Here is a 109978-nt window from a genome sequence, read left to right as displayed (position 1 = left end):
GCCTGGTGCGCGGCATCGACCGGCTTGGCCCCGCGCGCCAGTTCGCGCGAAACCAGATGGGCGACCACCTCCGTGTCGGTCTGGGAGGCAAAGGTGTAGCCGTCGCGGGTAAGTTCTTCCCGCAATTCGGAAAAATTCTCGATGATGCCGTTATGGACGATGGCCACGCCGTTGGAGAAATGCGGGTGCGCATTGGTTTCGTTGGGCACGCCATGGGTCGCCCAGCGGGTGTGGCCGATGCCGATGGTGCCGTCCAGCGGCTCGTTCTGGAGCCGGCGTTCCAGATTTATCAGCTTGCCCTCGGCGCGGCGGCGCGACAGCTCACCGCGCTCGATGGTGGCCACGCCGGCGGAATCGTATCCGCGATATTCGAGCCTTTTCAGCGCATCCACGATCAGCGGCGCCACCGGCGTGTGGCCCACGATGCCGACTATCCCGCACATGTCCGAAGTCCCCGCTTTGTCAAACCGCGCACCCGCTCTCTAGCGGGCGCGCACGATCCAAGAAAGTCACGTTCCATTGCGCCGCGTATCAGCCCGCACGAAGCGGCTTTAGTATGGCGCAACGAGATTAATGGCCGGCAACGGTTTACATCCAGTTGGCGAAATTGCTTATTTCTTCGCCGCCTCCGCCCTTCGGCTGCGCAATTCGCGCGCCTTGCCAGGCAAGGTCTTCTGCCGCGCCCGCCCGAAGGCCAGCGCATCGTCGGGCACGCTGTCGGTGATGACGCTGCCCGAGGCGACATAGGCGCCGTTGCCGATGGCGACCGGCGCCACCAGTGCGGAGTTGGAGCCGATGAAGGCCCCCTCGCCGATGTCGGTGAAGAATTTGGAATAGCCGTCATAATTGCAGGTGATGGTGCCGGCCCCGATATTGGCGCCGGCGCCGATGCGGGCATCGCCGATATAGGTGAGGTGGTTGACCTTGGCGCCCTCCTCCACGGTCGCCTTCTTGACCTCGCAGAAATTGCCGACCTTGGCCTTCGCCCGGAGGTCCGTGCCGGGCCTGAGCCGCGCGAAGGGCCCGACCTCGCAGCCGGAAGCGATCGAGGCACCCTCGATATGGCTGAAGGCGCGGATCCTGGCGCCCGGTTCGATCCTCACGCCCGGCCCGAACCAGACATTCGGCTCCACAACGGTGTCGGCGCCGATCTCGGTGTCGTGCGAGAAGAACACGGTGTCGGGGGATACGAGCGTGACCCCGGCCAGCATCGCCGCGCGCCGTCGGCGCTGTTGCCACAGCGCTTCCGCCTCGGCCAGTTCGGCGCGGTTGTTGATGCCGAGCGCGCTTTCAAAGCCTGTTTCAGTCGCCACCACCTCCAGGCCCCGTGCGCTCGCGATGCCGACGATGTCGGTGAGGTAGAATTCGCCCTTGGCATTGGCATTGCCCACCGCATCGAGCAGCTCCAGCGCATGCCTGCCGGCGATCGCCATCAGGCCGCTGTTGCAGAAGGTGATCCCGCGCTCCTCGGCCGAGCAGTCCTTGTCCTCGCGGATGGCGACGAGGCGGCCATCCTTCTCGATCAGGCGGCCATAGCCGGCCGGGTTTTCGGTACGGAAGCCGAGCACGGCGACGGCGGCGCCCGCAGCCAGCCTCGCCCGCGCAGCCTCCAGCGCGGCGGGGTCGATCAGCGGCGTGTCGCCGAACATGACGAGGATATCGTCATAGCCCCTGGCGATCGCCGCGCGCGCGGCCAGAACGGCATCGGCCGTGCCCAGCCGCTTTTCCTGCACGAAGATTTCCGCACGGGGCGCGAATTTTTCCGCCGCCTTGCGCACGGCATCGGCGCCGTGGCCAACCACCAGCGCCAGATCGCCGCCCCCGGCCGTCTCGGTGGCCCGGGCGACATGCGCCACCATGGGCAGGCCGGCGATTTCGTGCAGCACCTTCGGCAGCGCGCTCTTCATGCGCGTGCCTTCGCCGGCGGCGAGGATGATGGACAGGCAGGTTCTGGAGGTCATGGGCGGCTACCGCTGGAGAGCTTTGGATTCGCCGCCCTTATCTAGCATCTGCAGCGGAAGGCTCCAATGCGGGCAATGTCAGCCCAGTTGACCGAGCACGGGGAAGGTTTCCAAAAGCCAGTAGGCGACGGTCTGCACGCCGCCGGTCAGGAAGAAGACGCCGGCAACCACCAGAAGGCCGCCGATGACCTTTTCGACGCGGCCGAGATGCACGCGGAATTTTCCGAGGAAGCGCATGAAGGCGCCGGAAAAGATCGCCGCGACCAGGAACGGTATGCCGAGGCCGAGCGAATAGGCGGCGAGCAGCAGCGCGCCCTCGCCCATCGTCTCGCGTCCGCCGGCCATCGTCAGGATCGGCCCCAGCACCGGGCCGATGCATGGTGTCCAGCCGAAGGCGAAGGCCAGGCCCATGACATAGGCCGCGACCGCACTTGCCGGCTTGCCCTGGCTCTGGAAACGCGCCTCGCGCGACAAAAGCGGAATGCGCAGCACGCCGAGGAAATTCAGGCCCATGAGGATGATGAGGATGCCGGCGGCGAAGGCCAGCGGCTCCTGCCACACACGCAGCAGGCGGCCGATGGTGGAAGCGCCGGCGCCGAGGGCCACGAAGACGGTGGTGAAGCCGAGCACGAAGGCCAACGAGGCCGCAAGCAACGCGCCGCGGGCGCCCGTCCTAGCGGAGATGCTCGCCTGGCCGCGAAAATCCTCAACCGAGACGCCGGCCATGTAGCACAGATAGGGCGGCACGAGCGGCAGCACGCAGGGCGACAGGAAAGAAAGGGCGCCCGCGCCCACAGCGCTTACATAGCCGATATCCAACGCCATCCCGCTTCCTTCGCCTCGAACCGGCGCCCATATAGCCATGCCGGCATGTCGGCTCCAATCACCATTTCGTGGCGCATTTCGTCGCTGGTATGCGCCATTCCGCCATATTGGCCCGATAAAACACAGGCCAGCATTCATCGACTGCACGCGCCAGTGCACCGTTTCATCAAGGAGGCGTTGCCATGAATTCGCTGACAATCAGTCTGGCCGCATTGCTCATCGGAACGACGGCATCCTTCGCTGCCGAAGCCTGGAAGGAGGCGGAGGTCGGGGGCACCAAGATCTATACCAACCCCAAGGGCATGACGCTCTACACGTTCGACAAGGACGAGAAGGGCGTATCGAACTGCAACGGCAAATGCGCAACCAACTGGCCGCCGCTGAAGGCGGCCGCGAGCGCCAAGGACCAGGGCGAGTGGACCGTCATCAAGCGCAAGGACGGCACCATGATGTGGGCCTATGACGGCAAGCCGCTCTACACCTTCGCCAAGGACGAAAAGGCCGGCGACATGAAAGGCGACGGCGCCATGGGCATGTGGCACGTGGCCAAGGCGCAGTAGACAAGGCGGCCGAAGCCGGCGCGCCGCTCGCCCGGGCAGGCGCGGCCGCCTATCGGCGGACGGGAACCCTGCCGGGCACGCCATTGGGGGCGCCGGCACCTGTATTGTGGGTGCGCATGGGCCGTTCGCCACGGATGATGTCGCTGACCTCCACATAGGCCATCTCGATCAGATAGGTCAGCATGTCGTAGCGCTCCGCCTCGGCCATATTGCGAAGCTGCCCCAGCATCGATTGCAGATAGTCGAGCGTATCGGTCCGTCGTCTTGTGTACGATTGCCGCATCGACAATGATCCCCCTTTCCCGTGCGCGCGCCCCGCGTATTGCCTTCAGGGTTCGCCGACCGACTCCACGGTGATCGAAAGGCGATGCAAGCAAGATATTTGACATACTTAAAATTGCAAGTTTTTCGTTTATTCTCTCTTTAGTTGCATGCTCCAATTCCATCCATGGGACGCTGCCTCTTGACCGGATGCAAAAGCACGGCCATTTGACGGGCGATCCGAATGATTTTTCGTCGCGGCCTGAGGGATTCTTCTGCCGCAGACCCAGCACACACGGGCAACATGGACGTCGTGGTGGTCGAATCGCCGGCAAAGGCGAAGACAATCAATAAATATCTCGGGCGGAACTATAAGGTTCTCGCCTCCTTCGGCCATGTGCGCGATCTGCCGGCCAAGGACGGCTCGGTGCGCCCGGACGAGGATTTCTCCATGTCCTGGTCTGTCGATTCGGCCTCGGCCAAGCGGCTGGCCGACATCGCCAAGGCGGTGAAGGATGCAGATGGCCTGATCCTCGCCACCGACCCGGATCGCGAGGGCGAGGCCATTTCCTGGCATGTGCTGGAGGTGCTGCGCCAGAAGCGGGTGCTGAAGGACAAGGCCGTCAGCCGCGTGGTGTTCAACGCCATCACCAAGCAGTCGGTCCTGGACGCCATGGCCAATCCGCGCCAGATCGACGTGCCGCTGGTCGACGCCTATCTGGCTCGCCGCGCGCTGGACTATCTGGTCGGCTTCACGCTGTCGCCGGTTCTCTGGCGCAAGCTGCCCGGCGCCCGCTCGGCCGGCCGCGTGCAGTCGGTGGCCTTGCGCCTCGTCTGCGACCGCGAAGCGGAGATCGAACGGTTCGTCCGCGAGGAATACTGGAACATCGCCGCCATCCTCGGCACGCCGCGCAACGACAGTTTCGAAGCGCGGCTGACCGCCTACGAAGGCAGGAAGCTCCAGAAACTCGACATCAAGAACAAGGAGCAGGCCGACGGCATCAAGGCGATGCTGGAGGGTGCATCCTTCCGCGCGCTTTCGGTGGAAGCAAAGCCCACCAAGCGCAACCCGGCACCGCCCTTCACCACGTCGACCCTGCAGCAGGCCGCCTCCTCGCGGCTCGGCTTCTCGGCCAACCGCACCATGCAGGTGGCGCAGAGGCTGTACGAGGGCATGGACATCGGCGGCGAGACCGCCGGCCTCATCACCTACATGCGAACCGACGGCGTGCAGATGGCGCCGGAGGCGATCTCGGCCGCCCGTGCCGCGATCGGCAAGGAATTCGGCGACAGGTATCTGCCGGAAAAGCCGCGCTACTACACCACCAAGGCCAAGAACGCGCAGGAAGCCCACGAGGCGATTCGCCCGACCGACTTCTTCCGCACGCCGGCCTCGGTGCGCCAGTATCTGGATGCCGACCAGGCGAGGCTATACGAACTGATCTGGAAGCGCGCCATCGCTAGCCAGATGAATGCCGCTGAGATCGAGCGCACCACGGTGGAGATCGAAGCCGTCAACGGCCCGCGCACCGCCGGCCTGCGCGCTGTCGGCTCCGTCATCCGCTTCGACGGCTTCATCGCCGCCTACACCGACCAGAAGGAAGAGGATTCCGAGGACGAGGACAACCGGCGCCTGCCCGAGATTCGCGAGGGCGAGCAGCTTGCGCGCGAGGCGATCAATGCCACGCAGCACACGACCGAACCGCCGCCCCGCTATTCGGAAGCCTCGCTCATCAAGAAACTGGAGGAACTGGGCATCGGCCGTCCGTCGACCTACGCGGCCACGCTGAAGACGCTGGAAGACCGCGAATACGTCACCATCGACAAACGCCGGCTGATCCCGCAATCGAAAGGACGGATCGTCACGGCCTTTCTCGAAAGCTTTTTCGACAAATATGTCGAATACGACTTCACCGCCTCCCTGGAAGAGAAGCTGGACGAGATTTCCGACGGCAAGCTTGCCTGGAAGGACGTGCTGCGCGACTTCTGGAAGGATTTCTCGGCCTCGGTCGACGACATCAAGGAACTGCGCGTCTCCGACGTCCTGGATGCGCTGAACGAAGAGCTGGCGCCGCTGGTGTTTCCCGCCCGCGAGGACGGTTCGGACCCGCGCATCTGCCCCAAATGCGGCAGCGGCAACCTGTCGCTCAAGCTCGGCAAATATGGCGCCTTCGTCGGCTGCTCGAACTATCCCGAATGCGGCTACACGCGGCAGCTCGGCGAGAACGGCAACGGCAATGGCGAGAACGGCACGGGCGAAGACGGCCCCAGGGCGCTGGGCAAGGACCCGTATACGAGCGAGGAGATCACGCTGCGTTCCGGGCGGTTCGGCCCCTATGTGCAGCGCGGCGAGGGCAAGGAAGCCAAACGGTCGAGCCTTCCCAAGGGCTGGAGCGCCGCCGAGCTCGATCATGAGAAGGCGCTGGCGCTGCTTTCGCTGCCGCGCGATGTCGGCAAGCATCCGGAGACGGGCAAGATGATCTCGGCCGGGCTCGGCCGCTACGGCCCCTTCGTGCTGCATGACGGCACATACGCCAATCTCGATTCGATCGAGGACGTGTTCTCCATCGGCCTCAACCGGGCCGTCACCGTGCTGGCGGAGAAGCAATCCAAGGGCAGAGGCGCGCGCGGCGGCGGCACGCCGGCGGCGCTGAAGGAACTCGGCGACCACCCCGACGGCGGCGGCAAGATCACGGTGCGCGACGGACGCTACGGCGCCTACGTCAATTTCGGCAAGATCAACGCCACCCTGCCCAAAGGCAAGGACCCGCAATCGGTGACGATGGACGAGGCCCTGGCGCTGATCGCCGAGAAGGAGGCCAAGGGGGGCGGCAAGAAACCGGCCCGCAAGGCGGCGGCGAAGAAGACCACGGCGGCGAAGAAGACCGCCGCGAAGAAGGGGTAGACGCTTGGCGCGCGGGATCTCCGGACGGCATCACGGCGATCCGCGCGCTGGCGACACCCGGCGCGGGACGCGCGACCAGTATCGCCCCTCGCCCGAGGAAATCCTGCGCTACATCGCCGAAAATCCGGACCGTTCCGGCAAGCGCGAGATCGTCAAGGCTTTCGCGCTGCGAGGCGAGGACCGTGCCTGGCTCAAGGATACGCTGCGCGACCTCCAGGACCAGGGCCTGCTGGAAAAGAAGCGCAAACGCCACATCCGCCCCGGCGCGTTGCCGCATGTGGCCGTCCTCGATATTTTCGGCCGCGATTCCGAAGGCGGGCTGCTGGCACGCTCGGCCGAGCAAGAAGGCGACGGCCCCGCGCCCACCGTTGCGGTGCGCGTTTCGCGCGGCGGTCCCGTTCCCGGTATCGGCGACCGCATCCTGGCCAAGACCTTCCCGACCGACGATCCCACCGGCCCGGCGTATACGGCGCGGATCATGAAGATATTCGAGCGGCGCTCGGAAGCCGTTCTCGGCATCTTCCGCACGCTCAGGGACGGCACTTTCCGCATCGAGCCGGTGGAGCGGCGCCAGCCCGAACTTGTCGTCGACAAGGAATTCCAGAACGGCGCCAAGGACGGCGATCTCGTCGAGGTGGAGCCGGCGCGCGCGCCGCGTTACGGGCTGCCCAAGGCCAAGGTGCTTGCGGTTCTGGGCTCGCTGACGAGCGAAAAGGCGGTTTCGATGATCGCCATCCACGCGCACGACATCCCCCACATCTTCCCGCCCGACGTGCTTTCGGAGACGCAGGCGCTGAAGCCGGTGCCGCTGGAAGGCCGGGAAGACTGGCGCGACCTGCCGCTCGTCACCATCGACCCGGCCGACGCCAAGGACCACGACGACGCCGTTTACGCTGCGCCCGATCCGGACGAGAACAATCCCGGCGGCTTCATCGCCACAGTGGCGATCGCCGACGTCGCGGCCTATGTGCGGCCCGGCTCGGCGCTGGACCGCGAGGCGCTGAACCGCGGCAATTCGGTCTATTTTCCGGACCGGGTCGTCCCCATGCTGCCCGAGCGCATCTCCAACGATCTGTGCTCGCTGCGGGAGGGCGAGGACAGACCGGCAATGGCCGTGCGCATGACATTTTCGGCCGAGGGGCGAAAAGTCCGGCATTCCTTCCACCGCGTGATGATGAAATCCGTCGCCAAACTCGCCTACCCGCAGGCGCAGGCGGCGATCGACGGCGTGCCGGACGACAAGACCCGCCCGATCCTCGACACAGTGCTGAAACCGCTTTGGGGCGCCTATGCCGTGCTGAAGCGTGGCCGCGACGCGCGCCAGCCGCTGGATCTGGATCTGCCGGAGCGCAAGATCCTGCTCAAGCCGGACGGCACGGTCGACCGCGTATTGGTGCCCGAACGGCTCGACGCCCACAAGCTGATCGAAGAGTTCATGATCCAGGCCAATGTCTGCGCCGCCGAAACGCTGGAGGCCAGGAAGCAGGCGCTGGTGTACCGCATCCACGATGGCCCGTCGCTGGCCAAGCAGGAATCGCTGCGCGACTTTCTGCATACGCTCGGCCTCACGCTGGCGCGCGGGCCCCAGATGCGCCCGGCCCAGTTCAACAGCATCCTGGAGCGGGTGAAAGGGCAGGACAACGAGGAACTGGTCAACGAGGTGGTGCTGCGCGCCCAGAGCCAGGCTGAATATTCGCCCGCCAATATCGGCCATTTCGGGCTGAACCTGCGCCGCTACGCGCATTTCACCTCGCCGATCCGCCGCTATGCCGACCTCGTCGTCCACCGTGCGCTGATCGCGGCCCTCGGCCTCGGCTCCGGCGGGCTCACCCGCGACGAAGAGGCGCGCCTGGAGGAGACTGCCGCGCTGATCTCCACCGCCGAGCGGCGAGCTATGGCGGCCGAGCGCGAGACGGTCGACCGGCTGGTGGCCGCCTACCTTGCCGAGCATATCGACAGCCGCTTCGACGCACGCATCTCGGGTGTCGTGAAGGCGGGACTCTTTGTCCAATTGCCGCAATATGGCGCAGATGGCTTTATCCCGGTGTCATCGCTTGGCGGCGACTACTATATATACGATGAAACGGCGCGTTCGCTTTTCGGAGAACGCAGCGGAAAAGGCTATCAGCTCGCGGATCGCGTCGAGGTCCGTCTCGTTGAAGTGGCGCCGATGGCCGGCGCGATGCGCTTCGAGATGCTGAGCGAGCCAAAGCCGCTGCCGGGATCGAGGCGGTCGTTCCACAAGGCCAAGGGCCGGGCGCGCGCCTCCCAGTCGCGTCCGGGCACGCGCGGCAGGAGACGTTGATCATGGAAGAACAGGTTTTCGGCGGCGAGCACCATTCCGGCCGTCCGGCGCGCCCTTTGTGGGAAGCGATGAAGCGCGGTTTTTTCGGCCGCTGCCCGCATTGCGGCGAAGGCAAGCTTTTCCGCGCTTTCGTCAAGACGGCTGACCATTGCTCGAATTGCGGCGAGGAATTCTCGCACCACAGGGCCGACGACCTGCCGGCCTATCTCGACATCGTGGTCGTCGGTCACGTCGTGCTCGGCGGCTTCATGGCGGTCGAGATGGCCACCTCCTGGCCCATGTGGCTGCATCTGGCCATCTGGACGCCGCTGACGCTGATCCTGGCGCTCGCGCTGCTCCAGCCGATCAAGGGCGCGGTGGTGGGCCTGCAATGGGCGCTCTACATGCACGGCTTCGGCGGAGAGACCGATTCCATCGAGCTGCATCCCAAGATTTGAGCCGCTTGGCGCAATGCGCGGGCTGCAGACACCCCTTTCGCGGCGGGGCGCTTTTCGCTAGGGCGTGCATATGGACGGGATGACCAAGGCCGAAATCGACAAGGCCGAACGCAGCGACATCGTGCCCGGCAACGGGCCGAAGCGCCCGCGCGACGCCGCCACGCTGATCCTGCTCGATCGCCGGAACGACGGGTTCCTGGTGTTGATGGGCCGTCGCCATCGCAGCCACGCCTTCATGCCGGGCAAGTTCGTCTTTCCCGGCGGCCGCACCGATCCGGCCGACAGCCGCGTTCCGGTGGCGAGCGCGCTGACCGCGCAGGACGAGGAAAAGCTCAGGGCCGGCACCGGTCGCGTCAGCGCGGCGCGCGCGCGCGCCATCGCCCTTTCCGCCATCCGCGAGACCTATGAGGAAGCGGGACTGCTGATCGGCCGCAAGGGCGATTTCAGCACGGGCAAGCCGGATTGGCAGGGCTTTGTCCGGCACGGCGTGCAGCCTTCCCTGGAAAGCGTGCGTTTCGTGGCCCGCGCCATCACGCCGCCCGGCCGGGTGCGGCGTTTCGACACGCGTTTCCTGGTCGCCTGGCGCAGCGATGTCGCGGTGGAGCTTGACGGCGGCGGCCCGACCAATGAACTGGAGGAACTGGCCTGGCTGCCGATCGCCGAGGCCAAGCAGGTGGACATCCCCTCCATCACGCGGACGGTGCTGGAAGAGCTGGAGGAGCGGCTCGCCCGCGATCCCGGGCTCAGTCCCGGTGCGGCGGTGCCGTTCTATCGGCTCGTGCATGCGCATTTCAGGCGCGAGCTTCTCTGAACACGAGATTTCGGACTTCGCATGACGGTGGACACCAGGGTGCAGGACGCGGAGCGCGTGCAATGGCTGCCGATGACGGCGGCGATCTCCTCGATAAGCGTGGTAGGCATCGCCATCGGCCTGGGCATGCCGCTTCTGTCCGTCATCCTGGAGTCGCGCGGCCATTCGGCTTCCATGATCGGCCTCAATACCGCGATCGCCGGTGTCGCCTCGATCGCCGGGGCGCCCCTGGCCACGCCGATCGCCTCGCGGCTCGGGGTAGCCTGGGCGATGCTTTTGATGATCGCAACCGGCGCGCTGGCCTTCGTCGGCTTCCATTTCGCGCCGGCGTTCTGGATGTGGTTCCCGCTGCGCGTGGCGCTGCATATGTCGCTGACCATCCTGTTCATCCTGTCCGAATTCTGGATCAGTACCTCGGCGCCGCCCAGCCGGCGCGGCCTGGTGCTCGGCGTCTACGCCACGGTGCTGTCACTCGGCTTCGCCTTCGGGCCATGGCTGTTCGCGCATCTGGGTAGCGAGGGCTTCCTGCCCTTCGGCGTCACCGTCGTCCTGGTGACCGTGGCGGCGATCCCGGTGCTGGCCGCCCGCAACGAAAGCCCGCCGATCCGCCCCGAGGGCGAGGAAACCAGCGGTTTCCTCAGCTATATCTGGCTGGTGCCGACGGCGACGGTGGCGGTGCTGGTGTTCGGCGCCGTGGAGACCGGGGGCTTCGCGCTGTTTCCGGTCTATGGCAGCCGCATCGGCTATTCGGAAGCCGATGCCGCCCTGCTGCTGACGATGATCGGGCTTGGCAACGTGCTGTTGCAGATCCCGATCGGCATGATCAGCGACCGGGTGAGCGATCGCCGCTACATCCTTCTGGGCTGCGCGACCGTGGGGCTGGCGGGCACGCTGTTCATGCCGCTTTTTGCGCAGAACTGGCATCTCATGGCGGCCTTGCTGTTCGTATGGGGCGGCGTGGTGGCGGCCCTCTATACGGTCGGGCTCGCCCATCTCGGCTCGCAGCTTTCGGGCCACGAACTGGCTTCCGCCAATGCCGCCTTCGTGCTGTGCTACGGCATCGGCATGGTGGTGGGGCCGCAGGCCATCGGCATCGGCATGGACATGTTCGGCCCCCATGGCTTCGGCTGGTCGCTCGGCTTGTTCTTCGGCATCTACATGCTGGTGGCGATCGGACGGCTGGCGTTCAGAGTACGGCGAGGCTGAAGCGGCCCGGCGCGAGGCGATCTCTTCCGGGGTCTCCCTTCCGGGCCAAGCTTTTGTTTTTGGAGAATGAGTCCAAAAGTCTCCAGCCTTTCGGGCTCGTGCCCTAACGGCCCATATCGGCCAGGGCCTCGCGCATCGCCGCGCTCGTGATGCCGAACACTCCCCCATAGGGAGTATCCAGATCGACGATGACGAACATGACGCTGGCCACCGCCACGACCCCGATGGCGAGCACGACCGCGCTCAGCGGACGCCGCGGGACCTGCAGACCGAAGCTGAGAAACACCAGTGCCAGCCAGAAGCTGACTATGCCGCTGAACGAATTGCGGGACACGCCGTTTGCATCCTCGATGACCGCCCAGCGGCTCTGCTGGACGGTGGTATAGTTCTCGCGGCATCTGGCCGCCAGGTTCGCCCGCGCGGCATCGGCCGGCGCCACCGCGTCGATCGTCATGCCGATCTCGTTGATGAGGGCTTTCAGCCCCGCATCCTCGCCGCTTACGGCCATGCGCCGCACATCCGGCATCCCGTCGATGGCAGGTGCTTTCTCGCGCGGCCAGGTGCTGGCTATGACGGCGGCGGTATATTGACGAAGTTGAAGCCGCGCAGGGTCCATCTCCGGGCCCAGATTGCGAAGGCACTGGTCGAGGCGCGCCAGCCTCGCGGCATAGAGCGAACGGTCCTTGTTGGCGGCATCGAAGGCCGACCGTGCCGTCAACAGTTGCAGGCTGAGCACAAGCGCGGTGAAGGTGACGAGAAGGCCCGTCACAAGCCGCAGCGCGTCCATGTTCTCTGCCGACAGATGGTTGTCGTGAAGACGGGGGCGCAACGCCAGGCCGCCGAGCGCGCTCGCACTGAAAAGCACCAGGAATGCGAGTCCGTAGAGGATTTCCATGACGCCGAACCACCAGAAAGGCCGGCTGCGCGCCCGTCAAATCTACCGCACCACGCCCGGCCGCGCAATCCGAGCGCAGCCATCGCCTTCGGCATCCCGCGCGGTTTCCCGCTTGCCTCCGAGGCGGGGCCGGGCTTGCGTTGCGGCCAGATTCCTGTATAGACGCGCTCAATCTGCCGGTCCCGACCGGGGGCTGAACGGAGGGCCGAAGGCCGTTTTCCCTGAAAACACGCTTTCGTCGTGGAGCCGCAAGGGCTTCCGCCTCCCGTGTCTCCGCTCTCGACCGTCTCGTCATGCTCCTTTCTTCCCCGCCGCAATCGCGGGTCAAGAGAAGTTGCAGAGGCTTTAGCCGCCGGGAACCGGGAGAGAAACGAAGAAAGGCAAATGAACTATGGCTCTTTACGAACATGTGTTCCTTGCCCGGCAGGATCTGTCGCAGCAGCAGGTCGATGAGCTCGTTGAACGTTTCAAGGGCGTCATCACCGAAGGCGGCGGCTCGGTCGGCCGGGTCGAGAACTGGGGACTGAAGTCCCTCACCTACCGGATCAAGAAGAACCGGAAGGCCTACTACACGCTCATGGACCTGACCTGCCCGCCGGCCGCCCTCAACGAGATGGAGCGCCAGATGGGCCTGTCGGAGGACGTGCTGCGCTTCATGACCATCAAGGTCGAGAAGCATGAGGAAGGCGTCTCCGCCATGATGCAGAAGCGCGAAGAGCGCTCCGATCGCGGCGGCTTCGGCGATCGTGACCGCGGCCCGCGCTCGTTCGGCGATCGCGACCGCGGCGACCGTCCTGCTCGCAATTTCGGCGATCGTGACGGCGGTGGCGATCGTGGTCCGCGCCGTCCGCGCGAAGCTGCTGAAGGAGCTGCAGAATAATGGTCGACATCAACCAGATCCCGACCCGGCGTCCGTTCCATCGCCGCCGCAAGACCTGCCCGTTCTCCGGCGCCAACGCCCCGCGCATCGACTACAAGGACGTGCGCCTGCTGCAGCGCTACATTTCCGAGCGCGGCAAGATCGTGCCGTCGCGCATCACCGCCGTCAGCCAGAAGAAGCAGCGCGAGCTCGCCCAGGCGATCAAGCGCGCCCGCTTCCTCGGCCTGCTGCCCTACGTGGTTCGCTAAAGCATGATCCCGGAAAGTCGCGGACTTTCCGGATAAGATCATGCGGCAATGAGAATGCGAGGCGGGCGGTCTGCCGCCCGTTTCTTCCTGACCGTGATCGGCACGGCGGGACACTACCAAATCCGAGTTGGGGCGGTGCGCCGCCTCTAACTGCCTCGACGGGCAGGACAGCGAAAAGACGGCGCCCCGCGCCCGGCCAGCTTCCAGCCCGTCTCCAACCCGTGCCGCCACATGCGGCCATAAGGAGAGAGAAATGGAAGTCATCCTTCTCGAGCGCGTCGCGCGCCTCGGCCAGATGGGCGATACCGTCAGGGTCAAGGACGGGTTCGCCCGCAATTTCCTGCTGCCCAAGGGCAAGGCGCTGCGCGCCAACGACGCCAACAAGAAGAAGTTCGAAGGTCAGCGCGCCCAGCTCGAAGCCCGCAACCTCGAGCGCAAGTCCGAAGCCCAGCAAATCGCCGACAAGCTCGACGGCGTCAGCTTCGTGGTGGTGCGCTCGGCCGGCGAAACCGGCCAGCTCTACGGTTCGGTGTCCACCCGCGACATCGCCGACATCCTGTCGGAAGAGGGCTTCAGCGTGGCCCGCAACCAGGTGGAACTCAACCATCCGATCAAGACCATCGGCCTCATCAACGTGGCCATCGCGCTGCACCCCGAGGTCGAGGTGACGGTGACGCTCAACGTGGCGCGCTCCACCGACGAGGCCGAGCGCCAGGCCCGCGGCGAGACGCTGACCACGGCCGAGGCCATCTACGGCGAGGACATCAACGAGAACGCGCGCCCCGACAACTTCTTCGACCCGAACGCCGAAGTCGAGGAAGAAGAAGAAGGACAGTAACGGCGGGCCGGCAATCGAGACATTGGGCTGGCAATCGCCCGATGCCGACTGCCTTTCAACGCTGAACATCTGGACCAAGAGCCCGGGCCTCGTGCCCGGGTTTTTTCTGACAAAAGGAACTTTCCAAGGCGGGCAGTTTTTAGCAAGATCAGGGATATTGCCTGGGATTGGATCTTGCCATGAATATTCTTCTGCAACGCGTTGCCGAAAAGATGGTTCGTGTCGGCAACCTGTCCGTGACCGGACCCGACGGGGCCACGCGCAATTTCGGCGACGGCAGCGGCGACAAAGTGCATATGGTCGTTCACACCCGCCGCGCCGAACGGGCGATCACGCTGCACCCCTCCCTTGCCATCCCCGAAGCCTTCATGGAGCAGGAACTGGACTTCGTGGAAGGCGACGTGCTCTCCTTCCTCCATCTGATCTATGAAAACACGGGCATTTCCTGGATCGATTCCAACTGGGGCAAGCTGCTGAACCATGCGCGGCTTGCGGCACGCCCGTTCCAGCAGCTCAACAATGCGCGCCGCTCCAAGAAGAACGTCGAGCGCCACTACGATCTGTCGGGCGAGCTGTACAAGCTCTTCCTCGACGAGGACATGCAATATTCCTGCGCGTATTACGAGCGCCCCGACATGACGCTGGAGGAGGCGCAACTCGCCAAGAAGCGGCACATCACCGCCAAGCTCAAGATCAAGCCCGGCCAGACCGTGCTCGACATCGGTTGCGGCTGGGGCGGGCTCGGCCTCTACATCGCCCGCACCTTCGAGGCCGACGTGCTGGGCGTCACGCTGTCGACCGAGCAGCATCAGGTCGCAACAGACAGGGCCCATGCCGAGGGGCTGGCCGACCGTGCTCATTTCGAATTGCGCGACTATCGCGACCTGTCCGAGCGCTTCGACCGCATCGTCTCGGTCGGCATGTTCGAGCATGTCGGCGTCAACCATTACCGCACCTATTTCGACAAATGCGCCCAATTGCTGAAACCGGACGGGGTCATGCTGCTGCACACGATCGGACGTGTCGGCCCGCCCACCACGACCAACGCCTTCATCCGCAAGCACATCTTTCCCGGCGGCTACATTCCCGCCCTGTCGGAGGTGATGCCCCATATCGAGCGTTCCGGCCTGATGGTCACCGACGTGGAGATATTGAGGCTGCACTATGCGGAAACGCTCAAGGCGTGGCGCGAGCGCTTCCTTGCCAATCGCGACAAGGTCAAGGCCATCTATGACGAACGCTTCTGCCGCATGTGGGAGTTCTATCTCTCCGGCTCCGAGGCTTCGTTCCGCTGGCAGGATCTGGTGAACTTCCAGATCCAGCTCACCAGGAAGAACGACGTGCTGCCGATGACGCGCGACTATATCGGCAAGTGCGAGAAGGCGATCGCCTTGCACGAGATGGGCCACAGCAAGGAAGAGCCCGTCGCCGGGGCGATCGAGAAGGCGGTGGCCAAGCCGGCGGCCAAGACCGCGCGCAAGCGCAAGGTGGCCGGCAAGGAATAGACGGCAGGCCTGTCCGCTTGCTATCGGCCGCGCTTGCGGCGAATAAGGTTCCGTCACCCGACGGATCCTTTCGCATGACCTATCCGATCTATGCCGCAGCCGCACTGGCCGAGATTGCCGGCTGCTTCTCCTTCTGGGCCTGGCTACGGCTGGAGAAATCGCCGCTGTGGCTGGCGCCGGGTCTTGCCTGCCTCGTTCTTTTCGCATGGTTGTTGACCTTGGCACCCATCGACGCGGCCGGCCGCGCCTATGCGGCCTATGGCGGCGTCTATATTGCCGCTTCGCTGCTCTGGCTGTGGCTCGCAGAGGGTTTTCGCCCGGATCGATGGGACCTGATCGGCGCGGCCATCTGCATCGGCGGCGCCTCCGTGATCCTATTCGCGCCGCGGGGAGCTTGAGCGTGGAACTGCCTGCTGCATTGCGCCAAGGCGTTGACCGGATGCTGGAAGGCGTGCCGCTGCCCGATCTGAAAAAGGCCGCACGCACGCTCTCCGACCGCTACCGCGCCGAGACGCGCGACGGGCGCCTTCACATGGGCAGCGACATGGCGGCAAAAGCCTATCTGGCCACCCGCCTGCCGGCCACCTATGCCGCCGTGCGTGCCGCCCTCGAAGCGGTAGCCGAGGCGCGCCCGGATTTTTCGCCGAAAACCCTGCTCGACATCGGTGCCGGTCCCGGCACCATGCTGTGGGCAGCGGCGGACCGCTGGCCCGGACTGGAAGAAGCCATGCTGCTGGAAGCCAGCGAACCTGCCCGCAAAATCGGCAAAACTCTGGCCGATGCCATGTCCGCGAAGGTGGAATGGATTCCCGGCGACGCAACGCTCGACCTCGATGGGATAAAATCGGCCGATCTGGTCACCGTCGCCTATGTTCTGGACGAATTGGCACCGGCAGCGCTGCCGAAGCTCGTCGAGAGACTGTGGGCTCTGGCCGGCGAGACGTTGATCATCGTGGAGCCGGGCACGCCGGCCGGCTGGCAGCGAATTCTGGCGGCGCGAACGCAACTGGTCGAGGCCGGCGGCCATATCGCCGCCCCCTGCCCGCATCACGGCTCCTGCCCGCTCGTCGAGCCCGACTGGTGCCATTTTTCCCGGCGCGTCACCCGATCGCGCCTGCATCGGCTGGCCAAGGATGCGGAGGTGCCATGGGAGGACGAGAAATTCGCCTATGTGGCCGTGTCGCACCGACCCATGGCAAGCGGCACCGCCTTGCCGGCGCGCGTGCTAGCACCGCCGCGCGCGGGTTCGGGCAAGGTGGAATTGAAACTGTGCCGGCCCGACGGCAGCGCCGGAACGCAGCTTTTCAGCCGCCGCGACGGCGACACGTTCCGTGCGGCCCGCCGTTGCGACTGGGGCGACACGCTGCCGCCTGGATAGCGCCTCGCCGCTCGTAATGTTTCCGATTTGTTCCAGGATGGAAAAACGGCTATCCTCGCCGTTGCGATTCGGGCTGCCCTCGTTTCTTTCCACCAAAAATTTTTGGCTGTGAATCGTGGGAACGACGGCCGCTTGGAACGGCACTGATGCAGATTGGTCACCGCCGACTCGCCTGCGATCTGGTATCGACTGACCGGGCTCAGGAATCGGGGACATGATGGCAGAGGCAGCACGCAAGTTCGGCACGGCCGAGACGCCGCTCTATCGCGAGGCACCCAACAATATCGAGGCCGAGCAGGCGTTGCTGGGCGCCATGCTGGTCAACAACGACGCCTTCTACCGCGTCTCCGATTTCCTCAAGGCCAGCCATTTCTACGAGCCGTTGCACCGCAAGATCTTCGAGGTCTCGGCCGAACTGATCCGCATGGGCAAGATGGCCAATCCGGTGACCATCAAGACCTTCCTGCCCGCCGACGAGAAGGTCGGCGACATGACCGTGGCGCACTATCTGGCCCGGCTGGCGGCAGAGGCGGTGACCGTCATCAACGCCGCCGACTACGGCCGCGCGATCTACGACCTCGCCACCCGGCGCGCCCTGATCACGGTCGGCGAGGACATGGTCAACATCGCCTATGACGCCCCGGTCGACATGTCGCCGTCCGAGCAGATCGAGGATGCCGAGCGGCGCCTGTTCGAACTGGCGGAGACAGGGCGCTACGACGGTGGCTTCGAAAGCTTCACCGACGCGGTCAAGACGGCGATCGACATGGCCAGCGCCGCCTATATGCGCGAGGGCCATCTGTCCGGCACCGCCACCGGCCTGACCGACCTCGACAAGCGCATGGGCGGCCTGCAGCCTTCCGACCTGATCATCCTGGCCGGCCGGCCTGGCATGGGCAAGACGTCGCTGGCCACCAACATCGCCTTCAACGTCGCCGAGGCCTATGAGCCGGACCAACAGGCCGATGGCTCGTTCAAAGCCAAGAATGGCGGCGTGATCGGCTTCTTCTCCCTCGAAATGTCGGCCGAACAGCTCGCTACCCGTATCATCTCCGAGCAGGCCGAAGTGCCCTCGTCCAAGATCCGCCGCGGCGATCTCACCGAAGCCGACTTCGAGAAGCTGGTCAGTTGCACGCAGATGCTTCAGAAGATCCCGCTGTTCATCGACTCCACCGGCGGCATCTCCATCGCCCAGCTTTCGGCCCGCGCGCGAAGGCTGAAACGCCAGCGCGGGCTGGACGTGATCGTCATCGACTATATCCAGCTCATGCAGGGCTCTTCCGCCAAGGCCTCGCAAAACCGCGTCCAGGAAATCACCGAGATCACCACCGGGCTGAAGGCGCTGGCCAAGGAACTCAACGTGCCGATCATCGCGCTGTCCCAGCTCTCGCGCCAGGTGGAAAACCGCGACGACAAGCGCCCGCAGCTCTCGGATCTGCGTGAATCGGGCTCGATCGAGCAGGACGCCGACGTGGTGCTGTTCGTTTATCGCGACGAATACTACATGCAGAACAAGGAGCCCGAGCAAGGCACGGCCGAATACGAGGAATGGCGCCTCAAGTTCGAACGTGTGAGAGGCAAGGCCGAAGTCATCATCGCCAAGCAGCGCCACGGACCGACGGGAACGGTGGACCTCGCATTCGAGGGCCAGTACACGCGCTTTTCCGATCTTGCGGAAGAAAGCCACCTGCCGGAGAGGTTCGAATAGGCATTGGCCAAGAACCGCACACAGTTCATCTGCCAGAATTGCGGCACGGTGCATCAGCGCTGGGCGGGAAAATGCGATTCCTGCGGCGAGTGGAACACGCTGATCGAGGAAGGCACGTCCGGCGGCATCGGCGCCGGGCCGGGCTCCCTGCGCAGCGCCCGCAAGGGCCGCGTCGTGGCCATGACCACGCTGTCGGGCGAGATCGAGGACGCGCCGCGCATCGTTTCGGGCATCGGTGAACTGGATCGCGCCACCGGCGGCGGCTTCGTGCGCGGCTCGGCGCTGCTGGTGGGCGGCGATCCGGGCATCGGCAAATCGACGCTGCTGACGCAGGCCGCCGCGGCTCTCGCCTCCCAGGGCCACCGCGTCGTCTATGTCTCCGGCGAAGAGGCCGTGGCCCAGATCAGGCTGCGTGCCCAGCGGCTGGGAGCCGCATCCTCGCCCGTCGAACTGGCCGCCGAAACCAATGTCGAGGATATTCTGGCTACGATCTCCGAAGGCAGGCGCCCCGATCTGGTCATCCTCGATTCCATCCAGACGCTGTGGACGGACCTGGCCGATTCGGCGCCCGGCACGGTCACGCAGGTGCGCGCCTCCGCGCAGGCGCTGATCCGCTACGCCAAATCGACGGGTGCGGCCATCGTACTGGTCGGCCACGTCACCAAGGAAGGCCAGATCGCCGGGCCGCGCGTGGTCGAGCACATGGTGGACGGCGTGCTTTATTTCGAGGGCGAAGGCGGCCACCACTACCGCATCCTGCGCACGGTGAAGAACCGCTTCGGCCCGACGGACGAGATCGGCGTGTTCGAAATGTCCGACGGGGGCCTGCGCGAAGTGGCGAACCCTTCCGAACTGTTCCTGGGCGAGCGCCACGCCAAGTCGCCGGGGGCGGCGGTGTTTGCCGGGATGGAGGGCACGCGGCCCGTTCTGGTGGAGATCCAGGCGCTGGTGGCGCCCTCCCCGCTCGGCACGCCGCGCCGCGCCGTCGTGGGCTGGGACGGCGCGCGGCTTTCCATGATACTGGCGGTGCTGGAAGCGCATTGCGGCGTGCGCTTCTCGCAGCACGACGTCTACCTCAACGTCGCCGGCGGCTTCCGCATCTCGGAGCCCGCGGCGGACCTTGCCGTAGCGGCGGCGCTGGTTTCGTCGCTGACCGGCCTTGCCCTTCCCGCCGATTGCGTCTATTTCGGCGAAATCAGCCTTTCGGGTGCCGTAAGGCAGGTTGCGCATGCGCAGCAGCGTCTCAAGGAGGCCGAGAAGCTGGGTTTCGGAAGCGCGGTTCTGCCCCTGGGCAGCGAAGAGATCGGCGTGGGCACGGGTTCCGGTGCATTCCGGCCAACCGAGCTTGCGGAACTGGTGGCGCGCATCGCCGGAAGCCGGCGCGGCAGCGCTGCACAGGCCGGCGAGTTGGATTGATGCAGCACTTCATGGAGTGGGGACATGCCGATTACGCTGCTTGACGGAATCCTCGTCGGCTTCACCCTTGTCTCGGCCATGCTGGCCATGGTGCGGGGCTTCTCGCGCGAAGTTCTGTCGGTTGCCTCCTGGGCGGCGGCGGCCGCGGCGGCCTTCTTCTTCTACAAGCCCGTCATGCCCTATGTTCAGCCCTATATCGACAACGACAAGATCGCCATGGCCGCGGCCGCCGCGATCGTCTTCGTCATCGCGCTGATCGTGGTCTCGGTCATCACCATGAAGATCGCCGACTTCATCATCGACAGCCGCGTCGGCGCCCTCGACCGCACGCTCGGCTTCCTCTATGGCGCCGCGCGCGGCATCCTGGTGGTGGCGGTCGGACTGATGTTCTTCAACTGGCTGGCAGGCACGAATGCGCCGGCCTGGGTGACGCAGGCCAAGTCGCGGCCCCTGCTGGAATCGATCGGCACCTCGATCGAGAACATGCTGCCGGAAGACCCGGAGAACGCTATCCTCAAGCGGCTGAACAAGCAGGGTGCGACGCCCGACGCCGGCGGCTCCGAAACGGCTCCCACCCCCGACAGCGGCGACCAGAGCGCGCCGGACGACGAGGCGCCCGCCAACAACTGATCGCGTGAAGCCGGCAGGCAAGACGCTTTCCGGCTCCGAAAGTGTCGAATCGGGCCGGTTTGACGCGTTGCGTTCGGGCCGCTGCCGCCTTATATGGCGATTTTAGAAGGGCTTCAGGCTATGGCACACGCAGCCGACGTACTTTGCGCCGAGGCAGACGACCATTTCCATGACGAATGCGGCGTGTTCGGCATCTTCGGGCGCCAGGACGCCGCGGCCATCGTCACCCTCGGGCTGCATGCCTTGCAGCACCGGGGCCAGGAGGCGGCCGGCATCGTCTCCTATGACGGCGTGCAATTCCATGTCGAGCGCCATGTCGGCCTGATCGGCGATACCTTCACCAAGCAATCAGTGCTGGACCGCCTGCCCGGGGCGCGCGCAATCGGCCACACCCGCTACGCCACCGCCGGCGGATCGGGCCTGCGCAATGTGCAGCCCTTCTTCGCCGAACTGGCGGATGGCGGCTTCGCCGTCGCGCATAACGGCAATCTCACCAACGCCATGACCGTGCAGCGCGCACTGCAGAAGCAGGGCGCGATCTTTTCCTCCACCTCCGACACGGAGACGATCCTGCATCTGGTCGCGACCAGCAAGGAACGCGACCTCAACGCCCGCTTCATCGACGCCGTGCGCCAGGTCGAAGGCGCCTTTTCGCTGGTGGCGCTCTCCTCCAAGAAGATGATCGGCTGCCGCGATCCGCTCGGCATCCGCCCACTGGTGCTGGGCGATCTCGACGGCGGCTGGATTCTCGCCTCCGAGACCTGCGCGCTGGACATCATCGGCGCCCGCTTCGTGCGCGACGTCAAGCCGGGCGAGATGATCGTGGTCACTTCCGCGGGCATCGAGAGCATTTTTCCGTTCGAGCCGCAGAAATCGCGCTTCTGCATCTTCGAATATGTCTATTTCGCGCGTCCCGACTCCACGGTCGAGGGCCGCAACGTCTACGACGTGAGAAAGGCGATCGGCGCAGAACTCGCGCGAGAGAGCCCGGTGGAAGCCGATATCGTCGTGCCCGTGCCCGATAGCGGCACGCCGGCGGCGATCGGCTTTTCCCAGGAAGCCGGCATTCCCTTCGAACTCGGCATCATCCGCAACCACTATGTCGGCCGCACCTTCATCTCGCCCGGCGATTCAATTCGCCACATGGGCGTGAAGCTCAAGCACAACGCCAACCGTCGCATGATCGAGGGCAAGCGCGTCGTGCTGGTGGACGATTCCATCGTACGCGGCACCACCAGCCAGAAGATCGTGCAGATGGTGCGCGACGCCGGCGCCAGGGAAGTGCACATGCGGATCGCCTCGCCGCCGACGCGCGCTTCCTGCTTTTATGGCGTGGACACCCCGGAAAAGTCGAAGCTCCTGGCTTCGCGCATGTCGATCGAGGACATGGCGGAATTCATCCGCGTCGATTCGCTCGGGTTCCTGTCCATCGAAGGGCTCTACCGCGCCGTCGGCGAGGTCGCACGCAACGGCGAGCAACCGCAGTTCTGCGACGCCTGCTTCACCGGACAGTACCCCACGCGCCTTGCCGACCTGGAGGGCGCCGACAATGTGCGCACACTCTCGCTGCTGGCGAGCGGCGGCCAGTAGCGCCTAGCGCACCTAGGCCGGCTCGTTTCTCCAGATAAATCCCCTGCGGATGGCCAGCCGCTCGCCCGGTCCATGGACGGCCGCGAAAAGCAGTCCCGCAAAGAAAGTGAAATGGTCGACGAAGAAGCCGAACTCGGCCTGGTTGCCCTGCCAGTGCGACGGGCCGTGGAAGGCGAAGGCCAGGAAAATCACATAGATCGCGGCAAGGAGCGCTGCTTCGGAGAAGAAGGCCCCGGTCAGGAACGCCAGCACGAGCGCAACCTCGAAGAACGCCGCGACCCAGGCAAGGAAATGCGGAACCGGAAAGCCGGCGGCGGCGATATAGGCGGCGGTTTCGTCCATTCCGAGGAATTTGAAACTGGCGGCCATGGCAAAGACGGCGGCGAAGATCAGTCTTGCGATGAGAATTGCAACGGTTCTGCCCATGGACCTCTCCAGTGTGGAAGCGCTTACGCTTCAAGACGCGGCAAAAGCTCGTCCTCCGACATGGCGGCAGGTGATTTTTTCGCTTTCCGCGACGACAAGCGACCATTTCCTTTCGCAGGGTTTCCCGAAAGGCGGATTCGTCCTATCTGGTCCCGGACATCATTTGGCTCGAACGGGATAATTGCATGACCACCTCCCCCGACAAGGTCGACTCCGAAGAAGCGGCCGCCACCCCCTCCGTGCCCGACCTCACCGGCCGTGTGGCCGTCGTCACCGGCGCGTCGCGCGGCATCGGCTATTTCATCGCCAAGCAGATGGCGGCGGCCGGCGCGCATGTGATTGCGGTGGCGCGCACGGTAGGCGGGTTGGAAGAACTGGACGATGAGATCAAGGCCGAGGCGGCCCGCACCGGCAAGGGCGCGGCCACGCTGGTGCCGCTCGACCTCGCCGACATGGAAGGCATCGACCGGCTCGGCGGCGCTGTCAACGATCGCTGGGGCAAGCTCGACATACTGGTGGCCAATGCCGGCGTGCTCGGCGTCATCGCCCCGATCGGCCATGTGGAAGCCAAGACCTTCGAGAAGGTGATGGCGATCAACCTCACCTCGACATGGCGGCTGATCCGTTCGGTCGATCCCCTGCTGCGGAAGTCCGATGCCGGACGCGCCATCCTCATGTCCTCGGGCGCCGCTCACGCGGGACGCGCCTTCTGGGCACCCTATGCCGCCTCCAAGGCTGCGGTCGAAGCATTCGCGCGCTCCTGGGCCGACGAGACCCGCAACATGCCGCTTTGCGTCAACGCCTTCGACCCGGGCGCAACCCGCACCGCCATGCGCGCCCAGGCCATGCCAGGCGAGGACCCCGAGACGTTGCCTCACCCCTCCGAGGTCGCGGCCTGGGTGCTGCCGCTGGCCAGCCCCGCGCTGACCGAGACCGGCCGCATCTTCCAGGCCCGGCAGAAGCGCTGGGTGTCCTATCGCCTGCCGGACTGACCCTTCACGCGGCGGACGCACGCCCTTGGGGCCGGGTCGAATTACCTCCGGCAGGACGCTTCCAACCAACCCCGAACCGTTCTAGATTCCCGGCGCGGATTCTCGATCCGCCATCAACAAAGAGGACTTGCCCATGTCATCCACTATCGCGCTGGTGTGGTATCTCGTCGTTGCCGGTCCCCAAGGCGGGATGGTCGTGCTGCCCAGCACATTCGATACGCGCGAGCAGTGCGCCTCGGCCGTCACCGAATACCAGAAGCAGCCAGCGCCGGCCGGCTGGACCGTGCAGTGCATTCCCAGCGCCTCGCCCTATGCCGACGACATGGGCGAAGACGGGGCCGGCGCGCAGCCCCAGGAATGACGGGGCCGCGTGGCCGCCCGGCAAGGGCGGTCTTCCTTCCGGACGACGCAATGACGACAGCAATGCAAAGACATCATTGACCTGTGCGAGGCTTCGTCTAGTTTTTCCCGCTTGAGCGGCCGCCGGATGCGTCGCGCGACGACAGTTGGGAGTGAAGCGCCATGACCCTGACGCTATCGCTGCTCGCGGGCATCGCCATCGCATGGGTGCTGGTCGCAACCGTCGACCGCCTTCGCTTCGGCATCGACGCCGGGCAGGCGCTTCTCTACGTTCCGTTCAAGCTCGCCTACCGCATTTCGGACGGGCGCATACAGGTCGCGCGCAAGGCCCCGCCGCCGGTCATCTACGCCATCGTCCACCAGTCGCGTCTGGAACCGGCATTGATGCTGTCGCTGCTGCCGACCGACACGCTGCATATCCTCGACCCGGATTCGGCGCGCTCGGCCTGGCTGGAGCCCTGGCGCGCGCTTGGCCGCACCATCGCCTTCAATGCCGAGCACATCTTCGTCAGCCGCCGCCTGGTACGGGTCCTGAAGGGCCGCGGACGGCTGGCCGTGTATTTTCCCGATGATCCCGAGCCGGATGCGAAGGCGCTACGGCTCTACCGCGCGGTGGCGCGCATCGCCATGCAGGCCGATGCCGGCATCGTGCCGATCTTCGTGGGCGGCGCGCGGCACCTGCCGTTTTCGCTGGCCCCGGCCGGCGGCACGCGCCGCCGCCTGTTCCCGCACCTCGCGATCAACGTGCTGAAGCCGATGACGGTCGCGGAAATGACCGCCGCCGCGAACGATCCTTCCGCCCCCGTCCGCAAGGTGCTGTTCGATCGAATTTCCGAGGCCCGCTCCCCGCCCTGACGGAGCAGGGGCGCTACTCGACGTCGGGCGGCAGTGCCGCCTCCCCTTCCTGCTTGGCCCTGCGGGCATAGGCGCGCATGCTGAAGGGCAGGAACACCAGATAGGCGAGCGCCGAGGCCGACAGCGTGTACCAGGGATAGCTCGCCAGCAGCAGGAAATAGAGCACCACCGCAAGGATGATGAGAAGCACGCGATCGCCCGGCAGCTTCAGGCTCTTGCCGGAATAGACCGGCAGCCGGCTGACCAGCAGGAAGGCGACCAGAACCGTGAAGGCCGCGGCCGCGAGCGCGACCTCCTTCGTCTGCGGCAGGCCGAGGAAGGACAGGTAGAGCGGCAGCATGACCAGCAGCGCACCTGCCGGCGCCGGCACGCCGACGAAATATTCGGATTGCCAGGTCGGTTGGCCGTCGGCCTGGTCCAGCACGTTGAAGCGGGCAAGCCGCATGCCGCATGCGATGGCGAACAGCAGCGCCGCGATCCAGCCCGGCGAGCCGGCCCGGTCGAGCAGGAAGGCATAGAGCACCAATGCCGGCGCCACGCCGAAATTGACGATGTCGGCCAGCGAGTCCATCTGCGCGCCGAATTTCGAGGTCGCCTTGAGCAGGCGCGCCAGCCTTCCGTCGATACCGTCGAGGAAGGCGGCGATCAGCACCATCACCACCGCCGACTCGAAGCGGCCCTCGAAGCCGAATCGGATGCCGGAAAGCCCCGCGCAGATGGCCAGCACGGTGACCAGGTTGGGAAAGACCATGCGCAACGGAATCTCGCGGATGCGCGGGCCGCCCTGACCGTGCGCCTCGAACCGCTTGAAAGGTGCCCCCGCCAACGCCGGAATCCTAGGAAATGCGCACCAGCGGCGCACCTTCGGCGCCGCCGAATTCGGCAATCACCGTCTCGCCGGCAACCGCCGTCTGCCCCACCGCCACGCGCGGCGCGGCGCCTGCCGGCAGGTAGACATCGACGCGCGAGCCGAAGCGGATGAGGCCGAAGCGCTCGCCCACCGCAAGCGCTCCGCCGGCATCGGCCCAGCATACGATGCGGCGGGCGACGAGACCGGCGATCTGGACGGCGGCGACGGTGCCGTTCGGACTTTCGATGACAAGGCCGTTACGCTCGTTCTCGGCGCTCGCCTTGTCCAGCTCGGCGTTGAGGAACTTTCCGGGCCGGTGCTCGATGCGGGCAACGCGCCCGCGCACGGGCGAGCGGTTAACGTGGCAGGAAAACACGTTCATGAAGACGGAGACGCGCGTCATTTCGGCGGGGCCGAGGCCAAGCTCGCGCGGCGGCACGGCCGGCCCCACGGCCGAGACCACGCCGTCGGCCGGGCTGACCACCAGCCGGTCGTCCACCGGCGTCACCCGTTCGGGGTCGCGGAAGAAATAGGCGCACCAGACGGTGAGGATGAGACCGATCCAGAACAGGACGGACGAAAAATAACCGAGGATGAGCGTCGCAGCGGCAAAGCCGGCGATGAAAGGATAGCCTTCCCGATGGATCGGGACGAAGGCGTTCTTGACCGTATCGATCAGATTCATCGGGTTGTCGGCCGGCTCCGTTTCGGTCCGGCCTCTCTAGCGGAAACGGCCCGGTGCCGCAACGCGACATTCCGCAAAGGGCGGACGGGCCGCTCCTCTACGAGGATACCTCGGACGTGCGCCGGCGCACAACCACGCCCATCTCATCGCTTTCGCGGGCGATGCGCAGCCGCTCTTCCGCCTCGGTCGCCTCGCGCTGGCGGTCCCACATGGAAGCGTAGAGCCCGCCCTCGCGCAGGAGCGCCGCATGGGTGCCGCGCTCGGCGATGCGCCCGTCCTTCAGGACGATGATCTCGTCGGCCGAGATGACGGTGGAAAGCCTGTGGGCGATGACGATGGTGGTGCGGCCGCGGCTGACGAGGTCGAGGGCCGCCTGGATCTCCTGCTCGGTATGGCTGTCCAGCGCCGAGGTCGCCTCGTCCAGGATCAGGATCGGCGGTGCCTTGAGAATGGTGCGCGCGATCGCCACGCGCTGCTTTTCGCCGCCGGAGAGCTTCAGCCCGCGCTCGCCGACCATGGTGCGGTAGCCTTCCGGCAGACGGTCGATGAAGGAACCGATCTGGGCGAGCTGCGCTGCCCTTTGCACGTCCTCCTCGCTGGCGCCGGGGCGCCCGTAGCGGATGTTGTAGGCGATGGTGTCGTTGAACAGCACCGTATCCTGCGGCACCATGCCGATGGCGGCGCGCAAACTTTCCTGCTGCACGTCGCGCACGTCCTGCCCGTCGATCAGCACCGCGCCTTCCTGCACGTCGTAGAAGCGGAACAGAAGCCGCGAAATCGTGGATTTGCCGGCGCCGGACGGGCCGACAATGGCTACCGTCTTGCCGGCCGGAACTTCGAAACTCACCCCCTTGAGGATCTGCCGGTCCGGATCGTAGGAAAAATGCACGTCGCGGAACTCGACACGGCCGGGTCCGATCGCGAGCGGGACGGCCTCCGGATCGTCCACCACTTCCTGCTTCACGTCGAGCAGGTCGAACATCTGCTCGATGTCGGTCAGGCCCTGCCTGATCTCGCGGTAGACGAAGCCGATGAAGTTCAGCGGCACCGAGAGCTGGATCATGATGGCGTTGATGAACACGAAGTCGCCGACCGTCTGCGTGCCGCGCATCACTTCGAGCGCCGACATGACCATGACAATGGTCGTTCCCAGGCCGAAGATGAGGCCCTGACCGAAGTTCAGCCAGCCCAGCGACGTCCAGATACGGGTGGCCGCCAGCTCGTAGCGGGCCATGGAGCGGTCGAAGCGCTGCGCCTCCATGGCCTCGTTGCCGAAATATTTGACGGTCTCGAAGTTCAGCAGCGAATCGATGGCCTTGGTGTTGGCGTCAGTGTCGCTGTCGTTCATGTCGCGGCGTATGGCGATGCGCCAGTCGCTGGCCCGCACCGTGAACCAGACATATATGGCGACCGTCACCGCCACCACCGCCACATATTTCCAGCCATAGCTGACGGCGAAGATGCCGGCGGTCAGGGCGAACTCCAGGATGGTCGGCGCCGTGTTGAGCATGATGAAGCGCACGATCGTCTCGATGCCCTTCGTGCCGCGCTCGATGATGCGCGAGAGGCCGCCCGTACGCCGCTCCAGATGAAAGCGCAGCGACAGTTCGTGCATGTGGACGAAGGTGCGGTAGGCGAGTTGGCGCACCGCATGCTGGCCGACGCGCGCAAACAGCGCGTCGCGCAACTGGTTGAAGCCGAGTTGCACCAGGCGCAGCAGATTGTAGACGATGACCAGCGCGACCGCGCCCAGCAGGAAGGACGGCAGCGGCGGTTCCGTCTTCACCTCGCCGGCCAGCGCATTGGTCGCCCATTTGAAGAAATAGGGGCCGGCCACCAGGGTGAGCTTGGCGATCACCAGCAACAGCGTCGCCCATGTGACGCGCCAGCGGAGATCGGGCCGGTCGGCCGGGTACATGTATGGCCACAGGTTGCGCAGCGTCTTCAAGGTGCCGGATTCGGCGGAAACGGTTTTTTCGGGCACTGTTCTTGCTCTGAAAACGGGAAAATCAGCAGCCGACGCTGCAGGAATCGACAAGTTCGGCAACGTCGCGCGACAACGCCGCCAACGCCTCGTGATCCACAGCGTAGCGCGAACGCTGGCCTTCCGCGGCGTAGCTGACCAGGCCGGCCGCGACCAGCACCCTCAGATGCTGCGAGACGGTGGATTGCGCCAGCTCGACGCGTTCCACCACGTCGCGGCAGCAGCAGGCAGGGCGACCGGAAAGATGCCGCAGGATCTCGACGCGCACCGGGTGCGACAGTGCGGCCAGTCTGGCCGCCATCGCATGGGCGTCGGCAGAAGCGCCGCAGCGCGAGTCGGCACGAGGTTCATTCATCGTATATCGCCGATATACGATGAATGGCTATTCCGCAAGCGGCCGTAGCCGATGATCGCCTTTACTGCTGCGCCGGCGCCGGAGACGAGGGAGTCGTTGCCTGATCGCCCAGCGCCTTCATGTCGGCCGCCTCGCCTTCGCGCGACTTTTCGGGAACCTTGAACACCTGTCCCGGCCAGATCAGGTCCGGATTGCGGATCTGGTCCTGGTTGGCCAGATAGATGGTGGAATACCGGATTCCGTGGCCGTAGACGCGCCGCGAAATACGCCACAGAGAATCGCCACGGCGGATGATGACGGCGCCGTCGGCATGCTCGAGCTTGGGCGAAATCGTTTCGGGCACGGCGGGCGTCGCGGCAGGTGCCCCATCGGCGGGTGCCTGCGTCTCAGCCTGTGCAGGCGGACTGGCGGTTTCAGGCGCAGCCGGCGTTGAAGACGGCGGCTGCGTGCCGGTTGCGGCCGGCTCCGGGTTGACAGGCTTGGTTTCGGCCGGCGTCGCCGATCCGGCGGAAGGTGCGACCGCGGCCATCGATTCGCCCGGCTCGCGCTGGAACGGCACCGCCGCCCGCGCCACGACGCTGGCGCCGTCGGCATCCAGCGCGTCCACGCGGATCGTGTATTCGCCGACCGGCAGGTCGCGCGTGGCCTCGACCAGGAAATGGCCGTCCGCCGAGGTCTGCGCGTCGCCCAGCAGCATGTCGTTGGCGTAGGCGCGCACCTTGCGGCCGGGATCGGCAAGGCCCGCGACGAAAATCTTGTGGCCGTCGATCTCTACGGCTTCGACCACGACAGCCGGGCCTTCCACGGCCTTTGCCGGGGCCGCCGTCTGCGCCGGCGCGGTCGTAGCAGGCGGCTGCGCGGCTTGCTCCGCGGGCGCAGGCTGGGGTTCCGCCGGCTCTGCCGGCTCTGCCGCCGACGGCGCAGCCTGGGTTTCCGCGCCCGTGGATGTAGCGGTTTCGGCGTCGGCCGGAGCCGGTGCCTTCTTTTCGGGCTGGGGCATGGTCAGGAACTCGGCCGGCTTGCCCGGCTCCTCCACCATGGCCAGCACCTGTCCGTCCGGCTTATCGGGAACGGAGACGACGGCCGTCTGCTCGGAGGTGGCCGCGACATTGTCCGACGTGGTCGCACGCAGCACGAGCTGGTAGTCGCCGGGCTTCAGAGGGTTGTCCATCACGATGGCGAAAGTGCCGTCCGGCCCCGCCATGGTGGAGCCCAGCACGGTGGCGCCATGTACCACCTCGACCTTGGCGTTGGGCGCGGCGTTGCCGGCCACAACCATCGAGCCGTTGCCCTCCACCCGTACCACATCGAAGGTCGGGGCGATCACCTTGGCGGCCGTGGCGGCCGTCTCGGCCGTGGCGGCGGCTTCGTTGCCGGGCGCCGGATTGGCCGCCGCCTCGGCCGCGGGCTTCATCGCCCCGCCCTGCGGCTCGGCCGGCTTCATTGCCTCACCTTCCGGAGCCTTTGCGGCAGGCAGGCGCCCCTCGGTGCCCGATGCTGTCTTGGGCGCTTGCGTCGCGGCTGCCGGCTGGGCAGTCTGGCCTGCCTGCTCGGCCTGCGGCTGCGCTTGCGGGGCAGACACCTCCTGGGCGGGCGGCGGGGACTTGAAAAGCGGGTCGAGGGCGCCAGAAACATACGCAGCCCCGACAATCGCGACGGACCCGCCAGCCGCGAACCACAATGCCTTAAGTGGAGTAACTGCCATGTTTTTCCTGCCCAATACCCGCTTGAGCGGGTCTAGCCTGTTTTGCAGAGGCCGACAAGAAAAAGCCCACTGAACACTTGACCACGGTTAAGGAGGCTATCACCAATCGCACCATGAACACGATTCGATCCATCTGCGTTTATTGCGGCTCGTCTCCCGGCAAGGACGAAGCCTTTCTCGAAGCAGGCCATGCCCTCGGCCGCTCGCTCGCGCGTTCGGGCCTGCGCCTCGTCTATGGCGGCGGCACCAAGGGCATTATGGGCGCGGTGGCCCAGAGCACGCTGAAGGCCGGCGGCAAGGTCATGGGCATCATCCCGCGCTTCCTGATGAACAAGGAAGCCACCGAATCCGCTTTGGAACGCCTCGACCAGCTCGTGATCACCGACAACATGCACGAGCGCAAACACAGGATGTTCGAGGAATCCGACGCCTTCGTGGCGCTGCCGGGGGGCATCGGCACGGTGGAGGAAATCGTCGAGATCATGACCTGGGCGCAGCTCGGGCACCATCGCAAGCCGATCGTCTTCGCCAATGTGAAGGGCTTCTGGAACCCGATGCTGTCGTTGCTCGACCACATGGCGGCGGCAGGCTTCATCCACACCGCCCACAACGTCAAGCCGCTGGTGGTGGACGACCCAGAAGCGATCGTGGCCGCCGTGCTGGCGGCCGGTGCGGCCGGCGACGTGCCCACCGAAGGCGTTTCCTCCGTCATCGACAAGATGTAGCGGCAGCCGGCGACGAGCCCGCCGGCGCTTCGCTACCGGCGGCCGGCCAGCATCGACCAGGAATAGATCGCCAGCGCCAGCCAGATCAGCCCGAAGGCCAGCGCCTGCTCGCGGGAGAACGGTTCGCGGAAGACGAACACCGCCACCATGAAGATGATGGTGGGCGCGATATACTGCATGATGCCGATGGTCGAGAGCCGCAGCAGCTTGGCGCCGTTGGCATAGAGGATCAGAGGCACGGCCGTGGCCACGCCGGCCGCCATTAGCAGCCATACGTCGCCCATGCCCTGATCGCCGAAATGGCCGGTGCCGGTCGTTTCCGCCCAGATGATGTAACCCAGGGCCGGAACAGCCAGGATCAGCACTTCGAGGAAAAAGCCCTGAGCCGGGCCGATGGGCAACGTCTTCTTGAACAGCGCATAGAAGGCCCAGGACACGGCGAGCCCGATCGACACCCAGGGCAGGCCGCCCGTTTCCCAGGTCAGGAGCGCCACTGCCGCGGCGGCGAGCAAGATCGCCAGGACCTGCGGCCGGGTCAGCTTCTCGCCCAGCAGAATGGCCCCCAGGAAGATGCTGAACAGCGGATTGATGTAGTAGCCGAGGGCCGTTTCCACCGTCCTGTCGGCCGCGATCGCCCACACATAGATGCACCAGTTGAAGGTTATCAGCGCCGCCGTCAGCATGCCCATCAGCAGCGTGCGCGGCGTCAGCAACGCGCGCCGGATGTCGCTGGTGCGGCCGAGCCACACCAGCAGCGCGCCGGCGACGGGCACCGACCACAACGCCCGGTGTGCCACCACCTCGATCGCCGGGATATGTGCCACTGCCTTCATGTAGAAGGGCAGCACGCCCCACAGCAGATAGGCGGAAAGGGCATAGAGAAAGCCGCGCTGGGCGGCTTTTTCGTCAAGGGGAAGCGTTTCGGCACTCATGCCCGCCCATATGGGCCGCCTGTGCGTTCGGCGCCATTGAATATTGCTGATGGTTCAATGGACTTCCGGTGATGGGTCAATGAACCGCCGTCAAGCGGCGGCGAGGCGCCCTACTCCGCCGCCACCAGGCCCGCCATATCGCGGTTCTTCATCAGCTTGTAGACGATCGAATCCATCAGCGCCTGGAAGGAGGCGTCGATGATGTTCTCCGACACGCCCACCGTCGCCCAGCGCGCGCCGGTGCCGTCGTGCGATTCGATCAGCACCCGCGTGATCGCCTCGGTGCCGCCATTGAGGATGCGCACCTTGAAGTCGGCCAGTTCGAGATCGGCGATCTCGCCCTGGTACTTGCCGAGGTCCTTGCGCAGGGCGAGGTCGAGCGCATTGACCGGGCCGTGACCCTCTGCCACCGACATCTTTTCCTCGCCGTCCACCAGCACCTTCACTATGGCCTCCGATACCGTCTTGAGATTGCCGTTGGCATCGAAGCGGCGCTCGACCATGCAGCGGAAGGAGGTGACGCGGAAGAATTCCGGCAGGCCGTGCAGCATTTTGCGGGCCAGAAGCTCGAAGCTGGCGTCGGCGCCCTCATAGGCATAGCCCTGCGCCTCGCGCTCCTTGACCACCGAAATCAGCGCGTCCAGACGCAGGTCGTCACGCGGCACGGCGATGCCTCGCCGCTTCAGCTCGGCCAGGAAATTGGCCTTGCCGCCCTGGTCCGACACCATGACGCGGCGGCGGTTGCCGACCGTCTCCGGCGGCACGTGCTCGTAGGTCTGCGGCTCCTTCATAATGGCGGAGGCGTGAATGCCGGCCTTGGTGGCGAAAGCGGACGCCCCGACATAGGGCGCCTGCAGCTCCGGAGCGCGGTTGAGCAGCTCGTCGAAGGCGCGCGAGAGGTGCGAGAGGCCGGCGAGCTGCTCGGCCGAGATGCCGGTGGCGAAGCGGCCGGCATAGGCGGGCTTCAGCATCAGCGTCGGCACCAGCGTGGTCAGGTTGGCGTTGCCGCAGCGCTCGCCGATGCCGTTCAGCGTGCCCTGGATCTGGCGCACGCCCGCCTCGACCGCGGCCAGCGAGTTGGCCACCGCCTGGCCGGTGTCGTCATGGGCGTGGATGCCGAGATTTTTGCCGGGAATGCCCGCCGCGATCACCTTTTCCACGATGGCGCGCACCTCCGAGGGCTGGGTGCCGCCATTGGTGTCGCACAAGACCACCCAGCGGGCGCCGGCTTCGTAGGCCGTGCGCGCGCAGGCCAGCGCATAGTCGGGATTGGCCTTGAACCCATCGAAGAAATGCTCGCAGTCGATCATCGCCTCCTTGCCCGCGGCGCGCGCCGCCTCGACCGAGGCGCGGATTCCTTCCAGGTTCTCCTCGTTGGAGCAGCCCAGCGCCACGCGCACGTGGTAGTCCCAGCTCTTCGCGACGAAGCAAACCGCGTCGGATTTCGATTGCAGCGTCGTCGCCAGGCCGGGGTCGTTGGAGGCGGACACGCCGGCGCGCTTGGTCATGCCGAAGGCGACGAACTTCGATCGTGACGTGCGCTTCCTGGTGAAGAACTCGGTATCGGTGGGGTTCGCGCCCGGATAGCCGCCTTCGACATAGTCGATGCCGAATTCGTCGAGCAGGCCGGCGATGGTGATCTTGTCCTCGACCGAGAAGTCCACGCCCGGCGTCTGCTGGCCGTCCCTCAAGGTGGTGTCGAAGAGATAGAGGCGCTCGCGGGTCATGAAGGTTGCTTCCCGGCATATTCGTCGGTGGCGCGGATCAGGCGGTCCAGAATGCCCGGCTCGGAATAGGCATGCCCGGCGCCCTCGATGAGAAAGAATTCCGCCTTCGGCCAGGCCTTGTGCAGCGCCCAGGCGTATTTCATCGGGCACGGCATGTCATAGCGGCCGTGCACGATGGTGCCGGGAATGCCCTTAAGCTTGCCGGCGTCGCGCAGGAGCTGCCCCTCCTCCAGCCAGCCGGCATGGACGAAATAATGGTTCTCGATGCGGGCGAAGGCCACGGCGTAGTCGTCCTGCGCGAAGGGATCGGACGTCTCCGGCTCCGGCAGGAGCGTGATCGTCTCGCCCTCCCAGATGCTCCAGGCGCGGGCGGCTTCGACCTGAGCGGCCCGGTCGGATCCCACCAGCCGCTTGCGGTAGGCGGCCATCAGGTCGCCGCGCTCTGCCTCGGGAATGGGAGCGAGGAACCGCTCCCACTTGTCCGGGAACATTTCCGACACGCCGAACTGATAGTACCATTGCAATTCGGCACGGGTGAGGGTGTAGATGCCGCGCACCACCAGCTCGCTGACACGCTCGGGATGCGTCTCGGCATAGGCCAGCGCCAGCGTCGATCCCCAGGAACCGCCGAACACCAGCCACTTGTCGAAGCCGCACATCTGCCGCAGCCGCTCGATGTCGGCCACCAGATGCCAGGTGGTGTTGGCCTCCAGGGAGGCGTTGGGCACGGATTTTCCGCAGCCGCGCTGGTCGAACAGGATCACGTCGTAGAGCCTGGGATCGAACAGGCGGCGATGCTTGGGCGAGATCGTGCCGCCGGGCCCGCCATGCAGGAACACCGCCGGCTTGGCGCCCTTGGTGCCGACCCGCTCCCAATAGATCGTGTGGCCGTCGCCGACATCGAGCATGCCGGTCTCGAACGGCTCGATCTCGGGATAGAGGCTGCGCAGGTCCTGGCTCATCTTCTGTCTTCCTCGGGGGGCCATTGTTCGGTGTCGTGGTCGGGGTGCTGGTAGGAGACCAGCCCGGCGAGGAAGGTCGCGGCCTCCTCGTCGGCCATGGTGTCCCTGGCCGGCAGGGCGGGAATGGAATCCACATAGGGCAGCTTGGCTTCCACGCCCCACTGGATCACCGGCGCGATCTCTTCCGGATGGTCGAATGCGCCGATGGCGAGCGCGATGCCGTCCGGCGCCTCATAGGTGAGCGGCGTGCCGCATTCAGCGCAGAAGCCGCGCTGCGCGAAGTTGGAAGAGCGGAATTTCCTGGGCGTTCCGCGCGTCCATTCCAGCCTGGCGCCGCGTGCCGAAACCAACGGCGCGTAGAAGCCGCCGAACGCCTTCTGGCACATGCGGCAATGGCAGACGGAGGCATCGCCCAGCGCGCCCTCGATCCTGAAGCGTACCGCTCCGCACTGGCAGCCGCCCGTATAGACGGGCTTGTTGTCAAGGCTCATGGCCAGCCTCCCTTGAGCCCGCTCACGCGCTGAATCATCGAAACAGCGCAAACCGTTGATCCGGGATTCATTTCCTCACTCCGGCGCGTGGCAGACCGCTTCGATGTTGTTGCCGTCGGGATCGAAGACGAAGGCGCCATAGTAGTTGGGATGATAGTGCGGGCGCAGGCCCGGCGCGCCGTTATCGCGGCCCCCAGCGGCCATTGCAGCCGCGTAGAAGGCGTCCACCTCGGCGCGCGTGTCGGCCGTGAAGGCATAGTGCCGGCCCGGTCCCGGTTCGGCCGCCTCGTGCAGCCAGAACTGCGGCCGGTCGTAGCCGTAGCCGCCGACCTTCGCACCGCCGGTGTATTCGGCCGGCACCATCATCACCAGCGAGGCGCCAAGGGGCTCCAGCGCCGCATCGTAGAATTTTCGCGACGCCTCGAAATCGGTCACCGCAATTCCGGTATGGTCGATCATCGCTTCACCTCCCAGGTCGTGATGCGTTCGCCGGTGGCGGCATCCTTGCCGTCCTTGAGCTGGATGCCCTGCGCCAGCAATTCGTCACGGATTCTATCGGCTTCGGCCCATTTCCTGTCGCGGATCAGGGCAAGACGTTCGGCAATCGCCGTCTCCACCGCATGTGCGTCGACCGCAGCCGACGACACGTCGAAGCCCAGGAACGCCAGCGCCGCCTTCAGGGTGGACGCGGCAGCGCCGTCGCCCTCGACCGCCTCGCCCGCCAAACGGGTCAGCATCTGAAAGGCGGGATAGGTGCCGAGATCATCGCACAGGGCCGCGATCATCTCACCTGGCAATTCGCCCGGCTCCGATGCGAGATCGGCTGCGCGCTTCCACTTGCGCAGCATGTTCTCGGCCTCCTCCAGCTTGCGCACGGAGAAGTCGATCGGCTCGCGGTAGTGCGTCATCAGCATGGCGAGCCTGAGCACCTCGCCGGGCCACTTGCGGCCGCCGAACGTTTCGGCCTCCAGAAGCTCGTGGATGGTGAAGAAGTTGCCCAGGCTCTTGGACATTTTCTGCCCCTCCACCTGGAGGAAGCCGTTGTGCAGCCAGTAGTTGGCCATCACCGCGGTGCCGTGGGCGCAACGCGACTGGGCGATCTCGTTCTCGTGGTGCGGGAAGATCAGGTCCAGCCCGCCGCCGTGGATGTCGAACACCTCGCCGAGATAGGCCGCCGACATGGCCGAGCACTCGATGTGCCAGCCCGGGCGCCCCCTGCCCCAGGGGCTGTCCCAGCCGGGCTCCTCCGGCGACGACAGCTTCCAAAGGACAAAATCGCCGGGGTTCTTCTTGTGCCGGTCCACCGTCACGCGCGCGCCGGCCTGCTGCTCGTCCAGAGGGCGCCGCGACAATTGCCCGTAGTCGGGCATCGATGCCGTGTCGAACAGGACTTCGCCAGCGGCTTCATAGGCATGGCCGCGTTCGATGAGGGTTTGAATCAAGCCGATCATGTCGGTCTTGCCGTCGGCGCGCGGGGCGACGAACTCGGTGGCGCGCGGCTCGAAGGTGGGCGGCAGGCAGCCGAGTGCGGCGACATCCTCGTGGAACTGATCGGCGGTCTTTTCCGTCACCCTCCGGATCGCCTCGTTGAGCGGCAGGTCGGGAAAGTCGCGCAGGGCGCGCGCGTTGATCTTGTCGTCCACGTCGGTGATGTTGCGCACATAGGTGACGTGCGCCTCGCCGTAGAGATGGCGCAGCAGGCGGAACAGCACGTCGAAGACGATCACCGGGCGCGCATTGCCGATATGGGCGAAATCATAGACCGTCGGCCCGCACACATACATGCGCACGTTCGCCGGGTCGATCGGGACGAAATCCTCCTTTTCCCGGGTCAGGGTGTTGGTGAGCCGCAATCCCCTCGGATCGGTCGGATTGTTGAAACCGGACATGAAACTCCCTTGGCCTGCTGGCCGGGGCGTTTGTCCACTCTGGGGAAAGATGAGGCGAAAACGTCCGGACCAGCGCGTGCGCTAGTCAATAATCGAAATGCCGCGAATGGCGAACGACGTCTTCATGCGCCGCTTATCGCCTTCCCCGCCGCCGCCGTCAAGCAGCAAGTTTCAAGCGGAATGCCCCAGGCACCCGCGCAGAAAGCCGCGATCGGAAACATTTTATTAAACATGCCGGCACCGGGATGAAACATCCGCCCGCTAAAGGCGTCCGCGTCATGATTTGGACGGAATCCCCGATCATGGACAGTAACCAGACACGGCATAGTTCCCGGGGGAAGTTTAGGATGCCTCGATCCAAGAAAGACGACAAGCCCGTCAAGAAACCGTCGCTCGCCAATCACTACCGTGCGATAGGCCCTGCCGCGATCGTCGCCGCGCTGCTTCACGCCGAAAAGAAGAAGAAGCCGGTCCAGAAGTTCATCTCGCCGCGCGCGGCCTGATGCAACCCGGCCGTTGCGGCCGCCGCTCAGAACAAAGTCATCTGGCCTTCATCGGCACCTGCCTTGCGAGGCTTCGGCTTCGCGGCCGCCGGAACCACGGACGCGGTATGCTCGTCCTGGATTTCCGGTCCGGTGTTGGCGACCTTGTTGACGAGATCGGAAACCGGAACCGCCTCGAAGAAGCCGGGATCGGCCGGGCGCAACAGGCCGGCCACGTCGCGGGGTTCCTGCGTGCGGCAATCCAGCCAGCGCGAGAAATCCTGCGGCTCGATCACCACCGGCATGCGCTCGTGTATGTCGGCGACGTCGGCGTTGGCAGACGTGGTCATGATGGCGCAGGTATCCATCTCCGAGCCACCCGGCTCGGCATAGGTTTCCACCAGCGCGGCGAAAGCGATGAGGCCGCCACGCTTCGGGCGCACCCAGAAGGGTTGCCCCCTGCGGCCGCCCGCCTGTTGCCATTCGTAGAAGCCGGATGCCGGCACCAGGGCGCGGCGATGGCGCATGGCGGCGCGGAAGGACGCTTTTTCGGAAGCCCCCTCCGAGCGGGCGTTGAACAGCAGCGGAAAGCCCCGCGTCTCCTTCACCCAGGCGGGGATGAGGCCCCAGCGGACCAGCAGGGCCGTGCGGTCGGGCCGGTTGGAGCCGGGCGCCTGCGGGCCCGCCGACAGAACGGCCAAGACCGGCTGGGTCGGCGCGATGTTGTAACGCGCCGGAAAGTCGTCCAGTTCGGCGAGGCCGAGGAAGGCCGCCGTCTGATCCGGCGTCGCGGTCAGGGCGAAGCGTCCGCACATCTGAAAATCTCGAATTTTCGATCCGGGACCGAAGGTGGTGGTGGAAGCCCGCTCCTGCAACCGCTAAAGCTCGTGCGTCCGTACCGGTCCACAGGAGGTTTGCCGCAACCGGCATCCGCAGCGCCCATGAAAGCAAGACAGGAAGTGCCGGCGGTTTCGGTCGCACTCGTGCGCGGCACGCGCGTGCTTCTGGTCAAGCGCGGGCGCGCGCCTTCGCGCGGGCTTTACGCTTTTCCCGGCGGGAAGGTGGAGGCGGGAGAGACGCTGGAACAGGCGGCGGCCCGCGAGCTTTTCGAGGAAACCGGGCTGCAGGCCGAAGGTCTGCGGCCGCTGGAGACGATCTTCATCGAAGGATCGGGCGAAGGCCATCCCGTCGACTACCGGCTCACGGTGTTCGGCGCCGCGCATTGCGGCGGAGAGGCCGTAGCCAACGACGATGCCGAAAGCGCCGCCTTCTATACGCTGGCGCAGATTTCCGCGCTGCCGCTGGCCGACTCGGTGCTGGCCATTGCGCGCACCCTGCTCTCACCCGGCCCGGAGGAGGCATGACACGGGCCTCGACCCTGCTTTGCGCCGTCGTCGCGGCCGGCCTGATGGCGGGCGCACAGCCGGTGCGCGCAGCCGAAGCGCCGTTCGAGCCCGGCCTGATGCGGCTGGCCGAAATCCTCGGCTCGCTGCATTTCCTGCGCAATCTGTGCGGCGAGAAAGGCGACCGGTGGCGCGCCGAGATGGAAAGGCTGCTGGAGGCCGAGAAACCGGACCCGGAACGGCGTGCCCGCTTCATCGCCTCCTTCAACCGCGGCTACCGATCCTTCGGCGGCACCTACACGCGATGCACCGCCTCGGCCACCGAGGCCGTCGACCGCTACATGAAGGAAGCCGAGCAGCTTTCGCGCGACATCGCCTCGCGCTATGGCAATTGAGCCACGCCCGTCCATGATCTTTAAGCGACGGTTAACTTTTCCGGCAAAGCGGTCGCACACGCGCGCATGGCTGTGCTAGAAAGCCTTAATGGGACATTAAAGGGATGCCTAAAGCTTGATCCGAATTGTCGGGATCAAAGCTTGTGTAGGGTGAATGTTGCGTATGGAACACACTGTCAGCGATATCGACGCCCTGGTTCGGGAAGAAAAGCGCCTGACTGCCGTCGAAAGCCACAACGAGGCCTGGGCCGAAGGGCTTTCGGCCGGGATCGAGCCCGAAATCATCGCCGAGGCGGCGCTGGAAACGGCCTTCGGCGAGATGCTGCGCGCCAACGGCGAGACCGCGGCCCTTGCCCTGCTCGACAGGATGCGTGAAAAGGTGATTGCCGGCGCGTTCGGACCGGAGCAATTGCGCCACTGAACGGCCGGCTCGCGACGGGGAAGGCAGGGCCTTTCGCGCGAGGGGGCATCTTTCGGGCCGCAGGCCCGACTGGACGGAGTGGCAGTCGGTGGTACTTCCGGTTTCATGCAGGCGGCACGGGCTGATCGTTGCCACGGGATTCGGGCTGGCACTGGCCGTTCTCGCCTCCACCACGTCTTTTGCGGTGCTGCTTTCAGCGCAGCCGGCAGCGGCGCTGTCGGAGATCAAGCGCGAGGAGTTGCCCGCACCGGCGGCCCCGGCGCCCGCCGACGACGACATGACGGCGCCCGGTTCGGCCGTGCCGATGCCCGATCCCATCACGCGGCCTGCGGCGCCCGCCGGTGAGCCGACCGCACCCGACCAGCAGGAGCCGGAACAGGTCGAACCGGCCAAGCCGGGAGACGGCGGCCTCCTCAACCCGCGCGTCGATCCCGACGCGCCGCTGCCGGAAGTATTCTACGACCTTTCCAAGCTGCCCGAGCCGGTCCGGCGCATGCACGGCCTGATCGTCGAAGCCTGCAAGAGCGGCGACATCGAGAAGCTGCGGCCGCTGATCGGCATGGGCGATTCGGCGACCCAGCTTTCGCTGACCGACATAGACGGCGATCCGATCGAGTTCCTCAAGGGATTGTCGGGCGACACGGAAGGCCAGGAAATCCTCGCCATCATGGAAGAGGTGCTGGATGCCGGCTATGTGCATCTCGACGCCGGCAAGCCGGAAGAGCTCTACGTGTGGCCCTATTTCTTCGCCATGCCGCTGGACAAGCTCGACGCGAAGCAGCGGGTGGAACTGTTCAAGATCGTCACTGCCGGCGACTACGACGACATGAAGCAGTTCGGCGCCTACATCTTCTACCGGGTCGGCATCACGCCCGAAGGCCGCTGGGCGTTCTTCGTGGCAGGAGATTGAGGGCTCTCTTTCCTATGCGACTGCCCGGCCCGTAGGGCCGGTTGCAACTGCCGCGCTACTTCCGCAGCGCTTCCGAGAATTCCACCGCCCTGCCCTGCCCCGACGCGACGATCTCGCCTTCCCACATCACCCGGCGCCCTCGGATGACGGTGCCGACCGGCCAGCCGGTGACCTGCCTGCCGTCATAAGGCGTCCAGCCGGCCTTCGAGCCCTGCTGTGCGTTGGTGATGGTTTCGCGGCGCTTCAGGTCCACGATCGTGAAGTCGGCGTCGTAGCCGGCGGCGATGCGGCCCTTGCGCGCCATGCCGAAGATACGGTGCGGGCCATGGCTGGAAAGGTTGACGAAGCGTTCCAGCGAAAGACGACCGGCAGCGACGTGGTCCAGCATGATCGGCACCAGCGTCTGGACACCGGTCATGCCCGAAGGCGATGCTGGATATTTTTTCGCCTTCTCCTCCAGCGTGTGCGGCGCGTGATCGGACCCGAGCACGTCCACGACGCCCTGGGATATGCCCTGCCACACCCCGTCGCGATGCCGTGCCGCCCGCACCGGCGGATTCATCTGGATCAGCGTCCCGAGCCGGGCATAGTCGTCGGCTGAAAGCGTCAGGTGGTGCGGCGTGGCCTCGCAGGTGGCCACATCCTTGTGCTGTTCCAGGAAGGCGATCTCCTCGGCCGTGGAGATGTGCAGCACATGGATGCGGGCGCGCGCGGCGCGCGCGATACGCACCAGCCGCTCGGTGCAGGTCAGCGCCGCAACCTCGTCGCGCCACACCGGATGCGAGGACGCATCGTTCTCCACCCGCAGCCCCATGCGCTCGCGCAGACGGAATTCGTCTTCGGAATGGAAGGCCGCGCGGCGGCGGGTGTTGCGCAGGATCGACGCCACGCCCTCGTCGTCCTCGACCAGCAGGTCGCCGGTGGAAGAGCCCATGAACACCTTGATGCCGGCCGCGCCCGGCAGGCGCTCCAGTTCGGCCACGTCGCCGGCATTGTCGCGCGTGCCGCCGACCCAGAAGGCGAAGTCGCAATGCATGCGCCCCGTCGCCCGCCGCACCTTGTCGGCAAGGGCGGCCTCGCCGGTGGTCAGCGGATTGGTGTTGGGCATCTCGAACACGGCGGTGACGCCGCCCAGCACGGCCGCGCGCGAGCCCGTCTCCAGATCCTCCTTGTGCTCCAGCCCGGGCTCGCGGAAATGTACCTGGCTGTCGACCACGCCGGGCAGGACATGCAGTCCGCGGCAGTCGATCGTCTCACCGGCGGACGCCCGGGAAAGATCGCCGATCGCGGCGATGCGGCCGGCCCGCACGCCGATGTCGCGCAAGCCCTTTCCGTCCTGGTTGACCACCGTTCCGCCTGTCAGGATGAGGTCGTAGATCTGTGCCATGGCTGCCGGCTCTCTTGCGGGGAGGATGCGGCCGGCTTACGTAATGGCCGACCGTTTTGCAAGATCAGGCCGCCCTCAGACCATGCCCACAGCCCTCCTCCAGGACCGAGCGCTCATCACCGTTTCCGGCCCCGACGCCGAACATTTCCTGCAAAATATCCTTACCGTCGATCTCGAAGCGCTGAAACCGGGCGAAGCCAAACCGGGCGCGCTGCTTTCCCCACAAGGCAAGATCCTCTTCGATTTTCTTGTTTCGCGAGTGGGCGAGAACGGCTTTTGCCTGGAATGCCGGGCCGATGTCGCCGACGATTTCATGCGGCGGCTGACGCTATACCGGCTGCGCGCAAAGGCGGAGATTGCCAAGGCCGATCAGGGACTTGTCGCCATATCGTGGGACGATGATTCAGCTTTCTCGGAAACTGATTCACCTTGGCTCGTCGACATGCGCTTTGCCGGCGGCGCGGTGCGGCGCAGCTATGGCGAGGCCGGCGGCGAAGGCGACCTTGCCGCCTGGCACGCCTTCCGCATCGCCCATGGAGTTGCCGAAGGCGGCGAGGACTACCAGCTTGGCGACGCCTTCCCGCACGACGTGCTGCTCGACCAGACCGGAGGGGTAGGCTTCCGGAAGGGCTGCTATGTTGGCCAGGAGGTCGTGTCGCGCATGCAGCACCGCGGCACCGCGCGCCGGCGGGTGCTGCTGGTTTCGGCCGAAGCTCCCCTGCCCGCGCCCGGCACGGAGCTGACGGTGGACGGACGCCCCGTCGGCACGCTCGGCTCCACCTCCGGCATGTCGGGATTGGCTATCGCCCGCATCGACCGCGTCAAGGCAGCGCTCGATGCCGGCAAGCCGATCCTGGCCGCAGACGTGCCGGTGGCTCTTTCCATTCCCGACTGGGCGACATTCAGCTTCCCCGAGGCCTCTCCCGCCGGCGCGGAGGACGCCTGATGGCGGCGGATCGTCCGGGCGCGCCGCCGCGTGCCTGGCAACGCATGCTTTCGGGCCGCCGGCTCGACCTGCTCGACCCTTCGCCGCTCGACGTCGAGATTTCCGACATCGCCCACGGGCTCGCCCGCGTGGCGCGCTGGAACGGACAGACAAGCGGCGACCATGCGTTTTCGGTGGCGCAGCATTCGCTGCTGGTGGAACGCCTGTTCGGCGAGATCGCGCCGCAGGCAACGTCCGAGCAGCGACTGGCCGCCCTGCTGCATGACGCCCCTGAATACGTCATCGGCGACATGATCTCGCCGTTCAAGTCGGTGATGGGCGGCAGCTACAAGGACTGCGAGCAGCGCCTGCAGCGCGCGATCCACCTGCGCTTCTCCTTGCCGGCCGAACTGCCCGAAAGCCTCAAGAAGGAGATCAAGCGCGCCGACCAGATCGCCGCCTATTTCGAGGCCACCGTGCTTGCCGGCTTCACGTTGAAGGAGGCCGCCGAATTCTTCGGCCGTCCGCGGGGCTTCTCGGCCGACCGGCTCGACCTCGCGCCGCGTCCAGTGACCTGGGCGCAGAGCGCTTTCCTGAAACGCTACGCCGAGATCGAGGCGCTGCGGAAATAAGCCCGCTTCGCAAACGCTTTGCAGCTTCTTGTCCGAGGCTCACCGGCCCGGCCGGTCGAGCCTGTCGAGGAACCATTGGGTGAGCCGTGTCCAGACCTCGTCCTTCTCGCCGGAATCCTCGCAGCCGTGGTCCAGATTGGGATTGTCGTTGACCTCGATGACGAAGATGCCGTCCTTCGTCTCCTTGAGGTCGACGCCGTAGAGCCCGTCGCCGATGCAGCGCGCGGCCTTCACCGCGGTCTCAACCACGCGCGGCGGCGTTTCCTCCAGCGTGAAGGTCTTGAAGCCGCCCTCCTCGGCCTTGCCATTGGCCTTGTGGTTGACGATCTGCCAATGCTTCTTGGCCATCAGGTAGTGCACGGCAAACAGCGGCTGCCCGCCCAGCACGCCGATTCGCCAGTCGAATTCCGTCGGAATGAACTTCTGGGCGATGAGAAGATCGGAATCCTCCAGCCATTCGACGGCCAGCGCCTTCAGCTCGGCCAGATTGGCGCATTTCTTCACGCCCCGCGAAAAGGCGCTGTCGGGAATCTTCAATACGAGCGGAAAGCCCAGCGTCTGCGCGGCCACGTCAAGGTCCGACAGGCCGGCGATCATCACCGTCGGCGGCACCGGCACCTTGTGGGTGGTCATCAGTTCGTTGAGGTAGACCTTGTTGGTGCAGCGGATCATCGACAGGGGATCGTCGATCACCGGCATGCCCTCCTGCTGGGCACGGCGGGCGAAGCGATAGGTGTGGTTGGAGATCGACGTGGTCTCGCGAATGAACAGGGCGTCGTAGTTGGCGAGCTTGGCCAGGTCGCGCCGGGTGATCGGTTCGACCTCGACGCCCATCTTCTCGGCGATCCTGGCCCAGTGGCGCAGCGAGGAAATGCGCGATGGCGGCAGTTCCTCATGCGGGTCGACCAGCGTGGCGAAAGTGTAGCGCGCCGGCGTGCGCGCCTTGGAGTCGCGCCATTCGCGCCCGGTATAGACGTCCATGCAGTGCATGAAGCGTTCCTTTTCCACCTCGTCCATGCGGCCGATCGGATGGAAGCCGATCTTGCGGACAGTGGCCCATTCGGCGCTGTCGGCGATCACGACCTCTAGGGCCGGTGCGCGGAACCAGTCGAACAGCAGCCGGGCAAAGCGGTCCCAGGCCCGCGAGGGGCCGATACCGAAGAACACATGCACCTTGGGCGGGAAGATGCCGCCCAGTTCCTTGCGGCATTTGTTCAGCGCCAGTTCCAGTTCCGGCAGGGCATTCTCGTAGAGCTTGCGTTCCGACAGGTCGATCATGGTCTCGACGGTCGGGATCACCTTGTGGCCGCGCGAGGAGGCCAGCAGGGAAGCGTAGTAGCCGCGGCTCTGATAGTCGTAATGGTTGGACAGGTTGATGACCTTCGGCCGCTGGCCGCGGAACAGCGCGGGGTGGGCGAGGTAGTCGCGGTTGGTGATGATCTTGTGCGGCGTCGCCGCGTGGTCGAGGTCGTTCTGGCGCCCGGTGAGAATGACCCAGGTCATTTTCTGCCACGTCTCCCCAGTATGATGGCGGCGCGCAAGCCGTCCCGGCCGAACTGCGCCATGTTCATGAATATGGCGTAAGGAACGGGAATGTTGGCGGCGTCGGCGGCCGTCTCCTCCCGTTCGTCCTCCACCCACGGATCGTGGATCAGTATATGGTCGCCGTCGTCGCCGATGGCCAGAACCCAGTGCGGCACCTTCTTGCCGAACATGAGGAAGCCGCTGATGAGCACCAGCACCAGCTTGCCCTGTGCAAGGGCGGCGCGGATGTCGTCCAGCGCGAAGCCGCGGTAAGCCACGGGAATGCCGGCGGCCTCGGCGCGGCGACGGAAATCGGCCTGGGCCAGTTCCATGACGCGGCGCTTTTCCGCGCTGCGCACCGATTGCAGGAACAGGGCGCCGTAGAATGAAACGAAGATTTCCGCCGACAGGCCGTTGTCGTAGGCCGCGACCGCAAGGCCGAACGGTTCGCAGCCGCCCGGGCCCGACATCATGAACACCGTGGTCGCCTCGCGCCACAGGCGGATTTCCATGACCGGATCGGGAACGAAGCCGCGGTCGAAATTGGCCATGGCCATCATCAGGCAGCAGGGGCCGCAGGTGAAATCGCTGGTCTGCTCGTAGAATGGCACAGTGGTCGCCGCCGGAACGCCGCCGCGCAGCGCCTTCTCGTAGCGAAGAGCCGCCTCGCCGTCCTCGTAGTAGTCCGGCTCGCGGCCGATCCTGCGGTAGCCCGCCTTCTCGTAGATGCCGATCGCCCTCTCGTTGTCCTCGCGCACTTCCAGGCGCAGCATCATGCGGCCGTGGCCGAAGGCCACGTCCTCGGCAGCCTCGAGCAGCAGGCGGCCGATGCCACGGCCGGAAAATTCCGGCGCGGTGGCGATCGAGTAGAGGCGCGCCACGCCGCTGCCCTTGCGGAACAGCACGATGGCATAGCCGCCGATGCGGCCGCCGTTCTCGGCGACCAGCGTCTCGGCGGTCTCGCGCTCGATCAGCTTGCGGAAGGAGCGGCGCGACAGGCGGTCGCCCGTGAAGACGGCGTTCTCGATGGCGGCGAGGTCATCGACGTCGGATGCGCGGGCCGTGCGGATGGCGGCGGACATGCAGGTTCGAAAACCTCTGATCGCGTGATGGAAATGCCCCGGTCGAAATGCCGACGCAACCGGCCGTGGCGGCGGTGCATCGGAATCGCTTTCGCGCTTTGATTGAGGCCGAATTGTGGTGACGTTTCAAGCCGCGTGGCCGCGATGCCGGCGCAGCGCCGACAGGAAGCCGGCGCGGGCCTCCGGCGCCTGCAGGCCGCGCGGCTCGTAGACGTGGCGGGCCAGGAAGAAGCCGGTCAGCCGGAACGCATCCTCCACCGCGGCCGCATCGGCGCGCTGGCCAGAGCCGCGCTGAAGGAAGGCCGGCAGCGGCAGCATCCTGTCGTGCCAGGGCGCGCCGGCCTCGCGGGAGACGGCGCGGCCGGATTTCGGCGAAACATAGACGAGATCGGCATGCGTGCCGGTGGCCGCGCATTCGGCCAGGTCCAGCCCGAAGCCGAGTTCCTCGAGCACAAGGAGCTCGAAACGCGCCACCAGCTCGCCGGCGGCGTCCGCATCGTCGAGATGCGTGATCATCAGGCAAAGGGTCTCGTAGAGCGCAACATGGGCGTCGCGCTCGGGCAGGAGCCGCAGATGCGCGGCCAGCACCTGAAGGCCGTAGACGGCGACGGCGCTGTCCATCAGCCGAGCGGCGTTGGTCTCCAGCGCCTCGGCCTGGAAGGTGCCGAGATGCTCGTCGAGGCGCGCGCGCCAGACCAGGTCGACGCGGTTGCCGGGCTGGAGCACCGGCTGGAGACGACGGGAGCGGCCGCCGCGCACCAGACCGAGATGGCGGCCATGCGCACGCGTCATCACCTCCAGTATGGCGCTGGTTTCGCCATGCCTGCGGGTGCCAAGGATGATTCCCTCGTCGCGCCATTCCATGAGCGGAGCCTTTCACCGCTTCGCCGGCGAAATCAAGGATTGCCGGATTGGGATCGGCGAACTGCGATCGGCGGACTGGGCAAGGGCCCTAATGCGGAAAGTCCAGGCCCATCTCGCGGTAGCGCTCGGGGTCGTCGCCCCAGTTCTCGCGCACCTTCACGAACAGGAACAGGTGCACCTTCTGTTCGAGAATGTCGCCGATTTCCTTGCGCGCGGCCTGGCCTATGGCGCGGATGGTCTCGCCCTTGTGGCCGAGCACGATCTTCTTCTGGCTGTCGCGCTCGACATAGACGACCTGCTCGATGCGCACCGATCCGTCCTTTTTCTCCTCCCATTTCTCGGTTTCGACATGCGAGGAATAGGGAAGCTCCTGATGCAGCCGCAAATAAAGCTTCTCGCGCGTGATCTCGGCCGCGAGTTGGCGCATCGGCAGGTCCGAAATCTGGTCTTCCGGATAATACCACGGGCCGGCCGGCAGAGCCTCGGCCAGATAGTCCAGCAGGTCCTTGCAGCCGGAGCCGGTCAAGGCCGACACCATGAAGGTGTTGCGGAAGGGCACGCGCTCATTGGCCGTCTTGGCCAACAAAAGCAGCGCCTCCGGCCTCACCCTGTCGACCTTGTTGAGCACCAGCACCATGGGCTGGCGCACATCCTTCAGCCGCTCGAGGATGGCGTCGGCGTCGCCCTTGATGCCGCGCTCGGCATCGATGAGCACCAGAACGATGTCCGCGTCCTTGGCGCCGCCCCAGGCGGTGGTGACCATGGCCGTGTCCAGCCGCCGCCTCGGCTTGAAGATGCCGGGCGTGTCGATGAACACGATCTGCGCCGCGCCGTGGGTGGCGATGCCGCGCACCAGCGCGCGCGTGGTCTGAACCTTGTGGGTGACGATGGAAACCTTGGTGCCGACAAGCTGGTTGACCAGCGTCGACTTGCCCGCGTTCGGCGCGCCGATCAGCGCGACGAAACCGGAACGGGTGGCGGGAACTGCCTCGGAACTCGTCACGCGGAATCGCCTTCCTCTTGTTCGGCCCAGACGCCCTCACGCCGCAGGAAGGCCGTGGCCGCGGCCTCTTCGGCTGCACGACGCGAGCCGCCTTCCCCGAAGGACGGGTCGAAGCCTTTCACCTTCACGGAGACGGTGAAGACCGGCTGGTGGTCCGGACCTTCCCGCTTCTCGATGGCATATTGCGGCCGGGCATCGCTGGTCTTGGCGATCCATTCCTGCAATTCGGACTTGGGGTTGCGCGGCTTGGCCACCGCCATGCGCGAGCGCGGCTCCCAATAGCGCAACACGAAGCCGCGGGCTGCATCCAGGCCACCGTCCAGATAGATGGCAGCGATCAGCGCCTCGACCGCGTCGGCCAGATAGTTGCCGCCGCTTCCGCGCGAGCGCGCCTTGAGCGCGGCATCGGCGCGCACGAGGTCCTCCAGGCCGATCTCGACGCCGATCTCCGAACAGGTGCGGGCATCGACAAGCGCGTTGAACCGGGGCGCGATCTCCCCTTCGGGCGCGTCCGGAAACAGGCGAAACAGCATTTCGGCAACGACCAGCCCGAGCACCCGGTCGCCCAGGAATTCGAGCCGCTCATTGTTGCTGACCGCCTTGACGGCGCTGGAATGGGTCAGCGCCGTCTCCAGCAGCCTCAGGTCGTGAAAGGCATGGCCCGTCGCGGCGGCCACAGTCCGCGCCAGCCCCTCACCTGTCGGCCGCTTCAAGCCCATCAGCGTACGAAATTGAGCAGGCGCGAGGGGCGCATGTCGGTCGGCCACTTCCAGATTTCCAGCGGGCTGGCGCCCCCGGCGATGGAGAAGAAGATGATGTTGGCGCGGCCCACAAGGTTCTCGTAAGGCACGTAGCCGACGCTGAAGCGGCTGTCGCTGGAATTGTCGCGATTGTCGCCCATCATGAAATAGTGGCCTTCCGGCACGACGAACTCGCGCGTGTTGTCGCCGATGCCGTTCGGCGTCAGATCCAGCGTGTCGTAGGAGACGCCGTTGGGCAATGTCTCGCGATAAACGTCGACGGGACGATTGACCTCGGTGATGTCGGGATTGTCGATCTGGCCAATCTTCTCGCGCGGCACGCCGACGCCATTGATGAAGAGCTGGCCGTCGCGCATCTGGATATGGTCGCCCGGCAGGCCGACCACGCGCTTGATGTAGTCGATCGACGGGTTGGGCGGGAACTTGAACACCACCACGTCGCCACGCTTGGGCTCGGCGCCCCAGATGCGGCCTGAAAAGATGTCCGGGCCGAAGGGCAGCGAATAGCGCGAATAGCCGTAGGCCCATTTGGTGACGAACAGGTAGTCGCCTTCCAGCAGGGTCGGCCGCATCGAACCCGACGGGATCGAGAAGGGCTGGAACAGGAAGGTGCGGATGACAAGCGCCAGGATGAGAGCCTGGACGATGACGCTGACGGTCTCGCCGAGCCCGCCGGATTTCTTCTGCGATTTGTCAGCCACGCTCATCTCGTCCTCGATTGTGCGATGTGTATAGAGTCTCGGCGGGCGCCGGGCAACGTCAATGACGCCTCGTCGCAAGAGCCCTCACTGTGGCGCTTGTGAGACCGGAACAGCTTCGATGATCACAAAGGCTTGAGCCATCGGATAGTCGTCGCTGATGGTGAGATGGACGGCAGCGCGGTGGCCGGCGGGCAGCATGCGCGCGAGCCTTGCAGCGGCGCCGCCGCTCAGTTCCATGGTGGGCATGCCGCCATCGAGGTTCACCACCTCCATGTCGTGCCAGAACACGCCTTGCGCAATGCCGGTGCCCAGCGCCTTGGCGCAGGCCTCCTTGGCGGCGAAGCGCTTGGCGTAGCTGGCAATGCGCCCGCGCCGGCTTTCGGCGCGGGCCTGCTCGCCCGCCGTGAAGATGCGGGTGATGAAGCGCGCGCCATGACGCTCGATCGACCGCTCGATGCGGCGGATGTCGATCAGGTCGGAGCCGATGCCGAGGATCATTGCGTGGCGCTGCCGATACCGCCGGCGGCGCTGGAGACCTTGCCGCCGCGCCGGCGCGCCTTCTCGGCCAGCCTGCGCCGCCGCTGCTCGCGGAAGGCGCCCATGCCCCAGCGCGTGATGCCGTAGAACACCAGGCCGAAGAGGATGCCGAGCGGGACCGCGCCCACGGCCATCGGCTCCAGGATCGGATGCCACAGTTGCGCGAAGGACAGATGCTGCAGCATGTCGCCCAGGTTCGCCGGCGGGCCGTGCGAAGGCGCATGCTGGTGCAGGATGATCTTGCCCGTCTCCCAGGAGACGCCCCACAGAAGCGGGACGGTCAGGGGATTGCCTCCCACAGCAGCACCAAGCAGGGCCGCGACCAGATTGCCGGCGATGACCCAGCAGATGACGGCCGCGACGATGAAATGGAGGCCGAGCGGGAAGAAGGAAGCAAAGACGCCCGCCGCCACGCCGGCCGCCACCGCATGCGGCGAAGCGTTCAGGCGCAGGATCCGCTTCGAAAAATATTGAAGCGAGCGCGAAAACGACCGGCGCGGCCACAGCCACACGCGGAAGCGTTCCCAAAGGCTCTCGGATTCCCTGCGCTTGAACAGCATATCTACGATACAACGCTTGTCGGCATCAGATGTTGCGGCTGCCCGGCTTCACCGGCGGCAAGGCGGCAAGTTCGGGCGGCAATCGGTCGGCAGGATAGGCCGGAACCTCATATTCGGCGAGTGCGATCAGCGGCACGCCGACATCGGTCTTGCCGGCCGAACGGTCGATGATGCAGGCCGCTGCCAGCACCTCGGCGCCGAGGTCGCGCATGCATTCTATCGTTTCGCGGATCGACAGGCCGGTGGTGACGATATCCTCCACGATGACGACGCGCGCGCCCTTTTCGATCTCGAAGCGGCGCAGCCGGAAGGCACCCTGCTCTCGCTCCACCCAGATGGCCGGCACGCCGAGATGGCGCGAGGTCTCGTAGGCGGGGATCAGGCCGCCGACGGCAGGACCGACGACATAGTCGATGCGGCCTGGCACAGAGGCGCGAATCCTGTCCGCCAGCGCCCGGCACAGCCTTTCCGTCTTGTCGGCATGCATGAACACCCTGGCCTTCTGCAGGAAGACGGGGCTGCGCAGGCCGGATGTGAGGATGAAATGCCCCTCCAGCACCGCGCCCGCCTCGCGGAAGATGTCCAGCACCTCGGCCGTGCCCATGCCCTTTTCTGCCATTCGTCCCTATCCGTTTATCCGTTGACGCGCCGTGCGTCGCTGACGCTGGCGTTTTCCTTGAGCTGCGACAGAAGCCGGCTCAGATGCTTCAGGTCCCAGACCTCGATATCGACCAGCATCTCGGTGAAGTCGGGCGCGGTGCGCACCATCGACAGCGTATGGATGTTGGCGTCGTTGGAGGCGATCACCTGGGCGATATCGGCAAGCGAACCCGGCGCATTGATGGCGGTGACGGAGACCCGCGCCGGAAAACGCTCGCGGTTGTTTTCGTCGATGTCCCAGCGCACGTCGATCCAGCGCTCGGGCTGGTCGTCGAAGGCGGTAAGCGAGGGGGACTGGATCGGATAGATGGTGATGCCCGAGCCGGGCTGGACGATGCCGACGATGCGGTCGCCCGGCACCGCGCCTTCCGGCGCGAAACGCACCGGCAGGTCGCCGCGCACACCGCGGATCGGTACGGCCGCGTCCCTGGCCGCGCCCTTCGGCAGACCCGAGCCGCGGCGTGGGGTGCGGCCCGGCAGGTGGAACAGCATGCCGGCGGCGTTGCGGATGCGCGACCAGCCTTCCTCGCGCTGGCGCGGCTGCGGAACGGTGACGCGCTCGTCCTTGTAATCGGGATAGACCGCTTTCATGACGTCGGCGGACGACAGTTCCCCGCGGCCGACCGACGACAGCACGTCCTCGATGTCCTTGCGCGCCAGCCGGTGCAGCACCGGCTTCAGGCTCTCCTTCGAGAAGGTCTTGCCGTTGCGTTCGAAGGCCCGTTCCAGAATGCGTGCGCCGAGCCCGGAATATTGCTTGCGGATGGCGTTCTTGGTGGCACGGCGGATGGCGGCGCGCGCCTTGCCGGTGACGACGATCGATTCCCACGCGGCCGGCGGCACCTGCGCCTTGGAGCGGATGATCTCGACCTCGTCGCCGTTCTTCAACTCCGTCATCAACGGCATGATACGGCCGTTGACCTTTGCGCCCACGCAGGAGTCGCCGACCTCCGTGTGCACGGCATAGGCGAAGTCGATCGGCGTGGCGCCGCGCGGCAGGGCGATCAGCATGCCCTTGGGCGTGAAGCAGAACACCTGGTCCTGGAACAGTTCCAGCTTGGTGTTCTCCAGGAAGTCCTCAGGGTTGTCGCCCTCGGACAGTTGCTCGATGGTGCGCCGCAGCCAGGCATAGGCGTTGGTGTCCTTCGACAGGGCGGGTGCCGCGCCGTTCGCCTTGCCGCTTCCCTCCTTCGAGCCGAAGTCCTTGTAGACCGAATGCGCGGCCACGCCGTATTCGGCCACCTCGTTCATCTCGCGCGTGCGGATCTGCAGTTCGACGCGCTGGCGGGACGGCCCGACGATGGTGGTGTGGATGGAGCGGTAGTCGTTCTGCTTGGGCGTGGAAATGTAGTCCTTGAAGCGGCCGGGCACCATGGACCAGGTGGTGTGGATGGCGCCGAGGGCGCGGTAGCAATCCTGTACGGTGTCGACGACCACGCGGAAGCCGAATATGTCGGAAAGCTGCTCGAAGGAGAGCGCCTTGGCCTCCATCTTGCGGAACACGGACCATGCCTTCTTCTGGCGGCTGGTGACTGTCGCCTTGATGTCGTATTTCGCAAACAGGGCCGACAGCGCCTTTTCGATCTCCTCCAGCACGCCCTTGTTGCGCTGGAAGATCTCGGCCAGCCGCTCCGTCACTGTGCGGTAGGCTTCCGGGTTGATGTAGCGGAAGGCGATCTCCTCCAGCTCCTCGCGCATGCCCTGCATGCCCATGCGCCCCGCCAGCGGCGCGTAGATCTCCATCGTCTCTTCGGCGATGCGCAGGCGCTTGTCCTCGCGCATGTGGTTGAGCGTGCGCATGTTGTGCAGCCGGTCGGCCAGCTTGACCAGCAGCACGCGCACGTCTTCCGAGATCGCCAGCAGGAGCTTGCGCAGGTTTTCCGCCTGCTCCGCCTTCTTGGAGACCAGGTCCAGCTTCTTCAGCTTGGTCAGGCCCTCCACCAGCTTGCCCATTTCCGGACCGAACAGTTCGTCGATCTCGGCGCGGGTGGCGGTGGTGTCCTCGATCGTATCGTGCAGGAGGGCCACCGCTATGGTCGCCTCGTCCATGTGCATGTCGGTGAGGATGGCGGCCACTTCCAGCGGATGCGAGAAGAACGGGTCGCCCGAGGCCCGCTTCTGATGGCCATGCTTCTGCATGGCATAGACATAGGCCTTGTTCAGCAGCGCCTCGTTGACGTCGGGCTTGTAGCGCTGGACGCGCTCGACAAGCTCGTACTGACGCATCATGGACGGTTACTCGCGGAGGATCGGTCGAAATGAATCATGCGCCGGACGGCCGTCCGGCGCATGATATAGATAGCTGCGAAATCGCCGCCACGAAAGTGCGGCAACTCCAGCACCTTAGAAATCGTCGCTCTTTTCCGGCGCCACCAGTCCCTCGATGCCCGCCAGGAGGTCTTCCTCGGACATGCGGTCGAAGGCGATGTTCTCTTCCGGCTCGTCGGCGTCGGCAGCGGCAACCGCGCCGGTCTGGTCGGCGATGGCCTCGCTCTCGGGGGCCTCCGGCTCGTCCACCTCGACATGCTTCTGCAGCGAATGGATCAGATCTTCCTTGAGATCGCCGGGCGAAAGCGTCTCGTCGGCGATCTCGCGCAGCGCCACGACCGGGTTCTTGTCGTTGTCGCGCGGCACGGTGATCGGCGCGCCCTGGCTGATCAGGCGGGCGCGGTGGCCGGCCAACAGCACCAGCTCGAAGCGGTTGTCGACCTTGTCGATGCAGTCTTCAACGGTTACGCGGGCCATTCAATGCCCCTTTCGTGCTCTTGATATTATGGGAAACCGGCGCGGTCCATAACCCGAACCTTGCCGAAACTCAAGCTTTTCGGCAAGCGTGCACCCCGTCATGTAACGGAACCGCAGGCTGCGCCGATCACATTCTCTTGTGCGGGCACCGGCATGACCGGCCGGCGTCTTGGAATGCCTTGATCCCGACGTTATTGCTCTCCAGTTAAGTTATGGCCGGTCTGTTTGCAACCGGCTGCGGTTGCGAAGGCATTCCGGCAAAGACATTTCGACAAAGGAATTTTTCATGTTCGATCCGCGCGAGAAGATCGCTCTCTTCATCGACGGCGCCAATCTCTACGCCACATCGCGGTCGCTGGGCTTCGACATCGACTATCGCAAGCTGCTGGCAAGCTTCCAGAAGCAGGGCTACCTGCTGCGCGCCTACTACTACACCGCGCTGGTGGAGGATCAGGAATATTCCTCGATCCGCCCCCTCATAGATTGGCTCGACTACAACGGCTTCAAGGTGGTGACCAAGCCGGCCAAGGAGTTCACCGACGCCAGCGGCCGCCGCAAGATCAAGGGCAACATGGACATCGAACTGACGGTGGACGCGCTGGAACTTGCCGATGTCGTCGACCACTACGTGATCTTCTCCGGCGACGGCGATTTCCGCACGCTGGTCGAAGCGCTTCAGCGGCGCGGCCGCAAGGTCTCGATCGTCTCGACCATGGCCTCGCAGCCGCCGATGATCTCGGACGACCTGCGCCGCCAGGCCGACCATTTCATCGATCTGATGACACTCAAGGCCGAGGTCGGGCGCGACCCGTCCGAGCGGCCGGCGCGAAGACCCGATCCCATCCATGCCGACACCGAAGAGGACGAGATTTGACTGTCGTGGCGACGGCGGTCGCCTCTCCCGAGCCGGACCGCGACTGCCCGCTCTGCCCGCGACTTCACGACTTCCTGGCCGAATGGCGCCAGCGCGAGCCGACCTGGTTCAACGCGCCGGTGCCGGCCTTCCTGCCGCCCGAGGGCGAGGACGCGGTGCGGCTGCTCATCGTGGGGCTGGCCCCCGGCCTGCGCGGCGCCAACCGGACGGGCCGGCCCTTCACCGGCGACTATGCCGGCGATCTGCTCTATACCACCCTCACCCGCTTCGGCCTGGCGCGCGGCGAGTTCAAGGCGCGGCCCGACGACGGGCTGGAGTTGATCGGCACCGCGATCGTCAATGCGGTTCGCTGCGTGCCGCCGCAGAACAAGCCGGTCGGCGCCGAGATATCCACCTGCCGAACCTTCCTGATCCCCACCATCGCCCGCTTCCGCAACCTGCGCGCGGTGCTGGCGCTCGGCGCGATCGCCCACCAGTTGACGGTGCGGGCGCTGGGCCGGCGCGTTGCCGCATACCCGTTCAAGCATGGCGGAAGACAGGAGGCGGGCGCCCTGACGCTGTTTTCCAGCTACCATTGCTCGCGCTATAATACCAATACGGGCGTGCTGACCGAAGAGATGTTCGTGAACGTGTTCAGGGAGATAGCGGAGTTTCTAGCGTAGTAAGATAGAAACCGGCGGAACCCCTGGCGGCAACGGCCCTTCCGGGCGCGCAGCAGCACCTATTTTCCCTTGTTCACCCCCGCTCCTTCAGCAGCCGGCCCTTCTCGCGGTTCCAGTCGCGCTGCTTTTCGGTCTCGCGCTTGTCATGAAGCTTCTTGCCGCGGGCAACCGCCAGAAGCAGCTTTGCCCGGCCGCGATCGTTGAAATAGATCTTCAGCGGCACCAGCGTCATGCCCTCGCGTTCCACGCTCTGGGCGAGCCTGGCGCGTTCGCGCTTGGAAACCAGCAGTTTGCGGCGCCGGCGGGGCTCGTGGTTGAAGCGGTTGCCCTGCAGATATTCCGGCAGGTAGGAGTTGATGAGCCACAACTCGCCATCCTCGACGGAGGCGTAGGATTCCTGGATGTTGGCCTGGCCCTGGCGCAGCGACTTCACCTCGGTTCCGGTCAGCGCCAGCCCCGCCTCGATGGTGTCCAGCACCTCATAGGAAAAGCGCGCCTTGCGGTTTTCCGCGGCGGTCCTGTTGTTGGGATCGGCCTTCTTCACCTGGCTCATGATGCGGGCAAATGGGGTCCCGCGGCTAGTTGATCAAGCCGGCATGCTTCATTGCCGCCTCGATCTTCTGCGCCGTCTGCTCTTCCACCGTCACCAGCGGTGAGCGCACCACGTTCTCCCCCTTGCCCAGACGCGCCAGGGCGTATTTGGCGCCCGAAACGCCCGGCTCCAGGAAGATCGCCTTGTGCAGCGGCAGCAGCCGGTCCTGCAATTCCAGCGCCTTTTCGTGAGCGCCCGACAGCGTCGCCTCCTGGAACTCGGCGCACAGGCGCGGCGCCACGTTCGAGGTGACCGAGATGCAGCCCACGCCGCCATGGGCGTTGAAGCCGAGCGCCGAGGCGTCCTCGCCCGAAAGCTGGATGAACTGCTTGCCGCAGGTGGCGCGCTGCTCGGAGACGCGCTCGACCTTGCCTGTGGCGTCCTTGACGCCGACGATGTTCCTGAAGTCGTTGGCGAGACGGCCCATCGTCTCCGGCAGCATGTCGATGACCGAGCGCGGCGGGATGTTGTAGATGATGATGGGCAGGCTGGTGGCTCTGGCCACCGCCGCGAAATGCTCATAGAGGCCGCGCTGGGTCGGCTTGTTGTAATAGGGCGTCACCACCAGCGCATAGTCCGCGCCGGCCTTCTCGGCATACTGCACCAGGCCGACCGCCTCTTCCGTGTTGTTGGAACCCGCACCGGCCACCACCGGCACGCGCCCCGCGGCCACCTCCACGCAAGTCCGCACGACGTGGCGGTGCTCGTCATGCGAGAGCGTGGGCGATTCCCCCGTCGTGCCTACCGGGACCAGCCCCTTGGTGCCTTCGGCGATCTGCCATTCCACGAAAGCGCGAAAGGCTTTCTCGTCGAAACGCCTGTCACGATCGAACGGCGTCACGAGCGCGGTAAGCGAGCCTCTCAGCATGCGGAACAAACTCCCTGAAACCTCTGCGGTTTCGCAATTTCTGTCGATCGCCGGCTTCTAGACCAAAGCAAGGCGGCGCACCATAGTCTCGACATCGTTGCGGAGCAAGAAAAGCCGACTGGGCCAACTAGGCATTCCGGGAGGCGGCTTCGTCCATTCATTTACGCCCCGTTCACCATTGGCAGCCACGCTTACATAGACACGCGCACACCCTGGGCACGGAAACAACGCCACCATGACCGCGCCACACTCCTATCGGGCCGTCATCGTCCTTGGCTTGCTGGCCGCGCTGCCTTTCGCCACCGCAGCGGGACCGGATTCCGGGGCGCAGATGACAGGGACCGTTCCGCAGCCCGCGGCCCCGCTGCCTGCACCTGCCCTGCCGGCGTCTCCGGCGCCCACGCCGGCAGGTGCCGGCATGGCGCCGCAACCGGCCGACATCGCCAGCCTGAAGCGCGGTCTGGATGCGCTGGCGGCAGGCCAGACCGACCCTGCGCGCGCAGCACGCGACAGCCTGCCTGCCGATTCGCTGGACCGGCATGTGCTTGCCTGGGCTATCGCCCTTTATGGCGGCAGCGCGGTTCCGAGCGGCGAGATCGCGGCTGCCGCCGAGATGCTGCCGGGCTGGCCGGGCATGGCCACGCTGCGCGCCAACAGCGAGCGGGCACTGGCGCGCGAGAACCCGGCCCCGCAGGCGGTGGTGCAGGCGTTCCACGGCAGCCAGCCGTTGACCACGGAGGGCACGGTGCTGCTGGCCCGCGCCTATATGGCACAGGGCAACGCCAATGCCGCGCGCTCGGTGCTTTCACCCTTCTGGCGCCAGACGAAGCTGGGAACCAAGGACGAGATCCTCATCCTTGCCGAATTCGGCCGGATCATCCCGGCCGCCGATCACCGCTACCGCATGGAGCGCATGCTCTATGCCGATCGCGTCAATTCCGCCCTGCGTGTGGCTGAACTGGCCGAGGCAAAGCCGCTGGCCGACGCCTGGGCGGCGGCCGTGCGCAATGCCAAGGATACGCCGAAGCTGCTGGCCGCCGTTCCGCAGGGGCAGCGCTCGGCCGGCTATTTCTTCGCCCAGGCCGAATATCTGCGCCGTCAGCAAAAGTTTCGCGAGGCTGCCGCGATCATGCTGAAAGCCCCGACCGACCGGGACGCCTTGATCGACCCCGACGCCTGGTGGGCGGAGCGCCGGGCGCTGTCGCGCGCGCTGGCGGACCTCGGCGACATGAAGGCCGCCTACAGGATCGCCGCCGCCCACGCCGCCGAAAGCGCTGCCGACGCGGCCGACGCCGAGTTCCACGCCGGCTGGTACGCGCTGCGCGGGCTCGACGACACCAGGACGGCGGCGAAGCATTTCGCCCGCATCGCCACGCTGGCGCAGGGGCCGATCACCCTGGCGCGCGCCTATTACTGGCTGGGCCGGGCGGCCGAGGCCGGCGGCCCGGGCAAGGCGGGCGAGTATTTCGCCAAGGCGGCGGACTACGGCACAACCTTCTACGGCCAGCTCGCCGGCGCGCGCATTGGCCGGCAGGCGCTGGACATCGCCGACCCGGTGCCGAGCGCCGCCGACCGACAGGCCTTTGCCGCGCGGGAAGCGGTGGCGGCCATCCGGCGGCTGGAGGAAGCGGGCTATCCGCGTTATGCCGAAACGCTTTACCGCGATCTCGCCGGGCAGTTGACCAGCCCCGGCGAACTCGCCCTGCTGGCGGAAATGGCCGAGAGGCAGGACAATCATTTCCTGGCGTTGAAGGTGGCCAAGATCGCCGCCGGGCGCGGCATCGACGTGGGCGCGCTGTCGCACCCGCTGGGGGTGATCCCGGCTTCAGCCGACGTCTCGAGCGCCGGTGAAGCCCTGGCCTATGCGGTTGCCCGCCAGGAAAGCGAGTTCAATATCGGCGCGGTTTCCGGCGCGGGCGCGCGCGGTCTCCTGCAATTGCTGCCCGACACCGCAAAACAGGTTGCCAAGAAGGCCGGCCTCGCCTTCTCCCCGGAGCGGCTGACGACCGATGCCGGCTACAACGCCACTCTGGGCTCGGCCTTCATCGGCGAGCAGCTCGGCCGCTTCGGCGGGTCCTACGTGCTTGCCTTCGCCGGCTACAATGCCGGTCCGCGCCGCGCCGCCGAATGGGTGGCGAAATATGGCGATCCGCGCGGCAAGGACCTCGATACCGTCGTCGACTGGATCGAGCGCATTCCCTATGCCGAAACGCGCAGCTACGTTCAGCGGGTGATGGAAAACTACGAAGTCTACAAGATGCGGCTTTCGGGCCGGTTCGACATCGCCGGCGACCTGGTCGACGGGCGCACGTAAAGATTGCAATTCGGGGGCGGCATTTGGGGCACGCGGACGGGTTCCAGGATTTCTTCTACGCAGCGGCTGATGGCCTGCGCCTGCATGCGCGGCTCTATGGCGAGGATGCGGGCGCCGGCCTGCCGGTCATCTGCCTGCCCGGCCTGACCCGCAACGCCCGCGACTTCCACGAACTGGCGCTTTATCTTTCGGCCGGCACGCCGAAGCCGCGCAGGGTCATCGCTTTCGACTATCGGGGGCGAGGCGGCTCGAACTGGGACCCGGATGCCGGCAACTACAATGTCGGCGTCGAGGCCAACGACATCCTGGCGGGGCTGGATGCGCTGGGGATAGGCGAGGCCGCCTTCATCGGCACCTCCCGCGGCGGGCTCATCATCCATGTGCTGGGCGCGCTGCGGCCGCAACTGCTGAAGGCCGTCGTGCTCAACGACATCGGTCCCGCGGTCGAGGCGGAGGGCCTGGCCCATATCCGCACCTATCTGCAACGTTCCCGGTCGCCGAACAGCCTCGGCGAGGCCGCCGAGGCGCAACGTGCGGTGCATGGCGAGGATTTTCAGGCACTTAGCCCGGCTGATTGGCTGCGCATGGCGCACGCAATCTATCGCGAACGGGACGGAGCCTGGGTGCCCGATTTCGACCCGAAGCTTGCCGCATCCTTCGACGGGCTCGATTTGTCCAAGCCGCTGCCTGCGCTGTGGCCGCAATTCGACGCGCTGGCGGCGGTGCCCATGCTGGCCATACGCGGCGCCAATTCGCGGCTGCTTTCGGCAGAAACGCTGGAGGAGATGCGCCGGCGCCATCCAGGCCTGGAAACGATAACCGTGGCCGGACAGGGCCACGCCCCTTTCCTCGAAACCGGCGCCCTGCCCCGCGCGATCGCCACCTTCCTCGACAGCAACTCTTAAGGAAGCGCAAAGGCTTTCCGTCCCGCTCCTGTCCCCCCACCCACAAGCGGCAGAGACCGGCGCACGGCATTTGCAAATGGCGAAACCATCCGGGCTGCCCGGCATGCCGCCGACATGGTTCCAGGCGCCCGCTTCCCGAACAACCAAGCACAGGCGATAGCCGGTCAACGCCTCAGGCGCGGTTCCCGGCATATCTTGTCAGGGCACAACCACAACCCAGACGGGAAGCCTCGCCGACCGGCGAGGCCAGCCTCACCTTGCCTGCTTGCGCATCTTGGCAGCGGCGGGTTCAGCCGGGCAATCCGCCTGAGCGTCATCCTCGGCGACATCTTCCTTGACCGGAGCCGGTGGCCGGCTTTCGAGCACGGTGACGCAGCCGTCGAGATCGTGGGTGGCCAGATGCGCGTAGCGCATGGTCATCTGCAGCGTCTGGTGGCCGAGCCACATCTGCACGCGACGGATGTCGATCCCGCCCTGGACCAGGCGCGACGCGCAGGTATGGCGCAGGATGTGCGGCACCACCTGGGTATCGGCGCCGAGCCCGACCTCCATCTTGGCATCGTTCCAGATGGCGCGGTATTGCGGCTGGTTGAGCATCGCGAACGGGCCTTTGAGCCGCCGCCCTTCGGCCGAGACCGTGACGGACGCCCGGGCGCGGTCGGTCAGCGGAATGGTGCGGCTGCGGCCCGACTTGGTGATCCAGAAGGAGACGCGGTGGGTCTGGATGTCGTTCCAGATGAGACCGAGGGCTTCGCCGAGACGGCAGCCACTATCTACCAGGAAGACCGACAGCCTGTAGGCGTCCTCGCTGCGGCTGCGGATCGCCGCAAACAGACGCGCCTCCTCGTCCCTTTCGAGGAAGCGGATTCGTCCCGCCCGCTCCTTTTGGCGGCGGAACTCGGGCAGGCTGTGGATATCCCCCATTTTATAAGCCTTGCGCAGCAATTTGCTGAGGGCAGCCATCTTGCGATTGATGGTTGCGTTGCTGTTGCCGCGCTGGCGCAGGGTGCCGATAAGACCGTCAAGGGTGTTCTGGCTAAACGCACTGAAGCGTTCGCCAAGCAAAATCTCGTCGATTTCGCCGATGAACGAGCTGACATTATATTTATGCCGCCCATCATCCCACAAAATATCACGATATGCTGAAAAAAGCTCGCCGATCCTGTATGCTTTTACTTCTCTTATTCCGATATCATACTTGATCTTCGTATTTTGAGAAGTGAAAGCCGCGAAATGATCGGAGAGTTGGCTCTCCTGAAGTGCATTATTGGACATATTATCACCACACCCCCGAGTGGATGAGGCAAGCCCTATCCATTCAGCGGCGCCCTTTCAAGAGGGCAGATTTGTCCGCAGCCTCATCCCCGGCGACCGGAGATCCCTTCGAGACCGCCCGCAAATCCGTCCAGCTATCGTTACACCCCCAGTTCTTTCCTCATCCCAAGCCTGTCACGGACACGAAGAAACCCGGGCGCGGGTGCGCCCGGGTTTCCATATTCATGTAAGAGACGACATCTCTTAGAAATTGCGCTGGAAGCGCAGGATGCCGCCGACGCCGTCATCCTTGCCGTGGTACTTGCTGGCGCTCTGGTTGAAGTAGTCCACTTCAGCCGTGATCGTGAAGCCGGGAACGATCGTGTAGGCGACGTTCGCTGCCAGACCGAAGGTCTTGCCCTGATCGTAGGAGAGCTGCGCGTTCAACGAAGTCTTGTCGTTGACGTTGTAGGTCGCGCCGCCCCAGATGGCCCACTTGCCGTCCCACTGCTTGTAGAAGTTGCGGGTGAAGTGCTTCTCGGTGCCGTAGCCGCCCATCACGAACAGTTCGAGCTGATCGCCGACATTCACGTCGAGACGAACCTTGCCGGCCCACTCTTCCGAAGCGCTGTCATAGCCGACCACGCCGACCACGCCACCCCAGCCCTGGGCGTACTTGGCGCCGAGGACGACATGCGGCATGTAGCTGTCGATCGTGTAGATGCCTTCACCCTGCTCGAGCGACACCAGAGCCGAGAAGCCGTTGCCGGCATCGAAGGTGTAGCTGATCAGGTTGGTGTCGAAGTCGCCGTAGCCGACGATCGTGTCGTCGATGACGTTGCCGGCGTAACCGGAGAACGTGTTGAAAGCCGACTCGTCCTTACCGATGCGCAGACCGCCGAGCTGGACCCAGGCGAAGTTCAGCGAGATGCCCTTGTTGTGGGCGTCGTTGTAACCGCCGATGACGGTGTTGCCGAAGTTGATGCGGGTCTCGGTGTAGGTCTTCAGGGTGCCGAGTTCGGTTTCCTGGCCGGTCCAGGTCTTAAACGCGAAGCGGGCCTGCTTGTAGTAGGTGTCGTTCAGGCCGCCATTGCGCACGTCGATGACGTCGCGGGTGCCTTCACGGTCGCCGATACCGATGTCGTAGCGCAGATAGCCGCCGATGCGCAGGCAGGTCTCGGTGCCGGGGATGTAGAAGTAGCCGGCGCCGTAGACGTCGCAGATGCGCACGTATTCGGCCGGCTCCGGCTCGGCGACGACGACGGCGTCGGCGGCGCGCGCACCGGAAACTGCGATCAGAGCCGCAGCCGAGCCGAGGAGAAGGCTCTTGATGTTCATTTTCTGACCTCCAGTCAGAATCGCCGGCGAAACGGACCGAAACCGCGGCAAAAGCCCGCCGATGCGCCGCGGAATGGCGCGTAAGTGGATGAAAATGCAGGGATAATCTGGAGATGGCGGAGAGGATGGGATTCGAACCCACGAGGCCCTTTTGAGGCCTACTCCCTTAGCAGGGGAGCGCCTTCGACCACTCGGCCACCTCTCCGGCGCACCGCTGGATAATGAAAAGCCGGACCACAATCAATAAGGCCGGGCAACAATCCGGTAAAAAAGGCGGAACCCTTCCGGACGGGCGCCGGGGGGAGCATCCCCAGGCACCGCGCGATCAGGAGCCGAGTCGGGAGGGCGATTCACCGCCAGGAAGCGCCGCTCGGCCCGTTTTCAAGCTCTTTCCGGGCTCGAATGGTTAAGAACAGCTTTCTGCCGGGGGTGAAAACGTGTCATTTGTGCAACATGGGCCTTGGATAGCGTGCCGCCGATACATTGGCCGACGCGATCTGTGTTGAACGCCGCCGACCGATGGGTAATGTCGAGTTCGAAGAAGGAGCGCGGTGCGCATCTTTTTCAACAGTGGGGATGGGGCAGGGAACGCTGTCCTTCAGCAAATAATACCCAGACCCGTTTTTTAACTTTTGACTGGAGGTCAGAAAATGAACATCAAGAGCCTTCTCCTCGGCTCGGCTGCGGCTCTGATCGCAGTTTCCGGTGCGCGCGCCGCCGACGCCGTCGTCGTCGCCGAGCCGGAGCCGGCCGAATACGTGCGCATCTGCGACGTCTACGGCGCCGGCTACTTCTACATCCCCGGCACCGAGACCTGCCTGCGCATCGGCGGCTATGTCCGTTACGACGCCTCGTTCGGCGATCGCGGCTCCTTCAACGGCCGTGAAGCAGTCGACGTGCGCAACGGCGACTTCCAGCGCGCCTGGAACAAGCAGGCCCGCTTCGCGCTGAGGACCTATACCGGTCAGGAGACCGAACTCGGCACCCTGAAGACCTACACCGAGACCCGCTTCAACTACACCAACGGCGCGACGGGCGTTGACGCTCACTTCGCCTGGGTGCAGCTCGGCGGCCTGCGCATCGGCGCCGACGAATCGGCCTACGACACGTTCTCCGGTTATGCCGGCAACGTCATCAACGATACGCTGGTTCCTTATGGCGGCTTCGGCACCAACCTGATCAGCTACACCTTCGACGCCGGCAACGGCTTCTCGGCCATCGTCTCGCTCGAGCAGGGCAACAACGGTGACGTTGGAAGCACGCTCGGTACCGCTGGTATCGATGCCATCAAGCCGCGCTGGCTCGAGACCTTCGACCTCGACACCAACGTGATCGACAGCTATGTCCCGCACGTCGTGCTGGGCGCCAAGTTCACCCAGGGCTGGGGTGGCATCGTCGGTGTGGTTGCCTACAACAGCAACTACGAAGAGTGGGCCGGCAAGCTGCGTGTCGACGTCAACGTGAACGACGCGTTCTCCGTGTTCCTCATGGGCGGCTACGGCACCGACGACCACGTCGACCGGAACTTCTACAAGCCTTGGGGCGGCAACTGGGCTGTCTGGGGCGGCGGCACCTACAAGGTCAACGAGAAGACCGAGCTGAACGCCCAGGTGTCGTATGACGAGAACCGCAGCCTCGGCGTCGCGGCCAACGTCGCCTACACCATCGTGCCCGGCTTCACGGTCACCGGCGAAGTTGACTATGTCCACGAAGGCCGCTTCGGCCGGGACGACTACCTCGGCACCTGGACCGGCATCGACAAGAAGAACGCCGTCGGCGGCATCATCCGCTTCCAGCGCAACTTCTAATCAGTCGTTCGCGATCGAAATCGAACCCGGCGGGCAACCGCCGGGTTTTTTCTTTTCCTGGCCTGAAGAAGAAGTGCCTGATCCCAGGCGCATCCGCTTGCACGCAAGCAGTGGGCGCTGTAGCGCTGTTGTCGCTGTTTTTTCACGGACGAACATCACGATGCGCACACGCCCTCCCCTGACACCCCTTGTCGCGGCGCTGCCCGAAACCGTGCCCTTCGTCGGCCCCGAGGCGCAGGAGCGGGCGCGAGGGCGGCCGTTCCGGGCCCGCATCGGCGCCAATGAAAGCAGCTTCGGCCCTTCGCCGCGCGTCGTGGCACGCATGGCGGAAATCGCCGGCGACATGTGGATGTATTGCGACCCCGACAACCACGACCTGAAGGTTGCCGCAGCCGCCTATCTCGGACTGGCGCCCGACAATGTGGTGGTGGGCGAAGGCATAGACGGGCTTTTGGGCCTGCTCGTGCGGCTCTATGTCGGGCCGGGAGACCCGGTCGTGACCTCGCTCGGCGCTTATCCCACCTTCAACTTCCACGTCGCGGGAGCCGGTGGGCGGCTCGTCGCCGTTCCCTACGAGAACGACCGCGAAAGCCTTGACGGCCTGCTTGACGCCGCGCGCCGGGAAAAGGCGCCGCTGGTCTATCTCTCCAATCCCGACAACCCGATGGGAAGCTGGTGGAAAGCGGACGAGATCAACCGCTTCATCGAGGCGCTGCCGGAAACGTCGATGCTGGTGCTGGACGAAGCCTATTGCGAACTGGGGCCGGCCTCTGCGCTGCCGGCCATCGACGTGTCGCGGCCGAATCTCATCCGCATGCGCACCTTCTCGAAGGCTTACGGGCTGGCCGGCATACGCTGCGGCTACGCCTTCGGTGAGGTCCAGGCGATCCGCGACTTCGAGAAGTTGCGCAACCACTACGGCGTCAGCCGCATGGCCCAGGTCGCCGGCGTCGAGGCCCTGGCCGACCAGGCATGGCTGGGGCAAGTGGTGGCCAGGGTCGATGCCGGGCGCCGGCGCATCGCGGCGATCGCCGAGGAGAACGGGCTGAGACCCCTGCCCTCGGCAACCAATTTCGTCACCGTGGATTGCGGGCGCGACGGCGCCTTCGCGCTCAAGGTGCTGGAGGCGATGCTGGCGCGCGACGTTTTCATCCGCAAGCCGATGGCGCCGGGGCTCGACCGCTGCATCCGCATCAGCGTCGGTCTGGATCACGAACTCGACATCCTTGCCGAGGAGTTGCCCGGCGCACTCGCGGCTGCGCGCGGCAACTGAGGCGAAAAGCCGGGCCCGGCTCAGACGGCGCCCAGGCTTCCGGCAACCTGCTTGCCCACCGGCGCTGCGATGCCGGTGGCGCGCAGCGCCCAGCGGCGGCCGTCGCTGCGAAAATCGGTCAGGCTCAGCGGCTCCACGTCGATATGGCGGGCGCCCGACAGCGGTGCGCCGACGACATGCAGGATCGCCGCTCGAATCACCGGTGCATGCGTGATCGCGACGATGTGGCCCGGTTCGTTCACCAGCCCCTCCATCAGATCCGAGACACGACGAAAAACCCCCTCGAAGGATTCGCCACCGGGCGGCGTCGCCTGCGGATCACCCATCCACCCTTCCAGCGCCGTCGCCTCCATTTCCGCAAAGCTCCTGCCCGCCCAGGCACCGTAGTCCTGATCGCGCAGCGCCTCCATCTCGCTGGCTTGCAGGCCGAGCGCTTCGGCAACCTGCCGGGCGCTTGCGGCAGGGCCGCACCATACCCGGTCCGGCCGGCGCAGCACTGCCGACAGCGCCGTCGCCCGCGCCATGAGCCAGGCCGGCTCCGCCGCCTCCCCGCAAGGAAATGCGCCGCACCTGACCGCCGGTGAAACGCCGCTGCAAATCATGGTGAGACGCACGCGCATGGGGGCCATCCGGATTTCTTCGTCCACAGCCTAACCGATTCTTCGTCCGTAGACTTGCCGGACACGGGCAGGACCGCCCTGCGTCAACCGCCGGTGAAGAATCTCCCTTGAATTAAGTGAACGTTTGTTTCATTAATACCGCAAGCGAGGAGACAGATGGCGCGCAAGGCAGGTTCCGACGGCGAAAAGACCGAAGCCGCGATCCGCGAGGCGGCCGCCGCGTTGATCGCGCGCTACGGCTACGAGGCCGTTTCCATGCGCCGGCTCGGAACGGAGGTCGGCGTGCAGGCGGCCGCGCTCTATCGCTATTTCCCGACCAAGGAAGACCTGCTGTTCTCGCTCATGAACGAGCACATGAAAGGGTTGCTGGGCGCATGGCAGGCTGCGAGGCCCGCTTCCGGCGCGCCGGTTGCCCGACTGACCGCCTTCGTGAAGAACCACATCGCCTTCCATATCGCGCGCAGGCATTCCACCCATGTCTCCAACATGGAGCTGCGCAGCCTCTCGCCGGAGAAGCTGACCGCCATCCTGAAATTGCGCGGCGCCTATGAAAAGGAACTGCGCGCGATCCTTCGCGAGGGCGCTGAAAGCGGTGCTTTCGTCATCGACGATATCGGGCTGACCGCCATGGCGCTGATCCAGATGATCACCGGCGTCATCGTCTGGTTCCGCCCGGACGAACGCCTGTCGGTGGCCGGCGTCACCGCTACATATCTTGGCATGACAATGCGCCTCGTCGGCGCGACAATGCAGGTGGAGAGCCAGCATGTACACGCACACGCTGAACTTCGGGCTTGATTCGGACATGGAGTCCTTGCGCGACACGGTGCGCCGTTTCGCGCAGGAGCGGATCGCGCCGCTGGCCGCGGAAATCGATCGCACCAACGAGTTCCCGCCGCATCTGTGGGCCGAGCTGGGTGCGCTGGGCCTGCTGGGCATCACCGCCGACCCCGACTACGGCGGATCGGGCATGGGTTATCTCGCCCATGTCGTGGCCATGGAGGAGATCAGCCGGGCGTCCGCTTCGGTGGGCCTTTCCTACGGCGCACATTCCAACCTGTGCGTGAATCAGATCAACCGCTGGGGCACGAGGGAGCAGAAGGACAAATATCTTCCCGCATTGTGCTCGGGCGAGCATGTCGGAGCGCTCGCCATGTCGGAACCGGGTTCCGGCTCGGACGTGGTTTCGCTGCGCCTGCGCGCCGAGAAGAAGAACGACCGCTACGTGCTTTCCGGCACCAAGATGTGGATCACCAACGGACCCGACGCCGAGACGATGGTGGTCTACGCCAAGACCGATCCGGACGCGGGCTCGCGCGGCATCACCGCCTTCATCGTGGAAAGATCCTTCAAGGGTTTTTCCGTGGCGCAGAAGCTGGACAAGCTCGGCATGCGCGGCTCCAACACCGGCGAACTGGTGTTCGAGGACGTCGAGGTGCCGTTCGAGAATGTGCTGCACGAGGAAGGGCACGGCGTCGCGGTGCTGATGTCGGGGCTGGACTACGAGCGCACGGTGCTGGCCGGCGGTCCGCTCGGCATCATGGCGGCCTGCCTCGATGTCGCGATGCCCTATGTGCATGAACGCAGGCAGTTCGGCAGGCCGATCGGCGACTTCCAGCTCGTGCAGGGCAAGCTCGCCGACATGTACACCACGATGAACGCCGCGCGGGCCTATGTCTATGCGGTGGCGGCCGCCTGCGATCGTGGCGAGACGACGCGCAAGGACGCGGCCGGCTGCATCCTCTTTGCGGCCGAAAGGGCGACGCAGACGGCGCTCGACGCCATCCAGTTGCTCGGCGGCAACGGCTATATCAACGACTACCCGACCGGGCGCCTGCTGCGCGACGCCAAGCTCTACGAAATCGGCGCCGGCACCAGCGAGATCCGCCGCTGGCTGATCGGCCGCGAGATGATGGCGGAGGAAGGCTAGTGGGTTCGCGTACGCACCTTCGTCGAGCCCTCGTCCACGCGCTTGCGGGCAACCTCGGCAAGCGTGTCGGAAATCCATTGGTTGATGGATTTGCCGTCATTGGCCGCCGCCTTGCTGAGCAGCGCGTGTATCTCCGGCGTCGTGCGCAACGCCAGCTTGCCGGAATAGGGCTTTCGCGGTTCCACGCCCTGCTCCTTGCAGAAGGCAAGGTAATCGTCGACGCTGTCATGAAAAGCCTTCACCAATTCATCCGCGTTCTCGGCTTCAAATGTCACGATATCGCGAATGCCAAGCACGCGGCCATGAAAAACCATGTCCTCGTCATCGAATTCGATCGATCCCGAATATCCCTTGTAAAGTCTCACGGCGTTATCCCAACATCGACCAGAAACTCTCGAATATCTCGGATCGCCCAACGCCTCGTGTCTGGCGAAGGATGCGGGCGGTGGAGAAATAAAGTCTGGCCGGAAATAGTGAACCTCACGCGCGACCCGCTACCTTCAGACATCTTCGCACCACAAGCCAGAAGCAAAGCCTCTACATCGCGCCACTTGATCGAGCCGCTGACCGGATCAGCGAAAATTTCGGCAAGAGTTTTCTGATGCTTTCTATTCATCGACCACGCTTCCCCTTGCATCCCGATACTTGCAATCTGAAGCAAGATTTGGCGCGCAGTCCAGTTCGCAACCGATGGCCAGAGGGCTGATCCCCCCGACCCAGATTGATATCAAAATATAATATCAACCTTGAGCCTGTCAATGACCACGATCCAATCCCAGATCTCCCCCTCGTCCGAAACCTTCCGCGCCAATGCCGAGCGGATGCGGGCGCTGGTGGAGGATATCTCCCACAAGGCGGCCGTGGTCCAGCGCGGCGGTTCGGACGCCGCGCGCGAGCGGCATGTGGCACGCGGCAAGCTCCTGCCGCGCGAGCGGCTGGCGCAGTTGCTGGATACCGGCTCGCCCTTCCTGGAAATCGGCCAGTTCGCTGCCTATGGCATGTATGACGACCACATCGCCGCCGCCGGCATGATCGCCGGCATCGGGCGCGTCGAGGGCCGCGAGGTGATGGTGGTGGTCAACGACGCCACGGTAAAGGGCGGCACCTATTATCCGGTCACCGTGAAGAAGCACCTGCGCGCGCAGGAAATCGCGGCGCAGAACAACCTGCCATGCATCTATCTGGTCGATTCCGGCGGCGCCAACCTGCCCAACCAGGACGAGGTGTTTCCCGACCGCGACCATTTCGGCCGCATCTTCTACAACCAGGCCACCATGTCGGCGGCGGGCATTCCGCAGATCGCCTGCGTCATGGGCTCCTGCACGGCGGGCGGCGCCTATGTGCCGGCCATGGCCGATGAATCCATCATGGTGGGCAAGCAGGCCACCATCTTCCTCGGCGGGCCGCCGCTGGTGAAGGCGGCGACCGGCGAGGACGTGACGGCCGAGGAACTGGGCGGCGCCGACCTGCACACACGCGAATCCGGCGTGGCCGACCATTACGCGCTGGACGACGCGCATGCGCTGGCCATCACCCGGCGCATCGTGAAGAACCTGAACCGGAAAAAGGAGATCGCCCTCGATCTCCGCAACCCCGTGCCGCCGCTTCACGACCCCCACGAACTCTACGGCATCGTGCCGACCGACCTGCGCCAGCCCTACGACGTGCGCGAGGTGATCGCCCGCATCGTCGACGGATCGGAACTGGACGAGTTCAAGACCAATTACGGCACCACGCTGGTGACGGGCTTTGCGCATATTCACGGCATGCCGGTGGGCATCCTGGCCAACAATGGCGTTCTTTTCAGCGAAAGCGCGCTGAAGGGCACGCATTTCATCGAATTGTGCTGCCAGCGCAAAATCCCGCTGGTGTTTCTGCAGAACATCACCGGCTTCATGGTCGGCAAGAAATACGAGGCCGGCGGCATCGCCAAGGACGGCGCCAAGCTGGTGACGGCGGTGGCCACCGCGCAGGTACCGAAGGTGACGATGATCATCGGCGGCTCGTTCGGCGCCGGCAATTACGGCATGTGCGGGCGCGCCTATTCGCCCCGTTTCCTGTGGATGTGGCCGAATGCGCGCATTTCGGTGATGGGCGGCGAGCAGGCGGCCATGGTGCTGGCGCAGGTCAAGCGCCAGAACATCGAGCGCAACGGCGGCACCTGGACAACGGCCGAGGAAGAAGAGTTCAAGCGCCCGACGCTGGAGAAATACGAGCGCGAAGGCCATCCTCTCTATTCCTCGGCGCGGTTGTGGGACGACGGCATCATCGATCCCGCCAGATCGCGCGAGGTGCTGGCGCTGTCGCTTTCCGCCGCGCTCAACGCGCCGGTGCCGGACACGAAGTTCGGCGTGTTCAGGATGTGAGGACGGCCGTCATGTTCCAGAAGATCCTCATAGCCAATCGCGGCGAGATCGCCTGCCGCATCATCCGCACCGCACGGCGCCTGGGCGTGCGCACCGTCGCCGTCTATTCCGACGCCGATGCCCGCGCGCTGCATGTAGAGATGGCCGACGAGGCGATCCGCATCGGCCCGCCGCAGGCCGCCGAAAGCTATCTCGACGCCGAGCGCATCATCGCGGCCGCCAAGATCACCGGCGCGGAGGCGATCCATCCCGGCTACGGCTTCCTGTCCGAGAACCCGGATTTCGTCGATGCCGTAGTGGCGGCGAACCTCACCTTCATCGGCCCGTCCTCGGCATCGATCCGCGCCATGGGCCTCAAGGACGCCGCCAAGCGGCTGATGGAGAAGGCCGGCGTGCCGGTGGTGCCCGGCTACCATGGGGAGGCGCAGGAAATCGTGCTTCTGGCCTCCAAGGCGCGCGAGATCGGCTATCCGGTGCTCATCAAGGCGCGTGCGGGCGGCGGCGGCAAGGGCATGCGGCGCGTGGACGATCCGGAAGAGTTTGCCGAGGCGCTTTCGGGTGCGCGGCGCGAGGCCAAGGCCGCGTTCGGCGACGAGCGCGTGCTGGTCGAAAAATATGTCGACAAGCCGCGCCATATCGAGGTGCAGGTGTTCGGCGACAATTTCGGCAATGTCGTGCATCTGTTCGAGCGCGACTGCTCGGCCCAGCGCCGCCACCAGAAGGTGATAGAAGAGGCGCCGGCCCCCGGCATGACGCCGGAGATGCGCGCGGCGATGACGCAAGCGGCGGTGACGGCGGCCCAGGCGATCGCCTATTCCGGCGCCGGCACGATCGAATTCATCGTCGACGCCTCGGACGGCCTGAGGCCGGACCGCTTCTGGTTCATGGAGATGAACACGCGCCTGCAGGTCGAACATCCGGTGACGGAGATGGTGACCGGCATCGACCTGGTGGAGTGGCAATTGCGCGTGGCGGCCGGCGAGCGGCTTCCCCTGACGCAGGACGAGATCACGCTCGACGGCCATGCCTTCGAGGCGCGGCTCTACGCCGAGGATGCCGCGCGCGGCTTCCTTCCCTCCATAGGCACCTTGCACCATCTCGAATTTCCCCGGGCGAACGATGCGCTGCGCGTCGAGACCGGCGTGCGCGAGGGCGATGCCATATCGCCCTTCTACGACCCGATGATCGCCAAGCTGGTGACTCACGGGCCCGACCGGCCGGCCGCCCTGACGGCACTGGGCCGCGCGTTGGCCGGCACGGAAGTCGCCGGTTCGACCGTCAACACCGCCTTTCTCGCCGCGCTTGCCGCCGATGCCGATTTTGCGGCCGGCGACGTCGATACCGGCCTGATCGGCCGCAAACAGGCGGCGCTGACCGCCCTCCCGCCGCCATCGGACGGGATCGTCGCGGCGGCGGCGCTCGCGGCTACGGGCATCGCGGAGCGGCCCATTTCAGCCGACCCCTGGTCCGGGCTTGCCGGCTATGCGCATTTCCACGCCACGCCGCAACGCACCCATCTGCGCCTCGGCGAGCAGGAGATCGTCGCGCAGATTTCGGTCCAGAACGGAGGAGCGCGCATTGCGCTGGAAACGGCAGCGGGCGGAACCCTGCCGGTTCATCCTGCCGCGGCGCGCCTTGCCTGCTGGCCGGGGCACATCACCGTGTTCGACGGCGCCGCCGCCTACAATTTCGCCGTTCCCGACCCGCTGGCGAGCGCGGATGAGGCAGGTGCCGGCGCCGATGCGCTTCGCGCGCCGATGCCCGGGCTGGTGAAGCTGGTGCGGGCCGCCAGGGGCGAAACGGTCGCCAAGGGCCAGCCGCTGCTGATCCTGGAGGCGATGAAGATGGAACACGCCATCACCGCCTCGCGTGACGGCGTGATCGACGAGATCGCCGCCGAGGGCGCGCAGGTGAGCGACGGCACGGTGCTGGTGCGGTTCGTGGAAGAAAAGGAAGCCTGAGCCGGTTTTTTCGCCGGCCCCATTCCGGTTGACGGAATGCCTCTAACAGAATACGATTCGGCATGATCCGATCCTTCGCCGACCGAGACACGGAGAAGCTGTTCAACGACATTTGGGTCAGCCGTTTTTCGGGCATCGACAGTGCGGCTCGCAGAAAATTATTGCTTCTTCATGCTGCGCTGCGGCTGGATGATCTGAAGGCCCCTCCCGGGAACCGCCTGGAAGCCCTGAAGGGCAGCCGAAAGGGTCAGTGGAGCATTCGCGTCAACGATCAGTGGCGTATTTGCTTTGTCTGGCACGACAATGGCGCCGAAGATGTCGAGATCGTCGACTACCATAGGTGACAGTCATGGAACGCAAACTTGACCCCATTCCTCCCGGCGAAATTCTCCTGGAAGAATTTCTAAAGCCGCTGGGGGTGAGTCAGAACCAGCTTTCCCGAGATATCGACGTGCCCGTGAGCCGCGTCGCCGGCATCGTCAAGGGTGAGCGCAGCATCACCGCCGATACTGCCTTGCGGCTGGGAAAGTATTTCGAAACGAGCCCGGAAATGTGGCTCAATCTCCAATCGGATTACGAACTCAGGAAGCTGCGCTCCGGCGCATGGCCTGAAACGGAGAAACGGATACGGCCGCTCAGCGCCGCATAGCCTGCAACGAAAAACGGCCGGGGCGAGCCCGGCCGTTTCCTGTTCTTCCAGTGATCGGCTCAGTCCAGCGGGATCGGCGCGTATTTGCCGTCGTGCCACTGGTTGATGTCGTAGCTGGCGTTCTTGAGATCGCCCTTCTCGTCGAAGGTCACGTCGCCGACCACGGTGTGGATCGGCTCGCCGTTCTTCAGCGCCTCGGCCACCTTGACCGGATCGTCGGAACCGGCGCGCTCGATACCTTGCGCGAACGCCTGGATCACGGCGTAGGAGAACAGCGTGAAGCCTTCCGGCGTGAAACCGCCGGCCTTGATCTTCTCGATCGCTTCCTTGGCTTCGGGCCGCGCCTGCGGGTCGGACGGGAACACGAACATGGTGCCTTCGCCGGCCGGGCCGGCGACCTGCCAGAACTCCGGCGAGGCGATGGAGTCGGGCATGATGAGCTGGAACTTGTAGCCCTGCTCGGCCGCCTGGCGCAGCATCAGGCCGGCTTCGGGATGGTAGCCGCCGAAATAGACGACGTCGGCCTTCATTTCCTTCAGCTTGGTGACGAGCGCGGAATAGTCCTTCTCGCCGGCATTGATGCCGTCATAGAAAATCTCCTTCAGGCCCGACTTTTCCATCGTGTCGCGGACGGCATCGGCGACGCCCTGGCCGTAGGCGCTCTTGTCGTGCAGGATGGCGACGTTCTTGCCGGCATATTTCTTGGCGATCCACGGCCCGATGAAGGCGCCCTGGGCATCGTCGCGCGTATAGAGGCGCATGATCGTGCTCCAGCCCTTGGCGGCGGCGTCGTCGGTCATCGCCGGGTTGGAGGAGGCAGGGCTCATCATCATCACGCCGCCCTCGGCATAGACAGCGGAGGCGGGGATGCTGGAACCGGAGCAAGCGTGGCCGTCCACGAACTTGACGCCGTTGGCGACGATGCGGTTGGCGATCGAAACGGCCTGCTTCGGATCGCACTGGTCGTCCTCCATCGACAGCTTGATCGTGCGCCCGGCGACACCGCCCGAAGCGTTGATGGCGTCGGCCGCAGCTTGGGCGCCCTGTTTGAACTGGTCGCCGATATTGGCGAGCTGCCCGGTCATGGGGCCGGCCACGGCGAAGGTGATGTCGTCGGCCAGCGCGCCCGACGAGCTCAGCAACAGGCCGAACATGGCTGCCTGCAGAATTCCCGTTTTTCTCATAGTGTTCCCGTCCTCTATTCTTGGCACTGCCCCCTGGCAGCGCTCTGGAGGAAGTGGACAATTCCATTCTTCCGGGAATCTGTCCAGACGCATTAGCATTCGTGAGCATGCATGGGGGGCATTGCTTGCGGCGTGCTGGAAAGGCGAAAGCCGCGCCGGCCTTGTCTCGGCCGGTCGCGGCTTTGGCGGTGGCTTCAACGGCGCCGAAACGCCTCTTTCCGCCTGCTTCCCTGCTCGCGCGCGGAGGTGCATTGCCGCCGCGTCGCTCTACTTCCAACCTTTTGGGCGGCCGTTGGAGCGGCCTCCCCATCAGGCGTTTCTCAGTGCAGCGTCATCCATTCGCGGGCATCGCGCAGAGCCTGGGCGATCTCGCCCTTGGACATGGTGGCCGACAGTTCCGAGCGCAGTTCGGCGGCACGCAGCGAGCCCTTGATGGCGGCGATGTTGAGCCATTTGTGAGCGGCGACCACGTCGATCTCGCAATCGCGGCCGGTGGCGTACATCATGCCGAGTTCGAACAGGATATCGGCCTGCGCGGTGGCGCCCATCGTACCGAACCCGGCTTCAAGCATTTCGAAACGTGCCATTTTTCGTCCCCTGTCTTGCTCCCGAGAGCGGCCTTCATTTGCGTCCCGCCGGACCGCTCCTTCGATGCTTCCAAGAATGCCGGAGAGCCTTGAATCCGTCGTTAAATGGCGTGCTTAATTTGAAGAAAACAAAGCTAAAACAAGAGGTAAACGTGACGAACCGTTAAGGATAGAAAGCCCGCCGCGGTGCGGAATTCGCGAAAATTCGACGAAAATCCGACCCGGTGCGGACAACGCTTCGCTAACCACAAAAACGCTTCCGATCAGAAAGAGATCTGCCGGGCACCGGCGAAACCTTTGCTGCCGGCGCGGAAAATCGCGCCATCCTTCCCCAGCGGCACCGCTTCCGCTCGCCCGGCAACTGAACTAGCCTGTCGCGGCGCAGGGCCGGACGACGGCCTTCCAGGGAGGACACGGATGTTTGGCAAGATCAGCGCAGCGCTCGCGGCCGGGCTCATGATGACGGGCATGGCCCTGGCCGACCCCATCGAAGGCGATTGGAAGACCGCATCCGGCGCCACGGCCGTGATCGCCGGCGGCGGCGACGGCTTTTCCATCACGCTCAAGACGGGCAAGCACGCCGGCAAGCGCATCGGCTCTTTCAAGCCTTCCGGCGATGCCAAATACACCGGCACCATAACCGATCCGGACAGCGAAAAGACCTATTCCGGCAAGGCATCGCTGGCGGGCGCCTCGCTGAAGCTCAGCGGCTGCGTGCTGGGCGGCCTGATCTGCAAGAGCCAGACGTGGATGAAGATGTAGGTGAATGGTGAATGGTGAATGGTGAATGGTGAATGGTGAATGGTCGGGCAGAATGCCCCGCCGTTCAACCAGCTACAGTCTGCCATTCACCATTTTTCCATTCACCGTTCGCCTACCGCGCCCTTTGCCCGAACAGCACCTTCTGCGCCTCCTTGTCCTCCGCAAGGTTGCGGCGGTGCTCCTGCCCCACCTCGACAGCCCTGATGACGGCGGGGCGTTCGGCTATAGCCTCGAACCAGCGCTTCACGTTCGGGAAATCGTTCATGTCCTGGCCCTGGTTCTGCGGCGAGCGCATCCACGGGAAGGACGCCATGTCGGCGATGGAGTAGTCGTCGCCGGCCAGATAGGCGCGGTCGGCGAGGCGCCGGTTCATCACGCCGTAGAGCCGGTTGACCTCGTTGGTGTAGCGCTCAATGGCGTAAGGCACCTTTTGCGGCGCATACTGGCGGAAATGATTGGCCTGGCCGGCCATCGGCCCCAGGCCGCCCATCTGCCAGAACAGCCACTGGTCCACTTCGGTACGCCGGCGCTCGTCGGCCGGATAGAACTTGCCGAACTTGCGGCCGAGATATTGCAGGATGGCCCCGGATTCGAACACCGAGATCGGCTGTCCGCCGGGTCCTTCCGGATCGACGATAGCCGGCATGCGGTTGTTGGGCGAGATCTTCAGGAAAGACGGCTCGAACTGCTCGCCACGGCCGATGTTCACATATCTGACCTCATAGGGAATGCCCGCCTCTTCCAGGAAGATCGTGATCTTGTGGCCGTTCGGCGTCGGCCAGTAGTGAAGTTCCATCGGGGCGGTCTGCGAGGTCATGCCAAGTCTCCGTGTTGAATTACCCCAACGCAGATAAACATCGGCGGACAGATCGCAAGCGCCGGCGGGCTCAAAATCCCGTCAATAAATTTGAACCTCGGATGAACGGCCTTCTCAGAGCCGGTTCAGGCGCATGGAGGCATTCTGCTCCTGTCTCGAGGGGAAAAAAACATGCTCGCACGCCGCTTCACCATCGTCTGCCTTCTGGTGACCCTGTTCGGCATGGGCTTCGCCATGCTGGTGGCCGAGGCCGGCAGGTCCGAACGCCACTGGGAAGACCATTCCCGCTGCGGCTTCGCCTGCCAGACCTCGCCGCGGCTCTGACAGGAAGGCCGCCACGATGCCCCGTTCCGCCGCAAAGATCCGCAAATTCCTGCACCTGCTGACACGCGCCGGCATCATCCTGGTGTTGCTGGCCGCGCCGGTGCTGGCGGTGCCCAGCCTGCGCGCCGACCCCGGCGCCATCATCGAGGCGCCGGCGCCGAAGAAGACCGGCATGGGGCTGGTGCTGCTGGTCAGCCTGCGGCGCGGCTGAGAAGGCATAATCGCGGAAGCGAAGATGGCCCTCCCCTGCGGCCTTTCCTCTACTATAATGGGCCATGGAAAAACGAATCTACCCGGAAGCCATCGAGACGATCGTCACGCCCGAGCCCTACGAGGCGCGCAATTTCACCGATGCGCGCGAAGCGGTGGCCGCGTTGCGCGCGCTTTACGAGCGTAACACCGCCTTTCTGCGCCACTGCTTCTCGGCGCTGGCCACCAGCGGCGACAAGAGCACCCGTTACCGGGCCTTCTATCCGGCCGTCAGCATCACGACGACCTCGTTCACCCAGGTCGACTCGCGGCAGGCATACGGGCACCTGGCCACGCCCGGAAACTACAGCACCACGATCACCCGGCCCGACCTTTTCGAGGACTATCTCGTCGAGCAGTTCCGGCTGCTCATGCGCAACCATGGCGTCCCGCTGACAGTGTCGGAATCCGACACGCCCATCCCGCTGCATTTCGCCCTTATCGAAGGCACCCATGTCGACGCCTCCGCGGCCGAGCACATCAAGCGACCGATTCGAGACCTGTTCGACGTGCCCGACCTCGACGGCACCGACGACCACATAGCCAACGGCACGCTGCAACTGGGGCTGGGCGAGCCGAAGCCGCTGGCGCCGTTCACCGCGCAGCGGGTGGACTATTCACTGCACCGGCTGTCCCACTACACCGCAACCAGTCCGCAGCATTTCCAGAACTACGTGCTGTTCACCAACTACCAGTTCTATATCGACGAATTCTGCGCGCTGGCGCGCGACATGATGGCCAGGGGCGAAGGCAGCTACGAGGAATTCGTGGAGCCGGGCAACCTGGTCACCCGCTCGGGAATGACCCATCCGGACGGAGGCGCGATCTCGCCGCGCCTGCCGCAGATGCCCGCCTATCACTTGAAGAAGCCGAACCACGGCGGCATCACCATGGTCAACATCGGCGTCGGCCCCTCCAATGCCAAGACCATCACCGACCATGTCGCGGTGCTGCGTCCGCACGCCTGGGTGATGCTGGGCCACTGCGCAGGCCTTCGCAACACGCAGGCGCTGGGCGACTATGTGCTGGCGCACGCCTATGTGCGCGAGGACCATGTGCTGGACGACGACCTGCCGGTGTGGGTGCCGGTGCCGCCGCTGGCCGAGATCCAGGTGGCCCTGCAGGAGGCGGTGGCCGAGGTGACCGGCCTGTCGGGCTACGACCTCAAGCGCATCATGCGCACCGGAACGGTCGCCACGATCGACAACCGCAACTGGGAATTGCGCGACCAGCGCGGCCCGGTGCAGCGCCTGTCGCAATCGCGCGCCATCGCACTCGACATGGAATCGGCGACCATCGCGGCCAACGGCTTCCGCTTCCGCGTGCCCTACGGAACGCTGCTGTGCGTCTCCGACAAGCCGCTGCACGGTGAACTGAAGCTGCCCGGCATGGCGACGGAATTCTACAAGCGCCAGGTGGCGCAGCACCTGACCATCGGCATAAGGGCGATGGAGAAGCTGGCCGAAATGCCGATGGAGAGCCTGCATTCGCGCAAGCTCAGGAGCTTCTCCGAAACGGCCTTCCAGTAGCCGTCTCCCCAAAAGGGCCACCTTGAAGGCGCCGCAATTGTTCCGATAAGGATCGTGCATGAGCGGAGCGCGCTTGCGAAAGATGACGGTGGAATGGACAAACGTGGCGATGCTCGCCACGGCGCTGGCGCTGTTGGCCGGCTTCTTCGGCAGCTTCCACCCGGCGTTCGATTCGCTGGCGCATTTCCGCGTCCATCTGGCCGTGCTTGCGGCGCTTCTGGCGCTGCCGATGCTGGCCACCGGCCATCGCCTGCCGGCGCTCTCGGTGCTGATGTTCGCGGCCGTCGCCTTCTCGACGACGTCGAATGCCCTGAGCTTTCTGGGGCTGGGGCGTGTCGAGGCGGGGCTGGCGGCAACGCCTCCCGACCAGGCCACATACCGCCTTCTGCAGATGAACCTGCTCTACAACAACCCCACCCCCGAAAAGGTGCTGTCGCTGATCGGGCGCACCAAGCCCGACGTGGTAACGGTGGAGGAAGTCTCGGAGATGTGGCGCGGCAAGCTCGGACTGCTGGCCGCCGCCTACCCCCACAGCGTATTCTGCCCCTACCCCAACGGCTTCTTCGGCGTGGCCATCCTGTCACGGCGCCCCTTCGTCGAAGGCACGCAGCCGCAATGCTTCGGACGCGGCGCGCTGGCCATCGCCAAGGTGGACTTCGCCGGCACGCCTGTCGACGTGGCCGCCCTGCATCTGGGCTGGCCGTGGCCTTTCCGCCAGGCTCGCCAGATCACGGCGATGTCGGCACAATTCGAAACGCTTTCCGAAACCGCCATCATGGCCGGCGACTGCAATGCCGCCCCGTGGAGCGCCGCCGTGCAGCGGGTGGCGGAACTGGGCGGGCTGAAGGTGGTGCCGTCGATCGGCCCCAGCTGGCTCCACATCCGCCTGCCCGAATTCCTGCGCTTCGCCGGACTGCCGATCGACCAGGTATTCTCCAAGGGCGCGATCCTCATCCACCAGACGCAGAGGCTGGAAAACACCGGCTCCGACCACCTGCCCGTGCAGGTGGATTTCTCCATCCGCCCTGGCGAGCGCGAGCCCGACAGCGAGCGTGCCAGCGCCATCGCCGCCGCGTGGCCGGAGCTTCCACCCTCCCTGTAAGGAGGGAGGGCAAGAGCGCCTTACATGTTCTGGTAGACCGGGCCTTCGCCGCCCTGCGGCGGCACCCAGTTGATGTTCTGGTTCGGGTCCTTGATGTCGCAGGTCTTGCAGTGCACGCAGTTCTGCGCGTTGATGACGAAGCGCACATCCTTGGCCGAAGGGTCTGCCGCCGCATTGCCGTCCTTGTCCACCCACTCGTAGACGCTGGCGGGGCAATAGCGGGTTGACGGCCCGGCGAAGACGTCGTGCTCGGACCGCCGCTGCAACTCCATGTCGCCGACGATCAGGTGCACTGGCTCGTTCTCCTCGTGGTTGGTGTTGGACAGGAACACCGAGGAAAGCCGGTCGAAGGTCAGCACGCCGTCAGGCTTGGGATAGTCGATCTTCTTGTGCTTGGAAGCCGGCTCGAGCGAAGCAGCGTCGGTCTTGCCGTGCTTCAGCGTGCCGAAGGGCGAGGCGCCGAACAGCGTGTTCAGCCACATGTCGAGCCCGCCCAGGCCGATGCCGACCAGCGTGCCGAAGCGCGACCACAGCGGCTTGACGTTGCGCACCTTCTTCAGATCCTTGCCGATGTCGGTGGCGCGCCAGGCGTTCTCGTAGGTCGTCAGTTCGTCATTGGCACGGCCGGCGGCTATGGCCTCCGCCACATGCTCGGCCGCCAGCATGCCCGACAGCACCGCGTTGTGCGAACCCTTGATGCGCGGCACGTTGACGAGACCGGCCGAGCAGCCCATCAGCACGCCGCCGGGGAAGGACATTTTCGGAACCGACTGCCAGCCGCCCTCGGTGATGGCGCGGGCGCCGTAGCCGATGCGCTTGGCGCCTTCGAAAGTGGGCGCAATGGCGGGATGCGTCTTGAAGCGCTGGAATTCCTCGAAGGGCGACAGATAGGGATTCTTGTAGTTGAGGTGGACGACGAAGCCCACCGCGACCTGGTTGTCCTCCAGATGGTAGAGGAAGGAGCCGCCGCCGGTCTTCATATCGAGCGGCCAGCCGAAGGAATGCTGCACGAGGCCCGGCCTGTGGTTCTCCGGCTTGACCTGCCACAGTTCCTTGAGGCCGATGCCAAACTTGGTCGGCTCGCGCCCATCCGAAAGATTGTATCTGGCGATGAGCTGCTTTGCGAGCGAGCCGCGCGCGCCCTCGCCGATCAGCACATATTTGCCCATCAGCGCCATGCCAGGCGCGAAATTCGGTCCGTGGGCGCCGTCCCGCTCCACGCCCATGTCGCCGGTGATGACGCCGGTGACGGCGCCGTCGTCGTTGTAGACGAGGCTCGCGGCGGCGAAGCCGGGATAGATCTCCACGCCCAGCGCTTCCGCCTTCGCGGCCAGCCATTTGCAGACATTGCCGAGCGAGACGATGTAGTTGCCGTGATTGTTCATCAGCGGCGGCATCAGGATGTTGGGCAGGCGGAACGAGCCCGCCGGTCCGAGCACGAGGAAATGATCGGCCGTCACCGGCGTCTTGAAGGGGTGATCGCCTTCTTCGCGCCAGCCCGGCAGCAGCCGATCGATGCCGATGGGATCGACGACCGCGCCGGAGAGGATGTGCGCGCCGACCTCGCCGCCCTTTTCCAGCACCACGACGGAAAGCTCGGGGTTGACCTGCTTCAGGCGGATCGCCGCGGCAAGGCCGGCAGGCCCCGCGCCGACGATCACTACGTCGAACTCCATGCTTTCGCGTTCAATCTCGCTCATAAATCCCTCCGCACCGCTTGCCGGATCATAGCTGGCTCAGCGCTCCATAGCGCATCAATTCACAACGGGAAACCGGCGAAAAGACCGCATTCCACATCGCGGCTGCGGGATGCCGCGTGCAGGCGGCCTTGCGGCGGCGTTGCGATCGGACATACTGGCGCCTATGCGCAGTCCCGATCCGCCCGGATTCCAGCCGATGCGCCTTGTTGCCGCGCGCCATGCGCGCATGGCGATGCTGCTGGGTCTTTGCCTGCTGCCGGCCGTATCGGCAAGGGCGGAGGAGCGCAAGGAATGGGCCGCCGGCCCTTATGCATTTTCCGACGAGCAGGGCGGATTCCTGATCCGCGGCGCATCCGGCAGCGGCACCCGAGACGACCCGATCGTGATCCATGAAGAGCTGGAATCGGCCTCGCCGGTGACGCTGACCATCCGCGCCATACGTCCGATCCGCCCCTTCGACGCATCGGGCGAGTATGTCAGCGGCATCATGTATATGCGCGTCTACGCGCTCAACAACAGCGGCCTGCCCTGGGTGGAGTTCGAATTCGAGCTCCAGGAGATATTGGGGCAGCCCAGCACCTTCGGCGACGGGCTTTCCTTCGACCAGCGATCGAAAATCCCGGAGAACATCGCCTCCCCCGATTTCGCTACCTTCAGCCGCGAGTTCGAGCCCTACGACAGGCTGCTGTTCAGGGACGGCAAGGTCGACCCGCTGGAAACGGCCCAATTCGAATTCCTGGTGACCGACTACACCCCGCGCTGGGTCTTCTACATCGTGCAGGACCCCCGCATTCCCTCGACCTGACGCTTGCAAATCCGGCGCGCCCGAACGAAGGTGCGGCCATGATCACCCTCGACAATGCCATCGATACCCGCGCGCTGCTGGCCTTCTATGCCGAGGCCGGCGTGGACGAGGCGCTGGACGAGGCGCCGATGAACCGCTTCGCCGAGGCAGCCCCGCAGCCCAGCCCGCCGGTAGCGGCGCAGCCGGCCGCGGCACGGGCAGCGGCGGTGCCGATTGCGCCGGCAGCGCCACGCCCGGCACAAGCCGCAGTGCCCGACGAGGCGCAGGCGGCCCTTGCCCGCCAGCTTGCCGCCGGCGCCGCCACGCTGGCGGAACTGCGCGAGGCAATGGCTTCCTTCGACGGCTGCAACCTGAAATTCACCGCCAAGAACCTGGTCTTCTCCGACGGCAACCCGGAAGCTGCGCTGATGCTGGTGGGCGAGGCTCCCGGCCGCGACGAGGATATCGAAGGCCGCCCCTTCGTCGGCCGCTCCGGCCGGCTGCTCGACCGCATGCTCGCGGCGATCGGGCTCGACCGCCAATCGGCCTATATCGCCAATGTCATTCCCTGGCGCCCGCCGGGCAACCGCGCGCCGACGCCGCACGAGACCGAAATCTGCCGCCCCTTCATCGAGCGGCAGATCGAGCTGGTGGGGCCGAAAGTGCTGGTCAATCTCGGCGGCCCCTCGGCCAAAACCTTGCTCAACACCACCGAGGGCATATTGCGCCTGCGCGGCAACTGGCGCGTGCACACCACCGCCTCCGGAACCGTCATCCCGGCCATGCCGACGCTTCACCCCGCCTATCTGCTGCGCACCCCGGCGCACAAGCGGCTGGCCTGGCGCGACTTCGTCGAGGTGAAGATGAAGCTGAAGACCCTTCAGGCCTGAGCGGGCGCTTCAGCCTTGCGGTCCGGTCACCTTGCGCACGCTCGCGCGCTCGAGGCCGAGCTGGCGCTCGCGCAGGATGATGAAAAGCCCGGCTCCCACCACGATCAGGCCGCCGACGAGCATGTAGAGCGTGGGCACGTCGCCGAAGGCGAAGAAGCCGACCACGATCGCCAGCACCATCGAGACATATTCGAAGGGCGCGACGACAGAGACTTCGGCGTGGCGGTAAGCCGAGGTCATCAGGATCTGGGCGAGGCCGCCGCAGAAGCCCGACGAGATGAGCAGGGCGTATTGCTGGAAGCTCAGGGCCTGCCAGCCGAACGGAATCGAAAGCAGCGACAGCACGCTGGCCATCAGCGAGAACCACAGCACGATGGTGGCGGTGCGTTCGCTGTGCACGAGCGCGCGCACCAGTATGGCCGCGACGGCCGACGTGCAGGCGCCGGCAAGGGCGGCGGCGACGCCGAACACCTCCTCCTCGCCCAGGGCCGAGCCCGACGTCAGCAGAGTGAGTTCCGGCCAGGCGATGATGACCACGCCCACCAGACCCACCGCCACCGCGCTCCAGCGATAGATGCGGATCGCCTCGCCCAGGAAGATCGAGCTGAAGACGACGACCAGGAGCGGCTGGGCGTAGTTGAGCGTGATGGCGTCCGGCAAAGGCAACCGTGTCAGCGCGGTGAAGGTGAGCCCCATCGAGCAGACCCCGATCACCCCGCGCGCAACGTGGCCCAGGGGCCGCTTGGTGGCGAAAGCGGTGCCCAGCTCTCCCTTGAAGCCCAGGAAGAGCAGGATCGGAAAAATCGCGAAGAACGATCGGAAGAAGACGATCTGCCCGGCGGGCACGGTGCCGGCAGCCTTTATCAAGGACGACATCGCGACGAACACCGTCACCGACGTGATCTTGAGCGCGATGGCGGTCAGTGCGCCGCCCGCGCCGGAAACCGCGACTGAACTCACCCTCTACACTGCCCCTCGGATCGCGCCCCAGATACGTGCCGGCGTTGCCGGCATCTCGATATGGCCGATACCGTAGGCGCGGTAAAGGGCGTCCGTGACGGCGTTGAGCGCCGCCGGCGTGGAGCCGATCGTGCCCGCTTCGCCCGCCCCCTTGATGCCGAGCGCATTGGTGACGGACGGTACGTTGCGCGTCTCGAAATGGAAGAACGGCACCGTGTCGGCGCGCGGCATGGCATAATCCATGAAACTCGCCGTCAGAAGCTGGCCGTCCTCGCCATAGACGGCGTTCTCGGTCAACGCCTGGCCGATGCCCTGCACGACGCCGCCATGCACCTGGCCGGCCAGCAGCATCGGGTTCACCGTGACGCCGAAATCGTCGACGATGGTGTAGCGCACGACCTGGGTCGCGCCGCTGTCGGGGTCGATCTCGACCTCGCAGATGTGCGTGCCGTTCGGGTAGGTGCATTCGTCCTGACGGAATTCGCCGAAGCCCTGCAGGTCCTGCGGCCTTCTCGCCGCCCTGGCGACGGCGGCGAAGTCGATCGCACGGTCGGTGCCGACGATGCGGGCCTGGCCCTCGACAAGCTCGATGTCGGCGGCCGAGGCTTCCAGCTCGTCGGCGGCGATCTTCCTGATCTTGGCGGCGAGGTCCTCGCCCGCGCGCGCGGCCGAAACGCCGCCCAACGGGATGGAGCGCGAGCCGCCAGTGCCGCCGCCGGCCTTCAGTTCATCCGTGTCGCCCTGGCGCACCCTTATCCTTTCGATCGGAAGATCGAGCTTTTCGGCGACGAACTGCGCATAGGCCGTCGCATGCCCCTGGCCGTTGGACTGGGTGCCGATCTTGAGCGTCACGGTGCCGTCGCCGTTCAGTTCGACATGGGCAGGCTCGGAGCCGGGAAAGGCGCAGGCTTCGATATAGGTCGCCATGCCGATGCCCCGGATCTTGCCGCGCGATCCGGACTCTGCCAGCCGCTCGGAAAACCGAGTCCATTCCGCGCGTTCCATGGCAAGGTTCATATGTCCCTCGAACTCGCCATTGTCGTAGAGCCGCCCGGTCTGGGTACGGTAGGGGAACTGCTCGGGACGGATGAAATTGCGCCGGCGTATCTCGTCGGCCGCAAGGCCCATGTCGCGGGCGCAGGCATCGACCAGCTTTTCCAGCAGCAGCGCGGCTTCCGGCCTGCCCGCGCCGCGATAGGCGTCCACCGGGCAGGTGTTGGTGTAGAGGCCCGTCACCGAGACGTCGAGCGCCGTGATGTCGTAGGCACCGGTGGACATGGTCACGCCGAGATAGGGGATGAAGGGCGCATATTGGGAAATGTAGGCGCCCATATTGGCCTTGAGGTCGATCCTGAGCGCCAGGAAGCGCCCTTCCCCGTCCATGGCCATCTCGGCCACCACGAAGTTGTCGCGGCCTTGCGCGTCGGTCAGGAAATGCTCGGTGCGGTCGGCCGCCCATTTGACCGGATGGCCGAGGCGCCGCGCCGCCTCCAGCACCAGCGCGTGCTCGCGATAGACGAAGGCCTTGGTGCCGAAGCCGCCGCCCACGTCGGGGGTGACGACGCGCAGTTTGCCCTTGTCCACCCCGAACAGCGAGCACAGGATCTTGTGCATGGAGTGCACGCCCTGCGAGCCCGTCGTCAGGGTGAAGCGCTTTTCGTCCGCATCCCACTCGCCGATCGCGGCGCGCGCTTCCATGTAGTTGCACACCAGCCGGTTGTTGTGGAACTCGACGCGCGTGATCCTGGTGGCTTTCGCAAAGGCGGCGTCGGCAGTGGCCTTGTCGCCGAAATGATGGAAGAAAGCGCGGTTCGACCCCAGTTCCGGCCAGACCAGAGGCGTCTGCGGATCGAGCGCAGCGGCCGTGTCGGCGGCTGCGTCCTCGGCATCGTAGTCGACCTCGATCAGTTCGGCCGCGTCCTGAGCGAGGCCCCGGCTGTCGGCGACCACGAAGGCTACGGCATCGCCGACGTAATGCACGCGCCCGCGGCACAGGAGCGGGATGTCGCGCGTCGGCGCACGGGTGCCGTCCGGCTGCGGCTGCATGACCTCGCATTTCAGTCCGCCGAGATGGGCGACGTCGTCGCCCGTCAGCACCAGATGCACGCCCGGCGCCGTGCGCGCCGCCTCCAGCGCGCCGATCGTGAAGCGCCCGTTGGCGACCGGAGAGCGCAGCACATAGCCATGCAGCAGGCCTTGAGGCTGAATATCGTCGGTGTAGCGGCCCTTGCCCGTGATGAAGGCGCGATCCTCGACACGCAGCACCGAGGCGCCCATCCCGAATTTCGGCGTGACGGCAGTCATCGAAGACCCTCGCGGTGATGGATCGGGAAGCGAGCCTTTGACATAAGGTCCGTGGCAGTGTTGTCGAGGGGGGCTTTGGTGTAAAGAGCGCAGGCTTCAGTTTTTGTTGAACCTCGCGGTCCGCCGCCACGAACATGCAGGAGCGTCGACGGATGCGCACCGACACCGGCCAGATCTTCCGGCTCGAGGACTACCGTCCCAGCGCCTATCTCATCCCCGAGACGGAGTTGATCTTCCGCCTCTCGCCAGAGGCCACGCGCGTGACAGCCACGCTCACGGTGGAACGGCGCGAAGGCGCACCCGTGGACGCGCCGCTGGTCCTGGACGGCGACGGACTGCAACTGGTGCGGCTGGAGATCGACGGCGACGCTGCAACGGCGGACGCCTGCGAAGTCTCTGCGGACCGGCTGGCCATCATCCTGCCGCCGGCCGCGGACCGCTTCAGGCTGCTGATCGAGACGGAGATGGCGCCCGCCCGCAACGAGGCGCTGATGGGGCTCTACCGCTCCAACGGCGTGTACTGCACCCAATGCGAGGCCGAAGGCTTCCGGCGCATCACCTATTTCCTCGACCGGCCGGACATCCTTTCCGTCTACACGGTGCGCGTGGAAGCCGAGCGCGAACACGCGCCGCTGCTGCTTTCCAACGGCAATCCGGTGGAGCACGGCGACCTTGGCGAAGGCCGGCACTATGCGGTGTGGCACGACCCGTTCCCGAAACCCTCCTACCTGTTCGCGCTGGTGGCAGGCGACCTCGGCAAGGTCAGCGACCGTTTCGTCACCATGTCCGGCCGAGAGGTCGAACTCGGCATCTATGTCGAGCACGGCAAGGAGAAGCTGGCCGGCTACGCCATGGACGCGCTGAAGCGCTCGATGCGATGGGACGAGGAGGTGTTCGGCCGCGAATACGACCTTTCCGTGTTCAACATCGTGGCCGTGTCCGACTTCAACATGGGCGCCATGGAGAACAAGGGCCTCAACATCTTCAACGACAAATACGTCCTGGCCGACAGCGAGACGGCGACCGACGCCGACTTCGCCAATATCGAGGCGATCATCGCCCACGAATATTTCCACAATTGGACAGGCAACAGAATTACTTGCCGCGACTGGTTCCAGCTCTGCCTGAAGGAAGGACTGACCGTCTACCGCGACCACGAGTTCTCCGCCGACCAGCGCTCGCGCGCGGTCAAGCGTATCGCCGAGGTGCGCACGCTGCGCGCCCACCAGTTCCCGGAGGACCAGGGTCCGCTGGCGCATCCGGTGCGGCCGCGCCGCTACCGCGAGATCAACAACTTCTACACCGCCACCGTCTACGAGAAGGGCTCGGAGGTGGTGCGCATGATCCGTACCATCCTCGGCGCCGAAGCGTTCCGCGCCGGCATGGATCTCTACTTCCAGCGCCACGACGGCGAGGCCGCCACGATCGAGGACTTCCTGAAGGTGTTCGAGGATGCCTCCGGGCAGGACCTTTCGCAGTTCGCGCTCTGGTACCAGCAAGCCGGAACCCCGCACCTGGCAATCGCCTCCGCCTACGACGCGGCCCGGCAGGAACTGACATTGGAGATCGAGCAGTCGCTGCCGCCGACGCCTTCGGAAGCCCGCAAGCGGCTGATGCACATTCCGCTGGCCTTCGGCCTCGTCGGGCAGGACGGCAGCGACCTCGCCTATCAGGCGGCCGATGGCGCCACCGTTGAGAACGGCATCATCCATGTGCACAAGCGCCGCCACACCGTGCGCTTTTCGGGCGTGGCCGAGCGGCCGGCGCTGTCGCTCAACCGAGGCTTTTCGGCGCCGATCACGCTCTCCGTCGAGCAGAGCCCGCAGGACCAGATCTTCCTCGCCGGCAACGACAGCGACGCCTTCTCGCGCTGGCAGGCGTTCAACACGCTGCTGAGCGAGGCGCTGATTGCCGGGTGCCGCACCGTGCTGGGAGGCGGAACGCCGCAATTCGCGCCCTGGCTCGGCGACCTCGCCGGCCGCATCGCCGGCGACGAAACGCTGGAACCTGCCTACCGGGCGCTGTCGCTGAACCTGCCCGGCGAGGCCGACATCGCCCGCGAGATCGGCAAGGATATCGACCCCAACGCCATCTTCCAGGCCCGCGAGGCGCTCGCACGGGCGCTGGCGGAAGGCAACCGGCCGGCCTTCGAGGCGCTTTACCACCGGCTGCGCGACAACCGCGCCTTCAGCCCCGACGCGGCGAGCGCCGGTCGGCGGGCGCTGCGCAACTGCCTGCTCGACTATCTGGCCCTGCTGCCCGGCGGCGCCGGGCTCGCGGCCGAGCACTTCCATTCGGCCACCAACATGACCGATCGCGCGGCGGCACTTGCCGTGCTGGCGCACCGCCATGCAGGCTCGCCTGAGGCGATCGAGGCACTGGCCGCCTTCGAGCGCGCCTACGCCCACGACCCGCTGGTGATGGACAAATGGTTCCAGATCCAGGCCGCCGCGCCCGGCCCGCAGGCACTGGAGACGGTGCGCACGCTCTGTGCCCATCCGGCCTTCTCGATGACCAACCCCAACCGGCTGCGCGCCCTGGTCGGCACCTTCTCCGCCGCCAACCAGACCGGCTTCCACCGCCCCGACGGCGAAGGCTACCGCTTCTTCACCGAGACGGTGCTGGAGACCGAGAAGCGCAACCCGCAGATGGCGGCCAGGCTGGCGACGGCGCTGCGCTCGTGGCGCTCGCTGGAGCCGACGCGCCAGGCGCGGGCGCGGGCCGCACTTCTGTCGCTGGCCGCCGGGGCGCAGTCGGCCGACCTGAAGGACATCGTGGAGCGCACGCTGGCCTGAAAACGCGTCTTTTTTCGTCCGCCCACTGGACAAGGCGAATCAGCTTTGATTCCTTACTGATGATTCGGAAGTGCGGCGTTGCCGGATCTTCAAGCGGGGCAGAGTTGCAGGAGAGCCATTTCATGGCCAAGGCGGACGCGTGGGGCGCGCCCGGACGGACGGCTTTTGAAAGACGCAGGGACATGCCGCACAGGAGCGGTCTGGCCGGCAACATGCGTCTCATTGCCGAACCGGCCTACGGCAGGCTGCTGGCCGCCGAGCCGATCCTGCGCCGGCTGATCCCGACGCTCATCATCCTGTTCCTGGTGGTCGTGGCGGCGCTCAGGACGCTTTCCCTGATGAACTGGCACGACGAGATCGAGCGCAACGCCAAGGCCCTGCTGGCGCTCTCAGCGGGACAGTTGGCCCAGGCCGGCAGCGCCGCTCCCGACAGCGCCCAACAGGCGCTGGAAACGGTTGCGCGGCTCGGCGCGCTGAGCCCCAGCCACGTGCTGGCCATCACCGACGCCCGCTTCAAGATCGTGGCGGTCACTCCCCGCTCCACGCTCTGGTACGGGCGCCACCTCGACAGCATCGTCACCGGCGGGCAGCCGCTGTTCCTGTTCGGCGAGCGCGCCGGCGTGACCACCGTCGGCATCGACGAGGAAGACTGGTACGCCGCCGTCGAACTGAGGGACGGGTACGCCGCTGCGGTGCTTGTCCCCCGCGAGGCGGTGTTCGCGGAATGGCGCCGGGGCGCCTCGCTCAACGTGACGCTGTTCGTGCTGACGGCGGGCGTGCTCATCATCGTGCTCTACGCCTATTTCTGCCAGGTCTCGCGCGCGCAGAGCGCCGACCGCATCTATCTGGAAGCCCATCAGCGCGTCGACATGGCGCTGGTGCGCGGCCGCTGCGGCCTGTGGGACTGGGACATGGCGCGCGGGCGCATGTTCTGGTCGCGCTCGATGTACGACCTGCTCGGCTACGAGCCCTGCGACACCATGCTGTCCTTCGGCGAGGTGCACGAGATCATCCACCCGGAAGACGACGACCTGTTCGAGCTGGCCAACCGCATCGTGGCCCGCGAGATCGACCATATCGACCAGGTGTTCCGCATGCGCCACGCCGACGGGCGCTGGGTGTGGATGCGCGCGCGTGCCCAGGTCGTGGACCCCGACGCGCCCGAGATCCAGCTCATCGGCATCGCCGTCGACGTCACCGAGCAGCGGCATCTCGCGCTGCGTTCGGAAGCGGCGGACCTGCGGCTGCGCACGGCGATCGAGAACATCACCGAATCCTTCGTGCTGTGGGACGCCGCCGACCGGCTGATCATGTGCAATTCCAAGTACCAGCACGACAACGGCCTGTCCGACCGCTTCGTCATGCCCGGCACGCCCCGGGCGGTGATCGAGGGCAACATGCTGGCCTTCGCCTCCGAGCGGCGGCTGGCCAACGTCAACGGGCCGAAGGCCGGCGTGACCTACGAACGCCAGCTCGCCGATGGCCGCTGGCTGCAGGTGAACGAGTTGAAGACGCGCGACGGCGGCACCGTCTCCGTCGGCTCCGAGATCACCCAGATCAAGCAGCACCAGGACAAGCTGGTGGACAGCGAGCGGCGGCTGATGGCGACGATCCACGACCTGTCGCTGGCGCGGCGGGCCGAGGAGGAACGCGCGCACGAGCTGGTCGAGCTGAACCGCAAGTACATGCTGGAGAAGGAGCGCGCCGAGGCCGCCAACCAGGCCAAGTCCGAGTTCCTGGCCAACATGTCGCATGAGTTGCGCACGCCGCTCAACGCCATCATCGGTTTCTCGGAACTGATGCAGCAGAGCCTGTTCGGCCCGCTGGGCTGCGACCGCTACGAGGAATATGCCACCGACATCAACTCCAGCGGCAAGTATCTTCTGGGCGTCATCAACGACATACTCGACATGTCTAAGATCGAGGCCGGGCAGTTCTCCATCGACCGCGAGGAGATCGACCTCAATCCGCTCATCGGCGAGGCGGCGCGGGTGGTCTCGCTCCAGGCCGCGGAAAAGAACATCGCGGTGGAAACGCGCATCGCCGAGGCGATGACGCTCGATGCCGACCGCAGGGCCGTCAAGCAGATCATCATCAACCTGCTGTCGAACGCGGTGAAGTTCACCGGCCAGGGCGGCCATATCGTGCTGAAGGCGCGCAAGACCGCGGGCGCCATGACGCTGACCATCGAGGACAATGGCTGCGGCATCCCGAAGGAGGCGCTGTCCAAGCTCGGCCGGCCGTTCGAACAGGTGCAGAACCAGTTCTCGAAGAACCACGCGGGCTCGGGCCTCGGCCTGGCCATCTCCCGCTCGCTGGCCGAACTGCATGGCGGCGCGCTCAAGATCCGCTCGGTCGAGGGCCAGGGCACCATCGTGTCGGTGCGCATCCCCTCGCGCAGGCCCTCCCTGCCCATCAAGAGGGCGGCATGAGTCTCGGGTGATGCGGGTCTCCGGCGGCATGCGCCGCCGGAGTGACGTCACGCAAGCCTACTGCATGCGCTTCTCGCCGCCCCACCGGCGGTGGTGGCCGTCGGGCCCGCGCTTCGGCAATTCGTTCTGCTCGATCTTGCCGTCATTGTTCTTGTCGAGCAGCGCGAACACCTTCTTCTCGCGGCCCGTGATGTCGTCGGTGGTCAGCGTGCCGTCGCCCTTGGTGTCGTAGCGGGCGATGATGCGCTTGGCCATCTGCTCGAAACGCGCCTTTTCCAACGCGTCGGCAAGCTGCTCGACGGTAAGCTTGCCGCCATTGTCGGCAACCAGCTTCTTCAGGCGCGCATCCATGACGTCCGAGAACTGGTCGAAGGTGATGGCGCCGTTGTTGTCCTTCACGGCCTTCTGCAGCCGCATCATCATGCGGCCGCGCATTGCGCCGTCGCCCTGAGGCTGGGCATGAGCCGCGCCGAGGGTTCCCGCCAGCGCGACGAAGGCGAGCGCGAGTGTGGTCGACTTACTCATGGTCTTTCTCCTGTTGCACCGTCACCCCCGATGCGACGGAAACGGCCGTTCAGGCTCCATCCATCATGACCGTTTCCCACGAAGCAGAAGATCGAAATGCTCCCTGACCTTCCGCGACGTTTCCTTCAGATGTGCCTCCAGCACGCCGAAATCCGGCAGGTCGGTGGCGGCCAGCAGAAGATCCGCCAATCCCGGCGGAACGTCGGCCCTGTCGAAGGGGTTCACCAGGCACAGCCGGATGATCTGCGTGAGCGCCAGATAGAGCGACCAGGCGTCGGTCAGTTCCTGGCGCGCCTGACCGCCGGCGAAGGAAGACGCAAGATGGGCCAGCGTCACCGCCGTCGAGGTGCTGCGCGCCGCATTTTCCGTCCCGCCGGTCAGCGTGGCCACCTGCGCGATGAATTCGAGGTCGATCAGCCCACCGGGGATCAGCTTGACGTCCCAAAGGTCGCGCGGCGGCTTCTCCTCCTCGATCAGGGCGCGCATCTCGCGGGCCTCGGCCATCACCTTGGCGGCGTCGCGCGGCTGGGCCAGGATCGCGTCGACCTCGGCCACGATCGCCGCCGACAGATCGACGTCGCCGGCGATCGGCCGCGCCCGGGTCAGCGCCATCTGCTCCCAGGTCCAGGCCTCCTGCCGCTGATACTTGCGGAAGGCGTCGATATGGGTGGCGACGGGGCCCTTGTTGCCTGACGGCCTCAGCCGCAGGTCCAGTTCGTAGAGCACGCCCTCGGCGGTCGGCGCGGACACCGCGGCAATGAGGCGCTGGGTCAACCGGCTGAAATAATGCGAGGGCGCCAGCGGCTTGTCGCCGTCGGATTCCTCGGCGTCCGCGTCGTGGTCGTAGAGCAGGATCAGATCGACATCCGAGCCCGCCGTCAGCTCGCGGCTGCCCAGCTTGCCCATGCCGAGCAGCGCCACCCGGCCGCCCGCGACGCGGCCGTGGCGGCGCGCGAACTCCTCCGTCACCGCGTCGAGCGCAGCGCCGATCGTGAGGTCTGCGAGGTCGGAGAAGGCCGTGCCGGCGCGCTGGGCCTCGATGGAGCCGGCCAGCAGCCGCACGCCGATCAGGAACTTCTGCTCGGAAGCGAAGATGCGCAGCCGGTCGAGCACCTCCTCATAGGCACGCTCGCCGTCGATGAAGACCTCCAGCCGTTCCGCCAGATAGGCGCGGTCGGGCAGCTCCGCCAGCAGCGCCGGGTCGAGCAGGCCGTCGAAGACATGCGGGCGCCGGGTGATAACGGCGGCGAGCCGGGGAGCGGCCCCCATGATGGTGGCGATGAGCTGCAACAGCGCGGGCTTGGATTGCAGCAGGGAAAAGAGCTGGATGCCGGCCGGCAGCCCGGCCAGGAACTCGTCGAAGCGCATCAGCGCCTCGTCGGCGCGGCGGGTGCCGCCGAAGGCCTGCAACAGTGCCGGCGTCAGCTCGGTCAGCCGCTCGCGCGCCTCGGCGGAGCGGGTGACGCGGTAGCGGCCGAAATGCCAGGCGCGGATGACGCGGCAGATGTCGCTTGGCCTATGGAAGCCCAGCCGCGACAGCGTCTGCAAGGTGTCGGGATCGTCCACATCGCCGGTGAAGACGAGATTGCCGATACCGGCGGAAAGCTCGGGCGCGGCCTCGAACAAGGCCGCATAGTGCCGCTCCACCTGCTGCAGCGCGGCCCGGAACGCGGCCGCGAACGCATCGACGCCGGCATAGCCCAGCATGCGGGCGATGCGCTCCAGCCCCTCGTCGTCCTCCGGCAATGTGTGGGTCTGCTCGTCGGCCACCATCTGCACGGCGTGCTCGACGCGGCGCAGGAACCAGTATTGCGCCGTCAGCGCATCGCGCGCCTCGGCCGTGATCCAGCCGCGCGCGGCAAGCTCTCCCAGCATGGAAACGGTCTCGCGGCCGCGCAGTTCGGGAAAGCGGCCGCCGGCGATGAGCTGCTGCGTCTGCACGAAGAACTCGATCTCGCGGATGCCGCCGCGGCCGAGCTTGACGTTGTGGCCCCTGACCGCGATCTCCCCATGGCCCTTGTGGGCGTGGATCTGGCGCTTGATGGAGTGAACGTCGGCGATCGCCGCATAATCCATATATTTGCGCCACACATAGGGCTGGAGTTCCTTCAGGAACGCCCGGCCGGCAGCAAGGTCGCCGGCTATCGGCCGCGCCTTGATCATGGCGGCGCGCTCCCAGTTCTGGCCGCGCCCCTCGTAGTAGGTCAGCGCGGCCAGCACCGGGATCGCCAGCGGCGTCGAGCCGGGGTCGGGCCGCAGCCGCAGGTCGGTGCGGAACACGTAGCCGTGCTCGGTGCGGTCCTGGAGGATGCGCACCAGCCGTCGCGTCATGCGCGAGAACAGCTCCGTGGCGTCGTAGGCGTCGAGGATCGCCGGCGCCTCCGGATCGAAGAAGACCACGAGGTCGATGTCGGAGGAGAAGTTCAGTTCGTGGGCGCCAAGCTTGCCCATGCCAAGCACGATCCAGCCGCAATTGCGGGCCGGGTCCTGCGAGTCGGGCAGTTTCAGCTTGCCCTGGCCGTGGGCGTCGCGCAGCAGGAAATCGACTGCGGCACGCACACAGGCGCCGGCGAGATCGCTCAGCCGGCGCACGGTGAGCGCCGTCTCGGCCTCGCCCGCCAGTTCGGCGAGCGCGATCAGGAAATGCGCCTCCGCCTTCAGCACGCGCAGTTCCATCATCAGCGACGCCTCGGACACGCCTTCGGCATTCGGGCTCAGCGCGACGGCGGTGACGATCTCGGCCAGCCGCTGTTCCACCGTGCGCCCGAACAATATGTCCAGCATCTGCGGCCGGCGCCGGGCCAGATCGCGCAGGAAAGGCGACAGGTCGAACACCGCGGCGAGGAAGCGCTGCTCCGGCCCCTCCCCCGACAGGAACACCTCCAGACGGGAAAGTCCCTCCGCACCGGCGGCGGCGGCCACCTCGGCAAGCTCGCGGCGCGCGCGGCCGGCATCCAGCGGCGCCAGTTCGACCGAAGGCCGCAGCAGCCACGCTTCCATCGTCGGTGCCCTTGCTGCGCCTGCGGTCATTTCGGATGCTCCTGCCCTTCGGGAAAGCTCATGACGACCGACAGTCCAGGATCGGCGGGCACCAGATCAAGCCTGCCCTTGTGGAATGTCATGATTGCCTTGGCCAGGCTCAGCCCAAGGCCGGACCCCGGCTGCGAGCGGCTCTTTTCCAGCCGCACGAAGCGCTCCGTGACGCGCGCGCGATCGGCATTGTCGGGAATGCCCTGGCCGTTGTCGCTCACCGCCAGCTTTATCATGCCGCCGGCGCGCGCCAGCGCCACCCGTACCCTGGGGCTGGCAGCGGCGTCGACGGAATATTTGATGGCGTTGTCGACGATGTTCGACAGGGCCTGCCCGATCAGCTCGCGGTTGCCGTCGACGGTGAACGACCCCTCCGCGGACGTCTCCAGCGAGACCCCCGCCTCTTCGGCCACCGGTTCGTAAAGCTCGGCCACGTCGCGCACGGCGGCCGCCAGGTCCACCTTGACCATGTGTTCGGCCGAATAGCCGGCCTCCAGGCGCGAGATCATCAATATGGCGTTGAAGGTCTTGATGAGATGGTCGGATTCGGCGATGGCGCCTTCCAGCACCTCGCGGTAGTCCTCGGCGCTGCGGTCGCCGGCAAGTGCGGCCTCGGCACGGTTGCGCAGGCGCGTCAGCGGGGTCTTCAGGTCGTGCGCGATATTGTCGGAAACCTGCTTCAGCCCCTCGTTCAGGGTGGCGATGCGGGCCAGCATGGCGTTGAGGCTTTCGGACAGGCGGTCGAACTCGTCGCCGGCCCCGCTGACGGGAAGCCTGCCGGTCAGGTCGCCACCCATGATGCGCCGGCTGGCCTCGGACATGCCGTCGAGGCGCTTCAGCGCCGCGTGGCCCACGAAGAACCAGATCAACAGGGCGCCGAGGCCCATCATGCCCAGCGCCAGCATCAGCGCGCGGCGCACCACGGCGCGGAACAGTTCCGGCTCGCCGAGGTCCCGCCCCACCAGCAGGATCATCTGGTTCGGCAGGCGCAGCACCACGGCGATGGCGTTATGGCCGCGTTCGCCCTCCGGCCTGGCCTGGGCCGAGCCCTGCTGTTCCTCGCTGCCGCGCAGGCGCTCCAGCTCGCCCTCGCCGTAGCGCTGGTAGTGGAACGGGCGCTGCGTCCAGCCGTCCTGCTCCAATATCCCCGGCTCCAGGCTCTGGACATTGCCGGTGAGAACCTGGCCGTTGGCGTCGGCGATAAGATAGAGGTTGGCGCCGGGCTGGCGGGCGCGCTGCTCCACCACGCGCACCAGCAACGGCAGGCCGCCGCGCTGGTAGGCGCGGGCAAGGCCCAGCACCTCCTCGTTGATGGTCTCCTGGGTCTGCGCCATCAGCATGCGCGCCGACAGCGAGGTCATATAGAAAACGAGCGCCATCGCGCACAGCGCGAACAGCAGAAGGTAGAGCGCCGAGAGCCGCGCTGCCGTCGTCTTCATGATGGCCGGCACGGAAAGCGCCATCGGACTTCATCCGCTCTTCAGCATGTAGCCGGCACCCCGGACGGTATGCAGGATCGGCTTGTCGAATCCCTTTTCGATCTTGCCGCGCAGCCGCGAGACATGCACGTCGATGACGTTGGTCTGCGGGTCGAAATGATAGTCCCAGACATTTTCCAGGAGCATGGTGCGCGTCACCACCTGGCCGGCGTGGCGCATGAGATATTCGAGCAGGCGGAACTCGCGCGGCTGCAGGGTGATCTCGCGCCCGGCGCGCTTGACGGAATGCGACAGCCGGTCGAGTTCGAGGTCGCCGACATGGTAGGCGGTATCGCTCTCGCGGGCGCCGGCGCGCCGGTTCAGCACCTCGACCCGGGCCAGAAGCTCGGTGAAGGCATAGGGCTTGGCCAGATAGTCGTCGCCGCCGGCGCGCAGGCCGGTGACGCGGTCGTCCACCTCGCCCAGCGCCGAAAGGATGAGCACCGGCGTGGTGTTGCCGCGCGAGCGCAGCGCGGCGATCACGGAGAGCCCGTCGCGTCGCGGCATCATGCGGTCGACCACCATGACGTCGTAGTCGCCCGAATCGGCCAGCGCGAAGCCGGTTTCGCCATCGCCGGCGAGATGGACGGTGTGGCCGGCCTCGGTGAAGGCCTTTTGCAGATACTCGGCCGCTTCCCGGTCGTCTTCTATGACGAGAATCTTCATGGAGCCGTTATAGGCGATTTCGTCGGGTCTGGTGAACGACATGAGCAACTGCCCCAAAAACTGACGCGGCAGCGGGTGATGGGGACCCGCTGCCGCCGGAGTCGGGCCGGCTACTGGTCTGTGCGTCCGGCTCCTTCTTTCCCAAGCGACGGCCCGGGGGTGTTGAAACCGCCGCCTGGGAAAAGCATCGCGTCAGCCCTTGGCCACCGGCAGGGCGACGAAGCGGTTGCTGTCGTCGCGGCTGATCTGCACCAGCACGGACTTGCGCCCGGCCTTGGCGGCGTCGGCCATCGCCCTGGTGACGTCGCCGCTGCCGTTCACGTCCTGCGAATTGACAGCCACGATGACATCGCCGGCCTGGATGCCGCGATCGGCGGCAACGCTGTCGGGATCGACGTCCGTGACAACCAGTCCCTTGCCGTCCTCCGACTTGGTGACGGTCAGGCCGAGGTCAGCGAGCGACTGGCCGCTGTTCTGGGACGGTGCCGACTGCTCGTCGGCCGACGCCTGCTGTTGGGTGGGCAAGGTGCCGAGATCGACCTTCACCGTCTCGGACTTGCCCTGGCGCCACAGGGTGACGTTGACCATCTTGCCCGGCTGGTAGGCGCCGATCATGCGGGCCAGATCCCTGGACGAAGCCACGTCCTTGCCGTCCACCTGGGTGATGACGTCGCCGGCCGTGATCCCGGCCTTCTTGGCCGGACCGTCGTCCTGGGCGCTGGCGACCAGCGCGCCCTTCTGCGTGCTCAGGCCCAGCGATTCGGCGATGTCGGCCGTTACGGGCTGAATCTCGACACCCAGCCAGCCGCGCGAAACCGAGCCGTTCTTGATGAGGTCCTCGACCACCGTCTTGGCGGTGGAGGCGGGAATGTCGAAGGCGATGCCCACGCTGCCGCCGGAGGGCGAGAAGATGGCGGTGTTGATGCCGACCACCTGGCCGGTGAGATCGAAGGTCGGACCACCGGAATTGCCGCGGTTGACCGAAGCGTCGATCTGGATGAAGTCGTCATAGGGACCGGCGCCGATGTCGCGGCCACGGGCCGATACGATGCCGGCCGTGACGGTGCCGCCGAGGCCGAAAGGATTGCCCACGGCCACCACCCAGTCGCCGACGCGTACCTTGGAGTCGTCGGCGAAATCGACATAGGTGAACTTCTCGCCCTTGCCATCCACCTTCAGCACGGCAAGGTCGGTGCGCGGATCGGTGCCCACCAGCTTGGCGTCAAGCTCCTTGCCGTCGTTGGTGACCACGGTGAAGGCGGTGCCTTCCTGCACGACATGGTTGTTGGTCACCACATAGCCGTCCTCGGAAATGAAGAAGCCGGAGCCCTGGGCCACCGGGCGCAGTTCGCCGCCCCGGTTGCCGCGGTTGGGCCGGCGATTGCCATTCTGGTCGCCGAAGCCGCGGAAATCCTTGAAAAAGCGCCGCAGTTGCGGGTTGTCACGGAACATGTCGGGACCCTGGAACGTGTCCGAATTGTCGGCCGTCGTCTGGGTCTTGGCGACGCGCACGCTGACGACTGCGGGAGTGACCTTCTCGACCACATCCGCGAAGCTGGGGACCTGCGGAGCCTGGACGCGGACCGCGTCGGCCAGCACCGGAGCGGTTCCGGTGGTGACTGCGCCGAAGCCGATCGCGCCGGCGATTGCGAGGGAGGCGGCCGCAGCCATGAGGCGCGTGCGGGTACGGGAACGGGATGAGGGAGCGGTTGTCATCGGTCTGGTGTCCTCTTGAACCGGAATTGAACGGGATGCCGCCGGCATCCGTTGGCCAAGAGATAGGGCGGCCCACATTACGGGCCCCTTTCCAGTGGATGAAACTTTCGTAATGTTGGCGCAGCCGCGCTCAGTCGCGGCGCAGGATGGCGTCAAGTGCCGTTTTCTCCTCGTCGGTGAGGGCCGCCGACTGGGGCGCCGCCGGGCGCCTGCGCGCCGCCCGGAACACGAATATGCCACCGACCAGAAGCAGCAGCGCCGGCGCGGTCCACAGCAGAGCGTTGCGCAGGTCGAAGCGCGGTTTCAACAGCACGAACTCGCCATAGCGCGAGACGATGTAGTCCATCACCTGCTGGTCGCTGTCGCCCGCCCGGAGACGCTCGCGCACAAGCACGCGCAGGTCGCGCGCCAGATCCGCGTCCGATTCGTCGATCGACTGGTTCTGGCAGACCATGCAGCGCAGGCCTTCCGAAAGCGTGCGGGCGCGTGCTTCCAGCGCCGGGTCGGCGAGCATTTCGTCCGGCTTCACCGCATGGGCGGCGCCGGTGAAAAGCAGCGCCACGGCCAGGGCGAGCGGTGCGAGTGAAAGCCGACTTCTCATGACGGGCGCGCGGCGAGCGCGGCCGCCCGCTCCCTGCGCCTGGCCGGCGCGCCGACCCGCAGCCGCCGGTCCATCAGCGACATGGCGCCACCTATCATCATGACGACACCGCCCAGCCAGATCAGCGTGACCAGCGGTTTCCACCAGATGCGCACGACGACCGAGCCGTCCGTGCCCTCGTCGCCCAGCGAGACATAGAGCTGGCTGAAGCCGAGGGTCTTGATGCCGGCTTCCGTGGTGGCGGTCTGCCGCACGGGGAAGAAGCGCTTGGAAGAACTGACGGTGCCGACCACCTCGCCGTTCCTGCCCAGAAGCTCGAAACGGGCGCGATCCTCGGTGTAGTTCGCGCCCTGGACTGGATAGAGCCCGGCAAGACGCAATGTGTGGCCGGAAATCTCCACCGTCTCGCCGGCATGCACGGACAGGATGCGCTCGGTCCCGAAGCCGAGCGCGCCGACCATGCCGAGGATGGTCAGGCCGAGGCCAAGATGGGCGAGCGCCGTGCCGAAGACGGAGCGCGGCAGGCCGACGAAGCGGCGCAGCATGACCGATGCGTTGCGCACCGTGCCCAGCCCCGACTTCATGGCGAGATCGGTCAGCGCGCCGATGACCAGCCAGGCGGCAAGGCCGGCGCCGAGCGCCGCCAGCGCCGAGCCGCCGTCCAGGACGAAAGCCGTGACCAGCATGGCGACCAGGGCGGCCGCGAATGCGGCCATCAGACGCTGCGCTGCGGCAAAGGCATCGCCGCGCTTCCATGCCAGCAGCGGACCGAACGGCACCAGGATCAGCAGAGGCACCATCAGCGGCACGAAGGTGAGATCGAAGAAGGGGGCGCCGACGGAAATCTTGTCGCCGGTCAGCGCCTCGAGCGCCAGCGGATAGAGCGTGCCGATCAGTATGGTGGCCGTAGCGGTGGTCAGGAACAGGTTGTTGAGCACCAGCGCGCCCTCGCGCGAAATCGGCTGGAACAGGCCGCCGGTCGTCAGCGCGGATGCGCGCAGGGCAAACAGCGCCAGCGAGCCGCCGATGAAGAAGGTGAGGATGGCCAGGATGAAGACACCGCGCGCCGGATCAGTGGCGAAGGCGTGCACGGAGGTGAGCACGCCTGACCGCACCAGGAAGGTGCCGAGCAGCGACAGCGAAAAGGTCAAGATCGCCAGAAGCAGCGTCCAGATCTTCAGCGCCGAGCGCTTTTCCATGACGATGGCCGAATGCAGCAGCGCGGTGCCGGCCAGCCACGGCATGAAGGAAGCGTTCTCGACCGGGTCCCAGAACCAGAAGCCGCCCCAGCCCAGTTCGTAATAGGCCCAGTAGGAGCCCATGGCGATGCCGCCGGTCAGGAATATCCAGGCCATCAGCGTCCAGGGCCGCACCCAGCGCGCCCATGCCGCGTCGATGCGCCCCTCGATGAGGGCGGCCACGGAAAAGGAGAAGCAGACCGAGAAGCCGACATAGCCCAGGTAGAGCAGCGGCGGATGCACCGCCAACCCGAAATCCTGGAGCACGGGGTTGAGGTCGCGCCCTTCGATGGGGGCCGGGTTCAGCCGTGCGAACGGGTTCGACGTGGTCAGGACGAAGAGAAAGAAGGCCGCGCCGACCAGGCCCTGCACGGCCAGCACATTGGCCTTCAGCTTTTCCGGCAGGTTCGTGCCGAACGCCGCCACCAGGGCACCGAAGAAAGTGAGGATGAGCACCCACAAGAGCATGGAGCCCTCGTGATTGCCCCAGGTGCCGGTGATCTTGTAGAGCATCGGCTGGAGGGAATGGGAGTTTTCCCAGGCGCTCGCCACCGAGAAATCGGAGGTGGCATAGGCAACCACCAGCCCCATGAAGGACAGGGCCGTCAGCGCAAAGCCGGTGATGGCGGCCGGCCCCGCCACGGCCATCATGCGCGCATTGCCCGTGCGGGCGCCGATCAGCGGTACTGCCGTCTGCACCAGCGACAGTGCGAAGGCGAGCACGAGCGCGAAATGTCCGATCTCAACCATGGCGGCTGTGCCCGTTGCTCAATTGGTGCTCTCCTGCCACACGCCCTTGGCCTTGAGTCCGTCGGCCACCTCCTTCGGCATGTAGCGTTCGTCATGCTTGGCCAGAACGCTGTCGGCGACGAAGGTGCCGCCGGCGTCGAAGGCGCCTTCGGTGATGACGCCCTGCTCCTCGCGGAACAGGTCGGGCAGGATGCCGGTATAGGTCACCTTGACCGAGCGTTCGCCGTCGGTGACGGCGAAGGCGACGGTGGCGCCCTGCCCGCGCACGATCGTGCCGGCCTCCACCAGACCGCCCAGCCGGATGCGCTGGCCGGGGGCCACATCGGCCGCGGCAAGGTCGGCCGGCATGTAGAAATAGGATGCCTTCTGGCCGAGCGCATAGAAGGTGAGCCCGGTCGCCGCGCCGAGGAAGACGAGGCCCGCCGCGATCACCGACAATCTCTTCTGCTTCCGGGTCATGGCTCTACTCCGTCGCCGCCGCCAGCCCCAGCGTGGCGGCAAAGGCGGTGATCTTCTTGGCCTCGGCACTGTCGGGGCCGAATGCGGCAACGCCGCGGCCCAGCGCCTCGCGCGCCTGGTCGGCCTTGCCCAGCACGGCGTAGGAACGGATGAGCCGCATCCAGCCCTCCTCGTCGCGCGGGTTCTGCCGCAGCCTGTCGTCCAGGCTCGCCACCATTGTCTCGATCATGGCGGCGCGGTCCTGCGGCGACATCGAGGCGGCCGCGGTCATCTCCTCCTCGGTGGGAGCGCTTGTGGCCGTCTTGTCGCCGGCCTCGGCCAGCGCCTGCTGGACCGCCCTGCGCCAGGGGGATGCCGGCGGCAGCGTGGCCAGCATGCTTTGCCACGCGGCCCTGGCCTCCGCGCCGCGGCCTTCCTGCGCCAGTGCGACAGCCAGATAGAAGCTCGCCTTGGCGTCGCCCGGTTCCAGCTTCAGCGCCTCCTCGAACGCCGCCTGGGCAGCGGCGGAGATCACGCCGCCGGCAGTGCCGGCTATCGCTTCGCCCAGCCCCGTCTGGCGCTGGGCCGTCGGCCCCTCCAGCCGCAGGGCGTTGCGATAGGCGGTGGCCGCATCCGCATAGCGGCCCATGCGCAGGTAGATCGGGGCAAGCACGTCCCAGCCACGCCCGTCGTTGGGATTGGCCGCCAGATGAGATTCTGCGCGGGCGATCAGTTCGTCCGCCGAACTGTCGGCGGGGTTCTTGGTCAGCCGAGCGGCCAGCGGCTGCGAGGGCAGGTCCGGCGATCCGATCTCGCTGTAGAGGCCCCAGCTCACCAGCGGCACGGCAAGCACGGCAATTGCCGACACCAGACGCAGCGCCGTCGGCGCCGACCGGGCGGCACCCGCCTGCGCATGGCCTCCGCCTTCCAGGCGCAGGATGCGCCGGCCGATCTCGGCCCGCGCCTGTTCGGCCTCCGCCGGCTGTATCAGACCGCGTGCAAGGTCGCCGTCGAGTTCGGAAAGTTGGTCGCGGTAGACCGCAAGATCATGCGACGAGCCGTCCCGTGCTGCCCGCCTTCCGCCGGCGAGCGGCAGCAGCACCGTCAGGCTCGCACCCAGCGTCAGCGCCGCAGCTATGATCCAAAACATCATAACAGTTCCAATAGCCGCACGGCCGGCCCGTGCCAACTCGCATACCCTGCGACGCTTTGACGGCATCGCGGCGGGACGGCCTTGATCGAGCGCAATCCGCCGGCGGGATCAGGTCAAAGGGGTCCAGCTTCCGTTGGGGTTGCGGCATGCGGTGCCGCGCGCGGTAGCGCCGGCGCCGGCGCCGGTGAATACGGTCTGCGTATATTGCCGGCAGTCCTGCGAGCCGACGCGATAGGGCTGCGCGGCCACCACCTCGCCGCGGTGCCCCGCCTGGTCGCCGCTCCAGGCGACCTTCTGTCCGCCGGCTGTGTATTCGAGCGCCTTGTATTCGGCCTCCAGCGCCTTGCGCTTGTCGCCCGTGGTCAGGCCCGCGCCGATCGTGCCGGCGACGAGGCCGCCGCCCAGGACCGAGACCGGACCCGGCTTGCCGCCAATGTCGGCCTGCCCCGGCGACACTGTCGCGCCACGGCCGCTTCCCGTCGTGCTGCAACCTGCCATGGCGAGCAGTCCGGCCAGGAGTGCCACGCGAATCATCATGTCGACACCGGTCCCGTCGCCTCGCCTCGGATGCGCCGAGGCGGTAAGGTTGATCTTTGGCCAAAATTTGGCCGCCGCAGGGCCGCCGACCCGTCTCATTCCAGGCTGCGGAGCCGCACGACCGCCTTCAAACCGCCCAGTTCGGAGCGGCCTAGCGCCAGCGCGCCTCCATACTCGTTCACCAGTTCGCCCACAATGGCAAGCCCGAGCCCCGTGCCGGGCTTGGTCTCGTCGAGGCGGCGGCCGCGCTTGACCGCCTCGCGCGCCTTGTCCTCGGGAATGCCCGGGCCGTCGTCCTCGATGCGGATCTCGAAACGCTCGCTGCCGTCATCGCCCGGCGCAGCGCGCAAGACCGAAACGGCGACGCGGGTGCGGGTCCATTTCATGGCGTTTTCCAGCAGGTTGCCCAGCACCTCCTCCAGGTCCTCCCGCTCGCCGGCAAAGACGATCTCCTCCGCCGGCAGAGCCAGAGACAGTTCGACATCGGGATTGAGCTTGCGAAGCACGCGCACCATGCGCTCGGCCAGCGGCGCGACGAGCGTGCGATAGACGACGCTGTCGCGCTGCGCAGCCACGCGGGCGCGCTGGAGATAGTGATCGACCTGCTTCTGCATGGAGGCGGCCTGCCCGGTGATGAGCTGTCCCTTCTCTCCCCCCAGGGCGCGGCCCTCGTTGAGCAATACCGCCAGCGGCGTCTTGAGCGAATGCGCAAGGTTGCCCACCTGCGTGCGTGCGCGCTCGACGATGCGCCGGTTGTTCTCGATCAGGGCATTCGTTTCGTTGGCCAGCGGCTCGATCTCGGTGGGGAAGCGGCCGTCCAGCCGCTGGGCCGTGCCTTCGCGCACCATGGCCAGCGCGTTGCGGACGCGCCGCAGCGGCTGCAGGCCGAAAAGGATGGCGCCGGCGTTGATGGCGATCATGCCGGCGCCGAACAGCGACAGATAGGTGAGCAGGCGGCGCTGGAAGCGCGCGATCTCCTCTTCCAGCTCGCTCTCGTTTCCCATCACGCGGAACCGCGCGGCGCGGTTCTTGGCGTCCAGCACGAACTCGCTTTCGAACACCTGGAGCGTCTCGCCGTCGAGGCCCTCAGTGGTGTAGCTGCGCTGGAAACTGGAATCGAAGGGAACCTCCGCCGCACTGGGCGAAGGGATACGCTCCGTCATCGAGGAGGAGTGCAGATAGCCGCTGACGCCCTCGGAAGCCGGCTCCACCGACCAGTACCAGCCGGACCGGGGTTCGGAAAAGCGCAGGTCGCCGAGGTCGGGCGAACCGTTCAGCGCACCGGATTCGGAAATGCCGACCGAGCCGATCAGATTGAACAGATGCGCCGACAGCAGGCTGTCGAAGCCGCGTTCGCTGGCCTGCCGGTAGAGCGTGGTGATGAGGGTGAAGATGACGATCAGCGTCACGATCGCCCACACTGTGGAGAGGGCGACCACGCGCAAGGTCAGCGAGCGCAGCCAAAATCGCAGCGACGGCCCTTTTCGGGCAGCCTTCTTTGTGTCGGCGGGTCGTGTGGACAGCGGTTCCGCCTCAGGTCTCCGGTTCGCGCATGCGGTAGCCCATGCCGCGCACGGTTTCGATCATGTCGATGCCCATCTTCTTGCGCAGCCGGCCGACGAAGACCTCGATCGTATTGGAATCGCGATCGAAATCCTGGTCGTAGAGATGCTCGACAAGTTCGGTGCGCGAGACGACGTTGCCCATATGATGCATGAGATAGGCCAGCAGCCGGAACTCGTGCGATGTCAGCTTCAGCGGAACGCCGTCGATGTCGGCCTTGGAGGCCCGGGTATCGAGGCGCACCGGACCGCAGGTCAGTTCGGACGAGGCGTGGCCGGCGGCGCGGCGGATCAGCGCCCTCACCCTGGCCAGCACCTCCTCGATGTGGAAGGGCTTTGCCACGTAGTCGTCGGCGCCGGCGTCGATGCCGGCCACCTTGTCGCTCCAGCGGTCGCGCGCGGTCAGCATCAGTACCGGCATCTTGCGCCCGTCGCGCCGCCAGCGCTCGACCACGCTGATGCCGTCCATCTGCGGCAGGCCGATATCCAGCACCACGGCGTCGTAGGGCTCGGTGTCGCCCAGGTAGTGACCTTCCTCGCCGTCGAACGCCTTGTCCACGACATAGCCGGCATCCTCCAGCGCGCTGGAAATCTGCCGGTTCAAATCCTTGTCATCCTCGACGACGAGTATGCGCATGCTCACCCTTGCCATCACGGGAGCCGAACGGCCGCCAGATATAGGCCGATTCCGGGCCCGGACCAAATGAAGCGATTATCCTTGCGGCACCACTATCTCGGCGCGCCGCGGCCGTTCACCGTCCTTGCCGGGAACCAGCACGACGATCACGCATACCGCCTGCCCGCTGCGCGTGGCCTGCGAAGCCTTGGCTAGCGTACCGCCCTTTTCCGCCGCGACCTGCTGGCCGACAGCGTAGCAATCGGAGGCGACGCTCACCACCGCGCTCTGCTGCTGCGGCAGAGCGAGCGGAAGCGCGCCTGCCTGCGGGGCGACGAGCGCACCGGCGCAAAGCGCCAGCAGGGTCGACCGGAAACGGGAGCGGAAATCCATCATGCCGGACGTTCTAGCGTATCGGGGCTGAACGTCGAATGAACATTAGACACACGCAATCCACGCTCCCCCTGGATGCGCAAACCCGCATCCTTCTCCAGCCCCCACTGGCGCCCCCCAATGGCGAAAGCCTGCATACCCTAGCCTATTCTGTGCTTGGCCGACAACCTGCCAATAACGGCGATCAGGCCGGAAACGGCACTCACCGCCTGAAGCAGCGTCTCGACCAGGGCGGCATGGTCCAGGTCCTCGACCGGCAATCCGCTCAGTCCGGCAAGGCCGGTGAGCACAGTGATGACGGAGGCCCAGATGGTGCGCGACAGATACCAGGGCTTGGTGCTGATCATGGCGTAATCCCTTGGCTTGAGTGCTATTGGAGCGGCAGGCGCCGGGTGGCCGGAACACCCCAACCGGCGCGGCCGAGTTGGCGCACCGTCACGTCGAGGGCGGCGGGCGGCGCGCCGAAATCCGCGCCGATCGTCGCGGCCGTGTAGAGCCACGACGGTTCGGAGGCGGTGGCCGTGCGCAGCACCGGGCCGCCGGCCGCGGCGATCTCGATACCGTACTGCTCGGCCTCCTCGCCCAGCGGAACGTCGCCGCCCTCCCAGGAATCGCCGCCGATGCGACTGCGGCGTATCCACGAAAGCTCCAGATCGCCGTCGCGCCACCGCGCCCGAAGATGCACCGGCGAAAACGGCAGCAGGGCGCGCAGGCCACCGATCTCGGCGCTCTGCGCGAACGCGCCGGTCCAGGGGCCGGAGGGGGCAACACGCCAGTTCAGCAGCAGGCCCACCTCTGCCGGCAGCAGGCCGGCCGGCACGACCGCCTCGTCAAGGATGACGAAATCGGCGCCGGCACCCGCGCCCGCCGCCATGGCGTCGCCGGTTCCGAGTTGGCCGCGCAGCAGCCCGCCCAGCCGCCAGACCTGCGGCGCAATCTCCTCGGCCGCCTCGAATTGCAGCACCTCCCACGCGCCCGACGCAGAGCGCAGGGCCGCCGCGTTGGCGCCGTTGAGAAGCTGGAGCCGGCTTGCGCTCGCAGCCTGCGCCTCGAAAAGTTCGACGTGGACGAAACCCGCCCGGTCAAGCCGGCCCTCGAAGCCCGGACCCAACGGCTGGACGAGCCGGCCGAGCGAGGCAGGCCGGGAAACCAATGTGCGGGTGGAAAAGCCGGCATCCTCCGGCGATACGGACAGCGTCTGGCTGCGCCAGGGCTTCTGCCAGGCGGCGACGCGGAACTGGTCGCGCGCTTCGCCCGCGCCGGCCTCCGCCGGCAGGTCGAGGAACAATACGTGCGGCTTGCCGACGACGGGACCGCCGGCATCGGTGCCCGGCGGGACCGACGGCTGCGGCTCATGCCACGGCGCCGGCACGCCCCGGGTGATCTGCCGGGCGGTGACCTTGCGCACCAGCCCGTCCTCGATGCCCGTCACCAGGAACTCCGAGGAGTTTTTCGATTCCGGCAAGCGGATGATGGCGCCGGGCACGATGTCGTCCCGCGGCTGCGCGACGCAGAAGGTGGCGACTTCGCACTGGTACCATGCCCGTTTCAGCCATTCCTCGAGCAGAACGGTACCCTGGCCCTTTTCCAGCACGCCGGGGAAACTCATCGCGTGCTGCCGGCTTCCCCGGGCACCGAGGCGCGTAGCACGCACCGAAGCGGCCTGGTATTCGATCATCGGATCGCGGAAGGTCAGGACCGCTTCCGCCGGCAGTTCGTGGTCGGGCGAGCGCGTGGTCTCCACCACGGGCGCCTCGTCGGAAAGCACGAGGCCGGTCATCTCGATTGCCGCCTCGCCGGTCGCGCCGGCCGTGCGGAAGAGGAGCCGGTCGGGCTCCTCGATGACCGCAAGGTCGAACAGGTCCACCAGCGGCTCCAGCGCAGCCCGCGCCGTGGTGGGATCCTCCAGCACATAACCCTGCACGACGCCGTCGGCATTGTCCACGACCGCCGGCGGCTGGCCGTGGTCGGCCAGGATGGCGTTGATGAGCGAGCCGAGATCGGCGCTGCCCAGCCGCCCGTTCAGCCAGTGGCCGAGGTTCCAGTTGCCGCCGTCGGACCACAGGTCGTTGCGCAGCGGAAAGGCCGGGAACGGCCGCGCGTCCCACGCCCACAGATAAACGCGGGAGAAATCCAGCATGCGCCCGCCATAGACCGGCGACAGCGGATTGGCGGTGTCCCGGAAATCGGAGCCCGCCGCATCCCAATGTGCCATATGCGCGTCCAGGTAGCGGCGCGCAGCGACGTCCGAGCGCCCGCCGGTGGAGAAATAGGGCGAGCCGCCTTCCGACGATTTCGGGTCGGGAAACACGTTGGGCTGGTTCGGACCCTTGTCGACGGCCGGGCAGCCCAACTCGGTGAGCCAGATCGGCTTGCCGCGCGGCACCCAGCCGGTGGGCTGCGGCCGCTCCACGCCGCTGACGCGGTCGTAATGGGCATTGGACCACCAGGAGACGATGTCCTTGTAGCGGTAGGTCCACGGCTTGCCGTAGGCGCCGTCGGTGATCGGCGTGCGCACCCGCCCGGCGCGGGCCTCGGCGCTCGCATAGTACCAGTCGAAACCCTCGCCGCAGGCGACAGCCGCCTTCAGCCCGTCCGGATCGTAGGGGCCGCAAAAACCGTCCGGATTGCCGCCGGCATAGTCGGCGTCGCGCCAGTCGGAGAGCGGCATGTAGTTGTCGATGCCGACCGCATCGACCGCCGGATGCGACCACAGCGGATCGAGGTTGAAATAGACGTCGCCGCTGCCGTCGGCCGGGTGGTAGCCGAAATATTCGCTCCAGTCCGCGCCATAGGTGGTGCGGGTGGCCGGGCCCAGAACCGAGCGCGCTTCCCCCGCCAGCGCGCACAACTCCTCCACAAAGGGGAATTTGCCGGCGCCGTCGCGCAGCCGAGTCAGGCCGCGCAGCTCGCTGCCCACCAGGAAGGCGTCGACGCCGCCGGCCAGAACCGCCAGATGCGCGTAATGCAGCACCATGCGGCGATAGCCCCATTCGTCCGGCGCCCCGGAAAAGCGGATCGTATCGGTTTCCGGAGCAAAATCGCCGGACCGCGCCGCACCGCAGAAGGCGGCCACCTGGGCGCGCGCGGCGGCCGTCTTGTCGGCGGAGCCGGGCCGGCCCGGCGCGGGATCGCAGGTGATGCGCCCGCGCCACGGATAGGGCGGCTGGGCCGCCCCGCCCTCCGGGTCCGGCAGCGCGTTGTCGACCGGGA

General features: G+C 66.0%; 106 protein-coding genes, 1 tRNA gene and 1 pseudogene (2 of these 108 running past the window's edge). 48 read left to right on the top strand and 60 right to left on the bottom strand.

Annotated features, from left to right (window positions below):
• The 3 genes from glmS to ACTDI4_RS09590 form a co-directional block, all read right to left on the bottom strand.
• Positions 1-443, bottom strand: the start of a protein-coding gene (gene glmS, locus ACTDI4_RS09600) for a glutamine--fructose-6-phosphate transaminase (isomerizing) (RefSeq protein ID WP_442840937.1). It extends 1381 nt beyond the left edge of the window; only the first 443 of its 1824 coding nucleotides appear in the window; the start codon lies at positions 441-443; its stop codon lies beyond the left edge, outside the window.
• A gap of 168 nt (positions 444-611) precedes the next feature.
• Complete coding sequence (glmU, locus tag ACTDI4_RS09595; RefSeq protein WP_442840936.1) at positions 612-1961, bottom strand: bifunctional UDP-N-acetylglucosamine diphosphorylase/glucosamine-1-phosphate N-acetyltransferase GlmU; 1350 nt, start codon at positions 1959-1961, stop codon at positions 612-614.
• Between the two features lie 78 nt (positions 1962-2039).
• A complete protein-coding gene (locus tag ACTDI4_RS09590) occupies positions 2040-2786 on the bottom strand; it encodes a cytochrome c biogenesis CcdA family protein (protein WP_442840935.1) in 747 nt (248 codons plus the stop codon).
• Between the two features lie 182 nt (positions 2787-2968).
• Here ACTDI4_RS09590 and ACTDI4_RS09585 point away from each other — a divergent pair, with 182 nt between their 5' ends.
• Positions 2969-3346: a COG4315 family predicted lipoprotein gene (locus ACTDI4_RS09585; RefSeq protein WP_442840934.1), complete on the top strand. Its 378-nt coding sequence runs from the start codon at positions 2969-2971 to the stop codon at positions 3344-3346.
• A gap of 49 nt (positions 3347-3395) precedes the next feature.
• Here ACTDI4_RS09585 and ACTDI4_RS09580 read toward each other — a convergent pair whose 3' ends face one another.
• Positions 3396-3629 (bottom strand): hypothetical protein, encoded by a 234-nt coding sequence (locus ACTDI4_RS09580; protein ID WP_442840933.1) that lies wholly within the window; start codon positions 3627-3629, stop codon positions 3396-3398.
• Between the two features lie 282 nt (positions 3630-3911).
• On the opposite strand from ACTDI4_RS09580, the gene topA reads away from it, so the two are divergent.
• The 5 genes from topA (at position 3912) to ACTDI4_RS09555 (ending at position 11271) form a co-directional block, all read left to right on the top strand.
• Positions 3912-6512 (top strand): type I DNA topoisomerase, encoded by a 2601-nt coding sequence (gene topA / locus ACTDI4_RS09575; protein WP_442840932.1) that lies wholly within the window; start codon positions 3912-3914, stop codon positions 6510-6512.
• Positions 6513-6516: 4 nt separating this feature from the next.
• Positions 6517-8817 (top strand): ribonuclease R, encoded by a 2301-nt coding sequence (rnr, locus tag ACTDI4_RS09570; RefSeq protein ID WP_442840931.1) that lies wholly within the window; start codon positions 6517-6519, stop codon positions 8815-8817.
• A 2-nt stretch (positions 8818-8819) separates the two neighbouring features.
• The gene (locus ACTDI4_RS09565) at positions 8820-9254 is read left to right on the top strand and encodes a DUF983 domain-containing protein (RefSeq protein ID WP_442840930.1); all 435 of its coding nucleotides are present in this window, start codon (positions 8820-8822) and stop codon (positions 9252-9254) included.
• A 70-nt stretch (positions 9255-9324) separates the two neighbouring features.
• Entirely contained in the window at positions 9325-10065 is a 741-nt protein-coding gene (locus tag ACTDI4_RS09560; protein WP_442840929.1) for an NUDIX hydrolase, read from the top strand.
• A gap of 21 nt (positions 10066-10086) precedes the next feature.
• Complete coding sequence (locus ACTDI4_RS09555; protein ID WP_442840928.1) at positions 10087-11271, top strand: MFS transporter; 1185 nt, start codon at positions 10087-10089, stop codon at positions 11269-11271.
• A 103-nt stretch (positions 11272-11374) separates the two neighbouring features.
• On the opposite strand, the gene ACTDI4_RS09550 is transcribed toward ACTDI4_RS09555, so the two are convergent.
• Positions 11375-12166, bottom strand: a complete 792-nt coding sequence (locus ACTDI4_RS09550) for a bestrophin-like domain (protein ID WP_442840927.1) — start codon at positions 12164-12166, stop codon at positions 11375-11377.
• A 391-nt stretch (positions 12167-12557) separates the two neighbouring features.
• Here ACTDI4_RS09550 and rpsF point away from each other — a divergent pair, with 391 nt between their 5' ends.
• The 10 genes from rpsF to purF all read left to right on the top strand — a co-directional run bounded on the left by rpsF (position 12558) and on the right by purF (position 22359).
• A complete protein-coding gene (gene rpsF / locus ACTDI4_RS09545; protein ID WP_442840926.1) occupies positions 12558-13046 on the top strand; it encodes a 30S ribosomal protein S6 in 489 nt (162 codons plus the stop codon).
• Complete coding sequence (gene rpsR / locus ACTDI4_RS09540; protein ID WP_056108312.1) at positions 13046-13294, top strand: 30S ribosomal protein S18; 249 nt, start codon at positions 13046-13048, stop codon at positions 13292-13294. The genes rpsF and rpsR overlap by 1 nt, the downstream gene beginning before the upstream one ends.
• Before the next feature lie 253 nt (positions 13295-13547).
• Positions 13548-14132: a 50S ribosomal protein L9 gene (rplI, locus tag ACTDI4_RS09535; RefSeq protein WP_442840925.1), complete on the top strand. Its 585-nt coding sequence runs from the start codon at positions 13548-13550 to the stop codon at positions 14130-14132.
• 179 nt (positions 14133-14311) lie between these two features.
• A complete protein-coding gene (locus tag ACTDI4_RS09530; RefSeq protein ID WP_442840924.1) occupies positions 14312-15637 on the top strand; it encodes a class I SAM-dependent methyltransferase in 1326 nt (441 codons plus the stop codon).
• A gap of 74 nt (positions 15638-15711) precedes the next feature.
• Positions 15712-16035 (top strand): YnfA family protein, encoded by a 324-nt coding sequence (locus ACTDI4_RS09525; protein ID WP_442840923.1) that lies wholly within the window; start codon positions 15712-15714, stop codon positions 16033-16035.
• A gap of 2 nt (positions 16036-16037) precedes the next feature.
• Positions 16038-17015, top strand: coding sequence for a small ribosomal subunit Rsm22 family protein (locus tag ACTDI4_RS09520; protein WP_442840922.1), 978 nt, complete (start codon positions 16038-16040; stop codon positions 17013-17015).
• A gap of 217 nt (positions 17016-17232) precedes the next feature.
• The gene (locus ACTDI4_RS09515) at positions 17233-18723 is read left to right on the top strand and encodes a replicative DNA helicase (protein ID WP_442843315.1); all 1491 of its coding nucleotides are present in this window, start codon (positions 17233-17235) and stop codon (positions 18721-18723) included.
• Between the two features lie 3 nt (positions 18724-18726).
• Positions 18727-20139, top strand: a complete 1413-nt coding sequence (radA, locus tag ACTDI4_RS09510; protein ID WP_442840921.1) for a DNA repair protein RadA — start codon at positions 18727-18729, stop codon at positions 20137-20139.
• Positions 20140-20163: 24 nt separating this feature from the next.
• Positions 20164-20769, top strand: a complete 606-nt coding sequence (locus ACTDI4_RS09505; protein ID WP_442840920.1) for a CvpA family protein — start codon at positions 20164-20166, stop codon at positions 20767-20769.
• 120 nt (positions 20770-20889) lie between these two features.
• Complete coding sequence (purF, locus tag ACTDI4_RS09500) at positions 20890-22359, top strand: amidophosphoribosyltransferase (protein WP_442840919.1); 1470 nt, start codon at positions 20890-20892, stop codon at positions 22357-22359.
• Positions 22360-22371: 12 nt separating this feature from the next.
• Here the strand turns inward: purF and ACTDI4_RS09495 are convergent, their stop codons facing one another.
• Positions 22372-22785, bottom strand: coding sequence for a DoxX family protein (locus tag ACTDI4_RS09495; protein WP_442840918.1), 414 nt, complete (start codon positions 22783-22785; stop codon positions 22372-22374).
• A gap of 185 nt (positions 22786-22970) precedes the next feature.
• Here ACTDI4_RS09495 and ACTDI4_RS09490 point away from each other — a divergent pair, with 185 nt between their 5' ends.
• The 3 genes from ACTDI4_RS09490 (at position 22971) to ACTDI4_RS09480 (ending at position 24992) form a co-directional block, all read left to right on the top strand.
• Positions 22971-23777 (top strand): SDR family NAD(P)-dependent oxidoreductase, encoded by an 807-nt coding sequence (locus ACTDI4_RS09490; protein ID WP_442840917.1) that lies wholly within the window; start codon positions 22971-22973, stop codon positions 23775-23777.
• A gap of 133 nt (positions 23778-23910) precedes the next feature.
• Positions 23911-24138, top strand: coding sequence for a hypothetical protein (locus ACTDI4_RS09485; RefSeq protein ID WP_442840916.1), 228 nt, complete (start codon positions 23911-23913; stop codon positions 24136-24138).
• A 161-nt stretch (positions 24139-24299) separates the two neighbouring features.
• Entirely contained in the window at positions 24300-24992 is a 693-nt protein-coding gene (locus ACTDI4_RS09480; protein WP_442840915.1) for a 2-acyl-glycerophospho-ethanolamine acyltransferase, read from the top strand.
• A gap of 13 nt (positions 24993-25005) precedes the next feature.
• Here the strand turns inward: ACTDI4_RS09480 and pssA are convergent, their stop codons facing one another.
• The 5 genes and pseudogenes from pssA to ACTDI4_RS09455 form a co-directional block, all read right to left on the bottom strand.
• Positions 25006-25743, bottom strand: coding sequence for a CDP-diacylglycerol--serine O-phosphatidyltransferase (gene pssA, locus ACTDI4_RS09475; protein ID WP_442843314.1), 738 nt, complete (start codon positions 25741-25743; stop codon positions 25006-25008).
• 85 nt (positions 25744-25828) lie between these two features.
• Positions 25829-26533, bottom strand: a pseudogene (locus ACTDI4_RS09470) (phosphatidylserine decarboxylase); the annotation flags it as partial.
• Positions 26534-26624: 91 nt separating this feature from the next.
• Positions 26625-28511, bottom strand: a complete 1887-nt coding sequence (locus ACTDI4_RS09465) for an ABCB family ABC transporter ATP-binding protein/permease (RefSeq protein ID WP_442840914.1) — start codon at positions 28509-28511, stop codon at positions 26625-26627.
• A gap of 25 nt (positions 28512-28536) precedes the next feature.
• On the bottom strand, positions 28537-28866 hold the full coding sequence (locus tag ACTDI4_RS09460; RefSeq protein WP_442840913.1) for an ArsR/SmtB family transcription factor: 330 nt from the start codon (positions 28864-28866) through the stop codon (positions 28537-28539).
• Positions 28867-28927: 61 nt separating this feature from the next.
• The gene (locus ACTDI4_RS09455) at positions 28928-30571 is read right to left on the bottom strand and encodes a LysM peptidoglycan-binding domain-containing protein (RefSeq protein ID WP_442840912.1); all 1644 of its coding nucleotides are present in this window, start codon (positions 30569-30571) and stop codon (positions 28928-28930) included.
• Between the two features lie 113 nt (positions 30572-30684).
• On the opposite strand from ACTDI4_RS09455, the gene ACTDI4_RS09450 reads away from it, so the two are divergent.
• Positions 30685-31296, top strand: coding sequence for a TIGR00730 family Rossman fold protein (locus tag ACTDI4_RS09450; RefSeq protein WP_442840911.1), 612 nt, complete (start codon positions 30685-30687; stop codon positions 31294-31296).
• A 32-nt stretch (positions 31297-31328) separates the two neighbouring features.
• Here ACTDI4_RS09450 and rarD read toward each other — a convergent pair whose 3' ends face one another.
• The 6 genes from rarD to cysS all read right to left on the bottom strand — a co-directional run bounded on the left by rarD (position 31329) and on the right by cysS (position 37297).
• Positions 31329-32228, bottom strand: a complete 900-nt coding sequence (gene rarD, locus ACTDI4_RS09445) for an EamA family transporter RarD (RefSeq protein WP_442840910.1) — start codon at positions 32226-32228, stop codon at positions 31329-31331.
• 110 nt (positions 32229-32338) lie between these two features.
• The gene (cimA, locus tag ACTDI4_RS09440; protein ID WP_442840909.1) at positions 32339-33955 is read right to left on the bottom strand and encodes a citramalate synthase; all 1617 of its coding nucleotides are present in this window, start codon (positions 33953-33955) and stop codon (positions 32339-32341) included.
• Complete coding sequence (gene pip, locus ACTDI4_RS09435) at positions 33952-34917, bottom strand: prolyl aminopeptidase (RefSeq protein ID WP_442840908.1); 966 nt, start codon at positions 34915-34917, stop codon at positions 33952-33954. Before pip ends, cimA begins: the two co-directional genes overlap by 4 nt.
• Entirely contained in the window at positions 34914-35408 is a 495-nt protein-coding gene (locus ACTDI4_RS09430; protein WP_442840907.1) for a GFA family protein, read from the bottom strand. Before ACTDI4_RS09430 ends, pip begins: the two co-directional genes overlap by 4 nt.
• Positions 35409-35483: 75 nt before the next feature.
• Positions 35484-35867: a VOC family protein gene (locus ACTDI4_RS09425; protein WP_442840906.1), complete on the bottom strand. Its 384-nt coding sequence runs from the start codon at positions 35865-35867 to the stop codon at positions 35484-35486.
• Positions 35864-37297 carry a cysteine--tRNA ligase gene (gene cysS / locus ACTDI4_RS09420; protein ID WP_442840905.1) on the bottom strand — a complete coding sequence of 478 codons (1434 nt, stop codon included), beginning with the start codon at positions 37295-37297 and terminating at the stop codon, positions 35864-35866. Before cysS ends, ACTDI4_RS09425 begins: the two co-directional genes overlap by 4 nt.
• Positions 37298-37644: 347 nt before the next feature.
• Between cysS and ACTDI4_RS09415 the strand changes: the two genes are divergently transcribed.
• Positions 37645-37800, top strand: coding sequence for a hypothetical protein (locus ACTDI4_RS09415; protein WP_442840904.1), 156 nt, complete (start codon positions 37645-37647; stop codon positions 37798-37800).
• Between the two features lie 26 nt (positions 37801-37826).
• Here ACTDI4_RS09415 and ACTDI4_RS09410 read toward each other — a convergent pair whose 3' ends face one another.
• Positions 37827-38594 (bottom strand): SOS response-associated peptidase, encoded by a 768-nt coding sequence (locus ACTDI4_RS09410; protein WP_442840903.1) that lies wholly within the window; start codon positions 38592-38594, stop codon positions 37827-37829.
• Positions 38595-38720: 126 nt separating this feature from the next.
• On the opposite strand from ACTDI4_RS09410, the gene ACTDI4_RS09405 reads away from it, so the two are divergent.
• The 4 genes from ACTDI4_RS09405 to ACTDI4_RS09390 all read left to right on the top strand — a co-directional run bounded on the left by ACTDI4_RS09405 (position 38721) and on the right by ACTDI4_RS09390 (position 40848).
• Positions 38721-39143: an NUDIX hydrolase gene (locus ACTDI4_RS09405; RefSeq protein ID WP_442840902.1), complete on the top strand. Its 423-nt coding sequence runs from the start codon at positions 38721-38723 to the stop codon at positions 39141-39143.
• A complete protein-coding gene (locus tag ACTDI4_RS09400; RefSeq protein ID WP_442840901.1) occupies positions 39140-39517 on the top strand; it encodes a TIGR02301 family protein in 378 nt (125 codons plus the stop codon). Before ACTDI4_RS09405 ends, ACTDI4_RS09400 begins: the two co-directional genes overlap by 4 nt.
• 163 nt (positions 39518-39680) lie before the next feature.
• Positions 39681-39938, top strand: coding sequence for a hypothetical protein (locus ACTDI4_RS09395; RefSeq protein ID WP_442840900.1), 258 nt, complete (start codon positions 39681-39683; stop codon positions 39936-39938).
• A 145-nt stretch (positions 39939-40083) separates the two neighbouring features.
• Entirely contained in the window at positions 40084-40848 is a 765-nt protein-coding gene (locus tag ACTDI4_RS09390; protein WP_442843313.1) for a hypothetical protein, read from the top strand.
• Between the two features lie 55 nt (positions 40849-40903).
• Here ACTDI4_RS09390 and ACTDI4_RS09385 read toward each other — a convergent pair whose 3' ends face one another.
• The gene (locus ACTDI4_RS09385; RefSeq protein ID WP_442840899.1) at positions 40904-42235 is read right to left on the bottom strand and encodes a dihydroorotase; all 1332 of its coding nucleotides are present in this window, start codon (positions 42233-42235) and stop codon (positions 40904-40906) included.
• An 82-nt stretch (positions 42236-42317) separates the two neighbouring features.
• On the opposite strand from ACTDI4_RS09385, the gene ygfZ reads away from it, so the two are divergent.
• Both ygfZ and ACTDI4_RS09375 read left to right on the top strand, forming a co-directional pair.
• A complete protein-coding gene (gene ygfZ, locus ACTDI4_RS09380; protein WP_442840898.1) occupies positions 42318-43181 on the top strand; it encodes a CAF17-like 4Fe-4S cluster assembly/insertion protein YgfZ in 864 nt (287 codons plus the stop codon).
• Positions 43181-43792, top strand: a complete 612-nt coding sequence (locus ACTDI4_RS09375; protein ID WP_442840897.1) for a YfbR-like 5'-deoxynucleotidase — start codon at positions 43181-43183, stop codon at positions 43790-43792. Before ygfZ ends, ACTDI4_RS09375 begins: the two co-directional genes overlap by 1 nt.
• A 39-nt stretch (positions 43793-43831) precedes the next feature.
• Here ACTDI4_RS09375 and ACTDI4_RS09370 read toward each other — a convergent pair whose 3' ends face one another.
• From ACTDI4_RS09370 to rpoZ, 11 genes are all read right to left on the bottom strand, one after another.
• The gene (locus ACTDI4_RS09370) at positions 43832-45295 is read right to left on the bottom strand and encodes a RimK family protein (protein ID WP_442840896.1); all 1464 of its coding nucleotides are present in this window, start codon (positions 45293-45295) and stop codon (positions 43832-43834) included.
• The gene (locus tag ACTDI4_RS09365) at positions 45292-46398 is read right to left on the bottom strand and encodes a peptidase C39 family protein (RefSeq protein ID WP_442840895.1); all 1107 of its coding nucleotides are present in this window, start codon (positions 46396-46398) and stop codon (positions 45292-45294) included. The genes ACTDI4_RS09370 and ACTDI4_RS09365 overlap by 4 nt, the downstream gene beginning before the upstream one ends.
• A gap of 126 nt (positions 46399-46524) precedes the next feature.
• Positions 46525-47262: a DNA repair protein RecO gene (gene recO / locus ACTDI4_RS09360; protein ID WP_442840894.1), complete on the bottom strand. Its 738-nt coding sequence runs from the start codon at positions 47260-47262 to the stop codon at positions 46525-46527.
• 88 nt (positions 47263-47350) lie between these two features.
• Entirely contained in the window at positions 47351-48265 is a 915-nt protein-coding gene (gene era / locus ACTDI4_RS09355) for a GTPase Era (protein WP_442840893.1), read from the bottom strand.
• A complete protein-coding gene (gene rnc / locus ACTDI4_RS09350) occupies positions 48262-48984 on the bottom strand; it encodes a ribonuclease III (protein WP_442843312.1) in 723 nt (240 codons plus the stop codon). The genes era and rnc overlap by 4 nt, the downstream gene beginning before the upstream one ends.
• Positions 48984-49733: a signal peptidase I gene (gene lepB / locus ACTDI4_RS09345; RefSeq protein WP_442840892.1), complete on the bottom strand. Its 750-nt coding sequence runs from the start codon at positions 49731-49733 to the stop codon at positions 48984-48986. Before lepB ends, rnc begins: the two co-directional genes overlap by 1 nt.
• A 78-nt stretch (positions 49734-49811) precedes the next feature.
• A complete protein-coding gene (gene acpS / locus ACTDI4_RS09340) occupies positions 49812-50225 on the bottom strand; it encodes a holo-ACP synthase (RefSeq protein WP_442840891.1) in 414 nt (137 codons plus the stop codon).
• A complete protein-coding gene (locus ACTDI4_RS09335) occupies positions 50222-50824 on the bottom strand; it encodes a DUF2062 domain-containing protein (protein WP_442840890.1) in 603 nt (200 codons plus the stop codon). Before ACTDI4_RS09335 ends, acpS begins: the two co-directional genes overlap by 4 nt.
• Positions 50825-50849: 25 nt before the next feature.
• On the bottom strand, positions 50850-51428 hold the full coding sequence (gene pyrE / locus ACTDI4_RS09330) for an orotate phosphoribosyltransferase (RefSeq protein ID WP_442843311.1): 579 nt from the start codon (positions 51426-51428) through the stop codon (positions 50850-50852).
• 29 nt (positions 51429-51457) lie between these two features.
• Positions 51458-53713: a RelA/SpoT family protein gene (locus ACTDI4_RS09325; protein ID WP_442840889.1), complete on the bottom strand. Its 2256-nt coding sequence runs from the start codon at positions 53711-53713 to the stop codon at positions 51458-51460.
• A gap of 114 nt (positions 53714-53827) precedes the next feature.
• Positions 53828-54229 (bottom strand): DNA-directed RNA polymerase subunit omega, encoded by a 402-nt coding sequence (gene rpoZ, locus ACTDI4_RS09320; protein WP_442840888.1) that lies wholly within the window; start codon positions 54227-54229, stop codon positions 53828-53830.
• 286 nt (positions 54230-54515) lie between these two features.
• Between rpoZ and ACTDI4_RS09315 the strand changes: the two genes are divergently transcribed.
• Entirely contained in the window at positions 54516-55103 is a 588-nt protein-coding gene (locus ACTDI4_RS09315; RefSeq protein ID WP_442840887.1) for a LabA-like NYN domain-containing protein, read from the top strand.
• Complete coding sequence (locus ACTDI4_RS09310; RefSeq protein WP_442840886.1) at positions 55100-55765, top strand: uracil-DNA glycosylase; 666 nt, start codon at positions 55100-55102, stop codon at positions 55763-55765. The genes ACTDI4_RS09315 and ACTDI4_RS09310 overlap by 4 nt, the downstream gene beginning before the upstream one ends.
• 73 nt (positions 55766-55838) lie before the next feature.
• Here the strand turns inward: ACTDI4_RS09310 and smpB are convergent, their stop codons facing one another.
• Entirely contained in the window at positions 55839-56318 is a 480-nt protein-coding gene (gene smpB / locus ACTDI4_RS09305; protein WP_442840885.1) for an SsrA-binding protein SmpB, read from the bottom strand.
• Between the two features lie 25 nt (positions 56319-56343).
• A complete protein-coding gene (gene dapA / locus ACTDI4_RS09300) occupies positions 56344-57225 on the bottom strand; it encodes a 4-hydroxy-tetrahydrodipicolinate synthase (RefSeq protein WP_442840884.1) in 882 nt (293 codons plus the stop codon).
• 235 nt (positions 57226-57460) lie between these two features.
• Between dapA and ACTDI4_RS09295 the strand changes: the two genes are divergently transcribed.
• Both ACTDI4_RS09295 and ACTDI4_RS09290 read left to right on the top strand, forming a co-directional pair.
• A complete protein-coding gene (locus ACTDI4_RS09295; RefSeq protein ID WP_442840883.1) occupies positions 57461-59539 on the top strand; it encodes a transglycosylase SLT domain-containing protein in 2079 nt (692 codons plus the stop codon).
• 23 nt (positions 59540-59562) lie between these two features.
• Positions 59563-60444 (top strand): alpha/beta fold hydrolase, encoded by an 882-nt coding sequence (locus tag ACTDI4_RS09290; RefSeq protein ID WP_442840882.1) that lies wholly within the window; start codon positions 59563-59565, stop codon positions 60442-60444.
• A gap of 252 nt (positions 60445-60696) precedes the next feature.
• On the opposite strand, the gene ACTDI4_RS09285 is transcribed toward ACTDI4_RS09290, so the two are convergent.
• The 3 genes from ACTDI4_RS09285 to ACTDI4_RS09275 all read right to left on the bottom strand — a co-directional run bounded on the left by ACTDI4_RS09285 (position 60697) and on the right by ACTDI4_RS09275 (position 63241).
• The gene (locus ACTDI4_RS09285; protein WP_442840881.1) at positions 60697-61719 is read right to left on the bottom strand and encodes a site-specific integrase; all 1023 of its coding nucleotides are present in this window, start codon (positions 61717-61719) and stop codon (positions 60697-60699) included.
• Positions 61720-61962: 243 nt separating this feature from the next.
• Positions 61963-63036, bottom strand: a complete 1074-nt coding sequence (locus ACTDI4_RS09280; RefSeq protein WP_442840880.1) for a porin — start codon at positions 63034-63036, stop codon at positions 61963-61965.
• Between the two features lie 114 nt (positions 63037-63150).
• Positions 63151-63241: transfer RNA gene (locus ACTDI4_RS09275), tRNA-Ser, on the bottom strand.
• A 445-nt stretch (positions 63242-63686) separates the two neighbouring features.
• On the opposite strand from ACTDI4_RS09275, the gene ACTDI4_RS09270 reads away from it, so the two are divergent.
• Positions 63687-64844: a porin gene (locus tag ACTDI4_RS09270; RefSeq protein WP_442840879.1), complete on the top strand. Its 1158-nt coding sequence runs from the start codon at positions 63687-63689 to the stop codon at positions 64842-64844.
• Here ACTDI4_RS09270 and ACTDI4_RS09265 read toward each other — a convergent pair whose 3' ends face one another.
• A complete protein-coding gene (locus ACTDI4_RS09265; RefSeq protein WP_442840878.1) occupies positions 64845-65012 on the bottom strand; it encodes a hypothetical protein in 168 nt (55 codons plus the stop codon).
• Between ACTDI4_RS09265 and ACTDI4_RS09260 the strand changes: the two genes are divergently transcribed.
• Complete coding sequence (locus ACTDI4_RS09260) at positions 65005-66117, top strand: pyridoxal phosphate-dependent aminotransferase (RefSeq protein WP_442840877.1); 1113 nt, start codon at positions 65005-65007, stop codon at positions 66115-66117. The genes ACTDI4_RS09265 and ACTDI4_RS09260 overlap by 8 nt on opposite strands.
• Before the next feature lie 20 nt (positions 66118-66137).
• On the opposite strand, the gene ACTDI4_RS09255 is transcribed toward ACTDI4_RS09260, so the two are convergent.
• Positions 66138-66641, bottom strand: a complete 504-nt coding sequence (locus ACTDI4_RS09255; protein WP_442840876.1) for a histidine phosphatase family protein — start codon at positions 66639-66641, stop codon at positions 66138-66140.
• Between the two features lie 252 nt (positions 66642-66893).
• On the opposite strand from ACTDI4_RS09255, the gene ACTDI4_RS09250 reads away from it, so the two are divergent.
• A complete protein-coding gene (locus tag ACTDI4_RS09250; protein WP_442840875.1) occupies positions 66894-67535 on the top strand; it encodes a TetR/AcrR family transcriptional regulator in 642 nt (213 codons plus the stop codon).
• Entirely contained in the window at positions 67504-68667 is a 1164-nt protein-coding gene (locus ACTDI4_RS09245; protein WP_442840874.1) for an isovaleryl-CoA dehydrogenase, read from the top strand. The genes ACTDI4_RS09250 and ACTDI4_RS09245 overlap by 32 nt, the downstream gene beginning before the upstream one ends.
• Here the strand turns inward: ACTDI4_RS09245 and ACTDI4_RS09240 are convergent.
• Positions 68664-69032, bottom strand: a complete 369-nt coding sequence (locus ACTDI4_RS09240) for a type II toxin-antitoxin system HicB family antitoxin (RefSeq protein WP_442840873.1) — start codon at positions 69030-69032, stop codon at positions 68664-68666. The two genes, ACTDI4_RS09245 and ACTDI4_RS09240, sit on opposite strands and share 4 nt — an antisense overlap.
• Complete coding sequence (locus ACTDI4_RS09235; protein WP_442840872.1) at positions 69029-69283, bottom strand: type II toxin-antitoxin system HicA family toxin; 255 nt, start codon at positions 69281-69283, stop codon at positions 69029-69031. Before ACTDI4_RS09235 ends, ACTDI4_RS09240 begins: the two co-directional genes overlap by 4 nt.
• A gap of 142 nt (positions 69284-69425) precedes the next feature.
• Between ACTDI4_RS09235 and ACTDI4_RS09230 the strand changes: the two genes are divergently transcribed.
• From ACTDI4_RS09230 to ACTDI4_RS09215, 4 genes are all read left to right on the top strand, one after another.
• Positions 69426-71033: a carboxyl transferase domain-containing protein gene (locus ACTDI4_RS09230; RefSeq protein ID WP_442840871.1), complete on the top strand. Its 1608-nt coding sequence runs from the start codon at positions 69426-69428 to the stop codon at positions 71031-71033.
• Between the two features lie 11 nt (positions 71034-71044).
• On the top strand, positions 71045-72994 hold the full coding sequence (locus ACTDI4_RS09225) for an acetyl-CoA carboxylase biotin carboxylase subunit (protein WP_442840870.1): 1950 nt from the start codon (positions 71045-71047) through the stop codon (positions 72992-72994).
• A 62-nt stretch (positions 72995-73056) separates the two neighbouring features.
• Complete coding sequence (locus ACTDI4_RS09220) at positions 73057-73338, top strand: type II toxin-antitoxin system RelE/ParE family toxin (protein ID WP_442840869.1); 282 nt, start codon at positions 73057-73059, stop codon at positions 73336-73338.
• Positions 73339-73343: 5 nt separating this feature from the next.
• Positions 73344-73643, top strand: a complete 300-nt coding sequence (locus ACTDI4_RS09215) for a HigA family addiction module antitoxin (RefSeq protein WP_442840868.1) — start codon at positions 73344-73346, stop codon at positions 73641-73643.
• A gap of 59 nt (positions 73644-73702) precedes the next feature.
• Here ACTDI4_RS09215 and ACTDI4_RS09210 read toward each other — a convergent pair whose 3' ends face one another.
• Positions 73703-74827, bottom strand: coding sequence for an ABC transporter substrate-binding protein (locus ACTDI4_RS09210; protein WP_442840867.1), 1125 nt, complete (start codon positions 74825-74827; stop codon positions 73703-73705).
• A 320-nt stretch (positions 74828-75147) separates the two neighbouring features.
• Entirely contained in the window at positions 75148-75414 is a 267-nt protein-coding gene (locus ACTDI4_RS09205; protein WP_442840866.1) for an SEL1-like repeat protein, read from the bottom strand.
• A 417-nt stretch (positions 75415-75831) separates the two neighbouring features.
• Here ACTDI4_RS09205 and ACTDI4_RS09200 point away from each other — a divergent pair, with 417 nt between their 5' ends.
• Positions 75832-76176 carry a DUF2147 domain-containing protein gene (locus tag ACTDI4_RS09200; RefSeq protein WP_442840865.1) on the top strand — a complete coding sequence of 115 codons (345 nt, stop codon included), beginning with the start codon at positions 75832-75834 and terminating at the stop codon, positions 76174-76176.
• Positions 76177-76288: 112 nt separating this feature from the next.
• Here the strand turns inward: ACTDI4_RS09200 and ACTDI4_RS09195 are convergent, their stop codons facing one another.
• Positions 76289-76993, bottom strand: a complete 705-nt coding sequence (locus tag ACTDI4_RS09195; RefSeq protein WP_442840864.1) for a glutathione binding-like protein — start codon at positions 76991-76993, stop codon at positions 76289-76291.
• 171 nt (positions 76994-77164) lie between these two features.
• Here ACTDI4_RS09195 and ACTDI4_RS09190 point away from each other — a divergent pair, with 171 nt between their 5' ends.
• From ACTDI4_RS09190 to ACTDI4_RS09175, 4 genes are all read left to right on the top strand, one after another.
• A complete protein-coding gene (locus ACTDI4_RS09190; protein ID WP_442840863.1) occupies positions 77165-77317 on the top strand; it encodes a hypothetical protein in 153 nt (50 codons plus the stop codon).
• Between the two features lie 16 nt (positions 77318-77333).
• Positions 77334-77528: a hypothetical protein gene (locus ACTDI4_RS09185; protein ID WP_442840862.1), complete on the top strand. Its 195-nt coding sequence runs from the start codon at positions 77334-77336 to the stop codon at positions 77526-77528.
• 64 nt (positions 77529-77592) lie between these two features.
• Positions 77593-79095 (top strand): AMP nucleosidase, encoded by a 1503-nt coding sequence (locus ACTDI4_RS09180; RefSeq protein ID WP_442840861.1) that lies wholly within the window; start codon positions 77593-77595, stop codon positions 79093-79095.
• 58 nt (positions 79096-79153) lie between these two features.
• Positions 79154-80197, top strand: a complete 1044-nt coding sequence (locus tag ACTDI4_RS09175) for an endonuclease/exonuclease/phosphatase family protein (RefSeq protein WP_442840860.1) — start codon at positions 79154-79156, stop codon at positions 80195-80197.
• A gap of 20 nt (positions 80198-80217) precedes the next feature.
• On the opposite strand, the gene ACTDI4_RS09170 is transcribed toward ACTDI4_RS09175, so the two are convergent.
• A complete protein-coding gene (locus tag ACTDI4_RS09170) occupies positions 80218-81897 on the bottom strand; it encodes an electron transfer flavoprotein-ubiquinone oxidoreductase (protein ID WP_442840859.1) in 1680 nt (559 codons plus the stop codon).
• Between the two features lie 196 nt (positions 81898-82093).
• On the opposite strand from ACTDI4_RS09170, the gene ACTDI4_RS09165 reads away from it, so the two are divergent.
• Both ACTDI4_RS09165 and ACTDI4_RS09160 read left to right on the top strand, forming a co-directional pair.
• On the top strand, positions 82094-82702 hold the full coding sequence (locus ACTDI4_RS09165) for a hypothetical protein (protein ID WP_442840858.1): 609 nt from the start codon (positions 82094-82096) through the stop codon (positions 82700-82702).
• A gap of 38 nt (positions 82703-82740) precedes the next feature.
• Entirely contained in the window at positions 82741-83571 is an 831-nt protein-coding gene (locus ACTDI4_RS09160) for a uracil-DNA glycosylase (protein WP_442840857.1), read from the top strand.
• Between the two features lie 9 nt (positions 83572-83580).
• On the opposite strand, the gene ACTDI4_RS09155 is transcribed toward ACTDI4_RS09160, so the two are convergent.
• On the bottom strand, positions 83581-84447 hold the full coding sequence (locus ACTDI4_RS09155) for a DMT family transporter (protein WP_442843310.1): 867 nt from the start codon (positions 84445-84447) through the stop codon (positions 83581-83583).
• Between the two features lie 87 nt (positions 84448-84534).
• A complete protein-coding gene (locus ACTDI4_RS09150; protein ID WP_442840856.1) occupies positions 84535-86835 on the bottom strand; it encodes a xanthine dehydrogenase family protein molybdopterin-binding subunit in 2301 nt (766 codons plus the stop codon).
• A gap of 152 nt (positions 86836-86987) precedes the next feature.
• On the opposite strand from ACTDI4_RS09150, the gene pepN reads away from it, so the two are divergent.
• Complete coding sequence (gene pepN / locus ACTDI4_RS09145; protein WP_442840855.1) at positions 86988-89630, top strand: aminopeptidase N; 2643 nt, start codon at positions 86988-86990, stop codon at positions 89628-89630.
• Between the two features lie 122 nt (positions 89631-89752).
• Complete coding sequence (locus ACTDI4_RS09140; RefSeq protein ID WP_442840854.1) at positions 89753-92062, top strand: PAS domain-containing sensor histidine kinase; 2310 nt, start codon at positions 89753-89755, stop codon at positions 92060-92062.
• Positions 92063-92119: 57 nt separating this feature from the next.
• On the opposite strand, the gene ACTDI4_RS09135 is transcribed toward ACTDI4_RS09140, so the two are convergent.
• From ACTDI4_RS09135 to ACTDI4_RS09065, 15 genes are all read right to left on the bottom strand, one after another.
• A complete protein-coding gene (locus ACTDI4_RS09135; protein WP_442840853.1) occupies positions 92120-92587 on the bottom strand; it encodes a hypothetical protein in 468 nt (155 codons plus the stop codon).
• A 63-nt stretch (positions 92588-92650) separates the two neighbouring features.
• Positions 92651-95617: a bifunctional [glutamine synthetase] adenylyltransferase/[glutamine synthetase]-adenylyl-L-tyrosine phosphorylase gene (locus ACTDI4_RS09130; protein ID WP_442840852.1), complete on the bottom strand. Its 2967-nt coding sequence runs from the start codon at positions 95615-95617 to the stop codon at positions 92651-92653.
• The gene (locus tag ACTDI4_RS09125) at positions 95614-97080 is read right to left on the bottom strand and encodes an ATP-binding protein (protein ID WP_442840851.1); all 1467 of its coding nucleotides are present in this window, start codon (positions 97078-97080) and stop codon (positions 95614-95616) included. The genes ACTDI4_RS09130 and ACTDI4_RS09125 overlap by 4 nt, the downstream gene beginning before the upstream one ends.
• Positions 97081-97086: 6 nt before the next feature.
• Positions 97087-97761, bottom strand: a complete 675-nt coding sequence (locus ACTDI4_RS09120) for a response regulator transcription factor (protein ID WP_442843309.1) — start codon at positions 97759-97761, stop codon at positions 97087-97089.
• Between the two features lie 192 nt (positions 97762-97953).
• Positions 97954-99477 (bottom strand): Do family serine endopeptidase, encoded by a 1524-nt coding sequence (locus tag ACTDI4_RS09115; protein WP_442840850.1) that lies wholly within the window; start codon positions 99475-99477, stop codon positions 97954-97956.
• A gap of 130 nt (positions 99478-99607) precedes the next feature.
• A complete protein-coding gene (locus ACTDI4_RS09110) occupies positions 99608-100078 on the bottom strand; it encodes a cytochrome c-type biogenesis protein (protein WP_442840849.1) in 471 nt (156 codons plus the stop codon).
• Entirely contained in the window at positions 100075-102066 is a 1992-nt protein-coding gene (locus tag ACTDI4_RS09105) for a heme lyase CcmF/NrfE family subunit (protein ID WP_442840848.1), read from the bottom strand. The genes ACTDI4_RS09110 and ACTDI4_RS09105 overlap by 4 nt, the downstream gene beginning before the upstream one ends.
• An 18-nt stretch (positions 102067-102084) precedes the next feature.
• Positions 102085-102525, bottom strand: a complete 441-nt coding sequence (gene ccmE / locus ACTDI4_RS09100; RefSeq protein WP_442840847.1) for a cytochrome c maturation protein CcmE — start codon at positions 102523-102525, stop codon at positions 102085-102087.
• Between the two features lie 4 nt (positions 102526-102529).
• The gene (ccmI, locus tag ACTDI4_RS09095) at positions 102530-103657 is read right to left on the bottom strand and encodes a c-type cytochrome biogenesis protein CcmI (RefSeq protein ID WP_442840846.1); all 1128 of its coding nucleotides are present in this window, start codon (positions 103655-103657) and stop codon (positions 102530-102532) included.
• Positions 103658-103765: 108 nt separating this feature from the next.
• A complete protein-coding gene (locus tag ACTDI4_RS09090; protein WP_442840845.1) occupies positions 103766-104194 on the bottom strand; it encodes a hypothetical protein in 429 nt (142 codons plus the stop codon).
• A 95-nt stretch (positions 104195-104289) separates the two neighbouring features.
• Entirely contained in the window at positions 104290-105633 is a 1344-nt protein-coding gene (locus ACTDI4_RS09085) for an ATP-binding protein (protein ID WP_442840844.1), read from the bottom strand.
• Positions 105634-105727: 94 nt separating this feature from the next.
• On the bottom strand, positions 105728-106393 hold the full coding sequence (locus ACTDI4_RS09080; protein WP_442840843.1) for a response regulator transcription factor: 666 nt from the start codon (positions 106391-106393) through the stop codon (positions 105728-105730).
• A gap of 75 nt (positions 106394-106468) precedes the next feature.
• Positions 106469-106768: a hypothetical protein gene (locus ACTDI4_RS09075; RefSeq protein WP_442840842.1), complete on the bottom strand. Its 300-nt coding sequence runs from the start codon at positions 106766-106768 to the stop codon at positions 106469-106471.
• A gap of 137 nt (positions 106769-106905) precedes the next feature.
• Positions 106906-107112 carry a hypothetical protein gene (locus ACTDI4_RS09070; RefSeq protein ID WP_442840841.1) on the bottom strand — a complete coding sequence of 69 codons (207 nt, stop codon included), beginning with the start codon at positions 107110-107112 and terminating at the stop codon, positions 106906-106908.
• Positions 107113-107135: 23 nt separating this feature from the next.
• A protein-coding gene (locus ACTDI4_RS09065) for a baseplate multidomain protein megatron (RefSeq protein WP_442840840.1) crosses the window boundary here: on the bottom strand, positions 107136-109978 show its 3' portion. 1054 nt of this gene lie beyond the right edge of the window; only the last 2843 of its 3897 coding nucleotides appear in the window; its start codon lies off the right edge, out of view; it ends in the stop codon at positions 107136-107138.

Origin of the sequence: Mesorhizobium sp. PUT5, assembly GCF_052216645.1 — a bacterium.
In the GTDB taxonomy this organism is placed as follows: domain Bacteria; phylum Pseudomonadota; class Alphaproteobacteria; order Rhizobiales; family Rhizobiaceae; genus Mesorhizobium.
The sequence above is the reverse complement of the archived record's forward strand: the minus strand, read 5'-3'. Positions and strand labels throughout refer to the sequence as shown.

What these genes read in the sequence shown, in the direction of transcription:
- glmU (WP_442840936.1), bottom strand. Translation starts at nt 1,961, where the DNA reads ATGACCTCCAGAACCTGCCTGTCCATCATCCTCGCCGCCGGCGAAGGC.
- ACTDI4_RS09590 (WP_442840935.1), bottom strand. Translation starts at nt 2,786, where the DNA reads ATGGCGTTGGATATCGGCTATGTAAGCGCTGTGGGCGCGGGCGCCCTT.
- ACTDI4_RS09585 (WP_442840934.1), top strand. Translation starts at nt 2,969, where the DNA reads ATGAATTCGCTGACAATCAGTCTGGCCGCATTGCTCATCGGAACGACG.
- ACTDI4_RS09580 (WP_442840933.1), bottom strand. Translation starts at nt 3,629, where the DNA reads ATGCGGCAATCGTACACAAGACGACGGACCGATACGCTCGACTATCTG.
- topA (WP_442840932.1), top strand. Translation starts at nt 3,912, where the DNA reads ATGGACGTCGTGGTGGTCGAATCGCCGGCAAAGGCGAAGACAATCAAT.
- ACTDI4_RS09565 (WP_442840930.1), top strand. Translation starts at nt 8,820, where the DNA reads ATGGAAGAACAGGTTTTCGGCGGCGAGCACCATTCCGGCCGTCCGGCG.
- ACTDI4_RS09560 (WP_442840929.1), top strand. Translation starts at nt 9,325, where the DNA reads ATGGACGGGATGACCAAGGCCGAAATCGACAAGGCCGAACGCAGCGAC.
- ACTDI4_RS09555 (WP_442840928.1), top strand. Translation starts at nt 10,087, where the DNA reads ATGACGGTGGACACCAGGGTGCAGGACGCGGAGCGCGTGCAATGGCTG.
- ACTDI4_RS09550 (WP_442840927.1), bottom strand. Translation starts at nt 12,166, where the DNA reads ATGGAAATCCTCTACGGACTCGCATTCCTGGTGCTTTTCAGTGCGAGC.
- rpsF (WP_442840926.1), top strand. Translation starts at nt 12,558, where the DNA reads ATGGCTCTTTACGAACATGTGTTCCTTGCCCGGCAGGATCTGTCGCAG.
- rpsR (WP_056108312.1), top strand. Translation starts at nt 13,046, where the DNA reads ATGGTCGACATCAACCAGATCCCGACCCGGCGTCCGTTCCATCGCCGC.
- rplI (WP_442840925.1), top strand. Translation starts at nt 13,548, where the DNA reads ATGGAAGTCATCCTTCTCGAGCGCGTCGCGCGCCTCGGCCAGATGGGC.
- ACTDI4_RS09530 (WP_442840924.1), top strand. Translation starts at nt 14,312, where the DNA reads ATGAATATTCTTCTGCAACGCGTTGCCGAAAAGATGGTTCGTGTCGGC.
- ACTDI4_RS09525 (WP_442840923.1), top strand. Translation starts at nt 15,712, where the DNA reads ATGACCTATCCGATCTATGCCGCAGCCGCACTGGCCGAGATTGCCGGC.
- ACTDI4_RS09515 (WP_442843315.1), top strand. Translation starts at nt 17,233, where the DNA reads ATGGCAGAGGCAGCACGCAAGTTCGGCACGGCCGAGACGCCGCTCTAT.
- ACTDI4_RS09505 (WP_442840920.1), top strand. Translation starts at nt 20,164, where the DNA reads ATGCCGATTACGCTGCTTGACGGAATCCTCGTCGGCTTCACCCTTGTC.
- purF (WP_442840919.1), top strand. Translation starts at nt 20,890, where the DNA reads ATGGCACACGCAGCCGACGTACTTTGCGCCGAGGCAGACGACCATTTC.
- ACTDI4_RS09495 (WP_442840918.1), bottom strand. Translation starts at nt 22,785, where the DNA reads ATGGGCAGAACCGTTGCAATTCTCATCGCAAGACTGATCTTCGCCGCC.
- ACTDI4_RS09490 (WP_442840917.1), top strand. Translation starts at nt 22,971, where the DNA reads ATGACCACCTCCCCCGACAAGGTCGACTCCGAAGAAGCGGCCGCCACC.
- ACTDI4_RS09485 (WP_442840916.1), top strand. Translation starts at nt 23,911, where the DNA reads ATGTCATCCACTATCGCGCTGGTGTGGTATCTCGTCGTTGCCGGTCCC.
- ACTDI4_RS09480 (WP_442840915.1), top strand. Translation starts at nt 24,300, where the DNA reads ATGACCCTGACGCTATCGCTGCTCGCGGGCATCGCCATCGCATGGGTG.
- pssA (WP_442843314.1), bottom strand. Translation starts at nt 25,743, where the DNA reads ATGGTCTTTCCCAACCTGGTCACCGTGCTGGCCATCTGCGCGGGGCTT.
- ACTDI4_RS09460 (WP_442840913.1), bottom strand. Translation starts at nt 28,866, where the DNA reads ATGAATGAACCTCGTGCCGACTCGCGCTGCGGCGCTTCTGCCGACGCC.
- ACTDI4_RS09455 (WP_442840912.1), bottom strand. Translation starts at nt 30,571, where the DNA reads ATGGCAGTTACTCCACTTAAGGCATTGTGGTTCGCGGCTGGCGGGTCC.
- ACTDI4_RS09450 (WP_442840911.1), top strand. Translation starts at nt 30,685, where the DNA reads ATGAACACGATTCGATCCATCTGCGTTTATTGCGGCTCGTCTCCCGGC.
- rarD (WP_442840910.1), bottom strand. Translation starts at nt 32,228, where the DNA reads ATGAGTGCCGAAACGCTTCCCCTTGACGAAAAAGCCGCCCAGCGCGGC.
- cimA (WP_442840909.1), bottom strand. Translation starts at nt 33,955, where the DNA reads ATGACCCGCGAGCGCCTCTATCTCTTCGACACCACCTTGAGGGACGGC.
- pip (WP_442840908.1), bottom strand. Translation starts at nt 34,917, where the DNA reads ATGAGCCAGGACCTGCGCAGCCTCTATCCCGAGATCGAGCCGTTCGAG.
- ACTDI4_RS09430 (WP_442840907.1), bottom strand. Translation starts at nt 35,408, where the DNA reads ATGAGCCTTGACAACAAGCCCGTCTATACGGGCGGCTGCCAGTGCGGA.
- ACTDI4_RS09425 (WP_442840906.1), bottom strand. Translation starts at nt 35,867, where the DNA reads ATGATCGACCATACCGGAATTGCGGTGACCGATTTCGAGGCGTCGCGA.
- cysS (WP_442840905.1), bottom strand. Translation starts at nt 37,297, where the DNA reads ATGTCCGGTTTCAACAATCCGACCGATCCGAGGGGATTGCGGCTCACC.
- ACTDI4_RS09415 (WP_442840904.1), top strand. Translation starts at nt 37,645, where the DNA reads ATGCCTCGATCCAAGAAAGACGACAAGCCCGTCAAGAAACCGTCGCTC.
- ACTDI4_RS09410 (WP_442840903.1), bottom strand. Translation starts at nt 38,594, where the DNA reads ATGTGCGGACGCTTCGCCCTGACCGCGACGCCGGATCAGACGGCGGCC.
- ACTDI4_RS09405 (WP_442840902.1), top strand. Translation starts at nt 38,721, where the DNA reads ATGAAAGCAAGACAGGAAGTGCCGGCGGTTTCGGTCGCACTCGTGCGC.
- ACTDI4_RS09400 (WP_442840901.1), top strand. Translation starts at nt 39,140, where the DNA reads ATGACACGGGCCTCGACCCTGCTTTGCGCCGTCGTCGCGGCCGGCCTG.
- ACTDI4_RS09395 (WP_442840900.1), top strand. Translation starts at nt 39,681, where the DNA reads ATGGAACACACTGTCAGCGATATCGACGCCCTGGTTCGGGAAGAAAAG.
- ACTDI4_RS09385 (WP_442840899.1), bottom strand. Translation starts at nt 42,235, where the DNA reads ATGGCACAGATCTACGACCTCATCCTGACAGGCGGAACGGTGGTCAAC.
- ygfZ (WP_442840898.1), top strand. Translation starts at nt 42,318, where the DNA reads ATGCCCACAGCCCTCCTCCAGGACCGAGCGCTCATCACCGTTTCCGGC.
- ACTDI4_RS09375 (WP_442840897.1), top strand. Translation starts at nt 43,181, where the DNA reads ATGGCGGCGGATCGTCCGGGCGCGCCGCCGCGTGCCTGGCAACGCATG.
- ACTDI4_RS09370 (WP_442840896.1), bottom strand. Translation starts at nt 45,295, where the DNA reads ATGACCTGGGTCATTCTCACCGGGCGCCAGAACGACCTCGACCACGCG.
- ACTDI4_RS09365 (WP_442840895.1), bottom strand. Translation starts at nt 46,398, where the DNA reads ATGTCCGCCGCCATCCGCACGGCCCGCGCATCCGACGTCGATGACCTC.
- recO (WP_442840894.1), bottom strand. Translation starts at nt 47,262, where the DNA reads ATGGAATGGCGCGACGAGGGAATCATCCTTGGCACCCGCAGGCATGGC.
- rnc (WP_442843312.1), bottom strand. Translation starts at nt 48,984, where the DNA reads ATGGGCTTGAAGCGGCCGACAGGTGAGGGGCTGGCGCGGACTGTGGCC.
- lepB (WP_442840892.1), bottom strand. Translation starts at nt 49,733, where the DNA reads ATGAGCGTGGCTGACAAATCGCAGAAGAAATCCGGCGGGCTCGGCGAG.
- acpS (WP_442840891.1), bottom strand. Translation starts at nt 50,225, where the DNA reads ATGATCCTCGGCATCGGCTCCGACCTGATCGACATCCGCCGCATCGAG.
- ACTDI4_RS09335 (WP_442840890.1), bottom strand. Translation starts at nt 50,824, where the DNA reads ATGCTGTTCAAGCGCAGGGAATCCGAGAGCCTTTGGGAACGCTTCCGC.
- pyrE (WP_442843311.1), bottom strand. Translation starts at nt 51,428, where the DNA reads ATGGGCACGGCCGAGGTGCTGGACATCTTCCGCGAGGCGGGCGCGGTG.
- ACTDI4_RS09325 (WP_442840889.1), bottom strand. Translation starts at nt 53,713, where the DNA reads ATGATGCGTCAGTACGAGCTTGTCGAGCGCGTCCAGCGCTACAAGCCC.
- rpoZ (WP_442840888.1), bottom strand. Translation starts at nt 54,229, where the DNA reads ATGGCCCGCGTAACCGTTGAAGACTGCATCGACAAGGTCGACAACCGC.
- ACTDI4_RS09315 (WP_442840887.1), top strand. Translation starts at nt 54,516, where the DNA reads ATGTTCGATCCGCGCGAGAAGATCGCTCTCTTCATCGACGGCGCCAAT.
- smpB (WP_442840885.1), bottom strand. Translation starts at nt 56,318, where the DNA reads ATGAGCCAGGTGAAGAAGGCCGATCCCAACAACAGGACCGCCGCGGAA.
- dapA (WP_442840884.1), bottom strand. Translation starts at nt 57,225, where the DNA reads ATGCTGAGAGGCTCGCTTACCGCGCTCGTGACGCCGTTCGATCGTGAC.
- ACTDI4_RS09295 (WP_442840883.1), top strand. Translation starts at nt 57,461, where the DNA reads ATGACCGCGCCACACTCCTATCGGGCCGTCATCGTCCTTGGCTTGCTG.
- ACTDI4_RS09285 (WP_442840881.1), bottom strand. Translation starts at nt 61,719, where the DNA reads ATGTCCAATAATGCACTTCAGGAGAGCCAACTCTCCGATCATTTCGCG.
- ACTDI4_RS09280 (WP_442840880.1), bottom strand. Translation starts at nt 63,036, where the DNA reads ATGAACATCAAGAGCCTTCTCCTCGGCTCGGCTGCGGCTCTGATCGCA.
- ACTDI4_RS09270 (WP_442840879.1), top strand. Translation starts at nt 63,687, where the DNA reads ATGAACATCAAGAGCCTTCTCCTCGGCTCGGCTGCGGCTCTGATCGCA.
- ACTDI4_RS09260 (WP_442840877.1), top strand. Translation starts at nt 65,005, where the DNA reads ATGCGCACACGCCCTCCCCTGACACCCCTTGTCGCGGCGCTGCCCGAA.
- ACTDI4_RS09255 (WP_442840876.1), bottom strand. Translation starts at nt 66,641, where the DNA reads ATGGCGCGGGCGACGGCGCTGTCGGCAGTGCTGCGCCGGCCGGACCGG.
- ACTDI4_RS09250 (WP_442840875.1), top strand. Translation starts at nt 66,894, where the DNA reads ATGGCGCGCAAGGCAGGTTCCGACGGCGAAAAGACCGAAGCCGCGATC.
- ACTDI4_RS09245 (WP_442840874.1), top strand. Translation starts at nt 67,504, where the DNA reads ATGTACACGCACACGCTGAACTTCGGGCTTGATTCGGACATGGAGTCC.
- ACTDI4_RS09235 (WP_442840872.1), bottom strand. Translation starts at nt 69,283, where the DNA reads ATGAATAGAAAGCATCAGAAAACTCTTGCCGAAATTTTCGCTGATCCG.
- ACTDI4_RS09230 (WP_442840871.1), top strand. Translation starts at nt 69,426, where the DNA reads ATGACCACGATCCAATCCCAGATCTCCCCCTCGTCCGAAACCTTCCGC.
- ACTDI4_RS09225 (WP_442840870.1), top strand. Translation starts at nt 71,045, where the DNA reads ATGTTCCAGAAGATCCTCATAGCCAATCGCGGCGAGATCGCCTGCCGC.
- ACTDI4_RS09220 (WP_442840869.1), top strand. Translation starts at nt 73,057, where the DNA reads ATGATCCGATCCTTCGCCGACCGAGACACGGAGAAGCTGTTCAACGAC.
- ACTDI4_RS09215 (WP_442840868.1), top strand. Translation starts at nt 73,344, where the DNA reads ATGGAACGCAAACTTGACCCCATTCCTCCCGGCGAAATTCTCCTGGAA.
- ACTDI4_RS09210 (WP_442840867.1), bottom strand. Translation starts at nt 74,827, where the DNA reads ATGAGAAAAACGGGAATTCTGCAGGCAGCCATGTTCGGCCTGTTGCTG.
- ACTDI4_RS09205 (WP_442840866.1), bottom strand. Translation starts at nt 75,414, where the DNA reads ATGGCACGTTTCGAAATGCTTGAAGCCGGGTTCGGTACGATGGGCGCC.
- ACTDI4_RS09200 (WP_442840865.1), top strand. Translation starts at nt 75,832, where the DNA reads ATGTTTGGCAAGATCAGCGCAGCGCTCGCGGCCGGGCTCATGATGACG.
- ACTDI4_RS09195 (WP_442840864.1), bottom strand. Translation starts at nt 76,993, where the DNA reads ATGACCTCGCAGACCGCCCCGATGGAACTTCACTACTGGCCGACGCCG.
- ACTDI4_RS09190 (WP_442840863.1), top strand. Translation starts at nt 77,165, where the DNA reads ATGCTCGCACGCCGCTTCACCATCGTCTGCCTTCTGGTGACCCTGTTC.
- ACTDI4_RS09185 (WP_442840862.1), top strand. Translation starts at nt 77,334, where the DNA reads ATGCCCCGTTCCGCCGCAAAGATCCGCAAATTCCTGCACCTGCTGACA.
- ACTDI4_RS09180 (WP_442840861.1), top strand. Translation starts at nt 77,593, where the DNA reads ATGGAAAAACGAATCTACCCGGAAGCCATCGAGACGATCGTCACGCCC.
- ACTDI4_RS09175 (WP_442840860.1), top strand. Translation starts at nt 79,154, where the DNA reads ATGAGCGGAGCGCGCTTGCGAAAGATGACGGTGGAATGGACAAACGTG.
- ACTDI4_RS09170 (WP_442840859.1), bottom strand. Translation starts at nt 81,897, where the DNA reads ATGAGCGAGATTGAACGCGAAAGCATGGAGTTCGACGTAGTGATCGTC.
- ACTDI4_RS09165 (WP_442840858.1), top strand. Translation starts at nt 82,094, where the DNA reads ATGCGCCTTGTTGCCGCGCGCCATGCGCGCATGGCGATGCTGCTGGGT.
- ACTDI4_RS09160 (WP_442840857.1), top strand. Translation starts at nt 82,741, where the DNA reads ATGATCACCCTCGACAATGCCATCGATACCCGCGCGCTGCTGGCCTTC.
- ACTDI4_RS09155 (WP_442843310.1), bottom strand. Translation starts at nt 84,447, where the DNA reads ATGTCGTCCTTGATAAAGGCTGCCGGCACCGTGCCCGCCGGGCAGATC.
- ACTDI4_RS09150 (WP_442840856.1), bottom strand. Translation starts at nt 86,835, where the DNA reads ATGACTGCCGTCACGCCGAAATTCGGGATGGGCGCCTCGGTGCTGCGT.
- pepN (WP_442840855.1), top strand. Translation starts at nt 86,988, where the DNA reads ATGCGCACCGACACCGGCCAGATCTTCCGGCTCGAGGACTACCGTCCC.
- ACTDI4_RS09140 (WP_442840854.1), top strand. Translation starts at nt 89,753, where the DNA reads ATGGCCAAGGCGGACGCGTGGGGCGCGCCCGGACGGACGGCTTTTGAA.
- ACTDI4_RS09135 (WP_442840853.1), bottom strand. Translation starts at nt 92,587, where the DNA reads ATGAGTAAGTCGACCACACTCGCGCTCGCCTTCGTCGCGCTGGCGGGA.
- ACTDI4_RS09130 (WP_442840852.1), bottom strand. Translation starts at nt 95,617, where the DNA reads ATGACCGCAGGCGCAGCAAGGGCACCGACGATGGAAGCGTGGCTGCTG.
- ACTDI4_RS09125 (WP_442840851.1), bottom strand. Translation starts at nt 97,080, where the DNA reads ATGGCGCTTTCCGTGCCGGCCATCATGAAGACGACGGCAGCGCGGCTC.
- ACTDI4_RS09120 (WP_442843309.1), bottom strand. Translation starts at nt 97,761, where the DNA reads ATGAAGATTCTCGTCATAGAAGACGACCGGGAAGCGGCCGAGTATCTG.
- ACTDI4_RS09115 (WP_442840850.1), bottom strand. Translation starts at nt 99,477, where the DNA reads ATGACAACCGCTCCCTCATCCCGTTCCCGTACCCGCACGCGCCTCATG.
- ACTDI4_RS09110 (WP_442840849.1), bottom strand. Translation starts at nt 100,078, where the DNA reads ATGAGAAGTCGGCTTTCACTCGCACCGCTCGCCCTGGCCGTGGCGCTG.
- ACTDI4_RS09105 (WP_442840848.1), bottom strand. Translation starts at nt 102,066, where the DNA reads ATGGTTGAGATCGGACATTTCGCGCTCGTGCTCGCCTTCGCACTGTCG.
- ccmE (WP_442840847.1), bottom strand. Translation starts at nt 102,525, where the DNA reads ATGACCCGGAAGCAGAAGAGATTGTCGGTGATCGCGGCGGGCCTCGTC.
- ccmI (WP_442840846.1), bottom strand. Translation starts at nt 103,657, where the DNA reads ATGATGTTTTGGATCATAGCTGCGGCGCTGACGCTGGGTGCGAGCCTG.
- ACTDI4_RS09090 (WP_442840845.1), bottom strand. Translation starts at nt 104,194, where the DNA reads ATGATGATTCGCGTGGCACTCCTGGCCGGACTGCTCGCCATGGCAGGT.
- ACTDI4_RS09080 (WP_442840843.1), bottom strand. Translation starts at nt 106,393, where the DNA reads ATGCGCATACTCGTCGTCGAGGATGACAAGGATTTGAACCGGCAGATT.
- ACTDI4_RS09075 (WP_442840842.1), bottom strand. Translation starts at nt 106,768, where the DNA reads ATGATGGATTTCCGCTCCCGTTTCCGGTCGACCCTGCTGGCGCTTTGC.
- ACTDI4_RS09070 (WP_442840841.1), bottom strand. Translation starts at nt 107,112, where the DNA reads ATGATCAGCACCAAGCCCTGGTATCTGTCGCGCACCATCTGGGCCTCC.